Consider the following 112,616-nt stretch of genomic DNA (forward strand, 5'->3'; position numbering starts at 1 on the left):
CAAGGCAAATTTGCACTGATACGATCCGCCGATGCTCGTCCGCGAGCCTCATATAAAGACAATAAAAGCAGGGAGTTAGTGATGACTGCTCAGGTTTCATCCCACACGGCCCGGGAACTCGATGCGCCTCAGGACGAGGTGCTGGTCGAGGTGCGCAACCACATCGGCCACCTGACCCTCAATCGCCCCGCCGGTCTCAACGCCATCACCCTGTCCATGGTGCGTACCTTGCAACGGCAACTGGATGCCTGGGCCCAGGCTCCGGAAATCCATGCAGTGGTGCTGCGCGGCGCCGGTGAAAAAGCCTTTTGCGCCGGCGGCGATATCCGCTCGCTGTACGACAGCTACAAGAGCGGCGGCACCCTGCACGAAGAGTTCTTCGTCGAGGAGTACGCCCTGGACCTGGCGATCCATCACTACCGCAAGCCAGTGCTGGCGCTGATGGACGGTTTCGTCCTCGGCGGCGGCATGGGCCTGGTGCAAGGTGCGGATCTGCGGGTGGTGACCGAACGCAGCCGCCTGGCGATGCCGGAAGTGGCCATCGGTTATTTCCCGGACGTCGGCGGCAGTTATTTCCTCTCACGCATCCCCGGCGAGCTGGGCACCTATCTGGGGGTCAGCGGCGTGCAGATCCGCGCTGCCGACGCCCTGTATTGCGGCCTGGCTGACTGGCACCTGGAAAGCGACAAGCTGGCCCTGCTCGACCAGCGCCTGGACCGCCTGCAGTGGAGCCATTCGCCGCTCAAGGACCTGCAGGGGCTGCTGGCCAAGCTCGGCGTCCAGGCCCTGCCCGACGCGCCTCTGGCCAGCCTGCGCCCGGCCATCGACCATTTCTTCGCCCTGCCCGACGTGCCAGCCATCGTCGAGCAACTGCGCAGCGTGAGCGTGGCCGATAGCCACGAATGGGCACTGGCCACCGCCGACCTGCTCGAGACCCGCTCGCCACTGGCCATGGCCGTGACCCTGGAGATGCTGCGCCAGGGCTGGCACCTGGCCCTGGAACAATGCTTCGCGCTGGAGCTGCACCTGGACCGCCAGTGGTTCGAGCGTGGCGACCTGATGGAGGGCGTACGTGCCCTGATCATCGACAAAGACAAGACCCCGCACTGGAATCCGCCGACCCTGGCAGCCCTCGAGGCTGACCGGGTAGCGAGCTTCTTCAGCGGTTTCGACGGCAGCGGGAGCTGAACTCATGCACGACATCGAATTGACCGAAGAACAAGTGATGATCCGCGACATGGCCCGGGATTTCGCCCGCGGCGAGATCGCGCCCCATGCCCAGGCCTGGGAAAAGGCCGGCTGGATCGACGACGCCCTGGTCCGCAAGATGGGCGAACTGGGCCTGCTGGGCATGGTGGTCCCCGAACAATGGGGCGGCAGCTACCTGGACTACGTGGCCTATGCCCTGGCCGTGGAAGAGATCGCCGCTGGCGACGGCGCCACCGGCGCGCTGATGAGCATCCACAACTCGGTGGGTTGCGGGCCGATCCTCAACTACGGCAGCCAAGAGCAGAAGCAGGCCTGGCTGCCACGCCTGGCCAGTGGCGAGGCCATCGGCTGCTTCTGCCTGACCGAACCCCAGGCCGGCTCCGAGGCTCACAACCTCAAGACCCGCGCCGAACTGCGCGACGGCCAATGGGTGATCAACGGCGCCAAGCAGTTCGTCAGCAACGGCAAGCGTGCGCAACTGGCTATCGTCTTCGCCGTCACCGATCCGGAGTTGGGCAAGAAAGGTCTGTCGGCATTCCTGGTCCCCACCGACACCCCGGGCTTCATCGTCGACCGCACCGAGCACAAGATGGGCATCCGCGCCTCCGACACCTGCGCCGTGACCCTCAACCAGTGCAGCGTGCCGGCCGCCAACCTGCTGGGCGAACGCGGCAAGGGCCTGGCCATCGCCCTGTCCAACCTCGAAGGCGGGCGCATCGGCATCGCCGCCCAGGCCCTGGGGATCGCCCGGGCCGCCTTCGAAGCGTCCCTGGCTTATGCCCGCGACCGGGTGCAGTTCGGCAAGCCGATCATCGAACACCAGAGCATCGCCAACCTGCTGGCGGACATGCACACCCGGATCAACGCCGCCCGCTTGCTGATCCTGCATGCCGCCCGCCTGCGCAGCGCCGGCCAGCCCTGCCTGTCCGAAGCTTCCCAGGCCAAGCTGTTCGCCTCGGAGATGGCCGAGAAGGTCTGCTCTTCGGCCATGCAGATCCACGGTGGCTATGGCTACCTGGAGGACTACCCGGTGGAACGCTACTACCGCGACGCAAGGATCACCCAGATCTACGAAGGCTCCAGCGAGATCCAGCGCATGCTGATCGCCCGTGAGTTGAAGCACTACCTGGTCTGATTGATCAAGAACCTCGCGGGCATGGCGCTCCTGCAGGGACGCCATGTCCGCGATGGCATTCTTGAAGACACAAAAAAATCGCAGCTAAAGCTGCGATTTTTTTATCTCCGCGAACCGCCTCAGCGGTCCTTGAACTGCGGCTCGCGCTTGGCGATGAAGGCGGCCATGCCTTCCTTCTGGTCCTGGGTGGCGAAGGCAGCATGGAACACCCGGCGCTCGAAGCGCACGCCTTCGGACAGGCTGACCTCGAAAGCGCGGTTCACGCTTTCCTTGATCATCATGCTTACCGGCACCGACTTGCCGGCGATCAGCGCGGCGACCTTCAGTGCTTCTTCCACCAACTCGTCGGCCGGCACGATACGCGCGACGATGCCGCAACGCTCAGCTTCCACGGCGTCGATGAAACGTCCCGTCAGGCACAGTTCCATCGCCTTGGCCTTGCCCACGGCGCGGGTCAGGCGCTGGGTACCGCCCATGCCCGGCAGCACGCCTAGGTTGATTTCCGGCTGGCCGAACTTGGCGTTGTCGCCGGCCAGGATGAAGTCGCACATCAGTGCCAGTTCGCAACCGCCACCCAAGGCAAAGCCATTGACCGCGGCGATGATCGGCTTGCGCCGGTTGGCCACTCGATCGCTATCGCTGAACAGGTCGTCGAGATAGATCTGCGGATAGGTCAGCTCGGCCATTTCCTTGATGTCGGCGCCGGCGGCGAAGGCTTTCTTCGAGCCGGTGATGACGATGCAGCCGATTTGCGGGTCGGCTTCCAGGCGATCCAGGGCCTGGTTGATCTCGCCGACGATCTGCGCGTTGAGCGCGTTCAAGGCTTGCGGGCGGTTGAGGGTGATCAGGCCGACCCGGTCCTTGATATCCAACAGAATGGTTTCGTAGCTCATGAATCAGCTCCTGCTAAAAGTCAGAGATTGCGCGAAATGACCATGCGCTGAATGTCGCTGGTGCCTTCATAGATCTGGCAGATCCGTACGTCACGGTAGATCCGCTCCAGCGGGAAGTCGCTCAAATAGCCATAGCCGCCCAGGGTTTGCAAGGCCGCGGAACAGACCTTCTCGGCCATCTCCGAGGCGAACAGCTTGGCCATCGAGGCCTCCACCAGGGCCGGCTTGCCGCTGTCGCGCAGCGCGGCGGCGTAATGCACCATCTGCCGCGCCACGGCGATCTGGGTGGCCATGTCCGCCAGGCGGAAAGCCACGGCTTGGTGCTCGATGATCGGCTGGCCGAAGGTCTCGCGCTCGCGGGCGTAGTCGCGCGCCGCCTCGAACGCGGCGCGGGCCATGCCCACCGACTGCGAAGCGATACCGACCCGGCCGCCTTCGAGGTTGGCCAGGGCGATCTTGTAGCCCTCGCCCTCCGCCCCCAGGCGGTTGGCCACCGGTACCTTCACGTCTTCGAAGAGGATCTGGCAGGTGTCGGAAGCGTGCTGGCCGAGCTTGTCCTCGATCCGCGCGACCTTATAGCCCGGCGCGTCGGTGGGCACGATGAACGCGCTGATACCGCGCTTGCCCGCCGCCGGATCGGTGACCGCGAAGACGATCACCACCCCGGCGTTCTGCCCCGAGGTGATGAACTGCTTGCAGCCGTTGAGCACATAGTGGTCGCCGTCGCGGCGGGCCCGGGTCTTCAGGCTGCTGGCATCGGAGCCGGCCTGGGGTTCGGTCAGGGCGAAGGCCCCGAGCATGCTGCCGCTGGCCAGGGGCTTGAGGAAGCGCTCCTTCTGGTCATCATTGCCAAACTTGAGGATCGGCACGCAACCCACCGAGTTGTGCACGCTCATGATGGTGGAACAGGCGCCATCGCCGGCGGCGACTTCCTCCAGGGCCATGGCATAGGCCAGGTAACCGGTGTCGCAACCGCCCCACTGCTCTGGCACCAGCATGCCGAAGAAGCCCATCTCGGCCATCTCGGCGATGGCTTCCCTGGGAAAGCGATGCTCGCGGTCCCAGTCAGCGGAAAAAGGCTTGAGACGCTCCTGGGCGAATAGCCGGGCCGCATCGCTGATCTGTTGTTGTTCGTCATTGGGCAACATGGCAGGTCCTCGTTACAGGCATTCGATGGCCATGGCCGTGGCTTCGCCACCGCCGATGCAGATCGCGGCCACGCCACGCTTGAGGCCCTTCTGGCGCAGGGCCGAGAGCAGGGTCACCAGGATCCGTGCGCCAGAGGCGCCGATCGGATGGCCCAGGGCACAAGCACCGCCGTGCACGTTGACCTTGTCATGGGGGATTTCCAGCTTGCTCATGGTCACCAGGCTGACCACGGCGAAAGCCTCGTTGATCTCGAACAGATCCACTTGGTCCAGGGACCAGCCGGTCTTCTTCATCAGGCGCTCGATAGCACCGACCGGAGCCACCGGGAACAGGCCCGGGGTATCGGCGAAGGCCGCATGGCCATGGATCACCGCCAGTGGCTTGAGCCCGCGCTTCTGCGCTTCGGAACGGCGCATCAGCAGCAGCGCCGCGGCGCCGTCGGAAATCGAGCTGGAGTTGGCGGCCGTCACGCTGCCACCTTCACGGAACGCCGGCTTGAGGCTGGCGATCTTGTCCAGCTTGGCCTTGGGCGGCTGCTCGTCATCGCTGATCAGCCGGGACTCCTTGCCGATGGTCACTTGCAGGGGAACGATCTCATCCTTGAACAGGCCATCCTTGATCGCTCGCTGGGCACGGGTCAGCGACGCTATGGCGAACTCGTCCTGGACCTGGCGGGTAAAACCGTTGGCCTCGGCGCAGTCCTCGGCGAAGGTGCCCATCAGCCGGCCCTTGTCGTAGGCGTCTTCCAGGCCATCGAGGAACATGTGGTCCAGCACCTTGCCATGGCCCATGCGGTAGCCGGCCCGAGCGCGGTCCAGCAGGTACGGGGCGTTGGACATGCTCTCCATGCCGCCGGCGATCACCACCTCGGCACTGCCGGCCAGCAGCATGTCGTGGGCCAGGATGGTGGCCTCCATGCCCGAGCCGCACATCTTGTTCAGGGTTGTGCACCGGGTGCCTTTGTCCAGGCCGGCTCCCAGGGCCGCCTGGCGCGCCGGAGCCTGGCCGAGGCCGGCGGACAGCACGCAACCGAACAGCACTTCTTCAACGCTGTCGGCGGCGACCCCGGCCCGCTGCACGGCGGCGCGAATGGCCTCGGCACCCAGTTGTGGCGCGCTGAGGCCTTTCAATTCGCCCTGGAAGCCCCCCATGGGGGTACGTACGGCGCTGACGATGACAATCGGATCTTGGGCAATGGACATGATGAGTCCTCCTTACTTGGCGGCCATGCGCAAGGCGCCGTCGAGACGGATCACCTCGCCGTTGAGCATGCTGTTTTCAATGATATGCCGTACCAGCGCGGCGTACTCGGCAGGTTTGCCCAGGCGCGGTGGGAATGGCACGCCAGCGGCCAGGGAGGCCCGGACCTCGTCGCTCATGCCGGCCATCATCGGTGTTTCGAAAATGCCCGGGGCAATGGTCATCACCCGGATACCGAAGCGCGCCAGCTCGCGGGCCGCCGGCAGGGTCAGGCTGGCCACGGCGCCCTTGGAAGCGGCGTAGGCGGCTTGGCCGATCTGCCCGTCGAAGGCAGCGACGGAAGCGGTATTGATGATCACCCCGCGCTCGCCTTCGGCATCGGCCTGGCCTTCGGCGATGGCCGCGGCCGCCAGGCGCATCAGGTTGAAACTGCCGATCAGGTTGACGTTGATCACCTGGGCGAAGCTCGCCAGGGCATGGGGACCGTTCTTGCCGAGGATCTTCTCGCCCCGCACGATGCCGGCACAGCTGACCAGGCCATGGAGCCCGCCGAAGGCCTGGACCGTCGCCTGGACCGCCGCTTCGGCTGCTGCCTCCTGACTGATGTCGGCGACCACGCTCTGGCATCCCAATTGCTGCGCCTTGGCCGCCACGGCCTCGGCATTGAGGTCCACCAGCATCACCCTGGCGCCAGCGGCCACGAGCATTTCAGCGCTGGCCGCACCGAGGCCCGAGGCGCCACCACTGACGAGAAAAACCTTGTTCTGAATCTGCATCGTTCAAATCCTGTTTACGCGTTGACTGTTGCCGCCGCGGCCTCTTGAGCCTTGGCGATTTCCTGGTTGCGCAAGATAAAGCGCTGCAATTTGCCACTGGGGGTCTTGGGCAATTCGCTGACGAACTCGATTTCCCTCGGATAGGAATGGGCGGCCAGGCGCTTGCGCACATGCTGGCGCAGCTCCTCGGCCAATTCCGGGGTGGCGCGGTAACGTTCACCCAGCACCACAAAAGCCTTGATCACCTCGGTGCGCTCAGGATCGGGCTTGCCCACCACTGCCGCCTCGACCAACGCCGGATGCTCCACCAGGGCGCTTTCCACATCGAACGGGCCGACTCGGTAACCGGAGGTGGTAATGACATCGTCGCTGCGCCCGACGAAGCTGATGCTGCCGTTCGGGTTCAGCTCGACGGTATCGCCACTCAGGTAGTAATCGCCGACGAAGGCCTTGGTCGGTGCCCCGGAGTAGCCGGCGAACCAGCACATCGGCGACTGCCGGCGGTCAATGGCGAGGATTCCCGGCTGGCCGGCCCCCAGCTCGCGGTACTCTTCGTCGAGTACCACGATGCGATGGCCCGGCGAGGCGAAACCGGCGGCGCCGACATGCACTGGATGCTCCAGGGCGTGGTGGTTGCACAGCACCATGCCCAGTTCGGTCTGGCCGTAGTGGTCGTGGATCACCACCTCAAGGTGCTCGGCGAACCAGCGGATCACTTCCGGGTTCAGCGGCTCGCCGGCACTGCTGACAATGCGCAAGCGGCCCTTGATCGAACGGGCGAACTGATCACCACCGGCGATCAGCAGCCGATAGGCAGTGGGGGATCCGGTGAGGTTGGTGATGCCGTACTTGTTGATCACCCGGCAGGTACTTTCTAGGGTGAAGGGGCCGTCGTAGAAGGTGATCGGATGACCCAGGCCCAGCGGACCGGTGATGCCGAAATAGATGCCATAGGCCCAGCCCGGGTCGGCGACGTTCCAGAACGCATCTTCAGGTCGCAGGTCCACCGCATCGCGGGTATAGCTCTGGAACGCGACCATGGCCTTGAGCGGCACTTGCAGCGCCTTGGACGGTCCGGTGGTGCCCGAGGTGAACATCAGCAGGAAGGGGTCTTCGCCAGTGAGCAGCACCGGTTCGCAACGGGCCGGATATCGCTCCAGCTCGGCCCAGAAACTGAAGTCGCCACGCACGATGCCCTGCCCCTTGGCGCCAGCCACGGTGACCAGGGTCGGGCAGTTGGCGATCTCGGCGAGCTTGGGGCGGTTGACTGCGTCAGTCACCACCACCTTGGCTTCGGAGCTGCTGAGCCGATGTTCGATGGCCTTGGGCCCGAAGGCGGTGAACAGCGGTTGGTACACCGCGCCAATGCGCCAGGTGGCCAGGACCGTGATCAACAGCTCGACATTGCGCGGCAAAAGGCCTGCGACCTTGTCGCCCCTGCCTACGCCCTGGGCCAGGAGGAAGTTGGCCAGGCGCCCGGCCTTGTCTTGCAGATCGGTGAAGGTGTAGCTGGCGCTGCTGCCGTCCTTGCCCTCCCAGAACAATGCGATGCGACCGGGCAATGCATGCCGGTCACAACACTCGACGCAGGCATTGAGCGCCTGCAGCGACCCGGCGAGGGTGGCATCGACGGTGTGCTGGTAGTTGAAGTTTGCGGTGGCGGACAGGTAATCGCGCATTGCCAGAAGCCCTCGTTGTTCTTATAGCAGGCCGTTGAAAAACGTCGACGAGGCAGCCAGCGCCAGGCAAAGCAGGCGAAAAAGCGCAGTTTACGCGTGGTAAATGAGCATTTTGAGCCTGTTTTTAACGCAGCGATGGCAACGCAGGCAGTTTTTCAACGGCCTGATAGGGGGAACCTCATCAGAATCAACGAAATACTGGCGCCAGGGCCCTGGCCGGACAATGGTCAAAGCTGTCAAGTTGCGTGACCGGTTTGGCCAAGGGTCAGGCCGGCACGTTGAGGATCAGGCTGCGATAGTGCCCGGGATTGGAGCCGGACCACTTGCGAAACGCCTTGTAGAACGAACTGGTATCGGCAAATCCCAGGCGCTCGGCGATCTCGGCGAAGCTGATCTGCGGCTCGGCCAGCCAGACGATGGCCAGCTCCTTGCGTACCCCATCCTTGAGGGCCTGGTAGCTCTGCCCCTCCTCGGCCAGGCGCCGGCGCAGCGTCGAGGCGGAAATGCACAGGCTCTGGGCCAGGCTCTCGGCTTCCGGCCACTGCTCCCCCGGCAACTGCCGCAGCTGTTGCTTGATACGGCTGGCCAGGCTCTGCGGGTCGCGGTACTTGACCAGGATATTGGCCGGGGCATGACCGAGGAAGCGCTTGAGCTCCTCGTCGCTGCGCTTGATCGGCAGGTCCAGGCAATCGGCGGCGATGATCATCCGCGTGCGCGGCCGGTCGAAGCGCAGGTTGTCGGAGAACATCACCCGATAGTCGTCGCAAAAGTCCGGCTGCGGGCAGCGCAGCTCGATGGCCAGGATCGGGATTCGCCGTCCGGCCAGCCAGCAAGCCACCCCATGGACGATCATCCAGTAAGTGAAATAGGTGAAGGCCCGGCGCGAAGGCACCTCCTCCAGCAACACGATCTCCGCCAGGCTCTGCTGGCGCACCAGTTGCGCCGGCAGGTGTTCGAGCATCAGCGACAGGAATCCCAGCACCGAATCCAGGCCCTGGGCCAGGGTCGGCTGGGCCATGGCCGAACGACAGAGAAATGCCAGGCTGCCGGACTTGAGCTTGCGCGGGTCCATGCCGAAGAATTCATCGTCCAGCCTCCTGGCCAGCAAGCGCCAGAGCCGCGCATAGGCGCTGGCTGGCACCCGACCGGTGCCCTGTTGCAAGCCGGCCGGATCGATGCCGACCTTGTGCAGTACTTCATCGGTGGCGGCGCCCGGAGCGCAGCTTTGCAACAGCGCTTCGCGCACCAGTTGCAAGGAGATGGTGTCTTTTTCCGACATCGTGAACAGAGATTTCCAACGCAAGGGACCAGGACGGCCATCTTAGGCAGTGAAGCGCAAAAAGCCAGTGGACCTTGGGCTATAAGCTCGTGCTGGCTGCCGATAGCTGATCCACAGGCAATGAAGGATCGAAAACCCCACGACGCTCGCTCTATCATGCACCACCCGGCGCCTGGCGCCCGGGCGGCCCGCCAACCGCTGCGCAAGTCCATGGACAGCAACTGGCAACCCCTTGCAGAGCGAATGACTATGTATCTGGTGTGTGGTGAAGCGCTGTTCGACTTCTTCAGCGCGGACGAGGCCGGAGCCCCGGCCAACAAGGTGGCCTTCCAGGCGATCGCCGGTGGCTCGCCATTCAACGTGGCGGTGGGCCTGCGCCGCCTGGGCGTCGATGTGGCATTGCTGGCGGGGTTATCCCGGGACTACCTGGGCCAACGCCTACGACAGGTGCTGGACGACGAAGGCGTGGACACTGGCTACCTGCAGGAATTCGACGCCCCCAGCACCCTGGCCATGGTGGCCGTGGGCGCCGACGGCTCTCCCCACTACAGCTTTCGCGGCGAAGGATGTGCCGATCGCCAGCTCCTGGTCGAACATCTACCAGAGCTGGACGAACAGGTGCGCGGGTTGCACATCGGCTCCTACTCCCTGGTGGTACAACCGATTGCCGACACCTTGTTGGCACTGGCAAGGCGCGAGCGGGGCCGGCGCCTGATCAGCCTCGACCCCAATGTGCGGCTTGGCCCGCAACCGGACATCCAGCTATGGCGCCAGCGCATCGATGAACTGGCCGGACAGGCCGACCTGATCAAGGTCAGCGACGAAGACCTCGAGCAGCTGTACCCCGGGCAGGCACCCGAAGTGCTGATCCGCGGTTGGCTGCAAGGCAGCGCCAAGCTGGTGTTCCTGACCCGTGGCAGCCAGGGCGCGACGGTCTTCAGCCAGCGGCATGGCCACTGGTCGGTCGCGACGCCCAAAGTGCAGGTGGCCGACACCGTGGGCGCCGGCGATACCTTCCAGGCAGCGTTGATCACCTGGCTGACCGAGCAAGGACTGGACTCGCCCCTGGGTCTTGAGCAGCTGGAGCGCGAGCAGATCGACGCCCTGCTGCGCTTCGCCGTCAACGCCGCGGCCCTGACCTGCACCCGTACCGGGCCGGACCTGCCGTACCGCCACCAGTTGACCTGAACCGCTCCCTGTAGCTGCTGCCACGGGCTGCGTGGCAGATGCTGCTCCTGCCCGCAGTAGATCGAGGCAAGACCCTGCGGGCCTTCGCGCAGCCTCGCCACGGGTTCGACAGCGGCTACAAGCCGCGGGCTCCCGGAGCCTGCGGCAGAGGATCAGAAGATCGAGAAGTTGTAGCTGACGATCAGGCGGGTTTCATCCATGTCGCGGGCGATCTTCTGGTAGTTGCTACGATAGGTGGCGTTGCGCAGGCGCAGGCTGACGTCCTTGAACGTGCCGCTTTGCACCACGTACTTGAGCTCGCTGTCGCGTTCCCATTCACGACCTTCACGCAGGCTGCCCGGGACCTTGATGTTGTCGCCGCTGACATAGCGAGTCAGGAAGCTCAGGCCATTGATGCCCACCGCCTTGAAGTCGTAGTCGTAGCGCAATTGCCAGGAGCGTTCCTGGATCGCGGCGAAGTCGTTGACCTGGACGTAGTTCACCAGGTACGGGTTGCTGCCATCCAGGTACGGCATCGAGTTATCGCCATACATGCGCTGCCAACCCGCACTGAACACATGTCCGCCCAGGCCGTAGCTGAGCATGGTGCTCAGGGCCCGGTGATCGATGCTGCCGGCACGGGCGCTGCCGCTGTCGTCACTCTTGATCAGGCGCAAGTCACCCTTGAGCACCCCGGGCCCCAGGGGCTGGTTGGCCACCAGGCCGATGAAGTGCTGGCGATAGATATCCTCGAGTTCGGCGTAATGGTACTGGCCGCTGAGGCGGTCGCTGAACTTGTAGTCCAGGCCGTAGGTGTCGAAGTGATCCGCCGTGGTGTTGCAGGCATAGCGCTTGTTCTTGCAATGCACGCGAATGTCCTGGGAATCGGTGGAATCCCGGGCGGTGTAGCGATTCAGGCGGGCTGCGGTGAAGGTCAGGTCCTTGACCTCCTTGGAGGTCAATACCGCGCCATTGAACATGGTGGGCAGCAGGCGCCCGTCGTTGTACTTGAGCAGCGGCAGGTCCGGCAATTGCGCGCCGTATTTGAACACGGTCTGGGACATGCGCACCTTGGCGGTCAGGCCAAGCTTGGCGTACTGGTCGGCCGAGCCTCGTGGATCATGCCCACTGGAGGGCAGCAGGCCGCTATTGCTGCGATCCGGGCTGGAGTCGAGCTTGATACCCAACATGCCCAGGGCATCGAGGCCAAAGCCCACTGTACCTTCGGTGTAGCCCGATTGCAGGTTGAAAATGAAGCCCTGGGCCGACTCCTCGCGCTTGGATGCGCCCTGCGCGGTCTTGGTGTGGCCATCACGGAAGTCCCGATTGAAGTAGACCGTGCGCGACTCGAGCTTGGCGCTACTGTCCTCGAGAAAACCGGCGGCTTGCGCCTGCAGGGTAAAACCCGAGCACAGGAAGGCGGCTCCGAGGCCCAGGAGCGGGCACGGATTGAGTAGAGGGAAAGGGGGACGCATGAACAGGCTCCAGCAGAAAATCAGTGACGCGAGGTAAAGAAAGACCCAGGGGAAATCCACTCGGCGAATTAAGTAGCGCCGACTGAATTGATTGAATCAATGAAGACCGGCAATGATGGCAGATCGCCTGCCAACCCCCTACCCGACTTTAGTCTGACTCCCCAGTCTGTCTCCGACTATTTTCCAACCCCCGTGGCGCCGCTGCAGGACCATGCGCATTCAGAAAAACATGATCATTTTCGACATTTTCTGCCAGACGAAAGCCGAGTCAAAAAAAGCTGTCCACATGCTCAAAAAATACTCCTCGACAAGCTATCGGTAGCAGTTAATGGCAAAAAAGCATCATTTTTGTTCGGTAAAAAAATACCGTTCGTCGGTTTTTTTGGCCTTTTTGTAAGAAATAACAAGTATTTGACGTTTTTCATTATGATCATAATGAATGTATTTATCTTATTGTTTTAAAAGGATTTTTTACTATCTAAAATCTAGATAAACCGCTGCGTCATTTATGCAACGCCAGAAAACGTCAATTAAACGTCTTAACCATATGGTAGTGTCAAAAAAAGCGCGCGATGAAGGCTATGTGCCATACGCTTTTTTCAGAAGGTGAGGCATCCCCTCGCCACACACTCATCATGGACGAGGTCGTTCCCTTGGAAGTCAGCGTTTTTGGTACTGGCTACGTCGGTCTGGTACAAGCCGTCGCCCTGGCCGATGTCGGGCATAACGTGGTCTGTGTCGATATAGACAGCCACAAGATCGCCCAACTGCAACGTTCCATTCCTCCGATTCACGAGCCGGGTCTCGCGACCCTGATCGAAGAGAATCAGAAGGCTGGCCGACTGCATTTCACCACCCGTCCCGGCGATGCCGTGAGCCATGGGCAAGTGATCTTCATCGCGGTCGGCACCCCCTCCAACGAAGACGGCTCCGCCGACCTGGACCACGTCCTGGCGGTGGCACGGGAAATTGCCAGCCTGATGTCCAGCGACAAGACCCTGGTGGTCAAGTCCACGGTTCCGGTGGGCACCGCCGACCTGGTGGTCGAAACCGTCGCCGAGCAACTGGCGGACCTGGGCAAGTCCCACTTGCAGGTGCATGTGGTGTCCAACCCGGAGTTCCTCAAGGAAGGCTCGGCGGTAGCCGATTGCATGCGCCCGGACCGGATCATCATCGGTTGCGCCCACGAACTGCCGCGCCACCAACTGAGCGAGCTGTACGCCCCGTTCAACCACAACCACGATCGCCTGATGTTCATGGACAACCGCAGTGCCGAGCTGGTCAAGTACGCGGCCAACGCGATGCTCGCCACCCGCATCAGCTTCATGAACGAAATGGCCAACCTGGCCGAGCGTCTCGGGGTCGACATCAACGCCGTGCGCAAGGGCATCGGCGCCGATCCGCGCATTGGCTACCACTTCATCTACCCCGGCGCCGGTTTTGGCGGCTCGTGCTTTCCCAAGGACCTGCGCGCCTTGATCCACACGGCCCAGAGCCACGGCCTGGAACCGCACATGCTCAAGACCGTGCGCGACGTCAACGAAGAGCAGCGCCATGTGCTGTTCCGCAAGCTCAAGGCGCACCTGGGGGACAACCTGCAGGGCAAGGTCATCGCCTTGTGGGGCCTGGCGTTCAAACCCAATACCGATGACATGCGCGAAGCCACCAGCCGCTACCTGATGGAAGCGCTGTGGCAGGCCGGGGCCAAGGTCCATGCCTTCGACCCCGAGGCCATGACCGAATGCCGGCGCCTGTACGGCTATCGCGATGACCTGCAGCTGTGCGCGACCCGCGACGACACCCTGCAGGGTGCCGATGCGCTGGTGATCTGTACCGAGTGGAAAGCCTTTCGCGTGGTGGACTTCAAGCTGCTGCGCGAGACCCTCAAGGACCGCCTGATCGTCGATGGGCGCAACCTCTACAACCCGCAACAGGCAGCGGATGCCGGGCTGCATTACCTGAGCATCGGCCTGCCCTATCGCGTACCGGGGGCACTTTGCGCATGAATATCCTGATCACCGGGGCCGCCGGATTCATCGGCGCCCATACCGCACTGCGTTTGCTCAAGGATGGGCACCAGGTCACCGGGCTGGATAATTTCAACGACTACTACGACCCCCAGCTCAAGCACGATCGAGTGCGCTGGGTGGAACGCCAGGTGGGGCATTTTCCCCTGCAACGCCTGGACCTGGCCGACAGCTCGGGCCTGGATCGGCTATTCGCCGAAGTCCGCCCGCAGGTGGTGATCAACCTCGCCGCCCAGGCCGGGGTGCGTTACTCCCTGGAAAATCCCAAGGCCTACCTGGACAGCAACCTCGGCGGGTTCCTCAACCTGCTGGAAATGTGCCGGCGCTACCCGGTGCAGCACCTGATCTACGCCTCGTCCAGCTCGGTGTACGGCGCCAACCAGCAGACGCCCTACAAGGTCAGCGACAACGTCGATCATCCACTGTCGCTGTACGCGGCCAGCAAAAAAGCCAATGAGCTGATGGCCCACAGCTACGCCCACCTGTTCGGCGTACCGGCCACCGGCCTGCGCTTCTTCACCGTCTATGGCCCCTGGGGCCGGCCGGACATGTCGCCGATCCTGTTCGCCGACGCCATCAGCCAGGGGCGCCCGCTGAAGCTGTTCAACTACGGGATGCACCAGCGCGACTTCACCTATATCGACGACATCGTCGAGTCCCTGGTACGCCTGCTGGGCAAACCACCGGCACGCGACCCGCTATGGGACCGCGAGCAACCGGACCCTTCCACCAGCATGGCGCCCTGGCGCCTGTTCAATATCGGCGGCCAGCGCCCGGTACAGCTCAAGGAGTACGTGACGACCCTGGAGAAACTGCTCGGCCGCACAGCCCAGGTGGAATACCTGCCCCTGCAACCGGGCGACGTGCTCAACACCTACGCGGACGTCAGCGCCCTGGAGAATCTCACCGGCTTCGGCCCCCAGGTTCCCCTGGAGGATGGCCTGCGAAGCTTCGTCCAGTGGTACCTGGGCTACTACCGCAGCAGCAACTGAACAGCGATTCCCACGCTTTTTCCGAACCTTTGCAATGGAAGTATTCCCGGTGGATATGGAAAGACCTGTCTCGTCGCCCGCCAGCGCCGCCCCCTCGCCCATAGACCGGCGCAACGACCCGTTCCGGCGCAAGGTCCAGGCCGCCATCGACCTGCAACACCATGGCTGGCTCAGCGGCCGCCAAGGTGGACGCCCCTGGACCCTGTCGCGCACCAAGCGCCTGACCTCGGCATCGCTGGCCGCGCTGTTGCTGGTGCTGTTGTCGCCGCTGCTGCTGGTAGTGGCCTTGCTGATCAAGTTCACCAGCCCCGGCCCGGTGTTCTTCGTGCAGTTGCGCACCGGCTTTCGCGGTCGGCGGTTCGGCATGTACAAGTTCCGCACCATGGTGGTCAACGCCGAGGCCCTCAAGGACTCGGTGCGCCACTTGAACAAGCACGGCCCGGACTCGGTGGACTTCAAGATCGACCGCGATCCACGGATCACCGGGATCGGCGGTTTCCTGCGTCGTACCAGCCTCGACGAACTGCCGAACCTGATCAACGTGGTGCTCGGCCAGATGCGCATCGTCGGCCCGCGCCCCACCTCGTTCCACGCCCAGACCTACAAGGAGCACCACCTGGGACGCTTGAGCATCTACCCGGGGATCACCGGCCTGTGGCAGGTATCCGGGCGCAGCGACGTGGACTTCGACGGTCGGGTAACCCTCGACATGACCTACATCTTCCAGCAGAGCCCCTGGCTCGACCTGAAGATCCTGATGAAAACCCCTTTCAAGGTCCTCAATGGCCACGGAGCAAGTTGAAATGGCGGCAGCAAACCTTGCCAGTCTGAAGATCCAGCGTCCCAGTGAAAGCAACCTGGCAGTGACCGTGCTCGACCAGGAGCTGCAGGTGATCCTGCTCACCGCGGCCAACCGCAACAGCGGCGTGACCAGCAGTTGCCTGAGCATGGCCAGCGAACTGGCGCGTACCAGCCGCGGCCGGGTACTGCTGGTCGATACCAGCCTTTCGGATGACAGCCTGACCCGGCGCCTGGGCCTGGAACAGTGTCCGGGGTTTCTCGACCTGGCCCTGGCCGAAACCCCGCCCGCGCTGGGCGAATGCATCCAGTCCAGCGCGGAACTGGACTTCGACCTGCTGCCCCTGGGCCGGCGCCAGCAATACAGCGAGCGGCTGACCGCCGAGCAGTTGCGCGAGCTCCTGCACACCCTGGTCGGCCAGTACCGCTTCGTGATCGTCGATGGCGACCCGGTGTACAGCAGCGGCGACATCCTCACCTTGAGCACCCAGGTCGATGGCGTGGTGCTGGTGGTGCGCAGCGAGGAAACCCGCTGGGAAGTGGCCCAGGCCGCTGCGCAACGCTTGATCCAGGCCGAGGCGAAGCTGATCGGCAGCGTGTTCAACGCCCGCAAGTACTACATGCCCAAGTGGGTTTACGACCGCCTCTGACCGGCACAAGGACCGTGTAACCATGAACAAGCCAAGACTTTCCCTGCTGAGCCTGTCGCTGTTGCTGGCCCTGGGCGGCTGCGTCAACCGCGAGCCGCAACAAATGCCGGTGCAGATCCTCAGCGCCCCGGCCGACCAGGCGCAGCTCACCGAGGTCATGCCCATCGAACAGGTGCTGCGGCCCCAGGACGTGCTGGACGTGATATTCCATATCGGCACCACCAGCCAGCAGCGCTACCTGGTGCAACCGGGCGACCAGGTGGACATCAGCTTCCTCTCCGCCCCGGAACTGGGGGGCAACAAGCTGGTGCTGCCCGACGGCAGCATCGACATGCCCTATATCGGCAACATCCAGGTCGCCGGGTTGTCCGCCGAGCAGGCGCGCCAGGCCCTGCAAGCACAGTACGCCAAGGTGCTGAAGAAACCGCAGATCACCTTCTCGATCTCCCACGCCATGGCCCAGCTGGACAACCTGCGTACCAGCCTAACCAACCCGGCCACCGGCCTGAGCCGCGAGATCGTGGTCGGCTCCGATGGCCGTGCGAGCTTCCCGCTGCTGGGCAGCCTGTCGCTGCAGGGCAAGAGCCTGAGCGAGCTGCAGAGCCTGATCAACCAGCGCTACGCCAAGGAGGTGGGACAAGTCAGCGTCGACGTGCTGCTCAAGACCACCGCCGCCAACGAGGTGTTCGTCATGGGCGAAGTCGGCCAGCCGGGCGCCTACCCGGTACGCCGGCCGATCTCGGTGCTCGAGGCCCTGACCCTGGCCAAGGGCGCAGGCCCCACCGCACGCCTCGACTCGGTGGTGATCATGCGGCGCAAGGGCAACCAGGTGGAGGCCCGGGTCTACGACGCCGACGCCGCGCTGGACGGCAAGGCGCTGCAATTCGCCTACCTGCAGCCGGACGACATGCTCTACGTGCCCAAGACCCGCCTGGCCAAGGCCGGTGCACTGAGCAAGCAACTGGCCGACGTGATCATGTTCCAGGGTGTCGGCTTCAGCTTCGGCTACCGCGTCGACAACAAAGAATCGAATAACAACTGAGTTCGCCTCGATGACCAAGATCGAAAACTACCTGCACGAGTTCCTCCTCGTGTTCTTCGTCAATCGGCGCCTGATCAAGCGGGTATTCCTGGGCTTCGCCCTCCTGGCGCTGCTCTTGCCGCTGGTGCTCAAGCAGAGCTTCGAGATCACCGCGGAAGTCATAGTGCAGTCCAAAAAGCTGTCGCAGACCGATGCCAACACCGTGCTCACTCCGGACAACGACAAATTCATCCCGCCATCGCTGGCGGACATGGAGACCGAGAGCAACATCCTGCGTTCGCCGACCCTGATCCGCGACACCATCGGCCAGTTGCGCGACGAGGGCCTGTTCGGCGGCAACGAGGGGTTGCTCGCCAGATTGCTGTTCAACCCCCTGCGCGATGGCGTGATCAATCCACTGCGCAATCATGTGATCAACCCGGTGCGCGGCTTCTTCGGTCTCGCGGTGGACCCGGTGCGCGATACCAGCCTGGACGCCTTCACCAACCAGGCGGTCAAGGACCTGAAAATCGGCACCCTGCCCGGCTCCAACGTGATCTCCATCGTCTACAGCAGCCCGTCCGCGGCCGAAGGCACGCGCTTCGTCGAACGCCTCTTGGCCAACTACCTGAAGAACCGCCAGGACCTGCAATCCAACGAACTGCCCGAAGCCTTCTATGAACAGAAGAAGGCCCAGTACCAGTCACGCCTGGATGACCTGGAAGGCAAGCGCCAGGCACTGCTGGAAGCGGCCCACGCCTCCGACCCCAAGGAGGAAATCACCTTCCGCCTGAACGCCATCAACACCGAGGAGCAATCGCTCAACGGCTATCGCGACCAGGCCCTGGAGAACCAGCGTCGTCTCGACTACTTGCAAAAGAGCCTCGCCGCCGCGCGCAAGGCCGGCTTGACCGACTACACCTTCCCCTTCGCCTTCGCCAACACCGTGGACAACGTGGCGTACGAGGATCGCGAGATCAAGCAACTGGGCGAGCAACTGACCAACCTGGTGGGCCAGTACGGCGTCACCGCCGATACCTACCGCGCCGACAGCGTACCGATGCAGCAACAGCGCGAGCAGATCGTGCGGGCCCGGGCGCAGTTCCTCAAGGTGGTGGAGAATCGCGTTCGCGAACGCAGCAGCGAGTTGCAGATCACCCAATCGGTGATCGCCCAGAAGACCACCCGCATCAACGACTACAAGGCCCGTGTACGTGACTTGCAGGAGGTGCTGAGCAAGCTGCGCCAACTGGATACCGAGATCGACGCCCTGCACAAGGCGTTCTTCACCTATACCCAGCGCTATGAAGAAAGCCGCGGCGAACGCCTGATCAGCGGCGAGCTGTCCAACGCCCGGGTGCTCAGCCAGCCCTACGAACCTAGCGAAGCGGCCTTTCCCAAACCGATGCTGATCATTCCCCTGGGTCTGCTCACCGGCCTGCTGCTGGCCATCGCCCTGGGTTATGTCTACGAGTTCTTCGACCATCGCTTCAAGCATCCGGCCCAGGTCAACGACCACCTCGGCCTGCCAGTGCTGATGGTGCTCAATGCGATCGAACAACCCCAGGTCAACCCCTACCCGCGCTGGACCTGGCGTTGGGCCTGGCATTGGGCCAAGCAGTGAGCAACCTGAACATGGCCGCGCAACCCATCGTGCACCTGATCCACAGCGGCGGTTTCTACGGTGCCGAACGCATGTTGCTCGATCACTGCCTGGTCACCCCCGGGCAGCACCGGGTGGTGTTCCTCGACGCCCCGCCGGCGCTGTTGCAGCGCTTCACCGAAGCCGGCGTGAGCTGCCACAACTGTCGCGACCTCAAGGCTTTGCTGGTGCACCTGCGCCAGCAACCCGGGCTGCTCAACGCGCACAATTTCAAGGCCCAGGTGTTCGCCTGGATCTGTGCCCGGCGCCTGCGCTTGCCATTGGTCCTGACCCAGCATGGCTTCACGCCCAGGAGCCTGAAGCAGAAGCTCTATACCTGGACCAGCCTGCGCCTGTGCCGCAGCCGCCAGGTACGTCGCGTGGCCTGCGTCGCCCAGAGCATCGCGCGCCTGCATCTGGCGGCCGGGGTGGCGCCAGACAAGCTGCAAGTGATTGCCAACGGCCTGCCGCAGCCGCTCCCGCCCCGCACCACCAACTACGAGGGCCCGCCCTCGGGCGAACCCCAGGTGCGCCGGGACGAAATGGAGCCCCTGGTGGGTTTCGTCGGCCGCCTGAGTGAGGAAAAAGGCCCGGATCTATTCCTCGACGCCCTGGTCGCCCTGTGCCGGCAACGCCCGCAGCTCAAGGCGGTACTGCTGGGTGACGGCGAGCAGAACCAGGCCCTGCGCCAGCGCATCGACGCCGAAGGCCTGTCGCTGCGCATCCTGTTGCCGGGTTACCAGCAAGACATGCAGCCCTGGCTGCGACGCCTCAATGTCCTGGTGATCAGCTCGCGCACCGAAGGCACGCCGATGATCCTGCTCGAAGCCATGCAAGCCGGCACGCCAGTCGCGGCGTTCGCCGTGGGCGGTATTCCCGATGTCCTGCAGCACCGGCACAACGGCCTCTTGGCCCCCCCCTGAACAGTGCCGAGCTGGCCCGGTGCATCGGCGAGCTGCTGGACGATCCGGCCCTGGCGCAGACCCTGGCCGAGGCCGCACGCGCTACCCAGCGCGAGCATTACCACCTGCCGACCCTGGCCCGTAGCTGGGACGAGCTGTATCGCCTGGCCAGGGAGGCCGACCCAGCATGATCGCCGCCCCTGTTCTAGGCCTGTTCCTGGGCCTGGCCGCCCTGGCCCTGCTGGCCAGCCCCTGGCCATTCCTGGCCCCCCTGGTGGTGGTCGGCCTCGCGGGCCTGGCCGTGCTGTATCGGCGTCCGGGCTGGGGGCTGCTGGGCATTTGCGCCCTGGTGCCGTTCGAAGGCCTGTTCAAGGACAGCGCCTTTTCCGGGGCCAAGCTGCTGGGCGCCTCGCTGATCCTGATCATGCTGTTCAAGTTGCTGTTGCGGCACATTCCCGATACCCGCCTGGGCAGCAATCTGTGGCGAGCCCTGGGCCCCTTCCTGCTGTGCCTGCTGTTGAGCCTCATGTACAGCGAGAACCTGGCCGTATCCCTGGACAGCCTGCGAGAGCTGGCGGTGGGCCTGGTGCTGTTCTTCGTCACCTTGCTGATCGCCCGGGAGACCAACCTGCTGATGCTCTGCCGCTTGCTGGCGGTGAGCGTAGCCATCACTTGCGTGATCGCGCTGGTCTCGGCCAAGTACCAGGTGGGAGGCCGGGCCATCGGCCTGCTGCAGGACGCCAACTACTTCGCCCTGCTGATCGCCATGGCCGTGCCGCCGGCGATCCTCCTGGCCCTGCGCGCGCCCTGGTGGCCGCTACGGCTGTTCTGGATCGCCATCGGCCTGACCCTCATGGCCGGCATGACCAAGACCGACTCGCGCTCCGGATTGCTGGTAGTGCTGTTCACCATCGCCATCGGTGCCTGGCACTACCGCGACCGGCTCAAGGGCCTGCGACCCAAGCACCTGGGGTTCGCCATGTTCGCCGTGGCGATCGTCGTGCCCCTGGGCATCGCCGCCTTGCCAGCGGACTACGTGGCGCGGATCAAGTCCCTGAGCATGCTCAAGTCCGGTGCCCATTCCGAGGACACCTCCCTGGGCCGGCGCACCTCCTACCTGGTCGTGGGCGGGCAGATGATCCGCGACAACCCGCTGCTGGGTTCGGGCCTGGGCACCTTCCCCGTGCACTATGCGCAGACCGGCTTCGCCAGCGGCTTCTCGGAGAACCTCAACGAGCCCGACCTGTATCGCCGGGCGCACAACACCTACCTGGAACTGTTCAGCGAGCTGGGAATTCCCGCGGGCCTGAGCTTCGTCGCGCTGATGCTCATGGGCCTGCGCAACTTCGAGCGCGCGCGCCAGGCATTCCTCGCCCGGGGCGCCCGGGAACAGGCCGACATCGCCACCCACCTGGGTCTGAGCCTGTTGGCGCTGGCGGTGTTCCTGCTGTTTCTCAGTGCACCGAACCACAAGTACCTGTGGATCTTCCTCGCCCTGTCCAGCGTGCTGCGCCGACAAGCCGAGGACAGCCGATGAGCGGCTACCGCGGGCCTGAGCGCCGCAGGCCCCCGGGCAGCGGCGTTCGCCAAGCTCGCCGGCAATGCGAGCGTGACTTCAACCCAATCCGGCCAAGGGAGGCAAAGATGCACAGGATCAGCGTGATCGTGCCCATGTACAACGAGGCCCGGCACATAGGCCGGACCCTGGACAGCGTGCTGCGCGCGGCCCGGGTGGCGGGTGTCGACTGCGAACTGATCGTGGTCGACAACGGCTCCATCGACCAGGGCCCGCAACAGGCTCGCGAAATGGGCGCGCGGGTACTGCTGTGCCCGGGCCTGAGCATCGGCGCCCTGCGCAACCGCGGGGCCGCGGTCGCCAGCGGCGACAGCCTGGCATTCCTCGATGCCGACATCGAGGTGCCCGAGGATTGGCTGCAACTCTGGCAACTGGCCCAGGGACAACGGACCGCCGAAGTCTTCGCCCTGGATTGCGCCGCCCCCAGCAGCGCGCCGTGGTTCGCCCGAGCCTGGCAGCGACGCAGCCTAGCCGCCGGGACCCAGGCCCGCCTGCTGCACTGGATGCCCAGCCCCAACCTGTGCCTGGAGCGGGCGTGGTTCGAGCGCGTCGGCGGTTTCGACGAGCAACTGCGCACCGGTGAGGACAAGGACTTCGGCCTGCGCCTGCACGCCGCCGGCGCCCGGCAACTGAGCCTGCCCCGGCCCCAGGTGCTGCATTGGGGCTTCGAGGGCAGCTGGCGCGAATGGGCCGCCAAGGAACGCTGGCGCCAGGGCAGCCATGTGCAATTGCTCAAGGCTGGCGGAGCAAGCCCGCGCCTGCTGCGCTTCCCCCTGCTGTGCCTGGCTTGCGCGCTGCTCAGCCTGCTGGCGCTGGGCGCCCTGCTCCTGGGCCGGGCCGACAGCGCCCTGCTGTACCTGGCTGCGGGCGCGCTGGCGCCGCTGGTTCTGGCCCTGCGCCAGGGCCTGCGCCAGCGCGATCCGCTGTTCGTCCTGCAGCTCTGGTTGCTGCACTGGGTTCGCCTGCACCTGGGGGCCCTGGCCCTGGTGCAGGGTCTGTTCAACCGTTGCGTCATGAGGCCCGACCGTGGCTAAGACTCTTTTCTGGCTCTGCCTGCTGCTGCCCATCTACGCCTGGATCGGCTACCCGCTGCTGCTGGCCCTGCTCAGCCGCTTCGTGCGGCCAAGGCCTGAGCTGTCCGGCCAGCCACTGTCGGTCAGCGTGATCATCGCCGCCCACAACGAAGGCCCGCACATCGAGCACAAGCTGCGTACCCTGCTGCTCCAGGACTATCCGGCTCCTGACTTGCAGATCATCCTCGCCAGCGATGGCTCCAGCGACGATACCGTAGCCATTGCCCTGGCCGTGCGCGACCCGCGGATCGTGGTCCTGGACCTGCCCAGGGTGGGCAAGGCCGGGGCCCTGAACGCCGCCGTGGAGTTGGCCCGCAACGACATCCTGGTGTTCACCGACGCCGACAACCAATGGTCCACCGATACCCTGGGCAAGCTCCTGGCGCCCCTGGGCGATCCGCAGGTCGGTGCGTGCGGCGGGCACATGATCATCCCGCGGCCCGGGCATAACCTGAGCCTGGGCGACAGCCTGTACCGCCACTATGAAGCCTGGGTACGCCAGGCGGAGAACCGCACCGGCTGCATGGTATCCGCCGACGGCGCGTTGCTGGCCCTGCGCCGGGAGCTGTTCCAGAGCATTCCGGCCGAGGTCAACGATGACTTCTTCATCAGCACCTGCGCCCCGGTGGCGGGCAAGCGCATCGTCTATGTGGAAGAAGCCCAGGTCCTGGACCAGGGCGTGGACGAGGCCGGCAAGCAGTACCGCCGGCGCCTGCGAGTCACGGTGGGCGGCCTGCAGAGCCTGGCCCAGCGTCGGCAACTGATGAATCCCTGGCGCCATGGCGCCTATGCCATCGCCCTGATCAGTCACAAGCTGATCCGCCGCCTGGCTCCGGTCCTGTTGCTGCCGCTGCTGCTGGCCAACTTGCTGCTGTGGAATGCCGGGGCCTTCTACAGCCTGTGCCTCATCGCCCAGTTGCTGGGCTACGGCGCCGGCGTGATGGGTCTTCTGGACCGCAGCGGACGCTTGCCCAAGGTGTTTCGCCTGGCCGGTTTCGTCCTGGTGACCCTGGCCGGCATGAGCATGGGCCTCTGGCAATTTCTCCGCGGGCAGCGCTATGCCCTGTGGAACCCACAACAGAATCGCTGACATGACCTTCAAACTAGCCCTCAAGCGCCTGCTGGGCAGCGCCTACCTGCACAGCGCCGGGCGTTCGCGCCTGGGCGAGGCCGGGGTGGTGCTGATGCTGCACCGGGTACTGGTCGACTCCACCGCCGCGGCCAAACCCCATCGCGCGCCCCTGTGCGTCGGCCAGGCCCAGTTCGAACAGTTGCTGCGCTGGCTGCGCCGGCATTTCGACTGCGTGCCGTTGCAGCAACTGCTGGAATTGCCTGGTGGCGACCGGCCGCGTGTGGCGCTGACCTTCGACGATGGTTGGCGCGACAACGCCGAGGTGGCCTACCCGGTCCTGGAGCGTTACGAGGTGCCGGCCAGTATTTTCCTGTCCACCGACTTCATCGGCAGTCCGCAGGGCTTCTGGTGGGAGTCGATCGGCGAAACCCTGTGGCGACAGGCCGGCGCCGCAGCTGGCCAGCCATTGCTGGAGCTCCTGCGCGCCCTGCAACTGACGCCACCGCTGGAGCTGCTGCAGGCTGGCGACAGCGATGCCCGCAGCCGCCTGCTCGGCGGTTATCTGCAGCGCCTCAAGCGACTGCCTGCGACCACCCTGCAGCAACTGGCCGACACCTGCCCGGCAGGCGCCGCGCCGCACGCCATGGACTGGACCCAGGTCAAGCACCTGGAGCGCTCGGGGCTGGTGTCCTTCGGCCCCCATGGCGCCAGCCACGGCATCCTCACCCAGCTTGAAGACGCGGCCCTGCGCACCGACCTGCAACGCTCCCATGACACCCTGCGCAAACGCTGCCAGGCGCCCCTGCAAGTCTATTGCTACCCCAATGGCGACCACGACCCCCGGGTGCGGGCCGCCGTATCCGCGCTGGGCTATCGCTATGCCCTGGGCACCCGGTCCGGCCTGATCGAGGCCAGTGGCAACGCCTGGCTGGCCCTGCCGCGCATCGACGTCAGCCATGCCAGCGCCGCCCACCCCGGGCTCCTGGCCTGGCGCCTGTGGCAGGGAGCCCGGGCATGAAGCGCAGCGGCTATCTCTGGCACCTGGCCCTGAGCATGGGCACCCGCTTGGCGATGATCGGCCTGCGCCTGCTGCGCAATGTGCTGCTGGCGCGTCTCCTGGGCCCGGCGGACCGCGGCCTGTTCGCCCTGCTCAGCACCCTGCCGGACCTGATCGCCGCGCTCACCAGCGGCGGCCTCAATACTGCGGTGGGCTACGAGGCGGCACGCCAGCGGCCCATGGGCCTGTTGCTGACCCAGGTACTGGTCTATGGCTGCCTGCTGGCCAGCCTGCTGACCCTGGCGGGCCTGGCGCTGATCAATACCCTGGGCAGCCAGTGGGAACTGAGCCTGCAACTGGGCGACCTGGCCTGGCTGTTGTTGCTGGCGGTGCCGCTCACCGTGCTCAAGAGCGGACTGCTGACCCTGCACAACGCCGACGGCCGGGTCGAAGCCTTCAATGCCCTGCGGCTGCTGGAATCCCTGGTGCCGCTGCTGCTGTTCGTCGGCCTGTGGTGGATCTGGCGCGAGCAACCGCTGGCCGCGGCGCTGGGCGGCTGGTTGGGCGGTACGCTGCTGGTGGTCGTGGTGGGCTGGTGCTGGCTGCGGCGCTGGCACGATTTGCGCCTGCACTGGCAGACCGGGCAGCAGCGCGAACTGTTGCGCTACAGCGCCCAGAGTCACCCCGGGGTGCTGGCCCAGCAATTGATGCTGCGCTCGGACTACCTGTTCATCGGCGCCCTGCTCGATCCGGCAGCCCTGGGCTGGTATGCCATGGCCAGTGCCGCTGCCGAGCTGCTGTTGATCATTCCCGAGGCGGTGACCACTCCACTGATGAAACGCCTGCTGCAACAAGGCAGCGGCATCGAGCAACTGACCGCCCTGGCGCTGCGCCTGACCGCCACGGTCATGCTGCTGGCCTGCCTGGGCATGGCGTTGATCGGCCAATGGTTGATCGTGACCTTGTTCGGCGCCGCCTATGCCCCGGCCTACAGCGCCCTCTTGGCATTGCTGCCGGGCCTGTTCGGCCTGTGCTACGCCAGCATCTTGCGCCTGGACCTGCTGGGCAAGCAGCGCCCCGGCGCCCTGTCGCTGCTGATGGGCGGCGGCGCCCTGTTGAACCTGGCGCTCAACGCGCTGCTGATTCCACGGCTGGGCATCGTCGGTGCCGGCCTGGCCTCGTCCATCGCCTACCTGGCGGTGAGCCTGGTGATGCTCGGCCTGTACTGCCGCCTGAGCGGCGTGGCCTGGTATCGCACCCTGATTCTGCTGCCTGCGGACGTGACTTACGTACGCCAGCTACTGCGCCCCAAGGAAAAGGCCTGATGAAATCCCGTTCCCTGATTGTCCTGCTGCTACTCACGGCGCCCGCCCTGCAGGCGGCCCCCATGCAATGGGGCGATATCCGCGATGGCAGCCTGTACCTGCAGGCCAGCGTTACCGATACCCTGCACCTGCGCTGGAGCCCGGCCTGGCAAAGCGACGCCAACCAGGAACAGCTGTACCTGGTCGGTCCCGATGGCCAACTGCGCCAACAGGTGGATATCCCGGCCGACCAGGCCTACGGCCAGGACAGCATCCTGCTGCCCGCCGCCAGCGGTGACTACCGGCTGCAAGTGCCCGGCTACAGCTTCCGCAACTTCAGGATCGGCCATGACAGCGCCACCCAGGCCCAGTTCGAACCCACCAAGGTGCATTTCAGCGCCGACGTACCCGACGGCACCGAGCTGTACTTTCGCGTTGCCGCCGGTGAACGAGCCGTGCTCGCAGGCAAGTACCACGGTGGCGTGAGTGTGTTGCAAGCGGTGCGCCTGAGCGACGGGGCGAAGGTCCGGCTCAAGCTCGAGACCCACGATCAATACCCGCAATTCGACCAGGCCGAACTGCCGGTGGCCGAGCGCGACGAAGTCTGGCGCCTGTCCATGGGCGGCTCCGGCAAGGTCGGCTTCTGGCTCGACGGCACCGCCAACCTGTTCGCCCAGGACCTGCGCCAACTGCACCCCTTGCAATGGACCCCGGGGCACGTGGAACTGAACCTGCACCCACAACTGGCCGGCCCCAGCCCGCACCTGGGCGTGGCCCTGCCCTACGCGCAACCGCCGCAGTCGACCTTCGAGCTGCTGCGAGCCCTGGGCCCCCGAGCCGCCAACTTCTACAGCTTCGTCGACGTGATCAAGGCCGAGCCCGAGCGGGAAATCGCCTTTCGCAGGCTCTACCGCGAGACCTTTGGCGTGGACCGCGATATCACCCTGCTGGCGGGGACCGGGCGCAGGCCGGTACTGGAAGCCAGCCCGCAAACCCTGGCCGGCCTCGATGCCTGGCTGGACGACAGCACGCGGTTGGGCAAGCAGGGCCTGCATTACCTGGCGTTCGCCGATGAACCCAACCTCAACTATCCGAGCTACGCCGCCTTCGCTGCCTATTTCAGCCAGATGCTGGAACGCACCAAGGCCCATCCCGAGGCCCGGGCCGCCGGGGTACGCATCGCCATGCCGGTGAGCTCGCGCCTGCTGGACGGACCGTTCCGGGTCGGCGCCGGCCAGCGCCGGGGGATCGACTGGGCACGCAAGCTGCTGGCCGAGCATGGCCCGGACATCGACGCCCTGGCCTGGCACGAATGGATGGTGCGCGACCTGCTGGCCACCCGCCGCTACCGCGCCAGCGTACGCGCCGCCGCCGACCTGGTGGGCCTGGACGACCAGGGTCGGCCACGCAAGGCATTGCTGCTGAGCCAGACCAATATTTCCAGCGGCCCGGACCTCAGCCCCTACCAGCAAGACACGCATTACGCCGGCCTGTGGTGGGCCTCGGTGGTGTTCAACGCGTCCCAGGATGGTTTGCTGGACATGCTCAACTGGTTCCAGGCCGCCGACGAGCCGGAGTATCCCAAGGGCATGCTGGCCCAGCACGGCGCCCGGCACTTTCGCCTCAAGCCGGTGGCCCTGGCCCAGCAGTTCCTCCAGCAGCATTGGCTGCCCCAGGTGCAGGTCCTGGACAACCCGGCCTTCGAGGTCGATGCCCTGGCCCTGCGCGACGGCCCGCGCCATAGCCTGCTGGGCGTGGCCAAGACTGCGCGCCGGCAGACCATCGAGGTCTCCATGCCAACCCACCACTGTCCGCCGGAACCGCAACTGACCTTGCTCGGCGCCGATGGCCAGGCGCGCCCCGCCAGCGTGCAGTGCGATTCGGATCGGCTGGTGTTCCAGCTGCCCGGCGAGACCCTGTTTGCCTTGACCTGGAAAACCCTATGAGTCGCTTGACCGGCCTGTTGGCCAAGATCCGCCGCAAGGGCCTGCGCGGCAGCCTGCGAGTGCTGCGCGAACGGTTCTTCTATTACCACTGGGAGCTGTTGACCCTGGAGCGCTCCCTGGCCCTGCCGGTGCCCTGTCCCATCGACCCCGCACGCTGGCCCCAGGTGCCCATCACCCGGGAGCTGCTGCCGGCCTTCGACAAATACTTCAAGGCCCAGCTACCGGCCATTCGTGGCCTGCTGGACAAGGGCAGCCGGGGCAGCGCGCACCTGGATCACCAGGGCAACGTGATGATGATGGTGTGGATCAGCGAGCGCGATTACTACGACGACCAGCTGTACCGCTGCTGGATGCGCGTGCCACCGGGCTGCCTGTATCAGTTCGCCGGTGAATGCGCGCAGCCCTACCGGGGCTCGGGGGTGGTGATCCTGGCGCAGAAACTGCTCTGGGAGGAGTACCGCGAGCGCGGCTTCAAGAGCACCCGGGCCCTGGTCAACGTGCGCAACGAACCTGCGCTGAAGATGCACATGCGCCTGGGTTTCCAGGAAGTCGGCGAATCCCTGCATATCTACTGCCTGTTGCGGTGCCTGCACTTCCATCGCCGCCGCCCCTATCACCAGACCCGCTTGCACCAGCTGCGACGCGGGCGCCTGCTGGATCAGCAAGCCGGCACGAAGACCGACCAGGAGCGGCCATGAACATGCGCTGGCAATGGTGCAGCGACCTCTCGGCGGCGCAGTTCCCCGAGGCCGCCTATGAGCAATTGCGCGCCGCCACCGAGCAGGCCACGCCGTTCAATCGCCTGGGCTGGCTGCGCGGTGCGGCCCAGGCCCTGGCCCCGGGCCAGGCGTTGCAGGTCCTGCTGGGTTGGCAGGAGCAGCGCTTGGTGCTGTGCCTGCCATTGGTGGCCGGCCGCGAATCCCGTGGGGGGCTGCCGCTGCGCGTGGTGCGCCACCTTGGACATCCGCTGAGCGATCGCCTGGCCTTGCTGGTGGCCGACAGCGCCCGGCACGCCATGCCCGAGGCACTGCGGCAAATCCGTCGGCACCTGCCCCATGACCTGTTGCAACTGCATGAGCTGGTGGCGGCCGATGAGCTGTTGGCACCCTGGCGCCAGGCCAGCAGCTACGCCGAGCAAACGCTGACTTGCCGGGTACCGGAGCACCTGGTTGTACCCGCCGATGCCGAGGAAGCCAGTGGCACCTTGCGCTACGAATTGCGCCGGGCCAGGAAGCGCTGTGCGCAGATTGATGCACGGATCATCCGCGTGGCGCCCAGGGCCGAGGGGGTCGACGAAATCCTGCAGAGGCTGTGCGAGGTCGAGCAGGCCAGCTGGAAAGGCACCGACGGCCTGGGGATCTTCTCCGGTGGCCCACGCCGGCAATGGATGTTCAGCGCCTTGCGCCAGCTGGCCGCCGAGGATTGCGTGCGGATCGTGCTGCTGGAGCACCAGGGGCGTTGCATCAGCTATCGCCTGGGCCTGCTGGAACGCGGCCGCCTGTACGACTACAACATCGCCTTCCTGGCCGACTACGCCAACCTGGGCAGCGGCCGCTTGCTGCTGGACGAATGGATCCGCTGGGGGCTGGAGGATGGTTGGCAATGGGTGGACGCCTCCCGGGTCAGTCTCAGCCGCTCCAGCCACCAGTTGCACGAACGCCTGAGCGGCCTGGTGGAACAGCAGCGCTGGAGCTTCTACAGCTGGCGTGCCCTGGGCCTGCTGGCGGGCCTGGGCGAACGCCTCTGGCAACGACTCAAACCTCATCTCAAGGCCTGGCGCGAACGACGCCAGGCCGCCGCCACAGCGAAGGTGCGCCCATGAAGGAATCCCAGGCCAACGCGCCACGAGTGATAGTCAACGCCGACGACTTCGGCCTCGACCCGGACTACAACCAGCTGACCCTGCGAGCCTTCAAGAGCGGCGTGATCAGCTCCGCCACCTTGATGGCCAACATGCCGGCCTTCGAAGATGCCTGCCAACTGGCCCACCGACATGAGCTGCTGGGGCGCATCGGCCTGCACTTCAACCTGACCTACGGCCCGGCCCTGAGCGAGGCGATCCGTCGACAACCGCTGTTCTGCGACGCCCAGGGCCAGTTCGACCTGAACCTGCCGCGCTCGGCCCTGCGCCTGCCGCAGCCGGCGGCCGCCGCGGTGCTGCAAGAGCTTGAAGCACAGTGGGAGCGCTGCCTCGCCCAGGGGCTGCGGCCCAGCCATATCGACTCCCACCAACACGTGCACAACCTGTGGCCGGTGGCGGCGATCGTCGCCCGCTTCGCCGCCCGGCAAGGGGTTCCGGTACGCCTGGCGCGCAATGTCGGGAGCAATATCGGGCTGGTCAAATGGCTATTCAAGACCGCCCTGAACCGGCGCATCCGCTGGTTGTCCGGCGCCAGTGCAGACTCGGTGTGCACCCCCAGGGACCTGCTGGAAGGCTTGCGCCCCGGGGGGGTGATCGAGGTGGTGGCGCACCCGACGCAATTGGCCGATGGCGATTTCGGCGACGACTACCTGCCGGCGCAACAATCGTTGGAGCGACTGCTGGCCCAGGCCTTGCCCGGATACCGGCGGGTCGCCTACAGCGAACTCTAGGAGGAGCGGTGATGGCTTGCGCAGAAGAGATGGTTTTCCCGGGCTCCGCGGCGGGCTAACCTTGGCGCCCTTTTTCCTGGTGCAAGGAATCGCCATGTCCTGGTCGTTTCGTCGTCTGTGCAGCCTGACCGCCCTGATCTGCCTGTTGCTGGCCCTGGCCTGGGGGCTCGTCCCAGGACTGCTGCTGACCCTCTGGGGCCTGGACTACAACCCGGTCGCGGGATTCGTCGCACGGCGCAACGCCCTGCTGTTCCTGGCGCTGGCGGTGATCTTCCATCAGTTTCGCGACGTGGGCCACAGCCCTGCCCGCCAGGCCCTGGGCAATGGCATGGCGATCGGCTGTTTCGCCCTTGCCGGGCTGGGGACCCTGGAATGGCTCAATGGCAATGCCGGGGCGGGCATCTTCCTGGCGGTGGGTACGGAATTGCTGCTGGGCCTGGGGTTCGTCCAGGCCCGCAGGCTTCCTTGAACGAGCGCGGTAGCGAGCGGCCCGAAGGACTCAATAATGCGCCCGCCTCAGCGGTACACCATGCCCGGTACCTTGGGCCAGGTCATGGCGCAGCCCGGCGATCAGCTCGTTGATTTCGCGACAGCCGTTGAGCTGCGCGGCGTCGATACCGGTGACCAGCAGGTCGACGCGATCGGGCTCATGTTCGCCGAACACCTTTACCGTCATCGACAGCTCGGGGCTCAGGGTGCATTGGCAGCGCTTGGGCAGGAAGCTGCTTTCGATGATGTTGCGCAGCTCCAGGGCAGATAGAAACATGGCGACTCTCTCCGTTGTTCGAGGCGGCCAATCGGCAGGCAGGCTGCCTGCGGGCGACGTCCGTGTTCGAGGGTTCCAGGCCCGATCCTGATTGTCCTTGTAGACGGGGCCAAGCTACAGACTATGCGGCTTTGCCGAGTCTGTTAAATTCGATTTGGCTCTGAGCAACGGCTTTTTCGGCCCGACTCGATGCCCTTCCCCAACCGTCACCAGGAGCGGCGCCTTGATTACCTGCCACGTCAAATATGTGATCGATCCCTATCAACTGGCCGAGTTCGAAGCCTATGCCAAAGCCTGGATCAGCGTGGTGCAGCGCCTGGGCGGCAGCCACCATGGCTACTTCCTGCCCAGCGAGGGCGCCAGCAACATCGCCTATTGCCTGTTCAGTTTTCCGTCCCTGGCGCACTACGAGGCTTACCGCCAGGAGGCTCTTGGCGATCCGCAAAGCGTGGCGCTGGTGGCCTCGGTAATGGAGAAGAAATTCATCCTCAGCTACGAGCGCAGCTTCCTGCGCCCCCTGCTGCCCTGAACCCAGGCAGCGCCCGGCTCAGGCCGGCTGCGGCACGTTGCACAGGGCGGCCCGCTCGGCCACGTGGCGCAGGCTGTCGAAATTGATATTGGCCCCCGAGTCGATGGCCACCAGGGTCTGGCCGCGCACGCCGGTCATGGCCACGTACTGCTTGATCCCGGCCACCGCCAGGGCTCCTGAAGGCTCGGTGATCGAGCGTGTGTCGTCGTAGATATCCTTGATGGCGGCGCAGAGCTGGTCATTGCTGACGCTGATCACCTGGTCCACGTGCCGCCGACAGATTTCATAGCCATGTTCGCCGACCTGGGCCACCGCGACCCCGTCGGCGAAGGTGCCGACCGAGGCCAGGGTCACCCGCTCCCCGGCGGCCAGTGACTGCTGCAGGCAGTTGGAGTGCTCGGACTCGACGCCGACGATGCGGATTTCCGGCCGCAGGTATTTCACATAGGCAGCGATCCCGGCGATCAGCCCGCCGCCGCCCACCGGGACGAAGATCGCATCCAGCGGCCCCTGTTGCTGGCGCAGGATCTCCATGGCCACCGTGCCCTGCCCGGCGATCACATGGGGATCGTCGAACGGCGGCACGAAGGTGCGCCCGCTGCGCTCGGCCAGCTCCAGGGCATGGGCCAGGGCGAAGGGAAAGCTCGGGCCGTGCAGCAGTGCGTCACCGCCACGGCTGCGCACCCCCAGGACCTTGAGCTCTGGGGTAGTCTCGGGCATGACGATGGTGGCCTGGATCCCCAGCTCCCGCGCCGCCAGGGCCACACCCTGGGCATGATTGCCGGCAGAGGCGGTGATTACCCCGCGCTGCTTCTGCTCGCTGCTCAATTGCGCGAGGCGGTTGTAGGCGCCGCGAATCTTGAAGGAAAAGGTCGGTTGCAGGTCCTCGCGCTTGAGCAGGATCTGGTTGCCCAGGTGCAGGGACAGCGCCGGCGCCGCCTGCAATGGCGTGCAGATGGCCAGGTCATAGACCGGCGCGGCAAGAATCATCTTCACATAGCGCTCCAGCAGGGCCATGTCGGCACTCGGAGTGGGCGTTGGGCTGGGGCGGCTCATGATGGATCTCCTGGCGGTGTACGAAGCCCGGGAGACAGAGAGAAAAAACCCGCCTCCAGGGCGGGTTGGGTGCAGTCGTCAGCAAGCCCGCCAATGAGTAATGGCGGTAATAATGCTTGGCTGGGAACGAACGGCGGAAAAAGTCATGGACGGAAAACTAGCGAAATAATCGCCCTGTCGCAAGCACCCGGCAAAACAATCGCACCGGCCACTTGAAGCGAAATATACGAAACATATATGATTCGTATATTCTCCACAGAGAACCTACCGCGACATGGGTATCGTCAAAATCTCCGATGACCTGCACGAACAGATCCGCGTGGCCAGCGCCGCCATGGATCGCTCGATCAACGCCCAGGCCGAGTTCTGGATGAAGATCGGCCTGCTGGCCGAGCTCAATCCGCACCTGGCCTACAACGACCTGATCAACAAGCTCTTGTTGAACAAACCCGACCTGCTCAGGGGCCGCGCATGACCCAGGCCCTGATCAAGACCGCCGATCAACTGGCACTGATGCGTGAGTCCGGGCGCCTGCTGGCACAGGTGTTCACCTACCTCGACGGTTTCGTCGGCCCGGGCCTGTCGACCCTGGAGCTGGACGCTGCCGTGGAGCACTTCATCCGCCACGAGCTCAAGGCCCGCCCCGCCAGCAAGGGCCAGTACAACTATCCCTACTGCATCAACACCTCGATCAACGAGGTGGTGTGCCATGGCATGCCCCATTCCGAGGCCGTGCTCAAGGATGGCGACATCGTCAACATCGATATCACCCTGGAGAAGAACGGCTACATCGCCGACTCCAGCAAGATGTACCTGATCGGCAATGTCGGTCCACGGGCCCGGCACCTGGTGGATACCACCTTCCAGGCCATGTGGAACGCCATCCGCCTGGTACGACCCGGCGCCCGGCTCGGCGATATCGGCCATGCGATCCAGAGTCATGCCCAGGCCAACGGCTACAGCGTGGTCCGTGAGTATTGCGGCCACGGCATCGGCCGGCAGATGCATGAGGAACCGCAGGTCTTGCACTTCGGCCGGGCCGGCACCGGGCTGGAACTGCGCGAGGGCATGACCTTCACCATCGAGCCGATGCTCAACCAGGGCAGCGCCCGGGTTCGCGGTCTCAAGGATGGCTGGACGGTGGTCACCCGCGACCACGGCCTCTCCGCCCAATGGGAACACACCGTGGCGGTGACCCGAGACGGCTTCGAAGTGCTGACCCTGCAACCGCAATAGGCCTCAGCTAGCCCGTTCGCGGCGGCCCCCCAGCCGCCGCAACCCCAGGGCCATGCCAACCGCGGCCAGCAGCATCGCCAGCAACAGCAGCGAATAGGACAGCCACCAGGGTGTGCCAACGGTCATCATGCTGAACTCGGACATGCCGCCGATGCTGGCGATCAGGTTCAGCGGCAGGAACACCACATTGATCAGGGTCAGCTTGCGCAACAGCTGGTTGCTGCTGTTGTTCATCAGGTTGCCCCGGGCATCCATCAATCCGGCGAACACCGTGGAATAGATCTCCGCCTGTTTGTAGCACTGGTCGTTCTCGATGATCAGGTCGTCGATTCGGCCGATGGCCTGGCCGCAGAAGCGTTCCTTGGCGGCGTGGTTGCGCAAGCGAATCAGCACCGCGCCATTGCTGCGCAGGGCATTGAGGTAGTGGATCAGGCTTTCGCTGAGGTTGAACATCTGCAACAGATGGCGATTCTCCAGGGTCTGGTTGAATTTCTGTTGCAGCTCGCGGGCCACCGCCTTGATCACCTTCAAGTGCCCCAGGTAGTGATGGATGTTGTTGAGCAGCAGGTCCAGCAGCACATCCTGGGGCGTGTGCAGGTCGTGCCTGGCGCCCAGGCCGTGCAGCGGCGTGTCGTCTGCGGCGATCACCAGCAATCGCTCCGGGGCGAACAGCAAGCCACAGGAAGACACCTCGAAAGACAGGCTGCCAGCACCGGAATAGTTCTCCGGGCGTTTCCAGATCAGGAACAGATAGTCGGGGTGAAACTCGATGCGCGAGACTTCGTCCGGGTCCAGCGCCGAGGCCAAGGCATGGGCATCGAGCTTGAACGCGCTGTGCAGCAGATCGCGCTCGGCCAGGTCCGGATCGCTGAACAACATGACCTGGGCCTCGAGGCCTGGCACCGAGCACAGGCCACCATGGCTCAGTCGATAGCTCTGGATCATCGCAACCTCACCAGGCCTGGCCACGCCGCTTGAGTTCGAGGCGGCGGACGAACTCCTCCAGCACCAGGCAATACAGGTCGTCCTGCAGGTAGGCATCCTCGATGCCGGCGTCGAGATTGGGGTTGTCGTTGACTTCGATCACCACCACCTTGTCGCCGGCCTGCTTGAGGTCGACCCCGTAGAGGCCGTCGCCAATCAGGTTGGCGGTCTTGACCGCCAGCTCCACCACGGCCCGTGGCGCCTCGTGGATCGCCAGGGTCCGGCATTCGCCGTTGATGTCCTTGCCCTTGGCCTTGTGGTTGTAGATCTGCCAATGGCCCTTGGACATGAAGTACTGGCAGGCGAAGATCGGCTTGCGGTTGAGTACACCGATGCGCCAGTCGTACTCGGTGTAGAAGAACTCCTGGGCCAGCAACAAGACCGAATGCTCGAACAGCTCGGCGGTGGCTTCCAGCAGCGCCTGCTGGCTCTCGACCTTGATCACCCCCCGGGAGAAACACCCGTCGGGAATCTTCAGTACCAGCGGAAAGCCCAGGCGCTCGCCCACCCGCTCGAAGTCCTGCGGTCGCTCCTTGTACAGGATCTCGGTAGCCGGCATTCCCAGTTGATGGCCCTTGAGCAGGTCGCTGAGGTAGACCTTGTTGGTGCAGCGCAGGATCGAAGCCGGATCGTCCATCACCACCAGCCCCTCGCTCTCGGCCTTCTTGGCGAAGCGGTAGGTATGGTTGTCGACACTGGTGGTTTCACGGATCAACAAGGCGTCGTATTCGGCTAGGCGCGTGTAGTCCTTCTTCTCGATCAGTTCCACATCGATCCCCAGCCCCTTGCCGACGCGAATGAAATTCTCTAGCGCCCGGGCATTGGAAGGCGGCAAGGCTTCCTGGGGATCATGGAGGATCGCCAGGTCATAACGGGCCAGGCGCCGGGAGCGCGGAACACGCCAGACCTTGCGACTGAAACTGTCCAGGGAGTTGGCGAACTGATCTTCCTGGTCTTCTCGCAACTTATGCAGGGCGCCGCACTTCACACCCTCGATATGCCAGCTGTTAGTTCGTTTGAAGTCAACTAACAAGATTGGGCATGGAAACAACTCGAATATCTGACGGGCCAACTCCTGCAGGGGCTCTATATGGGTCCGGCCGAAATACAGAGTCAGGGTAAAGCCTTCGGTATCGCTGTAGAGATGATGGCTCAAGGCCTTTTCCAGGGTCTTGTCCAGATCGTCCAGCGCCAGGCCGTAGAGGGCTTTGCGGGTCAGTTCGCTGATGGTCCGAACCGAGGGGATGACCCGGTGGCCACGGGCCTCGGCCAGGAGCGAGCAGTAGTAGCCATGCCCCAGGTACTTGTAGCTGCGGCACAGGTTGATGACCTGGACCCGCTTGCCCGGGGCGCTTTCGCAGCTGTGCTCCAGGTACTCCTGGGCGGTGAGGATATCTTCACTGGGGAAATACGAGGCCCAGTCTTCCTTGCGCTCGACAATGATAATGACTTGACTGGAAACTTTATCGATTGCCGACAAATAACTTTTCGAAGTGATTGCCGCCGGCAAACTTTGCCCGGATACTTCTGGCCAATGATTTTGTACCGCTGACATAAAGTTCGATCTCGCTGAAGAAACCTGACCCTTTCTATTAAGCACGAACTTTTTTTGAAGTCTCGTTTCATTACGCAACTTTTACGGCGGTCATATGGATCTTGTCTTTCGCACTGCAACCCCCGACGACCTGGCGGCCCTGGTGGAGCTGGAACAGCAATGTTTCACCAGCGATCGCCTGACCCCGCGCAGCTTCCAATGGATGATCAGCCGCGCCCACGGGCAGTTGCTGGTGGCCCAGCACCAGGAGCGGTTGCTGGGTTACGCCCTGGTGCTGTTTCACCGCGGCACCTCCCTGGCGCGCCTGTACTCCATCGCCATCGCTGTCGATGCCCGAGGGCTGGGCCTGGGCAAGCGCCTGCTGCAACGCATTGAGGACTGCGCCCTGGCCCACGACTGCGCCTACCTGCGCCTGGAGGTGCGCAGCGACAATCCCACGGCCATCGCCCTCTACGAACGCCACGGCTATCGACGCTTCGCCAGGCTCCACGACTACTACGAGGACCATGCCGACGCCCTGCGCCTGGAAAAACGCATCCGCGAACATCGTGAGACCCGCAGTATCCGCGTGCCCTACTACCAGCAGACCACCGACTTCACCTGCGGCCCGGCCTGCCTGCTGATGGCCATGGCCGCGTTGCAACCGAGCCGACTGCTGGAGCGCCGGGAGGAACTGCAGATCTGGCGCGAGGCGACCACGGTCTTCATGACCGCCGGCCACGGTGGCTGCAGCCCCCAGGGTCTGGCCCTGGCGGCCTGGCGCCGGGGCTTTGGCGTACGCCTGCAGGTCAACAGCGCCGGACCGCTGTTCCTCAACGGCGTACGCGACGAGCATAAAAAAGACGTCATGCGCCTGGTCCACGACGAGTTCTGCAAGGCATTGGATGCCAGCGACGTGCAGCAGGTGCTCGGCGGGCCGCTGGAGCTGCCGCGCCTGCTGGACGATGGTGGCCAGCCATTGGTGCTGATCAGCAGCTATCGGCTGACCCGCTCCAAGGCGCCCCATTGGGTGATTGTCACCGACTGCGACCAGGACTTCGTCTACCTGCACGACCCCGATGTCGACCATAGCCAGCATCGCCAGGCCATGGATTGCCAGCATCTGCCGGTGAGCCACCGGGAGTTCGACAAGATGTGCAGCTTCGGCAGCAGCAAGCTGCGGGCCGCCGTGGTCCTCTATCCACGCCAGCCCGCACAAGGTGCCTGAGGCTTACTCCAGGCCGAGTCGGTACAGGGCGCCCTGGTCTTCGTCGGTGAGGACGTACAGATAACCGTCGGGCCCCTGACGCACGTCGCGGATGCGGGCCTTGAGTTCGCCCAGCAAACGTTCTTCATGCACGACGCGATCGCCATCGAACTGCAGGCGGATCAGTTGCTGGCTGCTCAGGGCACCAATGAAGGCACTATGTTGCCAGGGCTTGAAGCGATCAGCGGCGTAGAACGCCAAGCCACTGATGCCTGGCGACTTTTCCCAGACATGCTGCGGTGCCACCGTGCCCGGAGCAGTCTGCCCGCCAGATTCGGGGATCGGCTGGCCTGAATAGTCGATGCCATGGGTCGCCAGGGGCCAGCCATAGTTCTTGCCCCGCTCGATGATGTTCAGCTCGTCACCGCCTTTGGGGCCATGCTCGCCTTCCCACAGCGTCCCGCTCCAGGGGTTGAGCGCTGCCCCCTGGGGATTACGTTGGCCGTAGCTCCAGATTTCCGGACGCACACCGGCCTGGCCAACGAAGGGATTGTCCTCTGGGACCCGGCCATCGGCGTACAGGCGCACGACCTTGCCCTGGAGCTTGTCCAGGTCCTGGGCGGTGGGCCGCACGTTGTTCTCTCCCAAGGTGATGAACAGATAGCCGTCGCGGTCGAACACCAGCCGCGAGCCGAAATGGTTGCCGGTGGAGAGCTTCGGTTCCTGGCGGAAGATCACCTGGAAGTCCTTGAGCCCACTGCCATCCTCGGCCAGTCGGCCACGGCCCACTGCGGTGCCGGCAGTGTCGCCCTGGCCGCCACCTTCGGCGTAAGACAGGTAGACCAGGCGGTCCTGGGCAAAATCCGGCGACAACGCCACATCCAGCAAGCCGCCCTGGCCTTGGGCCCACACCTTCGGTACGCCACTCAAGGGCGCCGAGAGCTTGCCGTCGGGGCTCACCAGGCGCAGGTTGCCCGGCCGTTCGGTGACCAGCATGCCCTGGCCATCCGGCAGGAACGCCAGGGCCCAGGGATGGTCCAGGCCTTGCACCACCGGGGCCAGGCTCAAGGTGCCGAGCTCACTGGCGAATGTCTGCTTCTCGACGGCCAGGGCCGGTGTGGCGCTAGCCAGCAGGACGCTGGTGCACAGGGTGGTGAACAGGCTTCTACGCAACATACTGGTTTCCTTATATGGATCGAGAGGCTTCCCTGCTGGCCGCTGGTACAGCACTCCCTGGCACGGCCGTGGGCGTTTCAGCGCCGGTTGCCGTTGGCGTCGTAGCTGGGGGCTGGCAAGCGTGGATCGGGGTTGGGCCGTTGTACCCCACCACGAGGATAGCCGTTGCCGATCCCACCGTTCTCCAGGGTGGGGGCTGGGCTCGAGGGCACAGTCCCGGGGCCGCGCACTGGAGGGTTGGCGGGCTGGGTGCCTTGCATGCTGTTGGGATTGGCCCGACGAATCGGGTTGCTGTAGGGATCGTTATTGCCGCTGTTGGGCAGGTTTTGCGCCAGGTGCCAGGTGCCCACCACCTGGCCGGATGGCTCCGGGGCGGCCCAGGCGGTACCGGCGGCCCAGGCCAGGACAAGGAATGCGGCAAGGCCGCGAGCCGGACTGTTCATGACAGATCTCCTCGGGAGCGAAGGTATCGGATTCGATTCCACGCTACGCCCGGGGTTCGGCTTTGTTAATCAAATAATCTTGAGGGAGATGTAACGCCCGGTGTCCACGGGAGGATGCGGGCAGCGGGATTGGCGGGACTCTTCAGGGCCGGTGCAAGACTGGCCACTGAAGAATTCACAGGTGGCGGGGGTAATCAGATGTAGATGAACAGCAACAGCAGTGCGGCGAAGATCGCCCACTTTTCCAGGTAGTAGCGCGCGCGATTGCGTTTTTTCAGTTCTTTGCCCCGCAGGCGGATCTTGTACAGCCGGTTGAAGGCCCGGTTCAGGCCGCCAGTCTTGTCGCCTGCATCGTTGGGCGAGCCGGCCGCCGACATCACGGTGCGGCTGAACCAGCCATTGAACGCCGCGGCCCAGCGGTATTTCATCGGCCGCTCGACGTCGCAGAACAGGATGATGCGGTTTTGCTCGGTGGTGTTTTCCGCGTAGTGGATATAGGTTTCGTCGAACATCACCGCTTCGCCATCGCGCCAGTGGTAGCGCTCGCCATCGACCTCGATGTAGCAGCCTTCGCTATTGGGCGTGGACAGCCCCAGGTGGTAGCGGTAGGAACCGGCATAGGGATCGCGATGACGAACCAGCTTCGAGCCTGGGGGCAGCTCGGCGAACATCGCGGCCTTGATCGAGCCGATGCTCTGTACCAGCTCGGTGGTCCGCGGGCACAGCTTCATCGCCGAAGGATGGCTGTCGCCGTACCACTTGAGATAGAAACGCTTCCAGCCGGTCTTGAAGAACGAGTTGAAACCCACGTCGTTGTACTGGTCGGAGCGCTTGATCTCGCCGGCCTGCAGCAGGTTCTGCCCCTCGGCACGGATCTCTTCCCAGTGTTCCTTGAGCTTTTCCATTTCCGGGAAGTCCGCCGGGTCCAGGTACGGCCGGTTCGGATGCTTGGAGAACAGGTAGAGGAAGCAGTTGATCGGCGCCAGGAAGGTGGAGTGGTCACTGAGCTGGCGACCCAGTTTGTGGCGCACTCGCCCCCGCAGGTGTACGTATGCAATGGATAGAACGTATACAGCGGCAATGATGAGTTTCACGGAAATCGTCACACGTCAGAAGGGAACATGCTGCGCCTCCACAAACCCGCTGGGCCGGAGGCAAATGGCAGCGTCTGAATTGAAAAAGCGTGACTGGCGATACTCTCCGTCGCCAGTCCGGCTCTCGGCATCTGGCCGTCGGCAGGCATTTTAGCCACAGTTTGTAACCAAGGGTTAATCCAAATTTGTGAAAAGCTGCGGAGACTTTGTAGTTGCGCTGCGTTAATTGCGACAGGTATTGACGTAGCTCAACGGACAGCCACTTTGCGTCCTGACGGCTCGCGACGGCTGTGTGCGTGGCATGGGACAGCGTATGCTGCGCGCCATCAACCGCCCTCACCTGGCAAGGATCGCCCGAACCATGCTCCCGCCACGCTTCCCGACGCTGGTACTGCTGCCCGGAATGGACGGCACCGGCCGCCTGTTCGAACCACTGCTCAAGACCCTGGGCCCTGACGTGCCAGCGCAGTTGCTGGACTATCCCGCCAACCTGCCGCTGGATTATCCCGCCCTGCAAGAACGGGTCTGGGAGCAGTTGCCCAAGGATCGGCCATTCGTGCTCCTGGGAGAGTCCTTCTCCGGCCCGGTGGCGGTGGCCCTTGCCGCACGCAAGCCACCTGGCCTGCTGGGATTGGTGCTGTGCGCCAGTTTCGTACGCAACCCGCGCCCCGCCATGAGTCCCCTGATGGGGCTGCTCAAGCTCGTATCCCTGCATCATTTGCCGTCGTGGCCCATGGCTGCCCTGCTGCTGGGCAGGTTTTCCACCCCGGGACTGCGTACAGCCCTGGCTGGGGCCATAGCCCAGGTAGCGTCATCGGTGCTGCGGGCACGCCTGCTGGCCGTGCGTGATGTGGACTGCAGCGCGGCATTGGCCGCATCGCAGTTGCCACTCATGTACCTGCGCGCCCGCCAGGATCGACTGGTGCCGGCAACGGCGGCAGCCTTGGTCCTGCAGCTGCGCCCAGATACCCAGGTGATCGAGATCGACGGCCCCCACTGCCTGCTCCAAGCGGCGCCGGCAGAGGCCGCGCAGCATCTGCGGCATTTCATCCAGGCGCTGCCAGGCCTCCAGTACCAAGAGCCGGCACTGGTTCACCGCTGACCGCGAATGGTCCAGGGAATGGCGCAGGCGGCCAGCACCACCAGGATGCAGATGCCATGGAAGGACCGGACCAGGCCCACCGCGTGGGCGGCATAACCTACCAGGGCCGGGCCCAGCAGGACCCCGAGATAACCCAGCATGCTGGCGGCCGCGATCGCATGGGGCGCAGGCATCACTTGCTGGCGACCAGCCAGGGAAAACAGCACCGGCACCACATTTCCTGCCGCGAGCCCGGCGATGGCGATACAGGCGAATACCACCATCAGGTTACTGGCCCAAGCAGCCAGCCCCAGCCCGGCGGCGGTGATCAGGAAGCCCGCCAGCAGCATCGAACGCTCCCCTATGCGAGCGACGATCCGGTCGCCAACCAGGCGGATCAGGGTCATCGCGCAAGCGAACAAGGAGTAACCGGCGCCGGCGAGCCCGACATCCAGTCCTTTGTCCTGGGCCAGCAGTAAAGCACTCCAATCGAGCATGGCGCCCTCGGCCAGGAAGATCACCATGGCCAGGAGTCCCAGTACCAGCACTATCCCCTTGGGCAGGACCAGCAATGGAGCCTTCTGGCCAGTCTCGCTGACCAAGAAGCCCGGAACAGCCACTACCAGGCAACAGGCGATGACCAGGGCGGCCACGCTGGCTGCCAGGGCCGGACTGGCCCCGGCGGCGATCGCAGCCGTCACCGCCACGGCCCCCAACAGGCCACCAATGCTGTAGAGGCCGTGGAACAACGACATCAGCGGGACATTGGCGATCTTCTGCACCTGGGTCCCGTGGATGTTGGCCACCACGTCGATAGCCCCGATGGACGCACCGAACAGCAACAGGCACAGGCCCAGGGCCATGGGCGTAGCAACGATGGCCAGCAGCGGCAAGGCGACCACCAGGCCGATCCCGCCGGCCAGGATCAGCGCCCGGCACCCCAGGCGTCCCGCTAGCGCGCCGGCACCGGGCATGCCAATGATCGCCCCCAGCCCCAGACAAAGCAGCAGCGCACCGAGGGTCGCTGGATCTGCGCCAAGGCGCGCCTGGGCGAAAGGCACCAGAGGTGCCCATGAAGACAATGCGAACCCGGCCATGAAGAAAGACAGGTGAGTGGAGCGCTTGGGAGCGCCCAGGGCCGGAGCTTGCCCGCCCTCTTGCGTCAGTTGCGCGGCTGAATGTAATTGGATCTGCGACACGAGCGTTCCTCGGAATTGCGATATGCATCTTTGATATTGAGATGCATTCACATTACAAGGAGCACGACCTGTGATTTATCTGTACTATGCCAAGTTATGTCGATAACCCGCCACGATACCGACCTGCGCGACCCTGATCCGGACAAGGCCTACGCCCCCATAGTCGGGCGCCTGGAGCAATGGTTCCCGGAGGACCTGCCACCGCACCGGCACAAGCGCCACCAATTGATGTGCGCCGCCAATGGCGTCATCCATGTCACCACCAACCTGGGCGAATGGGTATTGCCCGCCACTCGGGCGATCTGGATCAGCTCCGGCACCGAACATGCGACCCTGGTCAAGCGCCCCACCCACACTCGAGTGTTGTACATCGACCCGGATGCCTACGACATGCCCAGGGAGGGCTATTGCCTGGTGATGGGCATCACGCCGCTGATGCGTGAGGTGATGACCGCCTGTGCTGGGTTCCCCTGGAACTATGCCGAACATACACCCGAAGCTCGCTTGGCCCGCGTGCTGATCGACCAGGTCACGAGCCTGGACCGCTCCTCGGTGGACCTGCCCTTCCCCACTGACCCACGGGCCGTGCGCCTGGCCAGGATATTGCGCAGCGAACCGGCGAACCGCGAGCCCCTGCAGAGCCTGGCCAGGCGAGTGGGAGCCAGCGCGCGGACCATCGAACGGCTGTTCAGCCACGAGGCAGGCATGTCCTTCGGCAGTTGGCGTCAGCGCCAGAGCCTGCTCACCGCCATGGAGCACCTGGCCTATGGCGAAAGCGTGACCAATGTCGCCCTGGAGGTGGGATACGAGTCATCCTCAAGCTTCGTCGCGGCCTTCAAGGGGCTGTTCGGTACCACTCCCGCGCGTTACTTCAAGAGCGTCTAGTGGACGCCCCAGGCCTGCCTGGGCAATGCAGAAGCCCAAGGCATGGATGCACTCGAATGGCCTCGGTGAGCAAATCTGTTGCGACATAGGTCATGACGATCTCACCCTCACGCCAGCCAACAAGTGTCGCCATGGTGCTTGTGTCGAAGTGCTCGCGCATTTTGCTGCCGGTGGCCAGCCGGATACGCCCCCACAGAGTGGCCGTTACGCCTATTCCCCTATGCCGCCTTGTTCTAGAGCCGGTGCAAATGCACAGCCTGCTCATACTCCACATGATGGAGCGGAGGATCGCTCGAGAAAGGCGGCCTTGAGCATCGCCAGGCACACCAGGATGATCGCTGCGCCCGCGATAAAGGCCAGGCAGCGCCACTGCCAGTCCAGATCCGGGGCGAAACCTGCAACCACCGCAGCGATACCCAGGCCCAGCAGGACCAGGAAGAGAAAAACGGCAATCAGCCAGGTGCCGAAGAACAGGACACGCCATGGCCATTTGCTGCGTTTGATTGGTGAAGGGCGTTCGACACGAGAGGGGTGTTCGTGCTGCATATCCATCGCAAAACCAGCTGTTCCATGCAAGAAACCCTGGCCGAGCCGCCAGGTTCAGGTCATTCCTCGACCCGATCCCCAATTGAGAGGGGTGGAGGATCAGGCCAGGAATGAGGGCCGCATGATGCCAAATGAGCCTGCCGCAGACAACCGCCAAGGCTCGCTCAGCCTCTGCGGTACTGGCTCAAACCCAGGCCGGTGTGGCGCTTGAAGTATTTGCCGAGATAGGACGCATCGGCAAAATTCAGCTCTTCGGCGATCCGCTGCACCGCCTTGCGTGGTTGGGCCAACTGCTTCTTGATCTCCAGCACCACCTGCCTGTCGATCAGTGTCTTGGGCGTATCGTTGAAATACTTGCGCGACAGTTGTGCCAGGTAATAGGGGGTCACATGCAGCAGGTCTGCATAGAACGCCACCTCTCGTTGCTGCCGGCAGTGCACCGCGATCAGCTCCCAGAATCGCCAGCAGAGCGCTTCCGGCCTGCTGAAGTCGTTCCTGGTCACGCTCTGCAGGTCGACGCTCGCGCATAACCACAAGAACAGGTTCTGGAAATGATTGACCAGCATCGGTCGCCGATAGTCCGCGCCCTGTTCCTGGATGATCGACGCCTGGTTCTCCCAGGCCTGCAAGAAGGCCTGAAACTGCCGGTTGGCACGCAGCAACGGCGAACGATTCAAGAAGGCGAACAGGCTGTTGGGCAGCGCCGCGGCCACCTCTGCCGCGATGGCACGGTTCAGTAGATAGCAACGACAGGCAAAGTCATCCGACCTGTGCCTGAACCAGGCGATCGAATCCTCGGCGAGAACCAGAAAGTCGTTTTCCATCACCTTGTACGGCTGGAAGTTCACCTCCAGTTCGGCGCTGCCCTGCTGGCACACCAGCACCACCACGTAGGCCAAGGCCAGGGGGTGCCCCTGGTCACCGTCGAACCGGCAACAGCCAATGAAGAAGTCCTCGGCACCACTCTCCGTCAGGTCCAACACTGCTGCCCAGCCCTCCAAGCATGCCCTTTGTTTTGAAAATTACTTTTTTTGCCCCGATCCATACATTGCCCCTGCCCTGGCGGCTTTCCACAATTGCGCTGGTTATTTTGCTCTACAAACATCAGGAAAACACGTCATGTTGAACACCCAACGCCTTGTCCTGCGGCCCTGGCGAGCCAGCGACGCGTCCAGCCTCTACCGGTACGCCAGCGACCCGCGAGTGGGCCCGATCGCCGGCTGGCCAGTGCATGAAAGCGAAGCGCAGAGTTTGGAAATCATCCAAACGCTGTTTTCGCGCTCGGAAGTCTACGCAGTAACGTGCAAGCAGGACGATGTGGCCATCGGCCTGGTGGGATTGCTCATTGGCCAGGACAGTCATTTCGAGATTGCCGGGAACGAGGCGGAAATCGCCTACTGGATCGGCGTGCCGTTCTGGGGCCTGGGACTGATTCCGGAAGCGGTCAGGGAACTGATGCGCCACGCCTTCGTCGATCTGGATCTTGGCGCCTTGTGGTGCGGCTACTTTGCCGGGAACGAACAATCGTTCCGGGCCCAGGCCAAGTGCGGCTTCAAGCATCACCACAGCGAAAGCGGCAAATTCAACCCATTCATGAACGACTACCGGGACGAACACATCAGCCACATCAGCAGGCAGGAATGGCTGATGCTTCAACGACACAGCTCGCCATCGCTCCCCGACTGAGGACGCTGCAGGAGTCCAGGCTCACTACTTGGCAGGCGCATCCCAGCAATCGGCCTTGCGCGAGCAGACATCGTACTGGCGATCCATCAGCGCCATGCGATCCAGGTGCGCCTTGGTGGCCGCGCGAAAGGACTCATCGCTCTTGATCATGTACTGCGAAGTCCTTTGCGCCATGCGCGCGCCCCACTGGCGCCGGCTCTTGTCATCCAGGGCTTGCGACCCGCTGGCGAGCTTTTGCAGCATACCGTCGTCAACACGGTTCAATTCGTCGCGGTAAGCCGCAACATACTGGTCCCGGGCCGCGTCATGTTGATGGTTGAGGTCGTACTGCATCGCTTCCAGGTTCTGTTTGTATAACGCCCAGTAGGCCTCAGGCAGCCGCGCCGAATCCGCTTTCCTCAGGGCGGCGATGCGTGCGTCGTTGTTGATGTCGGCTGCCAGTACCGGCTTGCCCGCGGATACGACGACCGCGTCATTGGTAATGATCCGCTCGATCAAGGCACTCCGGGCAGCGCTCTGGGGCAAGGGTTGGCCCAGAGGCTCGAGTGAAACAGGCTCGGTAGTCACAGAGGCCGGGGGAACAGCGCAACCTGAAACCAGCAGGCAGGCAGACATCAGGGTCAAGGCGAAGGCATTGCGAGCGAACATGAGCTCTCCATGAGCAGCGAAAACGGGCGCGCAGCATACCCAAGAGCCCTGTGGACCTGTAGTCACCGAGAAAAATAATAGCGTTTTGATGGCTATTAGCACCCACCCCAAACATACCGAAAAGAACTGGCATACTTCGCGGCTGAACCACAAAGCGGAATGAGCACATGGATGCACAAGAATTCGTGGCACTTTGGAAAGCCGAGAAACGCCTGGTCCAGGAGGAGCTCCGCCATGGGACAGGAGCCGCCGCCCAACAATTCAGGGCCCTGGAACTAAGCGAAGGACAATCGCAAAAGCTGTGGGAGGCCATGGATACGGCGCTGACCGATGTGTTCTACAGCCTGCTGCTGGGCCTCGATGGGGCCGCGGCCATTGGCGGCGAACAGCATGACTACCAACTGCGAGAAGAAGGCGGCAACCTCATTTCAGGAAACGGCGAGATCGAGGCGGAAGCCTTCGAGCAGTTCCATTCCTGACGAAAAGCCCGACTGTACACCGCCGATCGTCCACTCTCGGCAGTTGATGCATCGAGGCGCTGTGGCTCTTCGCGCGGATCAAGCCGGAGCAATGCGCTGCGCCTTGAATACCAGGCTTGGGGGCTGGCCCGGCACATCATCCAGTTCACCGCAGAGCTGCATGCCAATCTTCTCCAGCACTCGGATCGACGCTCCATGGTCGGGCCTCACCAACCCGTGAACTTCCGGCAGGCCCAGTTGTTTGAAAGCATGCTCCAGCGCATCGCGCCCCAACTGGGTGGCATAGCCCCTGCCCCAGGCTTCGACCGCGAAGCGATAACCCAGGTTGATACGCTGTTCGGCCAGGTAATGGTGCGTAGCAATCCCGCCAAATCCCAGGATGCGCTCAGGCGCGCAACTGCTGGCGATCGCCCAGGTACCGTACTGGTGCCGTGCCCAATGTTCGATCCAGCGGCCTAGCAGCGCCTGTGCTTGAGCGAAATCGGCCATTGGTCCCGCAGGATTGAACAGATTGGTGCGTGGGTCGCCATAGATACTGAAAAGCCGCTCCGCGTCATCGGGACGTGGTAGTCGGTAAACCAGTCGTGAAGCGTTGTTCGTCATATAAAAGTTCTTCCTGTGTTCGCAAGGCCAGCAGCCAAGCGGTTTGGCAAGGACTCTAGCATCCTGACCCTTCTGGCGATCCGAATACCCGGACGCGCTACGCTAACTCCCCGCCTCCGCCCATGGGAGGCCGTCCATCGAATTATAGGAAAACCGATTTGCCACATTATGGGAGACCCCGTAATACTGCCGCCATGGAACTCAAAGACCGCCTCAAGACCGCCCGCCGCCATGCCCAGCTCAACCAGACCGAACTGGCTGTACGGGCGGGTATCACCCAGACCTCGATCTCCGATCTGGAGCGAGGAAAATCCAAGGCCACCGCCTTCGTGGCGCAGATCGCCTCTGCCTGTGGCGTATCCGCCCTGTGGCTGGCCGAAGGTGATGGTCAGATGCTGGTTGCCAACCAGGATAGTCCTGCAACGCGGGCGCCGAAGATCGAACTGGACGCTATCGAGACCTGGGACGAGGACACTCCCCTTGGTGACAATGAGATGAACGTCCCGTTCCTGCATGAGGTGGAACTGGCTGCCGGTTCTGGGCGTTTCGTGATCGAGGCCAGCACCACCGCCCATCTGCGCTTCTTCAAGAAGGATCTGCGCCAGAACGGCGTGCAACTCGGCGATGCAAGATGCGTATCGGTGAGTGGGAACAGCATGATCCCGGTATTGCGGGATGGCGCCACGGTGGGCGTTAACAGCGGCAGATGTGCGCTGAAGGATGTGGTGGACGGCGAGATGTATGCCCTCGATCACAAAGGCCAGTTGCGAGTAAAACAACTCTACCGCCTGCCTGGCGGTTTGCGCCTGCGTAGCTTCAACCGGGAAGAACACCCTGATGAAGACTATGGCTTCACCGAGATCCAGGAACAGCAAATCTCGATCCTGGGCCATGTGTTCTGGTGGGCAATGTACTCGCGCTGATACCTGCTGTTTTGCAATCCCTCCAGGCGCTTGACCAATGCCATCCCCAAGCTTCTTGTGAGCCCGCCATAGGCGGGTTTCTTTGCACGACAAAATATAGGAATACCCATTTACAATAAATACAGGTTTACCTATATTTCATCCATGCCGACTCACCGTCGGCCCGGCAGCGAAGGCTGCATCGCTCTTTAACAAGACGTGCCACTTCGGATCGTCAGCGGCTAGCTGGGATCGGCCTGGCCATCTCCAGGGAGCGAGAGACAAGGCATTGAACGAAGTCCCGCAAAGCTCGCGGATTTCTGCCCAATGCCTTGCTCGACATCAGCGCAGCACCTGCAAGGAACTGCGAGTTTCATATCCAAGGACCATAAGGAACAGCATGAACAACTTCGGCAGCATCATCGCCCACGGCACCCTCTACCTCTATCCAGAGCGACCGCCGCAGGACCTTTTGTGGATCGACCAGAACGGCCACACCAATTATTGGTGTTCGGTCCAGGGCGGCACCTCGGGAACCTCCAAGACGCCGCGCACCGAGAGTCGCCAGACTCTGCCTGACTCCCCTGTCTCGTTCAACTGGCCACGCGGCAGTGCCAGGCACGCCATGAGCGGCCGAGTCCGCGTGGAAGCCGCTCCATCCAGTGGCAAGGTCATCGTCGGGCAGATCCATGCCCTCAACGCCCCCAATCCGTTCCTGATGGTCATCTGGTGGAACGGCGTCGTGCGGATCGAGACCCGTAGCACGCCGGGAGGCCTGGCCAGGACTGTGTTGAAGAAGCCCGTCGCGCTGGGCCAGGCGTTCGACTACAGCGTTGAGGTCGATGCCCAGGGCGAACTGAGCATCGCTCTTGATACCCTCAGCGCCAACATGCCAGTCGGCAAGTCCTGGGACAGGTACCCCTTCTACTTCAAGGCGGGCTCCTATGTGATCGACAACGAAGGGCCGGCAACCGAAGGCGGCTGGGTGGTTTACGAGTCCTTCGACGTATACAACGGCGCGCTGCAAGCCTGACGGCCACAACCTCAAAACGTCCCTGGTGCAGGATACCCGCAGGCTCGGATGTCAGTCTGCAGCCCGGGCCAGCAGGTTGCTCCTGTGCCTGGTTGTTATGCCGTACCCGACAAACACGAAGGCAACGGTTCATGACTGAACAGTCAGCATGGGTAAAAAGCCCGCTCAAGACGGCTTCAAACAGCGCTTGAACCCATCCCCCTTCACATACAAGGCTGCCCGGGCCACCAGCCTACCCATGGCCCACAAAGGAACAGAACTTGAATAACCAAGAGCACCGCATGCGCCTATTGGAGTTGGCAAGCGACCTCTACCAGGCAACGTTGGAAAATCGACCAGATAAGCTTCAAATAAAAATGAACATCCGCGACGCCATCGAAGAAGCTCTTGCAGGAGGCGTCGCACAAAGCATTGCGCACGATCTACGAGACAACATCGCACCCTTTTGCTTGCCATTCGATGAGGAGCGATACCTGGATCTGTGTGTGTTGGCTGAAGCCGTGGCCGAGGGAAGATCGGCATTATTGAAAGCCTACAAGATCCGAATTCTGCAGGCAGATCTGGGCTGACCGAATCGAACTGCGATGCCTGTACCAATAGTCAACCTTATCTGTTGCCAATACCATTCGTACCGACTCGCACTATCACTTCCCTAGGCGAGAAGTTCAGCCTGACCAAACAGGTCACTTGAACTTCCAGCCCTGGAAAGTCCGGAAACCAGTTTGCAGATATAAAAACCCAGCGCACTGCTGTTTTTTTCCAAGGTCGGTTTTCCGGTTAAACCAAGTACATCTCCAGCGAGGCACCGTTTCCAGCCAGTTGCGTACCTATGCCATAGGCTGCATTGACTACCCTGCATACTGACTTGCGGCGAGCCAGATTTTCAACTTCCGGATCGGTAATCAAGTCCTCAAAATAGGCGATCAGGCTATCGTCTGCTAGAAGGTTGGCTCCTTTGAGCCTCGCCGTCATATTCTTTATTTGAGCTTTAGCGGACTTACCTGAAAGCGAACACACCCTGTGGTCGACCGCAAGCAGGAACAGTTCTTCAATTTTTTGAAGGTCATGATTTCCCAAGTTCGTAAGCATAAAAGCCATCCGTGACTAGTGGTTCGGTCAAATTGATAATCCAGCTCGCTCATGTAGCAGCGGCTTCAAGGTCTTCTGCCACTTCAGAATAAGGGATACAGGGTTACAATCAAGCTGCAGCTCTTCACATCGCTCCATCGATCGATCCTTGCACTCGTCGCACTTTATTGCATCGATATCAGTGTAGCGTTCGCCGGTGGCTTGCAGTCGATGAACGAAAAGCATGGGCCGGCCGGCGTTGCCAGCAATGAGTCTTTTGTCGTGGCCAGGAGTAAGTTAGTCAAACAAGGTTGGCAGCCGACACTGGTGCATACCTCTGATGCTTGTGAATACAGCGGCGTGGAACGGGAGCTGGTTGCACACAAGTTTTTCGAGGTCGACACCTGCTCCCTAGATAGTTCGCGCTGCATCTTGTTCTACTCAAAGAAAGGCACGTGCCTGCGTGTCGACACTATCGGCGAACACCTAAATGACATGAGGGTTGCGCGATGGGTAGATGAGTGCCCTAACATGCCTGCGGGGCCAGATGCAGCAACCAACACGCGCCCATGACTGTTTGCAGAATGCTAGTGCACTTGCTACCTCGTTTCATGGGATCGATGCTGCTCATTCGCTAGCCTGATACCGACCGAGTCTGCGGTGCCATCTCGACAGCGGCACAGCGCCCTTTCGTCCGCACCTTTTGCACCAGTCGAGCTCTATTGACGAACACATCGATCTCACAGCTGCCTGAGTGCTGCACGTCTTCCCAGTACTCTGCATGTACAAGTTGCCCGTTCTGTGGCCCCGTATAAGTACCCGCGGCTTCACGCGTGACATAACTACTGTCGCGTACATATCTGAGCACTACCAAATCTTCCTCCGGCACCACCATGATCCGTCTTGGCACACCGAAGAAGTCGATCAACTCGCCCACCGGACGATCTTTCCAGGCACTGCTGGCCGCCAGTGATGCACAGCCACTGAGCAAGGTGGCCAACAGGCCCAAGATGAGCAATCGGTTCATAAGGTCTTCTCCCTGGAGGCCGCTTTACTTGGCAGACATCTGTGCGAATCCTTCATCTATCTGCTGCATGATGGCCGCCTTGGCGGTCTCGCGGTTCAATATCTGGAACAGTTGTGGCCCTGCCTTGCTCATTTGCGATGCAGGCATTACACCCAGGCGCTCCATCTTCTTGGCTTGGCGTTCAGCCGGCTTGCATAGGAAGTCACGGCTTTGCGCCAGCCAGGTGTCAGGCTTGCTCTGCCATTGGTCGGAATACTTTGCGTTGCGAAGCTCATTGAATACGCTGCGGAAATCCTGTGCCCCAGTGGTGCGCACACGGTTCTTTGCACAATCGATTTCCACATCCCAAGCGGTAAAAGTGGGCTTGCCAGGCTCTTCGTAAAGTTGATAGACGCCCAATGATTTCAGGCCACCCGGGCGACTGAAGATGTTATTGGGGTCACCGTCGGCGATGAACACCTGATGCTTGCCCAAGCCTCCTTGGTAGTGAACTACCCAAAAGTCCCCCATCTGTACATCGCTCGCCTGAGCAGCGAGGGCATTGCACAGTAATACGGCAGGTAAGAGTTGCCTTGTGAAAGCGATCATGGAGGCCTGTCCTTCGCCGTTATCTTTGAAGGCGGTAGCTTCACATCCTGAATATAAGGCAAAGGGCTATCTAGCACATCCGTCCTATCTATACGAAAACAGATACTGCAAATACCCCCGGAGCAAGCCCGTGCAACTATCGCTACTTGGCTTTTCGCTAACGTGTCGATCCACCGGCTCTCTGTAAATAAGCCCAACATGCGCTCGTTGATGTTGCCCGCACTTGTGGCGATCAAGTGCCTGGGTATCACTCTTTGGGCGCCGCATTTGAATGAGTTCCAGCGAATACGGCGAACGTACAGGAAATAACTCACTGCAAACGCAAACATGCTTTAACAGTGAGTTGACGGGGACTGGTTGAGAAAGACAAAAAAGAAAGGCACCCGAAGGTGCCCACTTGCGCCGTTTATGGCTGGAATCGAGTGCCACAGGCATGACACATCCAGGTACGACGCCATTCTTCCAATTTGTCGTACTGCGCGACGTTGAATTTCCAATGACGGACGAAGCCGATCACGCCGACCGTGATCAATATCACGCCCATGAAGAACCTCGTCCAATCCACTCCCCAGAAAGTGTTCATGAGTTTGAGACCGTCATACAAGATGATGGCGCCAACCCCTGTAAGGATCACTGGGCCAAGCAGGCGCTTACCCGGGGGTGGGCCGGCGCTGGCAGCCAAGTCGGTCTGATGCCGACCTGTAGTTTCGACGGTCACGCTGGGGCCGAATCCGGATTGGGATTGCGCTTGATGGGTCGCTTGTATGTGAGAGGTGCCAGCAGCATGGATGACGGACAGAAGCTGGACGTTTTGGCCTTGGCATTGCGGACAGCAGATGGCGTTGTTGCTCACCACGTAATCATTCCTTTGAAGGGCGGGAAAGAGCCATTCTAAGACAATATGGCCCCTCAATGCACCTGAACAGCCTAAGCCAGACACCAGAAGTAAAAAGCCCAGCACAAGGCCTCTTGGCATCCCAAGACCTGAACTGTAGAAGTCGACGGGTGCTCATGCCCATGATATTGCTGGGTGCAGACCAGAGGTTGGGGCCGGAACGCCTGTGCCTGACCTGTGTCAGGCCACTGCAATCGCAGGGCAAGCCCGCTAGTAACTTCACCGGCCTTTCTCCCGGCTGGCTACGGCACCAGGTTCACGCCGTTGCAACGGCCCTTGGTGGAGAAGTCACTGATATGCCGCGCCTTGTCCACCGTCATCAGGATCGTTCAACCACCCGGGTGAGACACATCGTCCCAGTAGTTGGTCTGGACCATTACATTGCCTTGCATCTGCGCGCTGCTGCCAACCACCTCCTGACGCACACAGTCTTTTCGCTAAGGATGCACGCGGGTATGAAAAAGATGCTCGAAAGTACAGTAATCAATAAAGATTGGGGCCCATCAGTACTAACAAGAGCGACGATTGCTACGCCGAGTATCAATAACCCGCCTAAAAAGAACAGTCACCGCCCAAGCTTTTTATTTGGATATTGATTGAACATTATAAGGCCACCTTCGCCGCTTTCAGTCTCAGTAGTTCCAGGGTGGATTCTTGTCGAAGCATACCCTCTTCAATCGCCCCTTTGATTTCCCTTGGCAGCGACTGCAAAACCCTCCCCCACAGTACCTCTTCTAGCTCTTTTCCACTCAAGCCCGACGCAGTAGCGGCCAAGGACAAGTCATGTCTGAAACAATAAACCACCTCAATGCCGCTTCCCAAGGATCAAGGCGCCAGCAAGAAAGATACAACCTGGAAACAACATCCAGTTGCCGCCATCGGCCAAGCCCATGCCAAACACCACACTTCCAATGAATAGCAAGGGCAGATTGATTGCGAGTTTCATAAAACACTCCTTGTTTTAAGAATCAATCCAATTTGGTCGAACGCAGAGAAATATAACTGTCGAGGAGAAGTCTGCCTGAAGAAAGAACGGCGATCATCCCGGCTCGGGAACAGCGCGCAGTGTATACCCCAATCACCGTGATCCCCCCTGGGGTCCGCCAGGAGTCTGGTGCTCCGCAGGAAGAGCCATTGCGATCGACTTGGCGGGAGATCGGCAACTCACCATCCCAACTGGCACCTCCCCGAGGACACGCTGAGCTTTCACCGGATCATCATGAACCGAACGCCACATGAGCGAACGAAGACCAGGCACCACCGGGCAGTATCACTCCACGACCGCGCGATGAAAGCCATCAACCAAGCCCGGCCAAGGTGACTCTTCGCGCTTGATCTCCAAGTCAGCCCAGCCGCAAAGCCCTTTAGTGTTCCAGCAGCACAAAGGAGGGCTGTGGATCAGGGAGCCAAGTGTTACAATCCGCGACTTCAAATCAGCGCTCAAGGCGCTGGTCATCCGTGAACGCCGGCAGTACGACACCCGCCACACCTACGCAACAATGTGCCTGATAGCTGGGATGAACCGAAGCGTTCATCGCAAACCAGCTCGGCCACAGCGTCGAGATGTTGCTCTCTACCTACGCGAAATGGATCAGCTCCTCCTCGGACTGAAGGGAGCTGGAGAAGCTGCCGCCGCAAGTCTAATTGGCCCAAGTTTGGCCCAAGACTGACGAAATGGCCTAAATACACCTCTGGAACCCCCGCAGGACAAGCACTTGATTTCTACAGCCAATATCACCATGCAGTTCGGCGCCAAGCCGCTGTTCGAGAACGTCTCGGTCAAGTTCAACAACGGCAATCGCTACGGCCTGATCGGCGCCAACGGTTGCGGCAAGTCAACCTTCATGAAAATCCTCGGCGGCGACCTGGAGCCCTCCAGTGGCCAGGTCATGCTCGAGCCGAATGTACGCCTGGGCAAGCTGCGCCAGGATCAGTTCGCCTATGAAGAATTCACCGTGATCGACACCGTGATCATGGGCCACGAGGAGTTGTGGCGGGTCAAGGCCGAGCGCGATCGCATCTACTCGCTGCCGGAAATGACCGAAGAAGACGGCATGGCCGTGGCCGAGCTGGAAACCGAATTCGCCGAGATGGACGGCTACACCGCCGAGTCCCGCGCCGGCGAACTGCTGCTGGGCCTGGGTATCCCCCTGGAACAGCATTTCGGCCCCATGACGGAAGTGGCTCCAGGTTGGAAGCTCCGGGTATTGCTGGCCCAGGCGCTGTTCTCGGATCCGGAAGTCCTGCTGCTGGACGAACCGACCAACCACCTGGACATCAACACCATCCGCTGGCTGGAAAACATCCTCACGGCGCGTAACAGCACCATGATCATCATTTCCCACGACCGGCACTTCCTCAACAGTGTCTGCACCCACATGGCCGACCTGGACTACGGCGAGCTGCGCCTGTTCCCGGGCAACTACGACGAGTACATGACCGCCTCGACCCAGGCTCGCGAGCGCCTGCTGTCCGACAACGCCAAGAAGAAAGCGCAGATCGCCGAGCTGCAGACCTTCGTCAGCCGCTTCTCGGCCAACGCCTCCAAGGCCAAGCAGGCCACCAGCCGCGCCAAGCAGATCGACAAGATCCAGCTGGAGGAAGTCAAGCCGTCGAGCCGGGTCAGCCCGTTCATCCGCTTCGACCAGAACAAGAAGCTGCACCGCCAGGCGGTGACCCTGGAGAAGGTATCCAAGGGCTTCGAAGACAAGCAGTTGTTCAAGGACTTCAGCTTCACCGTGGAAGCCGGCGAGCGCGTGGCCATCATCGGCCCCAACGGCATCGGCAAGACCACCCTGCTGCGTACTCTGGTCGGTGAGCTCGCCCCGGATTCGGGCAACGTGAAGTGGACCGACAGCGCCGAGACTGGCTACTACGCCCAGGACCACGCTCACGATTTCGAGGCCGACGAAACCCTGTTCGAATGGATGGGCCAGTGGACCAGCGGCGAACAGAACATCCGGGCTGCCCTGGGTCGCATGCTGTTCTCTTCCGACGAAATCCAGAAGTCGGTCAAGGTGCTTTCCGGTGGTGAACAGGGCCGCATGCTGTTCGGCAAGCTGGCCTGCCAGAAGCCCAACGTACTGCTGATGGACGAACCGACCAACCACCTGGACATGGAATCCATCGAAGCGCTGAACCTGGCGCTGGAAAACTACCCGGGCACGCTGATCTTCGTCAGCCACGACCGCGAGTTCGTATCGTCCCTGGCCACTCGCATCATCGAGCTGAGCCCGAACGGCGTGACCGACTTCAGTGGCACCTACGACGACTACCTGCGTAGCCAGGGCTTGCTGTTCTAAGACAGCGACAACCGGTGAGTAGCAAGACAAGGCCCCGTCCAGCGTGACGGGGCTTTTTGGTTCACCTCATTGCCCTCTTGAAAGGACCGGATGGGAATAAATAGTTAGCCTGCTTTCTTTTAATTTCGCGGCACGCGATGATGCGGCCCTCTAACCGCCGCCCGCGAACGAGCCTTCATGCCCGAGCCCCAGACATCCGCGCAAAGCTCCATGGCGATCACCCAGCAGATCGTTTCCATCGTTTTCTATACCTTCATCGCCTTTCTCTGCATCGGCCTGCCGATTGCCGTACTGCCAGGTTATGTCCACGAACAGTTGGGATTCAGTGCCGTGATCGCCGGCCTGACCATCGGCTCCCAGTACCTGGCTACCCTGCTCAGTCGCCCCATGGCCGGACGCATGTCCGATACCGTCGGCACCAAGCGCTCGATCGTCTACGGTTTGCTGGGCATCTTGCTGAGCGGCGTGTTGACCCTGGTTTCAGTGTGGCTGCAAGAACTGCCCTGGCTAAGCCTGGCGGTGCTATTGGGCGGCCGCCTGCTGCTGGGGGTGGCCCAGGGCCTGATCGGGGTCGGCACCATCAGCTGGTGCATGGGCCAGGTCGGCGCGGAACATACCGCGCGGTCGATCTCCTGGAACGGCATCGCCTCCTACGGCGCCATTGCCATTGGCGCGCCGCTGGGAGTGGTGATGGTCCAGCAATACGGTTTCGCCAGCCTGGGCGTGGCGCTTTCAGCCCTGGCCTTGCTGGCCTTGTTATTGATCCGCAGCAAACCATCGGTACCGGTGGTGCGGGGTGAGCGCCTGCCGTTCTGGGCGGTGTTCGGGCGAATCGCGCCCTTCGGCGTGAGCCTGAGCCTGGCCTCTATCGGCTATGGCACCCTGACCACCTTCATCACCCTGTTCTACCTGAGCCTGGGCTGGGATGGCGCGGCCTACTGCCTGACGGTGTTCGGCGTCTGTTTCATCTGCTCGCGCCTGTTGTTCATTTCCAGCATCAGCCGCTTTGGCGGCTTTCGTTCGGCAATCGCCTGCATGAGCGTCGAAACCTTAGGGCTCGGCCTGCTCTGGCTCGCCCCCTCCCCCGCCTGGGCACTGGTGGGAGCCGGCCTTACCGGTTTCGGCCTGTCGCTGGTGTATCCGGCCCTGGGGGTGGAGGCCATCAAGCAGGTGCCCAACAGCAGCCGGGGCGCCGGCTTGAGCGCCTACGCGGTGTTCTTCGACCTCGCGCTGGCGGTCGCCGGGCCCTTGATGGGCGCGGTGGCGCTGAACCTTGGCTATGCATGGATCTTTTTCTGCGCCGCCCTGCTGTCCGTCACCGGCCTGGGCCTGACCCTGCTGCTCAAGCACCGCGCTGCGGCCTGAATCACTGGTCGGCAGTCTGCATGCCAGCCCGGTCCGGCTTGCCCAAGGTCTGGGCGAAGAACCTGCCCGCCTCGGAAATCAAGTTGCGGTGGATGTCGACCCGATCCACCCCGTCGGCGTCGGTGCACAGCAACGGCATGGCCGCCTGCTGCTCGGCGGTACACGGCGCCATGAACACGAAGTGCCCGGCCCCGGCCAGCAACTTGAAGTCCGGCGCCACCGGCAGTTTGCGCGCCAGGGCCGCGGCGTTCTTGTCCAGGGCGACCAGTTGATCGCCGTCACCGCTGTACAGCAACACCGGTACATGCACCCCGGACAAGGTCTGGCGACCGAACTTGAGGCTCAACGGTGCCATCAACAGCAAGGCATGTACCCGGGGATCGGCTACCGGCTGCAAGTCATCGCGATCGACGATCAGTTCACCCTGGGTATTACAGGCATCCCGGTCATCCGGACGCTCCTGGCAATAACGCCGCAGGCGATCCAGGTCTGGAGTGGCGCCGGACAGGATCAGCGCCGTCTCGCCGCCGGCCGAATAGCCGATCACCCCTACCTGCTCGGCATTGACGAATGGGGCCAGCATCGGATCGGCCAGGGTCGCAGTGATGGCCTCGGAAATCTGGATCGGCCGGCCATAGAGATTGCTCAGGGTACCCAGCCGGCTGTGGTCCCTGGAGTTGTCTCCCGGATGAATCACCGCCACCACCACGAACCCCTTGCGCGCCAGGGATGTGGCCAGATCGTGCAGGGCCAGGGGCGTTCCGGTGTTGCCATGGGACAGCATCAGCATCGGGAAGCGGCCGATGGCGATCTTGGCATCGCGAGAGGCACCGATCCGATAACCCTCCAACTGGCTGGAGTGCTCGATACCAGTGGACGGGTAAAAAGCAATGGCACGCATTGGCTGCTGGTCCAGCGGATCGAGAAAGCTCAACTCATGAAAGCCGACGCTCCAATGCGGATGGGGCGCCGCCTGCACCGAAGCCATGCCGCTGAACAGGCAGATCAGTAACATTGCACAACGACCGCTCATCACACACCCACCTTAGTCGCAGGATCGAGAATGCCGGTTGCCCGTGCCATCCCTTGCCGCCAAGGCTCTGGAGGAGATTCGTCCTGGAATCGGAACCGCGCGCTAAAGAAGAAGCTCTCTTCAACCTGCATAACCCGAGCCAGAAAACCTGGAAAAGCCAATAAAAAAACTCCGTACCCTGATCATCTGAAACGATGACCAGAATACAGAGTCTAGTGGCCCTGCTGGCGCGTGAAAGCGTCTTTACACAAGCCTTACGCGGCAGCGAAGAGCGGCCCGCGAATATGCGCCTGGGCGTCGGCCATGGCCTTGCTGCGTACCTCTTCGCCATAACCCAGGCCATGGGCACGGACGAACTCGATATCGGTAATGCCCATGAAACCGAACATCACCTTCAGGTAGTCCTCGTGTCCGACACCGGTAGGCATGCCGACATGCAGGCCGCCGGAGGTAGACACCACGATCACCTTCTTGTCGCCGCACAAGCCTTGCGGGCCGGCCTCGGTGTAACGGAAGGTCTTGCCGGATATGGCGATGCGGTCGAACCAGGCCTTGAGCTGGCTGGGGATGGTGAAGTTGTACATGGGCGCTGCGACCACCAGCGTGTCGGCAGCCAGGAATTCTTCCAGTGTCTGAGCACTGAGCCGGGCCTCGTGCTGCTGGGCGGCATCGCGCAGTTCGGCGACGGTGCCGGCGGCCACCAGGGTGGCGGCGGAGAAGTGGCTGATGGCATCGGCGGCCAGGTCACGGTAGGTCACCACCGCTTGTGGCTCGGCGGCCTTCCAGGCCTCTACCACGCTGTGGCTGAGCTGACGGGAAGCCGAGTTGTCGCCAAGAATGCTGGAATCGATATGCAACAGTTTCATCTGGATTCTCCAAGTGAGGACCGCCGCTTGGCGATCGAATGTTGGCAATCCTACCCATGAAACCAATGGATGATTAGTCAGCATAAATGCGATAGTTAGTCCCACCAGCAGGACAATAAGGCCAATCCAGTGCAAGACCTCAACGATCTCTACTATTTCGCCAAGGTGGTGGAGGCCGGCGGTTTCACCGCGGCCGGCCGCCTCCTGGGCATTCCCAAGTCACGTCTGTCGCGGCGGATCGCCGAGCTGGAGGAGCGCCTGGGCGCGCGCTTGCTGCAGCGCACCACCCGGCAACTGAAGCTGACCACGGTGGGCGAACGCTACCTGCGGCATTGCCAGGCCATGTTGCTGGAGGCAGAGATGGCCGATGAAGCCGTGGCCAGCATGGCCAGCGAACCCCGGGGGCGGTTGCGGGTCTCGAGCCCAGTGGGCCTGGCCCATGAACTGCTGACGCCCCTGGTGAGCGGCTTCCTGCAAAAGTACCCCCAGGTGCAATTGGAGATGTTGCTGGTCAATCGACGCGTCGACCTGGTCAACGAAGGCATCGATGTGGCCCTGCGGGTACGGGAACAAGGTGACGAGGACCCCTTGCTGGTGACCCGTCGCCTGCGTCCGGCGCAAACGACGATGGTGGCCTCGCCCGCGTTCCTGCGCGAACACGCGGTGGAGCAGCCCGAGGACCTGCGCCGCCTGCCGATCCTCGGCGCCCTGGAAGCCGATCGCCTGGTGCACCTGCGCCTGCTGGACCAGCAAGGCAATACCTGCGAACTGGCCCTGGAGGCGCGGCTGGGCATCGACGACTTCATCGTACGCCGGGCCTGCGCCTTGGCCGGCCTGGGCTGCACCGTGCTGCCGATGCTGTATTGCGAGGAAGAACTGGCCAGCGGTCAACTGGTGCAGTTGCTACCGCAGTGGTCGCTGCCTGGTGGCTGGCTGCAAGCGGTCTATCCTCACCGACGCGGTGTGCTGCCGGCCGTCCGGGCCTGGATAGAGCACCTGCATGAAGCCTTCGAAGAATGCGGAGAACGATCGCTGTGAAAGCCAACACCCGAATGACCGAAGAGCAAGTGGCGAGTTTCTGCCTGGATCTGCCAGGTGCGCGGGAAGACTACAAGTGGGGCGGCGTGCGGGTGTTCTCCGTTGCCGGCAACAAGATGTTCGCCATGCAGAACCTGCGAGGCGACTCACTGGCCTTCAAGGTCGACCCGGAGCTGTTCCTGGGCCATGTGGATCGCCCGGGCATAGCGCCGGCGCCGTACCTGGCCCGAGCCCACTGGATCATCATGCAGACCCCCTACCCCCTGGCCGCAGCCGAACTGCAGCAGTTGCTGCAACGTTCCCACCAGCTAGTGGTGGCCAAGTTGCCCAAGCGGACCCAGGTCGGGCTCTTGCTCTAGAGCAGCCTCGACCAGCCGCCCTGCAAGAACAACCGGTCGATCCAGGACACCTGGTGCAAGGCGACGATCAGCCAGAACAGCGCCTGGTAGGACAGCTTGCGGGTCTTGTGTCGCAGCAATTGCTGGGCCAACAGCGCCCCCGGCCAGCCACCGGCCAACTCCAGGGCATGCAGGATGTTCTCCGGCGTGCGCTGGCCCTGCTCCCGGGCCTGGCGCTTGTCATGCCAATACGCCAGGAACGTCAGCAGGCTGACCGCACCATAGGCTGCCAGTGCAATGACCGAGCCGTCGCGCCACCATAGCGATAGCGCCCCATACAACGGCAAGGCGCACAGCAGGATGAACGCCAGCAGCTTGGCTCGGGGATGCTGGATCCGCCCAGAGCTGCCCTGGTGTCGCTCGGATCGGGAAGCCTTCACGCCTTGGCCGCCGCCCAGTCGATCCAGCCGAACTGCCAGGTCGCCAGGATCAACACGCCAAAGGCGATGCGGTACCAGGCGAAGGCGTCATAGCTGTGGTTGGCGATGAACTTCAACAGGCCCTTGACCGCGATCATGGCGAAGATGAAGGCGGTGACGAAACCGATGGCGAACACTGGCAAATCATCGGGCTGGAACAGATGCCGGTATTTGTAACCGGAGTACACCGCGGCCCCGACCATGGTCGGCATGGCCAAAAAGAACGAGAACTCGGTGGCGGTCTTGCGCGACAGCCCGAACAGCAAGCCGCCGATGATGGTCGAGCCGGACCGAGAGGTTCCCGGGATCATCGCCAGGCACTGGGTGAATCCCACCTTGAGGGCATCCTTCCAGGTGATCTCATCGACGTTGTTGGCATGCACCTGATGCTCGCGGCGCTCGGCCCACAGCATGATGATGCCGCCAACCACCAGGGCCGTGGCCACTGTGACGGGGTTGAACAGGTAGGCGTGGATCAGGTCGGCGAAAATCACCCCCAGCACCACCGCCGGCAGGAAGGCGATCAGCAGGTTGGCGGTGAAGCGCCGAGCCTTGGGCTGGGTCGGCAGGCCAATCACCACATCCAGGATCTTGCCCCGGAATTCCCAGACAACCGCCAGGATCGCCCCCAACTGGATGATGATATTGAAAGCCATCGCGCGCTCGCCGCCAAAGTCGAGCAAGTCGGCCACGATGATCTGGTGTCCGGTGCTGCTGATGGGCAGGAATTCGGTCAAGCCCTCCACAATCCCGAGTAGCAATGCCTGAAAGGCGGTCCAAAGGTCCATCGATCCCCCATGAAGCAATGCTCGTGGCATGCCTCTTTATAAATGTTCACTGCATCGAAATTGGCCGGGAATCCGGCATGTCAAAGATCAACACAAGCCCATGAAAATTATGTGAAAAAACCAGAATTGTTCAGGTTTTGCGCGAAGACGCCGAAATCCTAGCAGACAGGCGCAAAAAGCGTCGTGGTGTTATTGGACTTCCGTAGGGTAGGCGCTCCCGGACAAGCGTGCTTGGATGCTCTTAGTCGTTCATGACAAGAACAAGAACCTGGAGTGACCGGATGATGAAAAGCTTGCGAAAGATGTCAATCAGTCAGCGCCTGTGGCTGATCCTGATCGTGGCGCTACTGACCCTGGTGGCCCTGGGCGTGATGATGCTCCAGCAGATTCATGGCGACCTGTATCAGGCCAAGGCGCAGAAAACCCAGCATGTGGTGCAGACTGCCGCTGGCGTGCTCGATTACTACCAGGGACTGGAAGCCGCTGGCACCCTGACTCGCCAACAGGCGCAACAGCAGGCGCTACAGACGATTCGCGGGCTGCGCTACAACCAGAACGACTACTTCTGGATCAACGACCTGACGCCCGTGATGATCATGCACCCGGCCAATCCCAAGCTCGATGGACAGAACCTGGCCTCGATCAAGGATCCGGATGGCTTCGAGGTGTTCAACGAGATGGTGACCCTGGCCAAGGCCAAGGGCGCCGGCATGGTCGACTACCGCTGGCCCAAGCCCGGTGCCCAGGAACCGGTACAGAAGACCTCCTACATCCAGCTGTTCCAGCCCTGGGGCTGGATCATCGGCTCGGGGGTGTACATCGATGACCTGCAACAGGAGTTCCAGGCCCAGGTGCTGCGGGCGTCCTACGTGGGCCTGGTGATCGCCCTGCTGATGGGCGCCCTGGTGGTGCTGATCGTGCGCAGCATCGTCAGCCCATTGCGAGAGACCGTGCATGCCATGGCCAATATCGCCAGCGGCGAGAGCGACCTGACCCGCAGCCTCGACACCCATGGCCAGGACGAAGTGACCGAACTGGCCCGGCATTTCAATGGTTTCACCGCCAAGTTGCGTGGCGTGGTGACCCAGTTGCAGTCCAGCGCCGCCGCCCTGGAACAAGCTTCCAGCGAACTGGGCAGCAATGCCTCGCAAGCCCAGGAGCGCAGCCAGCAGCAATCGCAGCAGATGGAACAGGTGGCGGCCGCCATCAGCCAGGTGACCACCGGCGTCCAGGATGTGGCGCGCAGTGCCGAGCATGCCGCCGAGGGGGTCCGTGAAGCCGAGGTCCAGGCCCAGCAGGGCCAGGTGAACATCGACAGTAGCCTGCAACAGATCGACCAATTGTCAGGGACCATCGACCAGGCGGTGGAAGTGATCCGAACCCTGGCGGCCGAGAGTACCCAGATCGGCACGGTGCTGGAGGTGATTCGCTCCATCGCCGAACAGACCAACCTCCTGGCCTTGAACGCCGCCATCGAGGCCGCCCGCGCCGGCGAGCAAGGCCGCGGTTTCGCCGTGGTAGCCGACGAGGTGCGCCTGCTGGCCCAGCGCACCCAGCAGTCCACCGCGGAAATCCACGGCATGATCGAGCGCCTGCAGAGCCACTCCGAAGCCGCGGTTCGGGTCATTGGCGATAGCAGCCGAGCCTCCCAGGCGACCATCGAACAAGCCGGCCTGGCGGGCTCGAGCCTCAATGCCATCGGCCAGGTCCTGCACACGCTCAACGAGCTGAACGCCTCGATCGCCAGCGCTACGCTGCAACAGGCCCATGTGGTCGAAGACATCAACCATAACGTCGGCCAGGCCGCCGGCCTGTCCCAGGGAACGGCCTTGGCGGCCCAGCACTCCAGCGCCGCCAGCCGGCATCTCAGGGAGCTCTCCGAACAGCTCAACGGCCTCTTGCGACAGTTCCGCGTCTGACTCGCCAGGCAACCCGAATCCACCGCTGCGCATGCCGCCGGTGGATTCGGCCAACACCTGACGCCGCTGGCCAGTCTGGGTACAATCCGCCCCCTCTTCCACTTCCCAAGGAACCACCATGTCCGGGCTTGAACTGTTTGCCGCTGCGCTCGGCGTCATCGCCGTCTGGCTGACAGTCAGGCAGAACCCCTGGTGCTGGCCCATCGGTCTGGTGATGGTGCTGCTCTACAGCTGGATATTCTTCGAGGTCAAGCTCTATTCCGACATGCTGCTGCAGGTGGTCTACGCCGCATTGCAACTCTATGGCTGGTGGCAGTGGACCCGCGGCGGCGACCAGCACCAGGGACGCCCGGTCAGCCAGCTACAGTTCCCTGCCCTGCTCCAGGGCCTGGCCCTGGGCGCGGTCGGCAGCCTGGTGCTGGGGGCGGCCATGGCCCACTGGACCGACGCCGCACAGCCCTGGCTGGACGCGGCCCTGACTGCCTTCAGCCTGGTGGCGCAATGGTGGATGGCACAGAAACGCGTGCAGTGCTGGCCGTTGTGGATCGCCGTGGACGTGATCTTCGTCGGCCTGTTCATCTACAAGCAGCTGTATCTCACAGCCGCGCTGTATGCCCTGTTCACCTTGCTGGCCATCCAGGGCTGGCGGACCTGGCGCGCCGATCCGGCGCTACAGCCATGAAGGTACTGGTTCTGACCGGCCCGGAGTCCAGCGGCAAGAGTTGGCTGGCGGCCGAGCTGCAAGCCCATTTCGGCGGCCTGCTGGTGGGTGAATACGTGCGCCATTTCATGGAGCAGGAGCGCCGTGATACCTGCCTGGCGGACATTCCCCGGATCGCCCGTGGGCAGCTGGCCTGGGAGGACCAGGCGCGGGCACAACAACCCGAATTGCTGATCCTCGACACCCACCTGTTGAGCAACATCCTCTGGAGCCGAGCACTGTTCGACGATTGCCCGCCCTGGCTCGAAGAACAGCTGCTGGCCCGGCACTACGACCTGCATCTGCTCTTGTCGCCAGAACAGGTTCCATGGAGCGCCGACGGCCTGCGCTGCCAACCGGAACTAGAGGAGCGCCAGGCGTTCTTCCAGGCCACGCAGCACTGGCTGGAGCAACACCAGCAAACCTACAGGATCATCGGCGGCGATTGGTCGATGCGCCACCACCAGGCCTTCGAGCTGGTCCGGCAACAATTGCTGGTCTGAGCTGGCCAGTGTCCATTTCTGAAACACTCCTGCATTGAGCGGAGCACTGTTTTCCGGGGGCGCTGCCGCTTGCAGGTAAAACTGTTAAGCCCGCGATACACCCTCTTGGCAACCCGCATTCCAGAGCATTGGCCCGGTTATGGCCAATGGCCGTGCCCCTGTCCTGTCTCAGATTTGAAACAGCTGCGCGTGCCAGCAGCGGGCCGAATCTTCAAGTCATTGATTATGCGAAACAAATAAAAAGCGGCACGGCTCCTGCTCTCTCCCTCCCAACGCTGACTAGGGCCAGCACTGAGAAGAAGGAATGCCGCCGTGGGGACTCTGCATAAAAGTTTCACCCGCCTGTTGCTGATCGGTTGCGCCATCAGCGCGGTGCCCAACCTTCCCGCCATGGCGGCAGGCAATGGCGAAATCATCCTCGAGCGCCAGATGTACGCAACGCCGATCGGCCGCGCCCGCAATCTGGACAACAACCCCACCACCGTCAATGCCAACCCTTCTGGGGTCGTCACCGGCATGACCAATGGCGAAATCAGCGACAACGACTTTGCCGGTATCAGCAGCGGCGCACTGGTGCGCGGTGCGGTGATGCCCAATGGCAACGGGGTATCCGGCATGAACATCGTCACCAACCCCAACGGCCTGCCTGGCATGAGCGCGGGCCATGGCGGTGGCTCCGGGGCTTCGATCTCCAATTCGATCAACCGCTCCATGGGCGCTGCCATGGCGCCGCTGAACAACATAGGAGGCCGGTGAGATGAAGCTTTCACTGATCCTGCTGGCCCTGCTGGGCTGCACCTCGGCCATGGCCGACAGCGGCAGCCAGGTCCAGGATACCGCCATCATCGGCAACTCCGGTGCAGGCTACAAAGGCAACCTGAACATCAACCAGGCCGCTGGCGACCAGCAACAACAGGCCAACGTACGGGCCATCGCCATCGGTACCAATGCCAGTGCAAGCACCGGCGTGACCCAGAAAATCACGACGCCCGCCGACCGCTCGGTCAACGCCAGCAGCACCATCGGCGGCAACTCCTTCAGTAACGGCAACGGCGCACTGGGCGTGAACCAGTCGTCCGGCGCCAACAACCAGATGGCCAATGCCCTGCGGATCAGCATCAGCGCCAATCCGCAGGGCATGGACGACAGCGCGCTCTCGCAGCAGAACGTCGCGCTGTTACCAAACTCAGGAGCACCTGATACCCATCAAGGCAGCCGCCAGGTCGTTACCAGCGACCAGGCCTTCACCGGCAGCCGGGGAGTCGTCCAGGTGAACCAGAGTGCCGGGGTGGGGAACCAGATGGCTAACACCCTGAGCATCCGGGTCGCAGACTGACCCTTCGTAGTGCGATTGGAAAGTACCAACACTTAACCAACTAATAAGCACCGGAGAAACACCATGAAACCAACAATGGCTCTCAAACCACTGGTTTTCGCACTGGCCGCCGTCATGGCAATGGCTGCCCAGGCAGGTGGGAACAACAACGGTCACCATGGTCATGGCAATGGCCACCACAACCAAGGTCCGGATCTCAACACTCTGCTGCAAATCACCGCCGGGGCCGGTGCCGCAGTCATCGATGTGCAAGACAGCAACACCAACGTGGTGAAAAACCAGGGCACCAACAACAACGCCAAGATCGAAGGTTCGCTCAACGGCTCCAACGGCAACATGGGCGCCAACGTCGCCGCCGGCGATGGCAACCAACAAGACAACGCCGCCGCCCTGGCCACCGCCGATGAACGCTTCATCTTCGGTAGCGCAGTGGCCGTCTCCAGCGCCACCCAGCTGAACAACAACAACTATGTGAAGAACTCTTCCACCCAAAACAATGCCGTGCTCAACAACTCCGGCAACAACGGCTCGGGCAACCTGGGCATGAACGTCACCGCCGGCGACTTCAACCAACAGAAAAACAACCTGGCGATCGCCGTATCCGGCGGCCGTGTAGCCACCGCCGCCACCTCGGCCAACCAGTCCTCGACCAACCTGGTCGTGGAAAACAAAGGCGTCCAGACCTACAAGAAAGACACTCTCAGTGGTGGCTTCGTAGCGTCCGGCAGCTACAAAGGCACCGGCACCGGCAAGATCGAAGGCGACGACGATCATGGCCATGGCAACAAAGGCCACGGCAACGACGATCAGAAATTCACCTTCAAGGAACAAGGCTCCATCGAGCTGGCCGGCTACTGGACCCAACAAGTGCTGACCAAAGACGGCTGGAAAGCTCCTGTGGTCAACAACGCCAGCATGACCAACTCGATGAACGGCTTCTCCGGCAACGGCGGTGCCAACGTCTCGGCCGGCGTGGGCAACCAACAAAGCAACTCGCTGTCCATCGCCGCTGGCTGCAAAGCCTGCATGTAGTCGCGATCGTAACGAAAGCCCCGGAAACGGGGCTTTTCCACAGTCTCACCAGGCGAAACGATCATGCGTACTGCAATCCTCATTCTGGCGCTCAGCCTTTGTGGTCCGGTACATGCTGCACAGATGGCCTTTGCCGGGCTCCCCGATGGTGGCTTGCTCTTCAAGAAGGTACAGAGCGTACGCGAACGCAAGTTCGCCGACCTCGTCGAGCAGAAGACCGACTTCAGCTGCGGCGCCGCCTCCTTGGCGACCATCCTGCGCCAGGCCTACTGGCTGGATGTCGACGAAGAGCATGTGATCAAGGGCATGCTGACGACCTCGGACCAGCAACTGGTCCAGACCCAGGGTTTCTCGATGCTCGATATGAAGCGCTACGCCGAAAGCATCGGCATGCGCGCCCGCGGTTATCGGATCCCAGCCGACAAGCTCGACTCCGTGAGCATTCCGGTGATCGTGCTGATGGAGATCCGCGGCTACAAGCACTTCGTGGTGTTGCAGCGCACCCAGAAAGACTGGGTATACATCGGTGACCCGGTCCTGGGCCACAAGCGCTATACCCGCGACGATTTCGTCAAGGGCTGGAACGGCATCGTCTTCGCCATCATCGGCCCCGGCTATGACAAGACCAACGCTTTGCTCGACCCACCGACTCCACTGACCGCGAAAAACAAGCTCGATGCCTTCTACCCGGTCAAAGATGCGGAGCTGATGGATTTCGGTTTCATCCAGAGCGACTTCTTCTAGAAGCCCAGACAACTAGAAAGGGGCAGGATGCTCCGGGAGCAGCAGATGAAGACTTCATACTGGCTGGCCGCGGCCTGCCTGGCAGCAGCTCTTCCGGCCCATGCGGGTTTCAAGCCCATCGAAGTGCAGGACCAGGAACTCTCGCAACTGCGCGGCCGTTATGTAATGCCCGGGCGGATCATCAGTTTCGGCATCGTCATGAGCAGCACTTGGCGTAACGCCAGTGGCGACTTGATCGGCGCCAGCAGCACCTTGCAGATCCAGCAGTCCACCGTCCAGCCACAGTTCTACGTCACTACCATCAACCAGAGTGGCAATGGCAGCACGCCGGCCCAGGGCACCGGCAATGTGATCGGCGGTGCGGGCCTGGGTACCGGCCAGGGCGTGACCCAGGTGGTCCGCGCTGCGGGCGACGGCAACAGCGCCTACAACAACGTCAGCATCAACGTCAGCGAGGCCAACCAGGCGCCGGTCCAGGTCAACAACCCAGGCCAGGCCCTGCTGAGTGGTCAGACCATCACCAGTAGCAACGCTGCCGGCAGCGTCTCGGTCTCGGCGCTCAGCGGCGGCGTCCAGATGGCCATCCAGGCCAGCGCCAACCAGGGCAATACCCTGCAGCAAGTGGCCCAGGGCAACGTCTTGCAGAACACTCGGTTGTTGGGCAACAGCAACTTGGTGAACAACCTCACGCAACTCAATGTTGTCCTACAAAACAACGGCCCAAGCACCGGCGCGCTGGACTGCAACCTGACTACGCTAAACGGACTACGCAACTTGAAATTCTGATCTACGCTGCTTTCGACCACTGGGGTTTACAAGGGACGGTTTATTTCATGTATCGATCGGTTTCACTGCGCGCGGCAGTTTGTTTGAGTACTCTCTTGCCGATGGCGCTGCAAGCAGCGCCTGAATCGGATGTAGAGACCCTGAAACGGGAACTCCTGGAGTTGAAGCAGCGCTATGAAGTGCAGCAGAAAGCCCTGGCAGTACTGGAGCAACGGGTCCGGCAGGTCGAGGACCAGCCCGCTGCGCCACCACCCAGACGCTTGGTGAAATCCCCGGCCGATCTCAAGGGTAACCAGCAAGTAGCCGGTACCGGGGCCACAGCAGCCTCCGGCGGTGCCGGTGGTGGTGCCAGTTATGGACAGTCGCTCAAGGATGATTCGACTCCAGCCCAGAGTGTGACCAACCTCTACGACGAGGCCAGCGGCTTCTTCGGCGGCGGCAAGTTCAGCTTCGAGACCGGCTTGACCTACGCCCGCTACGACACCCGCCAGTTAACCCTGAACGGCTTCCTGGCCCTGGATTCGATCTTCCTGGGCAGCATCAACCTGGACCGGATCAAATCCGATACCTGGACCATGGACCTGACCGCCCGCTACAACCTGGATAATCGCTGGCAGTTCGATATCAACGCCCCGGTGATCTACCGTGAATCCACCTATTCGTCCGCCGGTGCCAACGGTGGCTCGGGACAAAGCATCTCGGAAGATACCGTCACCCGCAATCCGACCCTGGGTGATGTCAACGTCGGGGTCGCCTATAAATTTCTCGACGAGTCCGAAAGCCTGCCCGATGCCGTGGTCAGCCTGCGGGTCAAGGCCCCCACCGGCAAGGACCCTTTCGGCATCAAGTTTGTTAAGAAAGAGGACAACAGCAACCTGGCCGTACCGGAAAGCCTGCCGACCGGCAACGGCGTCTGGGCCATCACCCCGGGGATTTCCCTGGTCAAGACCTTCGACCCCGCAGTGCTGTTCGGCAGCCTGTCCTACACCTACAACATGGAAGACTCGTTCAGCGACATCAGCCCCAACCCTGCCGAGAAGTCCCCAGGGAAGGTCAAGTTGGGCGACAGCTTCCAGATCGGCGCCGGCGTAGCCTTCGCCCTGAACGAGAAGATGAGCATGGCCTTCTCGGTTTCCGACCAGATCCAGCGCAAGAGCAAGATCAAGTACAAGAACCAGGACTGGCAATCGGTGCAGTCCAGCGACGCCAACGCCGCATACTTCAACGTCGGCATGACCATCGCCGCCACCGAACACCTGACCATCGTGCCCAACCTGTCGCTGGGCATGACCCAGGACGCACCGGACTTCACTTTCAGCCTGAAATTCCCCTACTACTTCTAAGCCGCTCCAAGGACCAGGGCCCGCAGCGATTCCCCAATCGCTGCGGGCCCTGGTTTTTCCACCCTAGCGGATCTGGTGCTTGTGCAGCAAACGGTAGAAGGTCGGGCGCGAGATCCCCAGGACCCTGGCCGCGACACTGAGGTTGTCACTGTGGCGGTTCAGCACATCGCACAGGGCCTGGCGTTCGGCACGGTGCTTGTAGTCTTCGAGAGTGCCCATGGGCGCATCCTGGTCCGGCAAGCCATGCAGCCCCAGGTCGCTGGCCTGGATCTGCCGACCTTCGGCCAGTACCAGGCCACGCCGTACCCGGTTGGCCAACTCGCGGACATTGCCCGGCCAGTCATGCTTGCCCATGGCCACCAGGGCGTCCTCGCTGAAGCTGCGGGGCCGGCGACCGGTTTCCTGACTGTAGAAATGCGCAAAGTGGCTGGCCAGCATGCCCAAGTCACCGTGGCGCTCGCGCAAGGGTGCGGTGATCACCTGCAGTACATTGAGCCGGTAGTACAGGTCCTCGCGAAACCGCCCGCTGGTAATGGCCTGCTCGAGGTCCACGTGAGTAGCGGCCAAAACTCGCACATCCACCGGAATCGGCTGGCTGCCACCGACCCGTTCGATGTGTTTTTCCTGCAAAAAACGCAGCAGGTTGGCTTGTAGCTCCAAGGGCAGGTCACCGATTTCATCGAGGAACAACGTGCCGCCATTGGCCGCCTCGATACGCCCGACCTTGCGTTGGTGGGCTCCGGTGAAGGCGCCCTTTTCATGACCGAACAGCTCGGACTGGATCAGGTGCTCGGGAATGGCCCCACAGTTGATGGCGACGAACGGCTTGCCATGGCGCTGGGACTGGCGATGCAGGGTGCGGGCCACCAACTCCTTGCCGGTACCGCTCTCCCCGCGGATCAATACCGGGGATTCAGTGGGCGCCAGCTTGCCGAGCAGTTTGCGTAGATCGCGAATGGTGCGGCTGTCACCCAGCAGCTCGTGTTCGGGCTGATCCACATGGACCGAGCCCTGGCCGCGCAAGCGGGCCATGCCGAACGCCCGCCCCAGGGTCACCTGGACCCGGGATACATCGAACGGCAGGGTGTGGAAATCGAAGAACCATTCGCAGACGAAGTCCCCGACCTTTTGCAGGCGCAGGACCTCCTGGCTCAGCACCGCAATCCACTCGGTGCCACTGCGACTGATCAGGTCCTTGACCGCTTCCGGACGCTCCAGATGGAAAGGCTGCAGGCGCAGCAGACCGACATCGCAGGAGCGCTCACGGGCGGACTCCAGGTCACAGCTGTCGACATCCCAGCCGATGGTGCGCAATCCAGGCAACAAACGGTGGCAATCATCACAGGGGTCAACCACTAGCAAGCGACGCTGCACAGGAGCTTCGAGCATGACTGTTCCTTGCCGCCACAGTGAGGAAAAGTTATTAGAAACAGTGGTTTGGCAAACCTGGCAGTAACATTAGCAAGAACTTGACGCACGGATGTATCGATTGCTTATAGCGCTGATTGCCAAAGGAACTAAAGTGCCACTTTAGATGGCCACTTCAGCGACCGATTGTCGCAGTTATTTTTTGACCCCCCCCGCAACTAAGGGCTCTGCCCCGGGGCTTGCACATGAAAGATGTAAAAACTTGTTTTTCAGTGTGACCCGTCCCCTACCTCGGTGCATCAGTACAAATAACCAGCCGAACGGTAAGCCCAACCGACGGCACATCATTTGATTGGGCACATAGAGAGAAGACCCCATGAACGCCCCGCTCCGTATCAACGAAGCACTTTTGATCGCCGACCGCGCATTCAAGCCTTTCCAATGCGTGGCCTGGGCTCCACAGGACGGTAACGGCGAGTTGAGCCTGACTGTCATCGACCGTACCAGCACCCGTATCGGCCATGCGCAGATCCCCTGCAGCGCCTACTCCGATCCAGCCCAGCTGGAAACCCTGCTCAACCAGGCGCGTGCCGAACTGAGCCAGGAAGGATATGCACTGCAATCTTGGGCCATGCCCAAGTAAGCGATGCTGTTAACGGATCACCCGAACGGGTGATCCGTTGTTTTAAGCCCGCAACTAAGCAAGCTTTACGCTTGACCTTCTCTACAACTGTCCCTCTTGCGACATTAGTTGCCCTGGCTGTTCTAGCAAGCATCTCGTGCAAACCATTCCGGTGCTCCACGAACTGCTGTTTCCAGTCATTCCGATTATTTTTCCCTGGGTCTCGCTCATGGCCGTCCCATCAGTGGATCGCTGATGCTGTGCTCGCCGGTTTCCAGGCGCCCGGCAACCCTGCGCAACCAGCCGCCGTCACTGTGCAAGGTCAGGTCATACCAGCCACCGCTGGACTCGCAGGGGAACACCTGGCGTACCTCGCCCCCCGCCGGGATCGACAACGTCCAGGGGCCCTGCTGGGTGTAAGGGCAACGATCGATGCTGACCGTCGCCGCCTGCCCACCCGGATTGCTCAAGGTCAGTTGCAACTGGTGCTGGCTGGACGTCACCAATAGTTCCGGCTGACGCTGTTGCATCTGGCCGTGGAAACTGCGATGGAAACCATTTGGGCCCAGAACCCAGAGCTGGTAGCGCTCGACCACTGTCCAACTGTCCTGCAACGCCTTGCCGGCTTCCAGCGTATAACGGCGGGGAATATCCCCCAGGTGCAGGCCGTCGTAGACATGCAGGACGGCCCCCTGGGTCCCGGTGTTCTGCAGACTCAGGGACAAGGTCCGGGCCTTGTGGTCGACCTGGCTATCGACGTGCAAGCGATATGGCAAGGCCCGCGAGGGACGCGCCAGGCGCTTCTGCTGCGGCACCAACTGCTTGCTGGTCGAGGGTACCGGCACCGGCAACAGTTTTTCCTGGCGTTGGCGCAAGCTGTCGGCAGCCTGGCGAGTGGTGGTTTGCAGCGCAGGCAACGGCTCGTGGTTGGGATCGACGAAGTTGAACGCCGAGGTCAAGTCGCCGCATACCGCGCGGCGCCAGGCACTGACATTCGGCTCACGGACGCCGAAGCGTTTTTCCAGAAATTGCAGCACCGAGGTGTGGTCGAACACCTGGGAGTTGACCCAGCCACCCCGGCTCCAGGGCGAGAGCACCAGCATCGGTACCCGCGGCCCGGGTCCGTAGACCCCACCGTCCGGTCGCGGCTGCTGGGTCGAACCTGCCGGAGCCGGATGCTTGAACAGCTCGCTGTCGAACGCCAGGGTCGACTTGCCGGCGAAAGTGCCGTCCTTGCGCTGGGAAGGTGCCGAGGGCGAAGGCACATGATCGAAAAAGCCATCGTTTTCGTCATAGGTCACCAGCAGCACGGTCTTGCTCCAGACCTCGGGGTTGCTGGTCAAGGCCTGCAGGATCTCCTGGGTGAACCAGCCGCCCTGCACCGGGCTCGACGGCCCCGGGTGCTCGGAATAGGCCGCCGGGGCCACGATCCAGCTGATCTGGGGCAACTTGCCGGCCTGCACGTCGCTGCGAAAGCCGCCGATGATGGCCTCCAGGTTGCTGCCAGTGCTGGCCGGCAGGGTATTGCCATTGCCCTTGTACAGCGGTGCCACAGCATTGAGCGCGTCGGTATAGGGTACGAAGGCGTTGAAACCGCTGGGGGGCTGGGCCGGGTTGCCCACCTGCACGCTAGCGGCCCGGTACTGGCGAAAGCCTGCCAGCGGGTTGTCGCCGAAGTTGTCCGGCAGATGCTGGTAGACCTTCCAGCTGACGCCCTGCTCTTCCAGGCGTTCGGGATAGGTCTTCCAGGTGTAACCGACATTCACCGGCCCCGGCCCATCCCACTCATTGACCACGGCAGCCACTTGCCCGCCAGTCGGCCCGTTGGTGCCGGTCCAGAGGAACAGTCGGTTGGGGTTGGTGCCGGCATGCACCGCGCAGTGGTAGGCATCGCACAGGGTGAAGGTACTGGCCAGGGCGAACTGGAATGGCAGCTCCTGCTCGCTGTAGTAGCCCATGGAGGTGTTGGTCTTGTAGGTCGGCCAGGCATTCATGCGGCCGTCGCTCCAGGCCGAGTGGGCATCGCTCCAGGTATGGGGCGTGCCGCTGACCCGCTGGGCGTTGCCTCGGGAACTGTCCAAGTGATAGGGCATGACCACCCGGCCCTTGCCCTGCTGTTCCCAGACTTCACGCTGGCCGGACAACGGGATGGTGAAACGGTCGCTGAAACCGCGTACACCGGGGAAAGTACCGAAGTAATGGTCGAAGGAACGGTTTTCCTGCATCAGGATGACTACATGCTCGACATCCTTGATCGTCCCTGTGCGGTTGTTCGCCGGTATTGCCAGGGCCTGGCGAATGGAGAGCGGCAAGGATGAAAAGAACGAGCCGATGGCGGCGGCTTGCAAGAGCTTCCTGCGTGAAATATTGGGCATGGGTCAATGAGTCCTTGTGATTGCAACGCGATATATAACGCTGCTTGCAAGGTATTCATTTCTAATAACAATGCAGTGACACTGATATTGCAATGAGTGCAATTTCCAATCATTGGCCGACTTATTCTCCAGCACTAAAGTCGCCACTAGCTTATATATGAATGGCCTTGGAAGAATCTTTGATGAATAAAACTCCCGAGCTTGCAAAGTGCCAGTAGCGGCACTCCTTGATCAAGCTTGAAGCCCATGAAAACCGGGAGCAACCCATGCTTGCTCCCGGGGTCTTTCATATATTCAAGCTGCGTAGGCTACTGCAGCTCGTCAGCTACCTCGTTGCGCTGGACCCGTAATGGATTGAAGGCCAGGCGAATGAACTGCGGATCCCGCGCGAGCTTGTAGTCCTCGCCGACGAAGTACTCCTTGGCCGCAGGATCGTTCTTGGCCAGGTACAGGATCCAGGCGGTGGTGATACCGGCAAACTCGTTTTCCTTGAGACTTCGCACCGGACTAAAGTGCGTGGCGTTATGGGCAGTGGCGCTCCACCCCGGCACCGCCTTGATCAAACCGCCCTGCCACAGCCGCGGCCAGGCCCAGGCCGGTACCACCACATCCGCGGCGCCGGTGAGCACCAGCGTTGGCGTACGGACCGTAGAGCCCAGGCCGATAGGCCCGGGTTCGATCGGCAGCGAACCTATGTACTGGAGTTGCGGGTCAATGGACTTCAAGGTGTCGGGCATGAGGCTCGAGGAAAGAATCGACGCCCCACCACCTGCCGAATGCCCGGCCACTATGGTCCGCGCCAGGTCGACCTTGCCAAATAGCGGCGAGGTCGGGTCCTGGTTGAGCTTGCTCAACTCCACCGCCCCCAGGACATGCATGCTCGGCGCGGTATTGATGAAGTCCGAAGACACCACCACGATGAAGCCGTAGCTGGCCCACAGCCTCAACAGTTCGGTGTATTGCCCCTGGTTGGAAAGAATGCCACCGACGAAGTTGACTACCGGCAACTTGTCCAGGCTCTTTATATTGGCCGGGTAATAGACGCTGGTGGAAATAGGATTGGAGAACCCGTAGGGAAATGACTGGTTGCATTGAAGGCTGTTGTCCAGCAACAGGATCTTCGCCAGCACTCCCAGTAAACCACGGCAGTCACTCAGGACCGCATTGGTCGCCACATTGTAGGGGCCGGGTGACTTGGCGAATTGTTCATTGGCCAACCCCAGCGCCGGAACCAGTTGCGAAGCGCCTGCCAGGCTGACAGAAGCCAGCAATGCACCGCCCACGCAGAGCTTCATTGCAAGTTTGCGTATTGCCTTCATGGTAATTCCCTTTATTTGCCTGCTTTCCCTGCAAGGCCGAATACCGGTACCTGGCCGTGCCCCCTTGAATATCGAGCAGATGAACTTCGAGGTGATGACATGGAACCGCAACACCTGTGAAACACTGCCGCATTAGTTATGCAGCAGCCTGGCGCGACCCTAGAACAGGAGAAAATGGCAGGTCAATGGTTATTTGCCGCCAACCTCACCTAGGGGCGGTGCAAGCACTCAGGCCCCAAAGATTGTGGCAAAAGATTTCATCGTTTCTTGATTCTCCTTCTCGCTTGCGGCAAGTTGCGCGCTTCTCACTACAAGGAGCAGCCAATGTCCGGTTCAATGGCCCAGGCGTTCGCCCACAATTTTCTCGGCCACTCACCCCGCTGGTACAAGGCAAGCATCGTCGCGTTCCTGCTGCTCAACCCATTGCTGTGCTTCTGGGTCAGCCCGGCCGCCGCCGGCTGGTGCCTGGTGATCGAGTTCATCTTCACCCTGGCCATGGCCCTCAAGTGTTACCCCCTGATGCCCGGCGGTCTGCTGCTGGTGCAGGCGATGTTGCTGGGCATGGCCACGCCCCAGGCGTTGTACGACGAACTGGTGCACAACTTTCCGGTGATCCTGCTGTTGATGTTCATGGTCGCCGGTATTTATTTCATGAAGGAGTTGCTGCTGTTCCTGTTCTCTAGGCTGCTGCTGGGGGTGCGCTCCAAAGCGCTGCTGGGGTTGCTGTTCTGCTTCTTGTCGGCCTTTCTCTCGGCCTTTCTCGATGCCCTGACCGTCACCGCTGTGATCATCAGCGCCGCGGTGGGCTTCTATTCGGTGTACCACCGGGTGGCATCGGGCAACGACCCGCGCCAGGACAGCGGCTATGGTGACGACCGGCAACTGCCGGCGCTGCACCATGATGACCTGGAGCAATTTCGCGCCTTCCTGCGCAGCTTGCTGATGCACGGCGCGGTGGGCACCGCCCTGGGCGGCGTCTGCACCCTGGTGGGCGAGCCGCAAAACCTGCTGATCGGCCATGAGATGGGTTGGCATTTCGCTGATTTCTTCCGCCAGGTCGCACCGGTATCCCTGCCGGTACTGGTGGCGGGGCTGGTGACTTGCGTGCTGCTGGAGAAGCTGCGCTGGTTCGGCTACGGCACCCTGCTGCCGGACAATGTCCGCCAGATCCTGGCCAACTACGCCGCCGAGGACGATGCCCAGCGCACGGTCCGCCAACGCGCGGCCCTGCTGGTGCAAGGCTTGGCGGCCCTGATACTGATCGTCGGCCTGGCGCTGCATGTGGCCGAGGTTGGGCTGATTGGCCTGTTGGTGATCGTGCTGATCACCGCCTTCACCGGTATCACCGACGAACACCGCCTGGGCAACGCTTTCAAGGACGCCATGCCCTTTACCGCCCTGCTGGTGGTGTTCTTCGCCGTGGTGGCGGTGATCCACCAGCAACAGCTGTTCACGCCGCTGATCCAGTGGGTGCTGGCGCTGCCGGCGGATCGCCAACCGGGCATGCTGTTCATCGCCAATGGCCTGCTGTCGGCCATCAGCGACAACGTATTCGTGGCCACCATCTACATCACCGAGGTCAAGCAAGCCTTCCTCAACGGGCAGATGAGTCGCGAACACTTCGAGACCCTGGCCATCGCCATCAACACCGGCACCAACCTGCCCAGCGTCGCCACGCCCAACGGCCAGGCGGCGTTCCTGTTCCTGCTGACCTCGGCCATCGCGCCGCTGGTGCGCCTGTCCTATGGCCGCATGGTATGGATGGCCCTGCCCTACACCCTGGTGATGGGCGTGCTGGGCTGGTACGCAGTCAGCTACTGGCTATAAAGAGGGATTGATGACGCTGCCAGGGCCCCTGGCAGCGGTTGCAGGCTCAGCGCAGCAGGATATAGCGCTCGATCGCCTGGGCGGCGCCATCTTCCAGGTTAGTGCCGGCGACCACATCGGCCAGGCGCTTGACCTGCTCTTCGGCCTGGCCCATGGCGATCGACAACCCGGCGCGCTGGAACATCGCCGAATCGTTGCCGCCATCACCCAGGGCCGCAGTGCGCGCAAGGGGCACGCCGAGGTATTCGGCGAGCGTCGCCAAGGCCTGGCCCTTGTCCGCCTGCACGGCGGTGACATCCAGGAACCGCGGTTGCGACCGCGAGACCTGGGCCTGCCCCGCGGTCTGCTGTTGCAGGTGCGCCTCCAGCTCCATCAGCAAGCGAGCGTCGCTACTGGCTGCCACGACCTTGTCGACGCAATGCAGGTACTCCTCGAAGCTGTCCACCACCTGCGGCGCATAACCCAGGGCCTGCTGCTCCAACGGCAGCAAGGGTCCATCAGGATCGCGCACCAGCCACTGATTGTCGGCGAAGACCCAGGTCTCGACCTGGGGATAGGGAGCGAACAGCAGCAGCGCCGCAACGACCGCCGCTACCGGGACATGGTGGCGAGCCAGGTAGCGTCCATCGGGATGGACAATGCTGCCGCCGTTGAATCCGGCGCTGGGCAGCTCCACCCCGAGTTCTTCGAGTTGCTGTCGCATGGCCCGTGGCGGACGCCCGCTGGCCAGGCTGAAACCGATACCGGCGTCATGCAGGGCACGCACGGCGGCAATGGTTCGCGGGCTGAGACTGTGGTCCGGACGCAACAGCGTGCCATCCATGTCGCTCAGCACAAAGTCGATGGGGTAGGCGTTCGAGCCGCTCATCCCAGGGGACGCCAGACCCGGCCATCGCGGACCAGCAATTGATCACCCGCATCCGGCCCATCGGTGCCGGCCGGATATTGTTGCAGGGTCGCATCTTGCTTCCAGGCGTCGAGGAATGGTTGTACCGCACGCCAGCCATTCTCGATGTTGTCCGCACGCTGGAAGAGCGTCTGGTCGCCGATCAGGCAGTCGTAGATCAGCGTTTCGTAGCCGGTGGACGGCTGCATCTCGAAGAAGTCCTTGTAGGCGAACCCCGACTCGATGCGCGCCATGTCCAGGGTCGGCCCGGGTTTCTTCGCCAGCAGGTCGAACCACACACCTTCGTCGGGCTGGATCTGGATCCGCAGGTAGGTCGGCATCAGGCGCTCCACCTCGGTGTCGCGAAACTGCGCATAAGGCGCCGGCTTGAAGCAGATGACGATCTCGGTGTCGCGCACGCTCATGCGCTTGCCGGTACGCAGGTAAAACGGCACCCCGACCCAGCGCCAGTTGTCGATCATCACCTTGAGCGCGACATAGGTCTCGGTGGTGCTGTCGGGTGCCACGTTGGTTTCCTCGCGGTATCCCGCCAGGCTCTTGCCGTCCAGCTTGCCGGCGCTGTACTGGCCGCGCACCGAGTTGGCCCGGGCCTCGTCCAGCGTCCAGGGACGGATGGCACCCACCACCTTGGCCTTCTCGCCGCGCACCGCATCGGCACCGAAGGCCGCCGGCGGCTCCATGGCCACCATCGCCAGCAGCTGGAACAGGTGGTTGGGCACCATGTCCCGCAGGGCGCCGGTGTTTTCGTAAAAGCTGCCACGGGTTTCCACCCCGACGGTTTCCGCCGCGGTGATCTGCACGTGGTCGATGTAATGATTGTTCCAGAACGCCTCGAACAGGCTGTTGGAGAAACGGCTGACCAGGATGTTCTGTACGGTTTCCTTGCCCAGGTAATGGTCGATGCGGTAGATCTGCTTCTCGCCCATGACCTTGAGCAGGCAGGCGTTGAGGGCCTCCGCGGTCTGCAGATCGGAACCGAAGGGTTTCTCGATCACCACCCGGCGAAACGCTCCAGGCTGCTCTTGCAGCAGCCCTGCGGCTCCCAGGCGTTGCACCACCTCACTGAAGAAGCGCGGTGCGGTGGCCAGGTAGAACACTGCGTTGCCGGTGCCGCTGGCGGCGATTCGCGCCGCCAGCTCGACATAGGTGGCATCGTCCAGGAAATCCCCCTGGACATAGCTGATGCCACGGGTCAGGCGCGCCCAGACGTCGGCATCGACACTGCTCCCCTGCCCTTGTTTCTTGAGTACTTCGTCGCGAAGGAAATCTTCCAGCAAGGTGGCGAACTCACTGTCGCTCACCGCGTTGTGATCGACGCCGACGATCCGCAGCCCCTCGTCCAGCAAACCATCGCGACTGAGGTTGTACAGCGCCGGCATCAGCAGGCGCTTGACCAGGTCGCCACGGGCGCCGAACAGGAACAGCGTGGTCGCCGGGGCCGGCAATGCCTTGGACTTCCTTCGCTCGGTCATTTCTTCCCGGTCTCCACATGGCCGCCAAAGCCGAAGCGCATGGCCGAGAGGATCTTGTCGCCATAAGTACCCTGGCCACGCGAGCGATAACGGGAGAACAGCGAGTTGGACAGCACCGGAACCGGCACCGCCTGCTCCATGGCCGCCTCGATGGTCCAACGGCCTTCACCGCTGTCAGCCACCGAACCGGAGAAACCGTCCAGCTTGGGATCGCTGGCCAGGGCGTCGGCGGTCAGGTCCAGCAACCAGGACGAGACCACACTGCCGCGCCGCCAGACTTCGGCGATATCGGCGACATTCAGGTCAAAGCGCTGGTCTTCCGGCAGGCTTTCCGAGTTCTTGGTCTTGAGGATGTCGAAGCCTTCGGCGAAGGCCTGCATCATGCCGTACTCGATACCATTGTGGATCATCTTGACGAAGTGCCCGGCACCGGCCGGACCAGCGTGGATATAGCCACGCTCGGCGCGGTCGTCGCTGGCGACACGGTCCTTGGTGCGGGGGATCGACCCCATGCCCGGAGCCAGGGCGGCGAACAGCGGGTCAAGGCGCAGCACTTCATCGGCGTCGCCACCGATCATCATGCAATAGCCTCGCTCCAGGCCCCAGACGCCGCCGGACGTGCCGACATCGATGTACTTCAGGCCCTTCTGTGCCAGGTCCCGGGCGCGGCGGATGTCATCCTTGTAGTAGGTGTTGCCGCCATCGATGATCACATCGCCCGGCTCCAGCAACTGGCTCAGGGTGTCGATGGTCTCTTCGGTGGGCGCGCCGGCGGGCAGCATGACCCATACCGCACGCGGCTGTTGCAGGCCAGCCACCAGGGCCGGCAGGTCGGCGACGCCCTTGGCGCCTTCGGCGGCGAGGGTGCTGATGAAGTCGGTGTTGCGGTCAAAGACTACGGTCTCGTGCCCATTGAGCATCAGGCGCCGTGCAATATTGCCGCCCATGCGGCCCAGTCCGATAATCCCCAGTTGCATGTGCTGATGCTCCTACTGCCAAAATCCAGATCGAAAATATATAGCCCAACGGGCCAGGTGAAACTTCAAGGTGCGCAACTATACAAGGCAAGGCGCCTCAAGACAGCGCAATCTTTGCCTTGGCGGACGAGTTTCCGTCTCCGGCTGCCCCTCCTGGCGTCGCAGGACCACGATCTGCAGCGCCCTATCGTCCCCTGAACGGGGCCCATGGGAGATTAGTCAGCAGCACCTGCAGCGAAGTTTCGCAAAACATGGGTGGATTACGACGCCCAGCGCCGCGAAGGCACAATGACCATCAAAAATAAAAAAGTTCCATTGAGCCGAAAAATAAATAAAATTGCCCGCCAGGCGAGACAGCGCGATGCGGACCCACTGCAACCATGCCGCCTGTGATAGCGCTTTGTGCAAGCAATGGGAATCGCGAAGCATAGTCAAGACCCGCCATTTGCGAGGTGAAGCAATGGGCACAGTAGTAGCGGCACGACCTGCACAAACCCTGTACGTCACCATTCGCCGTGACGAACTGCAGCAGCTCAAAGATGAACGCGACCAGCTGCAAAAAGAGCTCGCGCAAATGCGCCTGCTGCTACAGAACCAGGACCTGCAACCGGTAGACTTCGCGCTTCGTTCCCGGACGAACTGAATCATCCCGCTCTCGAGCGCAGCCCAACGTTGCGCTCGTTGCCAGCAGCCCCTTCCCCCAGCTCTTGTTGACGGGCATCCCGCCCCGGAACCCAGGCACGAAATGCCAACGTTCTGCTGACGAACTTTTCACACTTGCCTATCGATACTCCCGGCCATTGTGGCCGCTTTGTTACATAGAGCGGCCTTCATTGGCGCCGGCCCGGCGCCCGATGATCACGGTTTCCTGGGGAGCGCCGAATGGCATTGTTCAAACGCGGCAACACGTCTGCGAAGGGTTTCGACTGGATGGGCCTGCTCTGGCTATTCCTGTTCTTCTGGTATTTCTCGGGTATTACCCAGCTGCTGATCCAGTTGACCGATACCTCGGGGTTCGCAGGTTTTCGCCAAGCCTTCCTGATGAGCGCCATCTGGCTGGCACCGATGCTGCTGTTCCCGGCACGCACCCGGCTGCTGGCCGCCGTGATCGGAGTCGTGCTCTGGGCCTGTTCCATGGCCAGCCTGGGCTACTTCTTCATCTACCAGCAGGAGTTTTCCCAGAGCGTCATATTCATCATGTTCGAGTCCAACCCCTCGGAAGCCGGTGAATACCTGACCCAGTACTTTGCCTGGTGGATGCTGCCGGCGTTCCTGGCCCACACGGCATTCGCCTTTTTCCTCTGGACCCGCCTGCGCCCGGTATACCTGCCCAAGCTGCAAGCCCTGGCGGCTGCGGTAGCGATCCTGGTGGCCATCGTCGGTTATCCGTTGGTCAAGCAGATTTCGCGCACCGACACCCTCGCCCAGGGCCTGGAAAAATTCGAGACCCGCATCGAGCCGGCAGTGCCATGGCAGATGGTGGTCGCCTACCGCCGCTATCGTGAGCAACTGAACGGCATGCAAGGCATGCTCGACAGCGTCAGCAAGATCCCGCCCCTGACCAATCTCAAGGACAGCATGGCCAACCAGCCGGCGACCCTGGTGCTGGTGATCGGCGAATCCACCAACCGCCAACGCATGAGCCTCTATGGCTATCCGCGCCAGACCACCCCGGAGCTGGACAAGCTCAGGGACCAGCTGGCGGTGTTCAACAACGTCATCACCCCGCGTCCCTATACCATCGAGGCCCTGCAGCAGGTGCTGACCTTCGCCGACGAAGAAAACCCCGACCTGTACCTCAAGACCCCGTCCCTGGTCAGCGTGATGAAACAGGCCGGCTACAAGACCTACTGGATCACCAACCAGCAGACCATGACCAAGCGCAACACCATGCTCACCACCTTTTCCGAGCAGGCGGACGAGCAGGTGTACCTGAACAACAATCGCAACCAGAACGCTCGCCAGTATGATGGCGACGTGCTCGAGCCTTTCTCCAAGGCCCTGGCCGACAGCGCGCCGCGCAAGTTCATCGTGGTGCACTTGCTGGGCACCCACATGAGCTATCAGTACCGCTACCCACCGAGCTTCGACAAGTTCACCGACCGCCAGGGGGTACCAGCCGGCGTGCACGACGACCAGGTGGCCACTTACAACAGCTACGACAACGCCGTCCTGTACAACGATTTCGTGGTTTCCAGCCTGATCAAGAACTACGCCAAGGCAGACCCCAACGGTTTCTTGCTGTACCTGTCGGACCACGGTGAAGACGTCTTCGACTCCGCCGGCCACGACACCCTTGGGCGCAACGAAGGCAAGCCCACCGCGCCGATGTACACCATTCCGTTCATCGCCTGGGCCTCGCCCAAGTGGCGAGAGAACCACGACTGGAACTTCGCCTCCGACCTCAGCCGGCCCTTCATGAGCTCGCAGCTGGTGCATACCTGGTCCGACCTGGCAGGCCTGAGCTTCGATCAGCTGGACCATAGTCGCAGCCTGGTCAGCGACAGCTTCAAGCCACGGCCATTGCTGATCGGCGACCCCAACCAACGCCAGAGCAGGCCGCTGATCGACTTCAGCCTGATGCAGCCCAAAGCGCCTGCCGACACCACCGTCGTGCAAAAATGATCGCCTCCCCGGGAGCCCCACGGCTCCCGGGGCGCCATTGCTTCTTGCCTGCCCGTCCATCCTGGAGCGCACATCCCCTCTTCCCCCTGGTCGCCCACAATGACCACCGCAACATCATGTCGAAAATGTAATTTTCGCCTCAGGCTGGCGTTAACCCTCACTTAATAGAATTCGGTTTAACTTCCCCCCGTCACTTGCCATACAGGGACGAAGCAAGTAGCCGAACACTCTTAAGCAGGAAAACCAGCATGAAACTTTCAACTCTTGTACTCAGCGGCCTGATTCTCGCCGGCTCCAGCGCAGCCTTCGCCGAAGGCGGCTCGGAGCGCGTACAACAGTTCTACGAGAACTTCCGCGTCAATCAGCAACAGATTCACGGAAACCAGAACGCCAATACCGCCAAGAGCGACAAACAGCAATCTGCACCGTCATATTCCGCCTCGGATGCCAAACAAGAAAAACAAGTAAGCCAGCAGCCGGGCGCCTGATCCAACCTTTGTGCAACCACTCTGGATAAATGTTCCTCAACCAGAGCTGGACATTTCGGCGCCCTCTGGGCGCCTTTTTTATTGGTTCATCAGTGATTGCGATTCATGTTTTCAAGTTAATTACCGAGCCATTACAAAGCTGTCATATGGCACATCACCCAAATGTACTCGCTTAACATCCCCGCCCTGAGCCCAAAGACTTCCGTATCGAAGAAAAGAATTGAAACAACAAACGAGCCAACAGCACCTCGATCGCCCCTTGCCCTGCAAGCCCTACCCATGCTTCCTGCGCGGAATGTTCTACCGGCCGTCGACAACCAGCTAATTCCTTGAATTAGCTGGCCTGATCGATTGACCCTGTAGCTACTTTAGGCTTCACCATCGCTCCATTGAACAACATCCGGTTATTTAAAGAGGACAACAGGCCATGCGTATTCTGGTGATCGAGGACGAGTCGAAAACCGCCGACTACTTGCATCAGGGGCTTACCGAGAGTGGATATATCGTTGACCGCGCCGACAATGGCGTGGATGGCCTGCACCTGATTGAACAACAGCCCTACGAGTTGGTAATCCTGGATGTAAACCTGCCAGGCAAAGATGGTTGGCAAGTATTGCAACATATGCACCGGCAATATCCAGCGCGAGTCATGATGCTGAGCGCCCGTGGCCGCCTGGAAGACAAAGTCAGGGGCCTGGATCTTGGCGCCGATGATTACCTGGTCAAGCCATTTCAATTTCCCGAACTACTGGCCCGGGTCCGCACCTTGATGCGGCGCAGTGAACCGGTGGCCCAGCCAGAAGTCTTGCAAGTTGCCGACCTGCAACTTGACCCGCGACGCCATCGAGCATATCGCGGCGAACGCCGTATCGACCTGACCACCAAGGAGTTCACCCTGCTGCATGTATTGATGCGGCACTCCGGTGAAGTTCTGACCCGCACGCAAATCATTTCCCTGGTCTGGGATATGAACTTCGATTGCGATACCAACGTGGTGGAAGTTTCCATCAGCCGCTTGCGGGCCAAGATCGACGATGCCAGCGAACTCAAGCTGATCCATACCCTGCGCGGTGTCGGCTACGTGCTGGAAGTGCGCCAATGACCACTGCTCCTGCATCGCCCGGCAACGGCAGCCTGTCCATGCGCCTGGGCCTGACCGTCAGCCTGATGGGCGCGGCCCTGGTCCTGCTGCTGGCCACCCTGGCCTACCTGTCCCTGAGCCACGAGCTGGACACCCTGGCCCGCAAGAGCCTGCAGAGCAAGCTGGAGCAGATCCAGCACAGCCTGATCAGCGACCTCAAGAGCAGCGACCTGGCGGCCCGCCCCCATTCCCTGCTGGACCTGGTAATGGGCCACGACAACCTGCGCCTGTCGGTGCTGGCCAGCGATCCGCTGGCGCCACCGCTGCTGGATGTCGGCGGCGGCCAGCAACCTTTACCCCGTGCCCTCAAGGAAGCCAGGGGCAACACCTACCTGGACTGGAACGACAACAGCGGCAGCCAGTTGCTCAGTGCCTCGCAGCCGATGTCCCTGCGTAATGGCGAGCAGGTGCGAGTCGTGCTGAGCCTGGACCGCAGTAACGACCAGGCGCTGCTCAGTGCCTACTTGCGCTCCACGGTGATTGCCCTGCCACTGCTGCTGGGCCTGATCGGCATTGGCGCCTGGTGGCTGGTGCAGAGAGGGCTGCTGCCCCTGCAGCAGTTCAGCCGGGTGGCGGCCAAGGTCAGCACCCAGGACCTGACCCACCGCCTGAACCTGGAGCGGCTGCCCCGGGAACTGGCGGAGCTGGGCCAGGGGATCAATGTCATGCTGCAGCGCCTGGATGGTGGCGTGCAGCGCCTGTCGCAATTTTCCGATGACCTGGCCCATGAGCTGCGTTCACCCATCAGCAACCTGATGGGCAAGGCCCAGGTGACCCTGTCCCGGGAGCGTCCGCCGGAAGAATACAAGGCTGTGCTGGAGGCCAGCATCGAAGAACTGGAGCGCGTCACGCGGATGGTCGCCGACATGCTGCTCCTGGCCCAGGTCAGCCAACCGGCTTCCCAGGCTCGCTTCGCGCGGATTTCCCTGCGGGTGGAAGCATGCAAAGTCATGGAGCTGTTCGCCCTGAGCGCCGAGGACAAGCAACTGGAACTGCAACAGAGCGGCGATGCCTGGGTCCTGGGGGATCGGCTGATGATCCAGCGGGCCATTTCCAACCTGCTGTCCAATGCCATTCGCCACAGCCCGGCCAAGGGCCGTATCCAGCTGCGGGTCGAACAACAGTTGCATGCGGTGAGCCTCACGGTGAGCAACCCCGGTCCGGGCATCGAGGCCTGTCACCTGCCACATCTGTTCGAGCGCTTCTACCGGATCGACAGCAGCCGTACCCGCGCCGAAGGCGGCACTGGCCTGGGATTGGCGATCGTGCGTTCGATCATGAACCTGCATGACGGCCACGCCGAAGTCAGCAGCGTCATCGATGGCCAGACCGAGTTCCGCCTGGTGTTTCCCAAGCTCGATCCCGCGCAACACGACCTCTAGGCGCTACAGCCCCCAGCCGCCGATCAGCGCTCCCAGCACCACCAGGGCCCAGGGCGGTACCCGGCCGCTGCGCAACAGCAGAAACACCAAGGCTACCGCCAACAACTCCAGGGGTCCGCGGACCGTGGACGTCCACAAGGGCTGGTACAGGGCCGCCGCCAGCAAACCCACCACCGCGGCGTTGACCCCGGCCAGGGCGGCCTGGATCGCCTGGCGATGACGCAGGGCTTGCCAGAACGGCACGACCCCGATCACCAGCAGCAAACCCGGGAGGAAGATCGCCAGCAGGCATACCAGCGCCCCGCTCCAGCCATCGATGGCCGCGCCGAGAAAGGCGGCCACGCTGAACAACGGCCCCGGCACCGCCTGGGCACTGGCATAACCGGCCAGGAACAGTGAGTTGTCGATCCAGCCCGGCTCCACCACCTGGGCTTGCAGCAGCGGCAGCACCACATGGCCACCGCCGAACACCAGGGCGCCGACCCGGTAGAAAGCATCGAACAACTGCAGCAGGCGATTCGGCCAGAGCAATGCCATGCCCGGCAGGAGCAACAGCAACACTAATGCCAGGCCCAGGCACAAGCCCCCCATTCGCCGACTGACCGGAGCCATCGACGCCTCGACTAGCGGAACGCCAGCGGTGTTGATCAACAGGCTACCTGCCAGCGCGGCTATCGACATGGCCAGCAGCTGTGCCTCCAGCCCCGGCCAGCGCAGCACCCAGAGCGCCGCCAACAACCCGATGGCAAACCGCAACGGCCCTCGCCACAGACTCCAAGCCATGCTCCAGAGGGCTTGGGCCACCACGGCCACTGCCACCAGTTGCAAACCCTTCAAGGCACCGGGAGGAACCCCGGCCCCAAGCCCCATGGCCAACAGGGCCAGGACCAACGCCGAGGGCAAGGTGAAGCCGGCCCAGGCCCCAAGGGCGCCGGGAACTCCAGCCCGAGACAAGCCCAGGGCGATTCCCACCTGGCTGCTGGCGGGGCCCGGCAAGAACTGGCACAGCGCGACCAGCTCGGCGTAGGCCGCCTCCCCCAGCCAGCGTCGACGCTGGACGAACTCCTCGCGAAAGTAGCCCAAGTGCGCCACCGGCCCGCCGAAGGACGTCAGCCCCAGGCGCAGGAACACCAGGAAGATGCTCCAGGGCGTATCCGTGCCAGGCTGGCGGGTCGCGGGGAAGGCGCGTGGCATTACAAGGCCTTGCTCCAGAACAGCATGCGGCCATGGACGGGATCGAGCATCGCATCGGCAAAACCGCAGGACCGGTACGCCGCCTGGGCCCTGGCATTGCCTTCCAGCACCTCCAGGGTGATCTTGCAGCAGCCGCGCTGGCGAGCGATGTCCTCGACCTTCTGCAACAGGCGCTTGCTCAGGCCCTGGCCACGAAAACCGTCGAGCACCACCACATCGTGGACATTCACCAGGGGCCGGCAGGCAAAGGTGGAGAAACCTTCGAAACAGTTCACCAGGCCCACTGGCTGCCCGCCAGCGAAGGCCAGCACGCTGAACGCCTGGGGTCGCTTGGCCAGCTCCTCCGGCAACCGCTGGAGCTGGTCCGCCGAGAGGCTCTGGCCACCGCCCATGACGTCTGCTGCGTAATGACTGAGCAACACGCCTATGGCTTCGGCATGCACCGGGTTGCTGTAACTGGCTTGCAACACCACGACATCGGCAACGTCCATGTTCATCCTCGATCAATGTGTCGGAACGAGCGCTCAAGGCTCGGGCAGCTCCGATTGTAGGCTGGCGGATTTGACCAAACGAAGATTTTTCACCCACTTATGGCAGAAAGATCCTAGCCAATGACCGGGATGAACCACACTCGGAAGCACTTCCCTTCAGGGCTGGCCGAAACGCTGCAATTGCATCTCCTGCAGGCGGCTCAAGGTCCGGCGGAAGGCGAACTCCAGGTAACCCTCGGTGTACAGCTGCTCCATCGGCACCCGCGCCTCCAGGTACAGCGGCACCTTGCGGTCGTAGCACTCGTCCACCAGGGCGATGAAACGCCGGACCGCATCGTCGTGGACCGACAGTTGCGGCAACTCGCGATCTCCCGCCACCACCCGCTCGGCACCATCCTCGGTGCCCCGGGCAATGCGCCCCGGGCGTTGCCGGGCACTCAGGCAAGGCACCTCGCCAAGCAGGATGGCGCGGTAGCGGTCGCACAAGGCCATGAAATCCATGGCCGAGAACGGCTGCTCGCACAAGTCGGCGAAGCGGCACCAGATCACCGCCTCGGCGGCCTGGACCACCGTCACCGGTCGATAGCCCAGCAGCACCGGCTCCGCGGATGCCGGCTGCCCGGCACACAAGCGCTCGAACAAGGGTTCCAGGACGCTGGCCTGGCCTTCGGCAGTCACCCAGTAACGCTGGGTACCGGTACCCGGATGCAGGCGATGGTCCTGGGCACCGTCGACCGCCACCACCTGCATGTGTCGGTTGATGGCATCGATGGCCGGCAGGAAACGCTCGCGATTGAACCCATCGGCATAAAGTTGCTCGGGCGGCTGGTTGGAAGTGCAGACCATCACCACGCCCTGTTCGAACATCACCTGGAACAGGCGGCCGAGGATGATCGCGTCACCGATGTCGTTGACGAACAATTCGTCGAAGCACAACACCCGTACCTCGTCCGCGAGCTCTCGGGCCAGGGCCTGCAACGGATCGGCGATACCGGTCAGCTGGAAGGAGCGCTGGTGTACCCAGCCCATGAAGTGGTGGAAGTGCTGGCGTCGCGCGGGCACCTTCAAGCTCTGGTAGAACTGGTCCATCAGCCAGGTCTTGCCGCGCCCCACCGCCCCCCAGAGGTAGACGCCGGCGACCGTCCCGCGGCCCTGGTGCAAGGCCCCATGGCAGCGCTGCAAGGCCTGCACCGCTCGGGCCTGGGCCTCATCGGCGACGAACCCTTGCTGCACCAGGGCATGTTGGTAGGCACTCAAGGGTGAGTCGAACGACATGGGGCCACGGCCTCCCGGCAAAAGGCCGCAGTATGCCACCGCCCATCGTCTCGCGTATCCGCTGCCGGACGCCCAAGGGAAATACGCCAGCTGTCTCAGCGGGAAATGTCCAGCCGGGCGATCCGCCCTTGGTCATCCAGGCGAAAGACATGACGCAGCGACCGCGGACCACCGGCAAAATCGCCACACAGAAGGCTGTCCAGCAGTATTTTTCCGGTACGTTGCTGGACCCCGATTACCCGCAGGCGGCCAGGGTTGTCCGCCATCCAGCGGGCGATCTCGCCCGGCCCGACCCGGTGCTCGCGCTCATCGAAGACCTGGGCCTGGGGAGCGAAGATCGAGGTTATCTGCGAGCGATCGCCGCTGTGGGTGGCGGCCAAGAAGGCCTCGATCGCCGGGGCCAGCGGCCCGCCTCCAGGATGGTGCCGGTGCTCGGATCGATTGATGACTGACATGGCGCAAGCTCCTTGCATGTGGATGAGGCCGGCATGTTAAGAGCCCCTTGCGTCATTTCTTGTCAGGAGTGAAACGCTGGCCTTCATCGCTCTGCATACGCTTGCGCCAAGTCCGTAGCCAGTCGCTGCGCCGGCCCGGATAGGCCTCGCTCTGCTCCTGGGCAGCGGCGACCCGGTCCGTACGAAAGGTCCGGTAGTCCCCACGCAGTTCGCACCAGGCGACGATCACTCGCGCCTCGTTGAGGAACCCCAACGCCAGGGGCCAGATCAGGCGCTGGCTGGGCGTGCGGTTGACGTCGGCATAGTCGATCAGCAACTTGGCCTGGTGGCGGATCGCCTGGCGGTACACGTTCAGCGACACCGGATTGTCAGGGAAGCCATAACCGGCCGGCCCCGGTAGCAGCGTCGGGTTGCGCAAGGCGTCCTGGGCCGCCGGCGCCAGCACCGCGGCAATCTTGGCCATGGCATCGGCGGCGGCCTTGCTCAGTTCCTCGTCGCCGCGCTGGTCGACGTAGCGCAGGCCGAGCACCACGGCCTCGGTCTCGTCGGCATTGAGCATCAACGGTGGCAGGAACAGCCCGCTGCGCAATACATAACCGACCCCGGCCTCACCGTAGATGGGCGCGCCCAGGGCAGTGAGCTCGGCGATGTCGCGATACAGGGTGCGCTCGGACACCTCCAACTGCGCCGCCAGGGTCGCGGCCGTGACCGGACGGCTTTTGCCCCGCAGCATCTGCAACAGAGTGAGTAATCGACTGGCTCGCGACACCTTGGCTGGACTCCCGGAAAAAATCCGCCGCAGGATAGCAGAGCCTCCTGACAGAAACTGTCAGCAGAAACGGACCCTGCGGGTGCTGCGCAGCCGGTCGCAGCCTCGCACGTTCGGCAACGGCTACAACAGCTGCGTGTGGCCGCCGACGGCTGCGCATGCCCGCGCAACGGGCACCGATGAGGCAAGCGGATCGAGTTGCTGCGACCGCTGCGCCACCTCGGCAACGGCTACCGACTCAGCGGTGAATCAATAGGCCATGGTCCAGCTCAGGGTGTAGGTGCGGCCGCGACCCTGGTAGTCATAGAGGTACTCGGGCCCATACGTCGGCGAATAGAACAGCTTCGCGCGCTGGCCCCAGACCGTGCTGTACTGCTTGTTCAGCAGGTTCTGGATACCCCCGCTGAAGGTGCCGAAGCCGGTGTCCTGGCTGCCCAGCAGGTCGAAGGTGGTGTAGCCGTCGATGGTGTGGTCGGCATCGTCCTTGAGGGTGAAGGCATGGTTGCCCTGCAGGCGCACGCTTTGGCTATCGCCCTTCCAGCCGATGAAGGCCGTGGACTTGGACAGCGAGGCGTAGCGCGCATCACGCTTGATCCAGCCGCCGTTCTTGCCCTCCTCCTCGGAACGCACCAGGTGCAGGGTGCCACCCGCCTCCCAGCCACTCTCGAAATGCCGGGTCAGGGCGCTTTCGAAGCCGTAGTCGCGGCTCTTCTGGTCCTTGACGTCGATGGTCAGGGTCGCGTTGTCGGTGGTGATGACCTTGTCCGACCAGATGTAGTACAGCGCCGCCTGGGCATCCCAATCGCTATCGGAGAAGCGCCAGCCGGTTTCTACCTGGCGACTCTTGATCCCGGCCAGGGGGTTGTCGTCGACGCTCAGCCCCGGCTTGCCGTAGAACTTGGCCGGGTCCGGCAGATCGAAGCCCTCGCCGTAGTTGACCCAGACCTGGTGGCCGTTCTTGAAGTCATAGATGGTGCCCAGGTTGAACAGGTTGACCTGGTAATCGTTGTTGCCCCCCGGCACGTTCTTGAACCGCCCGACATCCACGTCCATCTGCTGGCGCCGATAACCACCGGACACCGTCAGGTTGTCCGTGGCGTGCCAATCCAGCTGGGTATAGGCGGACAGGCCATCGACCCGATAGCTGGGATAGCGCGCGGCCTTGCTCTGGGTCACCAGGTCCAGGCCACCACTCTCTGACGACACCCGCTGGTCGAACGTGCTCTGCTCGGCGTTGAAGCGCTCGCGATCCAGGTCCACGCCATAGGTCAGCTTGACGGTGTCGAACTCCTTGGCGAACAGCGCCTTGAGGCTGCTGACCTCGAAGTTCTGCTGCGAGGCGGCGAAGTACACGCCCTTGGAACCAGTCGGCTTGCCGGTGTTGTAGTAGGGAAACGGATAGAAGTTGTCGTTTTCCTTGCGGTACGAGGCCTGCAGGTAGAAATCCTGGCCCAGCACGTCGGCGTGGTGATAGTTGGCATTGAGCAACAGGCGCCGGGTGCGCGGTTCCAGGTCGGTGGAGTAGCCGCCACGCAACTTGGCGTCCTCCAGGTTCGAGGGCGCCTGGTTCTTGAGGTTGGGAAAGTAGATCCCGGTGCTGCCGTGGTTGCCCGAGTCGTAATACTGGGCCAACAGGTCCAGGCTCTGCTCCTCGTTGAAGTTCATGGCCAGGCTGCCCATCAGGTCGATGGTGCGGTTGTACTGCAGGTCGGTCTGGGTATTGTCGATGAAGATCTGCTTGCCGGCGCCATCGTAGAACGCCTGGTTCTGCTCGCCGGCCACGGCCAGGCGACCGCTGATGGCTTCGTTGCCGCCGCTCACCGACTGGGCGATACGGGTGGTCAAGTCGTCACTGTTGTTGAAGCCGCTGCTCGCACCGATCTGGGTCTCGAAACGCGCCGGACCCGGCTCGCCCTTCTTGGTGACTATATTGATGATGCCGCCGGTGGCGCCGCCGCCATAGATCGCGCTGGCCCCGGACAGCACTTCCACACGTTCGACGTTGAACGGCGAGATGCTGTCGAACTGGCGCGACAAGCCCCGGGAGCTGTTCTGGCTGACCCCGTCGATCATCACCAGCACGTTGCGCCCACGCATGTTCTGGCCATAGTTGGTACGGCCTTCCGGCGCCAGGTCCAGGCCCGGCACCAGCTTGCCGATGGCTTCCTTGAGGCTGACTCCGGTTTCCAACTGCTCGCGCAACTGGCTCTGTTCCACCACCCAGACGGTGCCGGGGATCTCGCTGATCGCGGTGCTGGTACGCGACGCCACGGTGACCTGGGTCGGCTTGAGATTGAGGCTGCTCGCCGCAGGCTCGGCACGACGCAGGATGACCGTGCGCCCATCGCTGAACGACCAGCCCATGCCACTGCCGGCCAGCAGGGCTTGCAGGGCCTGGGCGATGGTGACTTCACCGGCGAGGGCCGGCGCCTGCAGGCCCGCCACATCACTGGTGGTGTAAAGCAAGCGCAAGTCGGCCTGGTCGGCGAAACGGGTCAGGGCCTGGTCCAGGGGCTGGGCCGGCAACTGCAAAGACACACGGCGCTCCTGGGCTGCACCGGCCTGGCTGGCGGGCAGTGGCTGTTGCGCCTGGGCCAGCAGCGGGCCCAGGGCCCCGGCGAGTACGGCCTGGGCCAGTAATGTGCGGCGCACCAGGTGTTGACCGCGCCCGAGTATCGACAGCTTGAACATAGCTTTCACGTGTTCCTTCCCAACCCGTTGAAATGACGTCAATGAGAATGATTGCCTTCTCAGTCTCACTACGACGATTGGCCGGAAAGGAACTTGCAGCACCCACTGCAAAAAATTTCAGTGCAGCAGTGCCAGCCATGGCAAGTAGGTGATCTGCAAGGGATAGCGTTGCTGCAAGGTACGCAGCGAACCCTGGGGATCGTTGAGGTCGAACACGCCGCTGATGGCCAGGTCCGCCAATTGCCGGTCGGAAACCAGGATGCGCCCATGCTGGTAGCGCTCCAGTTCGCCGATCACCTCGCCCAGCGGCCGGCCGTTGAAAATCAGCTTGCCGCGCTGCCAGGCGGTCAGGCTGGCGGCGTCCACCTTCTGTTGGGCCAGGAGCGGCTGGCCGGCCTGGTACTGCAGACGCTGGTCGGCCTGCAGCAGCACCAGGGCATGATCGCCGGTGAATTGCACCTGGCCCTCGCGCACCACCACCGTCAGCTGGTCACCATCACGACGCACGCTGAACGTTCCACCCGCACCCTGCAGACGCTGGCCACGAACCTGGACCACGAACGGTCGCTGCCCATCGGCCACTGGTTCGAACAGCGCCTCGCCCTGCTCCAGGACCACCCGCCGCTCATCCGCCGAATAAGCCACCGACAAGGCGCTGGCGCTGTTGAGGATCACCCGCGAGCCATCGGCCAGGGTCAAGTGTTGTTGCTGGCCCACGCCGGTGTGGTAGTCCGAGGTCCAGGCCGGCCATTGCTGCCAGCCAATCACGCTACCCAGGGCCAGCAACAGTGAAGCGGCCAGCGCCGGCCACCAGCGATGGACCCTGGCTGCCGGGCGAGCAGCCTGCGAGTGCTGCTGCGCAGCCTGGGTCTGGCCCAGGTCACCCCACAGCCGTTGCGCCTCATCCGCCGCCCGGGTGTGGGCCGGGCTGCGCTGGCGCCACTGCTGGAACGCCATGCGCTGGGCCGCGGTGGCCTGGCCGGAGTGCAGCAGCACCAGCCAGTCGATGGCGGTGTCGTCGAGGTTTTCGGGAGCATCGGTCATGGCGGCGTCGGCAAGCAGGTGGGGATCATTCATGGTGCTGTTGCAGCCAGTCGCGGCAATGGCGCAGGGCCTGGCCCATGTATTTTGCCACCATGCTTTCGGAAACGCCCAGCCGCACAGCGATCTGGGCCTGGGTCAGGCCCTCCAGGCGATTGAGCAGCAGGGCCTGGCGCGCATTGTCGGACAGCTGTTGCAGGGCCTGGTCGAGCACCTCCAGGCGCTCCTTGGCCAGCAGTACCGCCTCGGGGGCCGGAGCTGGGTCCACCGCCTCGCCATGCTCGGGGGCTTCAACCAGGTTGGCGGCCAGGCGTTGTTCGCGACGCAGGGTATCGATGGCCAGGTTGCCGGCCACGCGGAAAATGAAGCCGCGGTCGTTCTGGACCTCCAGCGCCTGCTGCTCGACCTTGAGCAACTTCAGGTAGGTGTCCTGGGCCACGTCCGCCGCCCGCTGGCGGTCGTTCATGCGCCGGGTGAGGAACTTCAGCAGGTCGTCGTAGTGCTCTTGAAAGCTGCGCAGCAGGCTGGGTATCGGCAGCATCGAGGGGCGGTCCGCAGATCGGGGACGCGGATTATTCCATAAAGGCAAATGAGAAACAGTATCTTTCGTATCCCTTGGAAGTTGGTTTTTTATGCCCGCCTGCCCTTCTGGCAGCCGCCCCTTTCTGGCATCCTGCGCCTCCATTTTTTCCGACCGGGTCCCTGGATGCCTGCTGATGGCAGCTCTTGGGCCCAAGTCCCGTCCACTTTCCGGCGCGTGCCCCCGTTGCATCCACGTGCCACTGGCAGGCCTTCCTTCATGAGCGCATCCGAACACTCCCCTCCCCGCTACAAGTCCGACCTGATCTATGGCCTCAACGATCGGCCACACTTCAGCGCGGCGATCTTCGCCGCCCTGCAGCACGTGCTGGCCAGCTTCGTCGGCATCATCAGCCCGACCCTGATCTTCGGCGGCGTGCTGGGCCTTGAAAGCGAATTGCCGTACCTGATCAGCATGGCGCTGTTCGTCTCGGGCCTGGGCACCTTCGTCCAGGCCCGACGCCTGGGCCCCATCGGTTCGGGCCTGCTGTGCGTGCAAGGCACCAGTTTCTCGTTCATCAGCGTGCTGCTCAGCGCCGGTTTCATGGTCAAGGGCCGGGGTGGCGACACCAACGAGATCCTCTCGACCATCTTCGGCATCTGCTTCGTCGCCGCCTTCATCGAGATGTTCCTCAGCCAGTTCATCGGCAAGCTGCGCAAACTGATCACCCCAGTGGTCACCGGCACCATCATCACCCTGATGGGCCTGTCGCTGATCAAGGTGGCGGTCACCGACATGGCCGGCGGCTATGGCGCCAGCGACCTGGGCGCCGCCAGCAACCTGGGCCTGGCAGCGCTGGTGCTGCTGACCATCGTGGTGTTGAACCGCTTCAACAATCCGATGTTGCGCCTGGGCTCCATCGTCATCGGCCTGACCCTGGGCTTCCTGGTGGCCTGGATGCTGGGCCGGGTGGACATGGCTGCCATGCCCGAAGTGCCCCTGGTGAGTATTCCGGTGCCGTTCAAGTACGGTTTCTCCTTCGACCTGATCGCCTTCATCCCCCTGGCAGTGATCTTCCTGATCTCGCCACTGGAAGCCGCCGGCGACCTCACGGCCAACTCGATGATTTCCCAGCAGCCGGTCAAGGGCCCGCTGTACATCAAGCGCATCAAGTCCGGCCTGCTGGCCGATGGTTTCAACTCGGCGGTGGCGGCGGTGTTCAACAGCCTGCCGATGGTGACCTTCGCCCAGAACAACGGCGTGATCCAACTCACCGGCGTAGCCAGTCGCTACGTGGCCTACTTCATCGCCGGGCTGCTGGTGCTGCTGGGACTGTTCCCGGTCATCGGGGCGGTGCTGCAATTGATGCCCAAGCCAGTGCTGGGCGGCGCGACCCTGATCATGTTCGGCACCGTGGCGGTGGCCGGGATCAAGATCCTCGCCGAGGCCGGCCTGCACCGGCGCAACGTGCTGATCGTGGCGATTTCCCTAGGCATGGGCCTGGGCGTGGCGGCGGTGCCCGAGGTGCTGCGCGAACTGCCCAAGGCCTTGCACAACATCTTCGAATCGCCGATCACTGTCGGCGCCTTCTGCGCGATCTTCCTCAATATCTTCCTGCCCGAAGAGTTCCTGGAGCTGGAAGAAGACGAATTCGACCCTGAAGCTGCGACCCTCAAGGTCATGCAGGACCCGGATCGGGACGCCAAGGCGAACTCCTGAGGCGCAACGGCGTCTATCCTGCGTGCGTCAAGCAAGGCCCCCTGGGGCCTTGTGGCAAGCTCGAAAATAACCAGAGCGTCGAGCGCAAGCCCCCGTAGCGACGCCGTGGTCATTCACTCCCATCGCCAGTAGGTAGCCCATGCGCAAACTCATCGCCCTGTCCCTGGTCCTGCTCAGCCTGGGCGCCTGCGCCCTGTTGCCCCAGCGCGATCCGCTGGCGATCAACGTGGTCGGCATCGAGCCGCTGCCGAGCCAAGAACTGGAGATGCGCTTCGCCATCAAGCTGCGCTTGCAGAACCCCAACGAGACCCCCATCGACTACAACGGCGTGGCCCTGGACCTGGAGGTCAACGGCCGGCCACTGGCCTCCGGGGTCAGCGACCAGCAAGGGCATATCGGCCGCTACGCCGAGGATATCCTGGTGATCCCGGTGAGCGTCTCGGCCTTCTCGGTATTGCGCCAGACCCTGGGCCTGAGCCAGACCCAGAGCCTGGATAACCTGCCCTACGTGCTGCGCGGCAAACTGGCCGGAGGGCTGTTCGGTACCCAGCGCTTCATCGAACGCGGACAGATCAGCCTGGCGAGTCCCGCAGGCAGCTGGTAGGCCCAGTTAGAACACCGACCAGCCAATACGCTGGCTGAGCAATTCCAGGGCGGCCATGCCCACCAGCGAGTTGCCGGCAGCATTGAGTTCCGGCGACCACACGCACACCGTGAACTGCCCCGGCACCACCGCGACGATTCCGCCACCCACTCCGCTCTTGCCCGGCAAGCCGACCCGATAGGCAAAGTTGCCGGCCTCGTCGTACAAGCCACTGGTGGCCATTATCGAGTTGACCTGCTGGGTCTGCCGGCGACTCAGGATCTGCTCGCCGCTGTGCTTGCAAAAACCATCGTTGGCCAGGAAGCAGAAGGCCCGGGCCAGGTCGACGCAACTCATGCGCAAGGCGCAATGGCTGAAGTAACTGCGCAGCACCGCCTCCACATCGTTGTGGAAGTTGCCGAAGGATTGCATCAGGTAGGCCATGGCCGCGTTGCGCGCGCGGTGCTGGTACTCCGACTCCGCCACCCGGCCGTCCACCAACACCTGGGGATTGCCGGACAAGCGCCGGACAAAATCACGCATGGACAAGGCCGGCGCAGCAAAGCGCGACTGGTTGATATCGCAGATCACCAGAGCCCCGGCATTGATGAACGGATTGCGTGGCCGCCCCCGCTCGAACTCCAGTTGCACCAGGGAGTTGAACGGCTGCCCGGAAGGCTCGTGCCCCAACCGCTCCCAGATCGCCTCGCCGGAATGGCCGATGGCCTGCACCAGGCTGAAGACCTTGGAAATGCTCTGCACCGAAAATGCCGTGTCGGCGTCACCGGCGCTGAACACCTGGCCATCGTTGCCATAGACGGCGATCCCCAGTTGGTTGGCCGGCACGTCCGCCAGGGCCGGAATGTAGCTGGCGACCCGGCCTTGGCCGATTAGGGGGCGGACTTCATCGAGAATCTGGTTCAACAGCGCTTGCATGGTCTGGCTCGTCGTCACGGGCCCCGATACGGCTGCGGGGCCAAGGTCTGCTAGACGCACTTTGTGGCCCGCGCAGCACAGTCCGTTGCACGAATGAATGAAAATGCGATTGATAGTCGATCATTTTCAACAACCAAAATACTGAAGCCCCTGATACAGATCAGCATAAAATCAGCGCCACAGGCTAGAATCGCACGCTGTTGCGAGAACAATCCTGTCATATTCAACTTTAGTCGCAGCACATCGTTCCTTGCATCGTCGTTACTCGCCGTACCGTCGCGGCGATGCTTTCGTCCTGACGGCATTTGCTCACCGGAGTCCTGCCCCCTTGAGAACCTGGCATACGATCATCGGCGTCCTGCTGATCACCACTATCACCCTGCTCATGGAAATCCCCAGCCAGACCTGGCTGACGTCCGCCACCCTGAGCCTGGTGCTGGGCAGCGCCGCCCTGGCCTACATGGCCCTGTCCTGCCTGCTGTCGAGCCGCTGGCGCTGGACCGAGCGCTTGTTTGGCGGCCTGGACCGCGTGTACGAGACCCACAAATGGCTGGGCATCTGGGCCCTGGCGTTCGCCAGCTACCACCTGGTGTTCAAGGCCAACCTGGATGAATGGAACAGCGTGCCGATCCTCGAGCTGTCCAAGTACTGGACGCGCCTGGTGCGCCAGTTGAGCTACGTGGCCCTGGGGCTGATCGTCCTCCTGGCCTTGAACCGCAACATTCCCTACAGCCAATGGCGCTGGTGGCACAAGCTGTCCGGGCCGCTGTTCCTGGTGGTGATCCTGCACTGGCTGAGCTTCAAGTCGCCCATCGCCCTGGACAACCCATCAGGCATCTGGCTCGGCCTGCTGTGCGTACTCGGCGTCCTGGGGGCGCTGTACAAGCTGCTGCTCTACCCGTTCCTGGCCAAGGCCGGCGAATACCAGGTAACCGCCGTGCGCATCGAGCGCAACTCGTTGCATCTGGAGCTGATCCCCCAGGGCCGTGGCTTTCCTTTCAAGGCCGGACAGTTCGCCTTCCTGGCAATGCAGGAAAAGGGCTTGCGCGAACCCCACCCCTTCACCATCGCTAGTGCCCAGGCCCACGATGGGCGTATCGAGTTCGTGATCCGCGCCCTGGGCGACTACACCCAGCGGCTGCACAAGCAGGTCAAGGTCGGCATGCTGGCCGATATCTACGCCCCTTATGGCCGCTTCAAGCGCCCGCTACTGGCCGCCCGGGAAATCTGGATCGGCGGCGGCGTCGGCATCTCGCCGTTCATTGCCTGGCTGCAAGACCAGGCAGCCGGCAAACTCGACCGGGCGACCCTGGTGTATTGCTACAACCCCTCCCGGGCCTTCCCCAGCGTCGATGCCTTGCAGGGCATGGCCCAGGCCCGCGGTGTCGGTTTCGTCGCCAACAGCGGCGGCGTCGAACCCCTGGCTCAGACCCTCAAGCGCGCGGCGGCGGAAACCGACCCGGGGCAGATCCAGGTCAGTTTCTGCGGGCCCAAGGGTTTGTTGGGGCGGGTCCGCGAGCTGATGCACGAATGCCGGATTCCCGAGGCCAACCTGCACTACGAGTTCTTCGAGTTCCGCTGACCCGGCGTGCGGCGCGGCTCATGCAGCGCCACTCGCACCACCAGGGCCGACAGCAAGGTGATCACCACCAGCACCTGCAGTAACTGGCTGAAAGTCCCGGTATACAAGGCCAGCAAGCGTTCGCGGGCAACCTCCGGCAAGGCGGCCGCGCTGGCCGCCAGGTCGCCTCCGGCCAGTTGCCGGGCCGCCAGCAACGCGGTATCGCCCCGGACCTGCACCTGGCCCAGGGCGTGCTGCAACAGGCCGGCCAGCAAAGCCACCACCAGGGCCAGGGCAATGCCCTCACCCGCCACTCGCGTGGTGCTGAAGATGCCGCTGGCCATGCCCGCCCGCTCCTTGGGTACCACGCTCACCGACAACCCATCCATCAGGCCCCAGGGCAGCCCGGTGCCCAGACCTATCACCAGCAACGGCCAGGCCCGTTCCAGGGGGGGCTGCCCGACGCTGCCGCAACTGAGCCAGAACAGCCCGCCAGCAGCCACCACCAGGCCCAGGCTCGCCAGCTTGCCGGCGCTGAACCAACGGTTCAGCCAGCCCGCGGCGAAGGGCACCACCAGCATCGGCGCGGACAAGGCGATCATCAGCAGCCCAGCCTCAATCTCGCTGTAGCCTTCCACGCCGATAAAGCGGATCGGCAGCAGGATCAGCAGCACCACGTAGCAGTAGCAGGTTGCGATGGGCAGTACCTGGACCCCGACGAAACGCGGGTAGCGAAACAGCGACAAGTCGAGCATCGGCCGCGCCGCCCGACGCTCCACGGCCACGAACACCCACAGCACCAGCCCCGACCCCGCCAGCAACGCCAGGACCAGCGGGCTGTCCCACCCGCTTTGCGGGGCTTGCAGGATGCCCCAGGTCAGCAGCACCAGGGCCAGGGTGAAGCTCAAGGTGCCGGGCCAATCCACGCCCCTGGCCTCGGGATCCCGAGACTCGACCATGCGCGGCACGCCAAAACCCAGGGACAGGGCCCCGATCAGGGCGCCGGAAACGAAGATCCCGCGCCAGCCGGCATGCTCGATCAACACCCCGGCCAGGATCGGCCCGAAGGCCAGGCCGACTCCGAAGGTGGTGCCCAGCAAACTGAAGGCACGGGTCCGGCCCGGGCCATCGAACGCCTGGGCCAGGGCCGCCGAACCGCCGGCCAGGGCTGCTGCGCCGGCCAACCCCTGCACGCCGCGCAGCAGGTTGAGCCACAACAACGACGGGGCGAACACCAGGGCCAGGGAAGTCAAGGCGAACAACGCCACGCCAAGGCTGAACAGGCGTTTGCGACCGAATTCGTCGGCCAGGGTACCGGCAGCCATCAGCACGCTGCCAAAGCTGAGCATGAAGGCGTTGGTGGTCCAGCTCAGTTCCAGCGGGCTGCCGCCCAGCTCACGGCCGATGGCCGGGGTCGCCACCGCCACCCCGACAAAGGTCAAAGGCAGCATCAAGGCCGCCAGGCACACCGCGGCAAGCACACCTTGGGCTGCGCGTTCGCCACTGCGGGCCGGCGAGCCCTGGGTCAATTCAAGTTCAGGATTCACGGGCACCTCTACCTCCTGGCAACCAGGGTCATCAAAAAACTCATGGTAGGCATGCCGCAATAGGCGAAAAACAGGGCAGTATTCCGGTATTTACGGACAAAAAGGCTCTAATCGAGGTCGCCATGGATAACCTGAACGGCTTGCAAGTGTTTGTCTGCGTGGTCCAGAGCGGCAGCCTGGTAGCCGCCGGCGAACGCCTGGGGATATCCGCCTCGGCGGTGGGCAAGGCCCTGGCCCGCCTGGAACAACGGCTCGGCGTGCGCCTGCTGAACCGCAGCACCCGGCGGATCAGCCTGACCGACGAAGGCACGCTGTTCTATGAACGCGGCCAACGCATCGTCGACGAGGTACAGGAAGCCGAAGCCGAGCTCGCGCGGATCAGCGACAAACCCCGGGGGCGGCTGCGGGTCAGCCTGCCGGCCATCGGCTATCGCATGCTGCTGCCGATCCTCCCGGAGTTCTCCGCGCGCTACCCGGACATCGAACTGGACCTGGATTTCAACGACCGGATGGTCGACGTGATCGCCGAAGGCCTCGACGCGGTGATCCGCAGTGGCGAGCTGGCGGATTCGCAATTGCGCTCGCGCAGCCTCGGACCGTTCGGTTTCGTGCTGGTCGGCGCTCCGGAGTACTTCGCCCAACGCGGCGTGCCGCAGGCTCCGCAAGACTTGGAACAGCACGCCTGCCTGCGCTACAGGTTCCCCGCCGGCACCCAGATGCAGGTCTGGCGCCTGCGCTTGCCCGAAGGCGCGCCGCCATTGGTGCTGGGCAAGGCCTTGACCAGCAATAACCTCGAAGCGTTGATCCATGCCGCGACCCAGGGCCTGGGCATCGCCTACGTGCCGGAATTCGTGGTCGCCGGAGCCCTGGCCGACGGCAGCCTGGTATCGGTGCTGGACGACTACCAGGGCGAGCGCGGCAAGTTCTCGATCCTCTGGCCTGGCAGTCGACAGCTGCTGCCAAAATTGCGAGTCTTCGTCGACTTCCTCAGCGAACACCTGGTGCTCGGCAAAACCCACAAGGAGCCATGACCATGACCGGCCACGTACCGCCGCTCACCACCCCGCGCTTGCTGCTGCGGCCCCTGGAGCTGGCAGACGCCGGCGCCATCCAGAACCTCTTCCCGCAGTGGGAAGTCGTGCGCTACCTCAATGCCAACGTGCCCTGGCCCTACCCGGCCGATGGCGCCTTGAGCTTTGTCCGTGACATGGCCTTGCCGGCCACGGCCCGGGGCGAGGAATGGCACTGGACCATTCGCCTGCGCGAGGAACCTGGGCAAATGATCGGCAGCATCAGCCTGATGCGCGAGCCCGATAACAACCGTGGCTTCTGGCTGGCTCCGCAATGGCAGGGCCACGGCTACATGAGCGAGGCCTGCCAAGCGGTGGACCACTACTGGTTCGAAGTCCTGGAACAACCGCTGATGCGGGTGCCCAAGGCCGCCCCCAACCAGGGGTCGCGACGGATTTCCGAGCGTGGCGGGATGCGCCTGGTACGTTCCGAGGCCGGTGAGTTCGTCAGCGGCCGTTTTGCTCTGGACATCTGGGAGATCACCCGCGAAGAGTGGCGCCGCCTCGGTCCGCAAGCCTCCGTCAGGTAAAGCGCACGCCAGGGCGCGGACGCTGGTCCACTGTCAACTCGAACACGTCCGGGCGCGCATAATGACCCACCACATCGTAGTCATAGCGAGCCTTCACCAGGTCGTCGGTATCGATCTGTGCGCAAATCAACCCGGCACGCCCCACCAGCGGGCCGGCCAGCACATCGCCCATGGGACCGACGATGACGCTGCCGCCGGCGATCAACGGCCGTTGCGCCGGCCAGTTGGCGATCTGCAGGCCCAGCTCCTCGGGCGAGGCCTGCACCTGGCAGGCGCTGACCACGAAACACCGACCTTCGTGGGCCACGTGACGCATGCTCACCTGCCACATCTCGCGCTCATCCACCGTCGGTGCGCACCAGACCTCGATGCCCTGGGCATACATGGCGGTACGTAGCAGCGGCATCATGTTTTCCCAGCAGATCACCGCGCCGACCCGCCCGACCTGGGTGTCCAGCACCGGCAAGGTGGAACCGTCGCCCTTGCCCCAGATCAGCCGTTCGGTGCCGGTAGGCATCAGCTTGCGATGCTTGCCCACCAAGCCTTGCTGGGGGTCGAAGTACAACGCGGTGCAGTACAGACTGCTGCCGCTGCGCTCGATCACTCCCAGCACCAGGTTGGCACCGGTGCGGGCCGAGAGACCGGCCAGGGCCTCGGTCTCCACCCCTGGTACATCGATGGCATTGGCGAAGTAGCGGGCAAAGGCCTCTCGTCCCTCGGGCAGGCGGTAGCCCAATTGGGTGCCGAAGCCCTCGCCCTTGGGATAGCCCCCGAGCAGGGCTTCGGGCATCACCACCAGTTGGGCACCGGCGTCGATGATGGCGTCCTCGTAGGACAGGATCTGTTCCAGGGTTGCGGCCTTGCCACCTGGCAAGGCGCCGATTTGCAGGGCAGCGACTATGGATCTGGGCATGGGATGACTCCTTCGACGATCAAGTGTTGCGCATTCTCCTGCCGCCGCCGATCATCGATAAACCCCAATTCAATGCTTAATGATATGAACTATATGAATATCGCCGATATCGATCTCAACTTGCTCAAGGCCTTCGAAGCGCTGCATGACGAATCCAGCGCCAGCCGCGCCGCCCTGCGCCTGGGGGTTACCCAGTCGGCCATGAGCGCCGCCCTGCGGCGGCTGCGCGAGTTGTATGGCGACCAGCTGTTCGTACGAACCGGGCGCGGCCTGGCCCCGACTCTCAAGGCCAACCAGTTGAAGCCGGTGGTCAGCGAGGCCTTGAACAAATGCCGGCAGAGCCTGGCCATGGTCGCGCCAGACAGCGCCGACTATCAGGGCCGGGCGGTCACCGTGGGGTTGTCCGATGACTTCGAGATCGCCTATGGCCGGCAGTTGATCGAGGCCGTGGCCCGGCGCGCGCCCAAGCTGCGGCTGATCTTTCGCCAGACCCACAGCCAGGTGGTCGCCGAGGCGCTATTGCAGCGCAGCGTCGACCTGGCCATCAGCGCCGGCGGGTTCGCCCAGCGCATGCTTAGCCGCCAGGTACTGGGGGAAGGTGACTATCTATGCCTGGCAGATCCGGCGAGCCTGGCTCCCGGGCAGCAACGGATCGATATCCAGGAGTTCGTCGAACGCGAACACCTGCTGGTGTCGTCGCAAGGGTTCATCGGCATCACCGACGAGGGGCTGGCGAACCTGGGCTTGAGCCGCCAAGTATGCGCCTCGACCACGCATTTTGCCGCGTTGCCATTCCTGCTCAAGGACAGCCAGGCGGTGGCCACCATCCCGGCCCATGCCGCCCGACGCATCGCCGAGTTCACCGGCCTGCAGTTGCTGCCCTGCCCCCTGGCGCTACCGCGCTATCCCATCGAGCTGGGCTGGCGCACCGCGCCGCAGATCGACCCGTTGCTGGTTAAAGTCCGCGAGGCGATCGTCGAGAGTTTTGCCGTTACTTGCTTGCCGCCATCAGGCGATTGACTTCACTGCGCACCATGTTGGAGTACTCCGGCGGCGACATGCCGTCGAGCTCGGCACGGACCCACTCCGCCCACTTGCCCTTGCGCTTGCTGCGCTCGCCGAACAGGCGCGCGGCCTCGCTCTTGGCCTTGCCCAGGTTGCTCTGCCACAGCTCGAACAGGCGGGACTTCTCGTCCTCGATGGCGGCGCGCTCGGCCAGGGTCTTGTTAGCCAGGTTGAAGCTCATGGGAAATTCCTGCTGCGTAAAATAGGCGACATCTTACACTGTAGGGGCTGGCGGTTTTACCCGCGAAGGTCGCCGATGGGTAAAACAGCTGCAACTTTTGCCCCGGCGCCAGACTCCATTGCTTGCCAGCCCCGTCTCCCCGCCACCTGCTCAAGGTCGCGAGCGGCAGAGAACTACAGGCGCTCTGCAAGGGCGCCCATGGCACACTGCACCACTAGGCCACATCGACAAGGAACCACTTCATGGCTCGTAAAACCGCCGCGCAAGCGGACAACGATCAAATCAAGGACCAGGCATTCAGCGAGCTGCAGGCGCTGATCGAGGAATCGGAAAAACTGCTCAAGGGCAGCGCCGCCCTGGTAGGCGAAGAAGGCGAGAGCCTGCGCCGCCAGGTGAGCCAGAAGCTCAAGCAGGCATTGGATTCGGTGAGCAATGTGCGCGAGCGCAGCAAGCCGGTGGTCGACGCCACCGAGCAATACATCGGCGGCCATCCATGGCAGACCGTAGCCATCTCCGCCGGCGTCGGCCTGGTGGTCGGCCTGTTGCTGGGCCGGCGTTCCTGAGCGCAGCCTCCCTCTAGGCCAGGCCCCGGCTGCCTGGCCTTCACCTCCCCCGCTTCACTGCTTGCGCGCCAGCTCCCGTAGCTGCTCCAACTGCTGGCAGGCAATGGCGATACCCTTTTCCCCGGACCGCTCGCGTTGCCAGTGACGACGATCCCCCGGCAGGCGCTTGAGACCCACCGCGTGCATCTGCCGCACCAGTTCCTGGCTGCGCTCGGCAAAACCCTGGCCGGCGCCCTTGCCCGGATCGATGACGATCAACAACTGGCCGGTCCGGGGAGTCTTGGCTCCCGGGTGGCGGGACCAATCGAACTCGAACGAGAAGTTGCCACCGGTCAACCCGGCACAGAGCAGTTCCACCATCATCGACAGCGCCGAACCCTTATGGCCGCCAAAAGGCAACAGGGCCCCGCCCTCGAGGATCGCCCTGGGATCCTGGGTCGGCTGCCCCAGGCTGTCGACACCGATTCCCGGCGGCAGGCGCTCGCCCTTGGCAGCGGCGATCTGCACATCGCCGTGGGCGATGGTACTGGTGGCCAGGTCGAAGACGATGGGATGCCCCTGGGCCTGGGGCGCGGCAAAAGCGATCGGGTTGGTGCCGAACAGTGGCCGATCGGCGCCATGGGGCACCACGCAGGTCATGCTGTTGACCACGCTCAGGGCCACCAGCCCTTCTTCGGCAAAGGGTTCGACATCCGGCCAGAGCGCGGCGAAGTGATGGGAGTTGCGAATCGCCAACAACGCGATTCCGGCGTGACGGGCCTTGTGCACCAGTAACTCACGGCCGGCGGCCAGGGCCGGTTGGGCGAAACCGTTGGCAGCATCGACCCGGACGAATGCCGGGGCCACGTCTTCCACCACCGGCACGGCCTTGCCATCGACCCAGCCGCTGTCCAGGGTCGAGAGGTAGCCGGGAATACGGAACACGCCATGGCTCTGGGCCCCATCGCGCTCGGCCTGGGCGCAGTTCTCGGCCAGGCTGCGGGCCACTTCGGCACTGCATCCATGACGCAGGAGAATGGTCTCCAGCAACTCCACCAGGGCTGGCAGGGACAGGTATTCGCGAGGAGGTTCGGCAACCAGGGACGATGCAGACATCTGAAGCTCCAGTGTAGTTATTGGAGGGGGCTACAGCGCATGACCTGGCGATTAAACAACGGCAGCGCCCGGGCCTGTCAACCGCGGATCGGGATGCCTTGGGCAGCCGCGCACGGATCGCTACGGGCTATATGGGACGGCGCGACGCCGCAGGCTGCGCGGGGCCCGGCAGCCGCAGCAAGAAATCCGCCACTGGCTCGGTGTGCAGCCTCACGGGCCCACCAGCAGCGTCAAGGAAGGATGGGAGGCAAGGTTGCCTCCCGAGCCGGACATCAGTCTTTCTGGTCGCGCAGGATGTTGCCGGAGGTGCCGTCGATGCGGAACTCGTAGACGCTGCCATCGGACTTGCGACCTTCGCCTTCCCAGTAGCCGTCGTTGTCCGCCTCGATCTTGTAGATAGCCACGTAGCCAGCCTTGGTCTTCGCCGTTTCAATGGCTTTCTCGATGGTGATCCAGCCCGCCTGCGGGTGATCGGCCAGTGCGGCAGAGGCACCGAACAGGGTGGCGCAGGCAAACAGTGCGGCAAAAGTGTGCTTCAGCATGTTCCATCTCCATTTGTAGAAACTTTCGATACACAACGTGTTTTTAGGGTGCGATGGATGAAAATAAGTTCACTTTGATGCTCAATCGCCATGACGACTGTTCTACAAGGCTCGCCCTGGAGGGTAGAATGCGCGAAATCAGGAAGAGTCAATGAGCGAACAGATCCTCTCGGAAGCCGAATACGACGCCATCACCCAAGCTGCCGCCCAATGGTGCATGCGCCTGCATGAGCCGGACTGCAGCGATGTCGAGCGCCTGGCTTTCCAGCAATGGCATGACGCCGACCCCTTGCATGCCTTCGAATACGAAGCCATGCGCGAAATCTGGGAGGTGGCCGACCAATTGCCACCCACCACCCTCGCGCCAGCCCCCTTCCAACGTGCCCCACGGCGAACCTGGCAGCGCTATGGCGCGGCGGCGGCCATTGCCCTGTGCGCCCTGCCCCTGGCCGCCTACAGCGGCTGGGAGCTGGGCTGGCTGCCATCGTCCTACGAGCGCTTCGAAGCCGGCGACAGCCTGCGCAGCGTGACCCTGGCCGATGGCAGCCAGGTCGAGCTGAACCTGGGCAGCAGCCTGGTCTACAGCAACTACAAGGACCAGCGCCGGGTGACCCTGAAAAAGGGCGAGGCCTTCTTCAAGGTCAGCCATGACAGCAGCCACCCCTTCGTGGTCAAGGCCGCCAACGGCCAGGTCAAGGTCACGGGCACTCAGTTCAACGTGTGGATGTACGAAGACCAGGTGCGGGTCACCCTGCTCCAGGGATCGGTCCTGGTCAGCAGCAACACCGCCCTGCCCGGCGAAGGCTTCCGCCTGGAGCCAGGCATGCAGGCACGCTACAAGGGTGGCGACTACGAGCCGCAGATCAGCCAGACCTACAGCAACGACAGCTCCCTGGCCTGGCGCAACGGCAAGCTGGTGCTGGACAACCTGTCTCTCACCGAAGCCCTGCCGCTGATCAACCGCTACCTGGAGATGCCCGTGCAGGTGGCCGACAGCCACACCGGCCAGATCCGCGTCGGCGGCATCTACGACACGCGCCAGATCAAGAGCCTACTGACCTCGCTGCCCAAGGTCCTGCCGGTGTACCTGACCCGCAACCGTGACGGCAATCCAGTGATCAACTCGCTGCCGCAGTCCCCGCCAAAAAGCTGAAGGCCGCTCCGTTGCCGGGGCGGCCTTCAACGTTTTACCACGCTTGAACTCAGCGGTGGGCCAATGCCACCGGCTCCTTGCGCGCCTCCTCGATCACCTGCACCTGGTACTGGCCATCGGCGCGGATCTGCGCCTCGGTAAAGGGCAGTTCATTCCACTGATTGCGGGCGAAGGCCTCGGTCTGGTCGCGAAAATGCGCCGAGGCCGGATCGCTGGACAGGGAAAACGCCAGCAATCCCCTGGCCCGTGGTCCCTGCTCATCGAAACTGACGATGTTCAAGTAGCTGGTGCCACTGACCACCTCGCGCTTGCCAGCTTCACCGGGCACGCTTTGCATGGCGTTGTAGATCCCCAGGCTCTCCGGCCCGCCGGGCACCGGGGTCGGCTGGCCACCCTGGCTGACCTGCTGGATATCGCCCCAGCGGATATCCTCGGCCAGCCCGGCCTCCCGCACCTGCTGCGCCGAAGCCAGCATCGCCTGGCGTAGCGCCTCGGCCACCGCCGGGCGACCAATGGCTAGCCCGCGCGGAGTGTGCTGCGGGTCCTTGGAGTCGAACGCCACGCGCCAGGCATCAGGCTCCTGCAACATGGCCTGCATGATGCCCTGGAAATGCACGAACCCCAGGCCAGCCTGCAGACCCGCGCTGCGATCCCAGGTCTTCAAGCTGCGGCACAGCGCATCCAGGCGCTGGGCATCCGCACCCAGCTCCCCTGCGCAGAACTGCAACAGATCCGGCATCACTTGGCCCGCCAGGTACACCTGATCGTCGCTGACCAGATGCTGCAAGTCGCTGGGATGGGCCTGGTGCAGTCGACTCAAGCGATCCAGGGCAAAGCGCGCGCGCATTTTCAGAGGCACATCCTGCTGGCTGATGACCGGCGAAAAGCCTTCCAGTGGCTTGGCCGGGTTGACCATCCAGGCCGAGTCGTTGGAGTGCTGCAGATAGTCGTTGCGCGCCAGTTGCGGCAATTGGCCGGCGGCGAAGATACCCGGCTGGGCCGCTGCCGGGTCGATGTCCCAGGCGCAGGCCTGGCGCGAGCCGTCGAGGACGATGACCTGGGTGCCCGCCCTTGGATCGCTGCATTGCGCCAGCTTGGCCTGGGTGACGTTGGGCACCACCGACTGGTTCATGTACAACGCCCGGCCCTGGTCATCCACCGCCAGGGTATTGACCCAGGGAATGCCCTGCCAGTGATGCACGCTATCCTGCAGGCCGGAGACGCTGGTGGCCTGGTTCATCGCCGCCCACTGGGCCAGCACCCGGGTATTGCCCAGGTTGGCATCGCGCAGGCTGTAGGCATGCTGGCGATCCCAGTCCAGCTCGCCCGGCCACTGCACCACCGGGCCGAATACCGAGCTGTACAAGGTGCGCGAGTGCTCATGCAACTGACCGTCCGCGCCCTTGCCCTGCACCGTCACCACCTGGCGCTCCAGGGGCAGCGAACGACCATCGAGCAGGTAGCGGGTCGGGTCCTTCGGGTCCAGCTGCAAGCGATACAGGGTGAAGTGCTTGGAGGTATCGACCGTGTGGGTCCAGGCCAGGTGCTGGTTGAAGCCGATATTGATCAGCGGCAAGCCAGGCAAGGCTGCTCCCATCACGTCCAGTTGGCCGGGAATGGTCAAGTGCATCTGGTAGAAGCGCATGCCGCCAATCCAGGGGAAGTGCGGGTTGGCCAGCAACATGCCGCGACCGTTGAACGAACGTTCGCTGCCGATGGCCACTGCATTGCTGCCCCGATCCAGGGCAAAGCGTTGCTGGCGCGCGGCCGCCAGCTGCCAGGCCTGCGCCGACAACCCGGCCTGCGCCACGCTCCCCGGCGGCGTAGCGCCAGCCAGGGCCTCGGCGAACTGGCCGGCGCCACCTTCGACCAGCAAGCGCCGGGTCAGCTTCACCAGGTCCGCGGTGGTCAGCGGGCGCACCCACTGGCCATTGCATTGTTCGGGCAGCCCCTGGGCCTGGCGCTCCGCCAGCTGGCGGTTGTAGCCCTCGACATACCCCTGCATGCGCTCGCGCATCGCCACCGGTTGCGCCTGCCAGAATGCCTCCACCGCCTGGGGGGTGTTCAACCAACTGAAAAACACGTCGCTGCCCAGGTTGTCCCGCTGCTCCAGGGTCTGGCCCTCGGGACCGAAGTAGCGTGAGCGCTGGCCGTTGACCGTCAGTACTTCATTGGCCAGCAGGCACAGGTTGTCCTGGGCGTAGGCATAACCGATGCCATAACCCAGGCCTCGCTCATCGGTTGCACGGATATGCGGTACGCCGAAGCTGGTGCGGCGAATTTCGGCACGGGTCTGCTCCGGCTGGGCCAGCGCCTGGGCACCGCAGCTGAAACTCAGAAACAGGGCTGCAAGGCAAACGTTCGATAACTGCCTGGAAATGATCACGCCGACTCCTGATACGAAAACACAGAACCAGGACTGGAGAGCTGCATGAAATTGGCAAGATCACCAGCCTGGGTATCCGGCCGCGCACGAGGGAACCGGCGCCTGCCTGCCCATACAGACGAAATCGATGAAAAAAAATTAACCGGCGCAGAGCCCGCCAGCTGGGGCCATCACATGTCAGCGACTTGATACCGACAAATTTTCTACATCCAGAGACTCATGATTTGTCGTGCTCGTTCGTCTAGTTACTAGAGCACCCATCATTCTTTTCCTGATCAGGCTCTGATTAAGGAGTTTCTGCATGTACAACCAGCAACTGCCAACGGACGGCAATATCGTGAACAGAACGCCCTCCCTCGACGCCGGCGCCAGCGTCTTCGGCAAGCAAGTCGAGCGCAACAGCAACGACCGGATCAAGCAGATGCTCAAGAGCTTCGGCCTGCGTACCAGCCTGATTCGCCTGAAGGTCATCGACGCCTTGCTGGTCGCGGCCCAGAGCGACCGCTCCCTGGGGGTACGGGGCATCCACAGCCAACTGCTGGAGCTGGATATCCCGTTATCGTTCCTCAGCGTGCGCGAAGTGTTGAAGCGCTTGTGCAGCGAAGGGGTCATCACCCTCAATGCAGACAAGAGCTACAGCCTGCATCAACAGGCTGCAGCGGTACTGGACGGCCTGGCCTGAGGCCGTCCACGGGCTCAGGGCTTGACCTTGCGCCGCATCACGCCGTTGAGCACCACAACGATGACCGCCACGGCGATGGCGATGTACTGGAAGGTCTTTTCATCGATGACGCCGCTGTTCTGCAGGTAGGAAAGGCCAAGCATGATTCCCAGGACCGCCAGGGAAATCAGAATCGAATATTTCAAACGTTGTGATTGAGTCATTGCGGGAATCCTGAAGCTGAAATTGTATCCGCCGTGTATCGAGGCCGATGCCAAGCACATACCCGGATTCGGGGATGCGCGCGGCGAATCGGGGTCATATGTTACAGGCGCAAAGGAGTTTTTTCTTCCTAGTTGCCCTGTCGTGTTCCCCGAGTCC

General features: G+C 62.9%; 109 protein-coding genes and 3 pseudogenes. 62 read left to right on the forward strand and 50 right to left on the reverse strand.

Annotated features, from left to right (window positions below):
- The first annotated feature begins 81 nt into the window (after positions 1-81).
- Together C4K40_RS16045 and C4K40_RS16050 are read left to right on the forward strand one after the other, a co-directional pair.
- Entirely contained in the window at positions 82-1,188 is a 1,107-nt protein-coding gene (locus C4K40_RS16045; RefSeq protein WP_053130159.1) for an enoyl-CoA hydratase/isomerase family protein, read from the forward strand.
- Between the two features lie 4 nt (positions 1,189-1,192).
- Positions 1,193-2,344 (forward strand): acyl-CoA dehydrogenase family protein, encoded by a 1,152-nt coding sequence (locus C4K40_RS16050; protein ID WP_022644526.1) that lies wholly within the window; start codon positions 1,193-1,195, stop codon positions 2,342-2,344.
- A 119-nt stretch (positions 2,345-2,463) separates the two neighbouring features.
- Here C4K40_RS16050 and C4K40_RS16055 read toward each other — a convergent pair whose 3' ends face one another.
- From C4K40_RS16055 to C4K40_RS16080, 6 genes are all read right to left on the reverse strand, one after another.
- Positions 2,464-3,237, reverse strand: a complete 774-nt coding sequence (locus C4K40_RS16055) for an enoyl-CoA hydratase (protein WP_022644527.1) — start codon at positions 3,235-3,237, stop codon at positions 2,464-2,466.
- Between the two features lie 20 nt (positions 3,238-3,257).
- Entirely contained in the window at positions 3,258-4,385 is a 1,128-nt protein-coding gene (locus C4K40_RS16060) for an acyl-CoA dehydrogenase (RefSeq protein WP_022644528.1), read from the reverse strand.
- Between the two features lie 12 nt (positions 4,386-4,397).
- Positions 4,398-5,588, reverse strand: coding sequence for an acetyl-CoA C-acyltransferase (locus C4K40_RS16065; protein ID WP_053130161.1), 1,191 nt, complete (start codon positions 5,586-5,588; stop codon positions 4,398-4,400).
- Positions 5,589-5,600: 12 nt separating this feature from the next.
- A complete protein-coding gene (locus tag C4K40_RS16070; RefSeq protein WP_053130164.1) occupies positions 5,601-6,362 on the reverse strand; it encodes an SDR family NAD(P)-dependent oxidoreductase in 762 nt (253 codons plus the stop codon).
- A 14-nt stretch (positions 6,363-6,376) separates the two neighbouring features.
- Positions 6,377-8,041 carry an AMP-binding protein gene (locus C4K40_RS16075; protein WP_053130167.1) on the reverse strand — a complete coding sequence of 555 codons (1,665 nt, stop codon included), beginning with the start codon at positions 8,039-8,041 and terminating at the stop codon, positions 6,377-6,379.
- Between the two features lie 265 nt (positions 8,042-8,306).
- Positions 8,307-9,320, reverse strand: coding sequence for an AraC family transcriptional regulator (locus tag C4K40_RS16080; RefSeq protein WP_053130170.1), 1,014 nt, complete (start codon positions 9,318-9,320; stop codon positions 8,307-8,309).
- Between the two features lie 249 nt (positions 9,321-9,569).
- Here C4K40_RS16080 and C4K40_RS16085 point away from each other — a divergent pair, with 249 nt between their 5' ends.
- Positions 9,570-10,508 carry a carbohydrate kinase gene (locus tag C4K40_RS16085; RefSeq protein WP_053131367.1) on the forward strand — a complete coding sequence of 313 codons (939 nt, stop codon included), beginning with the start codon at positions 9,570-9,572 and terminating at the stop codon, positions 10,506-10,508.
- 152 nt (positions 10,509-10,660) lie between these two features.
- On the opposite strand, the gene C4K40_RS16090 is transcribed toward C4K40_RS16085, so the two are convergent.
- On the reverse strand, positions 10,661-11,962 hold the full coding sequence (locus tag C4K40_RS16090) for an OprD family porin (RefSeq protein WP_022644532.1): 1,302 nt from the start codon (positions 11,960-11,962) through the stop codon (positions 10,661-10,663).
- Positions 11,963-12,061: 99 nt separating this feature from the next.
- On the opposite strand from C4K40_RS16090, the gene C4K40_RS16095 reads away from it, so the two are divergent.
- The 18 genes and pseudogenes from C4K40_RS16095 to C4K40_RS16180 all read left to right on the forward strand — a co-directional run bounded on the left by C4K40_RS16095 (position 12,062) and on the right by C4K40_RS16180 (position 31,023).
- Positions 12,062-12,424, forward strand: coding sequence for a hypothetical protein (locus tag C4K40_RS16095; RefSeq protein ID WP_124421323.1), 363 nt, complete (start codon positions 12,062-12,064; stop codon positions 12,422-12,424).
- 191 nt (positions 12,425-12,615) lie between these two features.
- Positions 12,616-13,968 (forward strand): UDP-glucose/GDP-mannose dehydrogenase family protein, encoded by a 1,353-nt coding sequence (locus tag C4K40_RS16100; RefSeq protein WP_031321722.1) that lies wholly within the window; start codon positions 12,616-12,618, stop codon positions 13,966-13,968.
- Positions 13,965-14,981, forward strand: a complete 1,017-nt coding sequence (locus C4K40_RS16105) for an NAD-dependent epimerase (RefSeq protein WP_022644535.1) — start codon at positions 13,965-13,967, stop codon at positions 14,979-14,981. The genes C4K40_RS16100 and C4K40_RS16105 overlap by 4 nt, the downstream gene beginning before the upstream one ends.
- Positions 14,982-15,036: 55 nt before the next feature.
- Positions 15,037-15,783, forward strand: coding sequence for a sugar transferase (locus C4K40_RS16110; RefSeq protein WP_031321723.1), 747 nt, complete (start codon positions 15,037-15,039; stop codon positions 15,781-15,783).
- A 1-nt stretch (position 15,784) separates the two neighbouring features.
- The gene (locus C4K40_RS16115) at positions 15,785-16,429 is read left to right on the forward strand and encodes a CpsD/CapB family tyrosine-protein kinase (RefSeq protein WP_022644537.1); all 645 of its coding nucleotides are present in this window, start codon (positions 15,785-15,787) and stop codon (positions 16,427-16,429) included.
- Between the two features lie 22 nt (positions 16,430-16,451).
- Positions 16,452-17,471: a polysaccharide biosynthesis/export family protein gene (locus C4K40_RS16120; RefSeq protein ID WP_022644538.1), complete on the forward strand. Its 1,020-nt coding sequence runs from the start codon at positions 16,452-16,454 to the stop codon at positions 17,469-17,471.
- A gap of 10 nt (positions 17,472-17,481) precedes the next feature.
- Positions 17,482-19,074: a lipopolysaccharide biosynthesis protein gene (locus C4K40_RS16125; protein WP_022644539.1), complete on the forward strand. Its 1,593-nt coding sequence runs from the start codon at positions 17,482-17,484 to the stop codon at positions 19,072-19,074.
- An 11-nt stretch (positions 19,075-19,085) separates the two neighbouring features.
- Positions 19,086-20,185, forward strand: a pseudogene (locus tag C4K40_RS16130) (glycosyltransferase family 4 protein).
- Positions 20,182-21,531, forward strand: a complete 1,350-nt coding sequence (locus C4K40_RS16135) for an O-antigen ligase (protein WP_022644542.1) — start codon at positions 20,182-20,184, stop codon at positions 21,529-21,531. The pseudogene C4K40_RS16130 and the gene C4K40_RS16135 overlap by 4 nt, the downstream one beginning before the upstream one ends.
- A 107-nt stretch (positions 21,532-21,638) precedes the next feature.
- Positions 21,639-22,604: a glycosyltransferase family 2 protein gene (locus tag C4K40_RS16140; RefSeq protein WP_053130173.1), complete on the forward strand. Its 966-nt coding sequence runs from the start codon at positions 21,639-21,641 to the stop codon at positions 22,602-22,604.
- Positions 22,597-23,733: a glycosyltransferase family 2 protein gene (locus C4K40_RS16145; protein ID WP_053130176.1), complete on the forward strand. Its 1,137-nt coding sequence runs from the start codon at positions 22,597-22,599 to the stop codon at positions 23,731-23,733. The genes C4K40_RS16140 and C4K40_RS16145 overlap by 8 nt, the downstream gene beginning before the upstream one ends.
- Before the next feature lies 1 nt (position 23,734).
- Entirely contained in the window at positions 23,735-24,733 is a 999-nt protein-coding gene (locus C4K40_RS16150; protein ID WP_053130179.1) for a polysaccharide deacetylase family protein, read from the forward strand.
- Entirely contained in the window at positions 24,730-26,037 is a 1,308-nt protein-coding gene (locus C4K40_RS16155; RefSeq protein WP_053130182.1) for an oligosaccharide flippase family protein, read from the forward strand. The genes C4K40_RS16150 and C4K40_RS16155 overlap by 4 nt, the downstream gene beginning before the upstream one ends.
- A complete protein-coding gene (locus C4K40_RS16160; RefSeq protein WP_053130185.1) occupies positions 26,037-27,962 on the forward strand; it encodes a hypothetical protein in 1,926 nt (641 codons plus the stop codon). Before C4K40_RS16155 ends, C4K40_RS16160 begins: the two co-directional genes overlap by 1 nt.
- On the forward strand, positions 27,959-28,660 hold the full coding sequence (locus tag C4K40_RS16165) for a GNAT family N-acetyltransferase (RefSeq protein WP_022638851.1): 702 nt from the start codon (positions 27,959-27,961) through the stop codon (positions 28,658-28,660). The genes C4K40_RS16160 and C4K40_RS16165 overlap by 4 nt, the downstream gene beginning before the upstream one ends.
- A complete protein-coding gene (locus C4K40_RS16170; RefSeq protein WP_022638852.1) occupies positions 28,657-29,784 on the forward strand; it encodes a GNAT family N-acetyltransferase in 1,128 nt (375 codons plus the stop codon). Before C4K40_RS16165 ends, C4K40_RS16170 begins: the two co-directional genes overlap by 4 nt.
- The gene (locus tag C4K40_RS16175; protein ID WP_053130188.1) at positions 29,781-30,554 is read left to right on the forward strand and encodes a carbohydrate deacetylase; all 774 of its coding nucleotides are present in this window, start codon (positions 29,781-29,783) and stop codon (positions 30,552-30,554) included. The genes C4K40_RS16170 and C4K40_RS16175 overlap by 4 nt, the downstream gene beginning before the upstream one ends.
- A gap of 94 nt (positions 30,555-30,648) precedes the next feature.
- The gene (locus tag C4K40_RS16180; protein WP_053130191.1) at positions 30,649-31,023 is read left to right on the forward strand and encodes a hypothetical protein; all 375 of its coding nucleotides are present in this window, start codon (positions 30,649-30,651) and stop codon (positions 31,021-31,023) included.
- A gap of 30 nt (positions 31,024-31,053) precedes the next feature.
- Here C4K40_RS16180 and C4K40_RS16185 read toward each other — a convergent pair whose 3' ends face one another.
- Positions 31,054-31,320: a DUF1652 domain-containing protein gene (locus C4K40_RS16185; protein ID WP_053130194.1), complete on the reverse strand. Its 267-nt coding sequence runs from the start codon at positions 31,318-31,320 to the stop codon at positions 31,054-31,056.
- Positions 31,321-31,543: 223 nt separating this feature from the next.
- Between C4K40_RS16185 and C4K40_RS16190 the strand changes: the two genes are divergently transcribed.
- Entirely contained in the window at positions 31,544-31,849 is a 306-nt protein-coding gene (locus C4K40_RS16190) for an NIPSNAP family protein (protein ID WP_053130196.1), read from the forward strand.
- 42 nt (positions 31,850-31,891) lie between these two features.
- On the opposite strand, the pseudogene ilvA reads toward C4K40_RS16190, so the two are convergent.
- Positions 31,892-32,905, reverse strand: a pseudogene (gene ilvA, locus C4K40_RS16195) (threonine ammonia-lyase, biosynthetic); the annotation flags it as partial.
- A gap of 274 nt (positions 32,906-33,179) precedes the next feature.
- Between ilvA and C4K40_RS16200 the strand changes: the two are divergent.
- Positions 33,180-33,380 carry a ParD-like family protein gene (locus C4K40_RS16200; protein WP_022638858.1) on the forward strand — a complete coding sequence of 67 codons (201 nt, stop codon included), beginning with the start codon at positions 33,180-33,182 and terminating at the stop codon, positions 33,378-33,380.
- Positions 33,377-34,141: a type I methionyl aminopeptidase gene (gene map / locus C4K40_RS16205; protein WP_053130198.1), complete on the forward strand. Its 765-nt coding sequence runs from the start codon at positions 33,377-33,379 to the stop codon at positions 34,139-34,141. The genes C4K40_RS16200 and map overlap by 4 nt, the downstream gene beginning before the upstream one ends.
- Before the next feature lie 3 nt (positions 34,142-34,144).
- On the opposite strand, the gene C4K40_RS16210 is transcribed toward map, so the two are convergent.
- On the reverse strand, positions 34,145-35,086 hold the full coding sequence (locus tag C4K40_RS16210) for a magnesium transporter CorA family protein (RefSeq protein WP_053130200.1): 942 nt from the start codon (positions 35,084-35,086) through the stop codon (positions 34,145-34,147).
- A gap of 7 nt (positions 35,087-35,093) precedes the next feature.
- The gene (locus C4K40_RS16215) at positions 35,094-36,680 is read right to left on the reverse strand and encodes a RimK family protein (RefSeq protein WP_053130202.1); all 1,587 of its coding nucleotides are present in this window, start codon (positions 36,678-36,680) and stop codon (positions 35,094-35,096) included.
- A 94-nt stretch (positions 36,681-36,774) separates the two neighbouring features.
- On the opposite strand from C4K40_RS16215, the gene rimI reads away from it, so the two are divergent.
- Positions 36,775-37,887 (forward strand): ribosomal protein S18-alanine N-acetyltransferase, encoded by a 1,113-nt coding sequence (gene rimI, locus C4K40_RS16220; protein WP_053130204.1) that lies wholly within the window; start codon positions 36,775-36,777, stop codon positions 37,885-37,887.
- A gap of 3 nt (positions 37,888-37,890) precedes the next feature.
- Here rimI and C4K40_RS16225 read toward each other — a convergent pair whose 3' ends face one another.
- The 3 genes from C4K40_RS16225 to lpxO all read right to left on the reverse strand — a co-directional run bounded on the left by C4K40_RS16225 (position 37,891) and on the right by lpxO (position 40,579).
- Positions 37,891-39,042 (reverse strand): PQQ-dependent sugar dehydrogenase, encoded by a 1,152-nt coding sequence (locus C4K40_RS16225; protein WP_053130207.1) that lies wholly within the window; start codon positions 39,040-39,042, stop codon positions 37,891-37,893.
- A 77-nt stretch (positions 39,043-39,119) separates the two neighbouring features.
- A complete protein-coding gene (locus C4K40_RS16230; protein WP_053130209.1) occupies positions 39,120-39,485 on the reverse strand; it encodes a hypothetical protein in 366 nt (121 codons plus the stop codon).
- 194 nt (positions 39,486-39,679) lie between these two features.
- Positions 39,680-40,579, reverse strand: a complete 900-nt coding sequence (gene lpxO / locus C4K40_RS16235) for a lipid A hydroxylase LpxO (RefSeq protein WP_031319899.1) — start codon at positions 40,577-40,579, stop codon at positions 39,680-39,682.
- A 361-nt stretch (positions 40,580-40,940) separates the two neighbouring features.
- Here lpxO and C4K40_RS16240 point away from each other — a divergent pair, with 361 nt between their 5' ends.
- Positions 40,941-41,681, forward strand: a complete 741-nt coding sequence (locus C4K40_RS16240) for an alpha/beta fold hydrolase (RefSeq protein ID WP_053130212.1) — start codon at positions 40,941-40,943, stop codon at positions 41,679-41,681.
- Here C4K40_RS16240 and C4K40_RS16245 read toward each other — a convergent pair.
- Positions 41,672-42,859: an MFS transporter gene (locus C4K40_RS16245; RefSeq protein WP_053130215.1), complete on the reverse strand. Its 1,188-nt coding sequence runs from the start codon at positions 42,857-42,859 to the stop codon at positions 41,672-41,674. The two genes, C4K40_RS16240 and C4K40_RS16245, sit on opposite strands and share 10 nt — an antisense overlap.
- Before the next feature lie 96 nt (positions 42,860-42,955).
- Here C4K40_RS16245 and C4K40_RS16250 point away from each other — a divergent pair, with 96 nt between their 5' ends.
- Positions 42,956-43,744 (forward strand): helix-turn-helix domain-containing protein, encoded by a 789-nt coding sequence (locus C4K40_RS16250; RefSeq protein ID WP_053130218.1) that lies wholly within the window; start codon positions 42,956-42,958, stop codon positions 43,742-43,744.
- Positions 43,745-44,005: 261 nt separating this feature from the next.
- Here the strand turns inward: C4K40_RS16250 and C4K40_RS16255 are convergent, their stop codons facing one another.
- Both C4K40_RS16255 and C4K40_RS16260 read right to left on the reverse strand, forming a co-directional pair.
- On the reverse strand, positions 44,006-44,296 hold the full coding sequence (locus tag C4K40_RS16255; RefSeq protein WP_022638870.1) for a hypothetical protein: 291 nt from the start codon (positions 44,294-44,296) through the stop codon (positions 44,006-44,008).
- A gap of 158 nt (positions 44,297-44,454) precedes the next feature.
- Positions 44,455-45,273, reverse strand: a complete 819-nt coding sequence (locus C4K40_RS16260) for a helix-turn-helix domain-containing protein (protein ID WP_124421324.1) — start codon at positions 45,271-45,273, stop codon at positions 44,455-44,457.
- A 136-nt stretch (positions 45,274-45,409) separates the two neighbouring features.
- Here C4K40_RS16260 and C4K40_RS16265 point away from each other — a divergent pair, with 136 nt between their 5' ends.
- A complete protein-coding gene (locus tag C4K40_RS16265) occupies positions 45,410-45,976 on the forward strand; it encodes a GNAT family N-acetyltransferase (protein WP_022638872.1) in 567 nt (188 codons plus the stop codon).
- Between the two features lie 24 nt (positions 45,977-46,000).
- Here C4K40_RS16265 and C4K40_RS16270 read toward each other — a convergent pair whose 3' ends face one another.
- Positions 46,001-46,474: a hypothetical protein gene (locus C4K40_RS16270; protein ID WP_235777268.1), complete on the reverse strand. Its 474-nt coding sequence runs from the start codon at positions 46,472-46,474 to the stop codon at positions 46,001-46,003.
- 317 nt (positions 46,475-46,791) lie between these two features.
- Between C4K40_RS16270 and C4K40_RS16275 the strand changes: the two genes are divergently transcribed.
- Positions 46,792-47,103, forward strand: coding sequence for a hypothetical protein (locus C4K40_RS16275; RefSeq protein WP_022638874.1), 312 nt, complete (start codon positions 46,792-46,794; stop codon positions 47,101-47,103).
- Positions 47,104-47,181: 78 nt separating this feature from the next.
- On the opposite strand, the gene C4K40_RS16280 is transcribed toward C4K40_RS16275, so the two are convergent.
- Positions 47,182-47,706, reverse strand: coding sequence for a GNAT family N-acetyltransferase (locus C4K40_RS16280; protein ID WP_031319901.1), 525 nt, complete (start codon positions 47,704-47,706; stop codon positions 47,182-47,184).
- 194 nt (positions 47,707-47,900) lie between these two features.
- Between C4K40_RS16280 and C4K40_RS16285 the strand changes: the two genes are divergently transcribed.
- The 3 genes from C4K40_RS16285 (at position 47,901) to C4K40_RS16295 (ending at position 50,210) form a co-directional block, all read left to right on the forward strand.
- Entirely contained in the window at positions 47,901-48,629 is a 729-nt protein-coding gene (locus tag C4K40_RS16285) for a helix-turn-helix transcriptional regulator (protein WP_022638876.1), read from the forward strand.
- 379 nt (positions 48,630-49,008) lie between these two features.
- Complete coding sequence (locus C4K40_RS16290) at positions 49,009-49,641, forward strand: polysaccharide lyase family 7 protein (RefSeq protein WP_053130223.1); 633 nt, start codon at positions 49,009-49,011, stop codon at positions 49,639-49,641.
- A gap of 260 nt (positions 49,642-49,901) precedes the next feature.
- Positions 49,902-50,210, forward strand: coding sequence for a hypothetical protein (locus tag C4K40_RS16295; protein WP_124421325.1), 309 nt, complete (start codon positions 49,902-49,904; stop codon positions 50,208-50,210).
- Between the two features lie 208 nt (positions 50,211-50,418).
- On the opposite strand, the gene C4K40_RS16300 is transcribed toward C4K40_RS16295, so the two are convergent.
- From C4K40_RS16300 to C4K40_RS16320, 4 genes are all read right to left on the reverse strand, one after another.
- Complete coding sequence (locus C4K40_RS16300; RefSeq protein WP_124421326.1) at positions 50,419-50,730, reverse strand: hypothetical protein; 312 nt, start codon at positions 50,728-50,730, stop codon at positions 50,419-50,421.
- A gap of 613 nt (positions 50,731-51,343) precedes the next feature.
- Positions 51,344-51,736, reverse strand: coding sequence for a hypothetical protein (locus C4K40_RS16310; protein ID WP_053130233.1), 393 nt, complete (start codon positions 51,734-51,736; stop codon positions 51,344-51,346).
- Between the two features lie 24 nt (positions 51,737-51,760).
- On the reverse strand, positions 51,761-52,324 hold the full coding sequence (locus C4K40_RS16315) for a hypothetical protein (RefSeq protein WP_053130236.1): 564 nt from the start codon (positions 52,322-52,324) through the stop codon (positions 51,761-51,763).
- 406 nt (positions 52,325-52,730) lie between these two features.
- A complete protein-coding gene (locus tag C4K40_RS16320; protein WP_124421327.1) occupies positions 52,731-53,177 on the reverse strand; it encodes a hypothetical protein in 447 nt (148 codons plus the stop codon).
- 164 nt (positions 53,178-53,341) lie between these two features.
- Between C4K40_RS16320 and C4K40_RS31560 the strand changes: the two genes are divergently transcribed.
- Positions 53,342-53,815: a hypothetical protein gene (locus C4K40_RS31560; protein ID WP_157064357.1), complete on the forward strand. Its 474-nt coding sequence runs from the start codon at positions 53,342-53,344 to the stop codon at positions 53,813-53,815.
- Between the two features lie 209 nt (positions 53,816-54,024).
- Here the strand turns inward: C4K40_RS31560 and C4K40_RS31565 are convergent, their stop codons facing one another.
- The gene (locus C4K40_RS31565) at positions 54,025-54,165 is read right to left on the reverse strand and encodes a hypothetical protein (protein ID WP_157064358.1); all 141 of its coding nucleotides are present in this window, start codon (positions 54,163-54,165) and stop codon (positions 54,025-54,027) included.
- A 769-nt stretch (positions 54,166-54,934) separates the two neighbouring features.
- On the opposite strand from C4K40_RS31565, the gene C4K40_RS16330 reads away from it, so the two are divergent.
- Together C4K40_RS16330 and C4K40_RS16335 are read left to right on the forward strand one after the other, a co-directional pair.
- Entirely contained in the window at positions 54,935-56,521 is a 1,587-nt protein-coding gene (locus C4K40_RS16330) for an ABC-F family ATPase (RefSeq protein ID WP_053130242.1), read from the forward strand.
- A gap of 177 nt (positions 56,522-56,698) precedes the next feature.
- Positions 56,699-57,886: an MFS transporter gene (locus C4K40_RS16335; protein WP_053130245.1), complete on the forward strand. Its 1,188-nt coding sequence runs from the start codon at positions 56,699-56,701 to the stop codon at positions 57,884-57,886.
- Position 57,887: 1 nt separating this feature from the next.
- On the opposite strand, the gene C4K40_RS16340 is transcribed toward C4K40_RS16335, so the two are convergent.
- Entirely contained in the window at positions 57,888-58,919 is a 1,032-nt protein-coding gene (locus C4K40_RS16340; RefSeq protein WP_053130248.1) for a dienelactone hydrolase, read from the reverse strand.
- A 254-nt stretch (positions 58,920-59,173) separates the two neighbouring features.
- Positions 59,174-59,785, reverse strand: coding sequence for an FMN-dependent NADH-azoreductase (locus tag C4K40_RS16345; protein WP_053130251.1), 612 nt, complete (start codon positions 59,783-59,785; stop codon positions 59,174-59,176).
- A 129-nt stretch (positions 59,786-59,914) separates the two neighbouring features.
- On the opposite strand from C4K40_RS16345, the gene C4K40_RS16350 reads away from it, so the two are divergent.
- Together C4K40_RS16350 and C4K40_RS16355 are read left to right on the forward strand one after the other, a co-directional pair.
- Entirely contained in the window at positions 59,915-60,823 is a 909-nt protein-coding gene (locus C4K40_RS16350) for a LysR substrate-binding domain-containing protein (RefSeq protein WP_053130254.1), read from the forward strand.
- Between the two features lie 14 nt (positions 60,824-60,837).
- A complete protein-coding gene (locus tag C4K40_RS16355; protein WP_053131373.1) occupies positions 60,838-61,182 on the forward strand; it encodes an MmcQ/YjbR family DNA-binding protein in 345 nt (114 codons plus the stop codon).
- On the opposite strand, the gene C4K40_RS16360 is transcribed toward C4K40_RS16355, so the two are convergent.
- Together C4K40_RS16360 and C4K40_RS16365 are read right to left on the reverse strand one after the other, a co-directional pair.
- Entirely contained in the window at positions 61,179-61,601 is a 423-nt protein-coding gene (locus tag C4K40_RS16360; RefSeq protein ID WP_053130257.1) for a DUF1294 domain-containing protein, read from the reverse strand. The genes C4K40_RS16355 and C4K40_RS16360 overlap by 4 nt on opposite strands.
- Positions 61,598-62,428 carry an undecaprenyl-diphosphate phosphatase gene (locus tag C4K40_RS16365; protein ID WP_053130259.1) on the reverse strand — a complete coding sequence of 277 codons (831 nt, stop codon included), beginning with the start codon at positions 62,426-62,428 and terminating at the stop codon, positions 61,598-61,600. The genes C4K40_RS16360 and C4K40_RS16365 overlap by 4 nt, the downstream gene beginning before the upstream one ends.
- Before the next feature lie 284 nt (positions 62,429-62,712).
- On the opposite strand from C4K40_RS16365, the gene C4K40_RS16370 reads away from it, so the two are divergent.
- From C4K40_RS16370 to C4K40_RS16415, 9 genes are all read left to right on the forward strand, one after another.
- Complete coding sequence (locus C4K40_RS16370; protein WP_053131376.1) at positions 62,713-64,347, forward strand: methyl-accepting chemotaxis protein; 1,635 nt, start codon at positions 62,713-62,715, stop codon at positions 64,345-64,347.
- Positions 64,348-64,465: 118 nt separating this feature from the next.
- Positions 64,466-65,029: a nicotinamide riboside transporter PnuC gene (pnuC, locus tag C4K40_RS16375; protein WP_053130262.1), complete on the forward strand. Its 564-nt coding sequence runs from the start codon at positions 64,466-64,468 to the stop codon at positions 65,027-65,029.
- A complete protein-coding gene (locus C4K40_RS16380) occupies positions 65,026-65,550 on the forward strand; it encodes an AAA family ATPase (protein WP_022638882.1) in 525 nt (174 codons plus the stop codon). Before pnuC ends, C4K40_RS16380 begins: the two co-directional genes overlap by 4 nt.
- 312 nt (positions 65,551-65,862) lie before the next feature.
- A complete protein-coding gene (locus tag C4K40_RS16390; RefSeq protein WP_022638883.1) occupies positions 65,863-66,306 on the forward strand; it encodes a hypothetical protein in 444 nt (147 codons plus the stop codon).
- Position 66,307: 1 nt separating this feature from the next.
- Positions 66,308-66,886, forward strand: a complete 579-nt coding sequence (locus C4K40_RS16395) for a hypothetical protein (protein WP_022638884.1) — start codon at positions 66,308-66,310, stop codon at positions 66,884-66,886.
- A gap of 63 nt (positions 66,887-66,949) precedes the next feature.
- Positions 66,950-67,918, forward strand: a complete 969-nt coding sequence (locus C4K40_RS16400) for a hypothetical protein (protein ID WP_031319908.1) — start codon at positions 66,950-66,952, stop codon at positions 67,916-67,918.
- 63 nt (positions 67,919-67,981) lie between these two features.
- Positions 67,982-68,662 (forward strand): C39 family peptidase, encoded by a 681-nt coding sequence (locus tag C4K40_RS16405; protein ID WP_031319909.1) that lies wholly within the window; start codon positions 67,982-67,984, stop codon positions 68,660-68,662.
- Positions 68,663-68,707: 45 nt separating this feature from the next.
- Complete coding sequence (locus C4K40_RS16410; RefSeq protein ID WP_031319910.1) at positions 68,708-69,448, forward strand: hypothetical protein; 741 nt, start codon at positions 68,708-68,710, stop codon at positions 69,446-69,448.
- Between the two features lie 47 nt (positions 69,449-69,495).
- Positions 69,496-70,791: a hypothetical protein gene (locus C4K40_RS16415; protein ID WP_031319911.1), complete on the forward strand. Its 1,296-nt coding sequence runs from the start codon at positions 69,496-69,498 to the stop codon at positions 70,789-70,791.
- Between the two features lie 63 nt (positions 70,792-70,854).
- Here C4K40_RS16415 and C4K40_RS16420 read toward each other — a convergent pair whose 3' ends face one another.
- On the reverse strand, positions 70,855-72,180 hold the full coding sequence (locus C4K40_RS16420) for a sigma-54 dependent transcriptional regulator (RefSeq protein WP_022638889.1): 1,326 nt from the start codon (positions 72,178-72,180) through the stop codon (positions 70,855-70,857).
- A gap of 355 nt (positions 72,181-72,535) precedes the next feature.
- Here C4K40_RS16420 and C4K40_RS16425 point away from each other — a divergent pair, with 355 nt between their 5' ends.
- A complete protein-coding gene (locus tag C4K40_RS16425; protein WP_022638890.1) occupies positions 72,536-72,802 on the forward strand; it encodes a hypothetical protein in 267 nt (88 codons plus the stop codon).
- Positions 72,803-73,008: 206 nt separating this feature from the next.
- Here C4K40_RS16425 and C4K40_RS16430 read toward each other — a convergent pair whose 3' ends face one another.
- On the reverse strand, positions 73,009-75,156 hold the full coding sequence (locus tag C4K40_RS16430; RefSeq protein WP_053130264.1) for a phosphocholine-specific phospholipase C: 2,148 nt from the start codon (positions 75,154-75,156) through the stop codon (positions 73,009-73,011).
- Between the two features lie 308 nt (positions 75,157-75,464).
- A complete protein-coding gene (locus C4K40_RS16435; RefSeq protein ID WP_031319912.1) occupies positions 75,465-76,475 on the reverse strand; it encodes a hypothetical protein in 1,011 nt (336 codons plus the stop codon).
- 324 nt (positions 76,476-76,799) lie between these two features.
- On the opposite strand from C4K40_RS16435, the gene nhaB reads away from it, so the two are divergent.
- The gene (gene nhaB, locus C4K40_RS16440) at positions 76,800-78,302 is read left to right on the forward strand and encodes a sodium/proton antiporter NhaB (RefSeq protein ID WP_053130267.1); all 1,503 of its coding nucleotides are present in this window, start codon (positions 76,800-76,802) and stop codon (positions 78,300-78,302) included.
- Positions 78,303-78,348: 46 nt separating this feature from the next.
- Here nhaB and C4K40_RS16445 read toward each other — a convergent pair whose 3' ends face one another.
- Genes C4K40_RS16445 through gnd form a run of 3 tightly spaced genes read right to left on the reverse strand, consistent with a single transcriptional unit; the run spans position 78,349 to position 81,658 of the window.
- Entirely contained in the window at positions 78,349-79,170 is an 822-nt protein-coding gene (locus tag C4K40_RS16445) for a Cof-type HAD-IIB family hydrolase (protein ID WP_053130270.1), read from the reverse strand.
- Positions 79,167-80,681, reverse strand: a complete 1,515-nt coding sequence (gene zwf, locus C4K40_RS16450) for a glucose-6-phosphate dehydrogenase (RefSeq protein ID WP_053130273.1) — start codon at positions 80,679-80,681, stop codon at positions 79,167-79,169. The genes C4K40_RS16445 and zwf overlap by 4 nt, the downstream gene beginning before the upstream one ends.
- On the reverse strand, positions 80,678-81,658 hold the full coding sequence (gene gnd, locus C4K40_RS16455; protein ID WP_053130276.1) for a phosphogluconate dehydrogenase (NAD(+)-dependent, decarboxylating): 981 nt from the start codon (positions 81,656-81,658) through the stop codon (positions 80,678-80,680). The genes zwf and gnd overlap by 4 nt, the downstream gene beginning before the upstream one ends.
- Before the next feature lie 460 nt (positions 81,659-82,118).
- Between gnd and C4K40_RS16460 the strand changes: the two genes are divergently transcribed.
- From C4K40_RS16460 to C4K40_RS16480, 5 genes are all read left to right on the forward strand, one after another.
- Entirely contained in the window at positions 82,119-82,301 is a 183-nt protein-coding gene (locus C4K40_RS16460) for a DUF6026 family protein (protein ID WP_053130279.1), read from the forward strand.
- Positions 82,302-82,540: 239 nt separating this feature from the next.
- Positions 82,541-84,283: a phosphoethanolamine transferase CptA gene (locus tag C4K40_RS16465; protein ID WP_053130282.1), complete on the forward strand. Its 1,743-nt coding sequence runs from the start codon at positions 82,541-82,543 to the stop codon at positions 84,281-84,283.
- A gap of 248 nt (positions 84,284-84,531) precedes the next feature.
- Positions 84,532-84,771, forward strand: coding sequence for a hypothetical protein (locus C4K40_RS16470; protein WP_022638901.1), 240 nt, complete (start codon positions 84,532-84,534; stop codon positions 84,769-84,771).
- A 427-nt stretch (positions 84,772-85,198) separates the two neighbouring features.
- Complete coding sequence (locus C4K40_RS16475; protein WP_022644306.1) at positions 85,199-85,873, forward strand: heavy metal response regulator transcription factor; 675 nt, start codon at positions 85,199-85,201, stop codon at positions 85,871-85,873.
- Entirely contained in the window at positions 85,870-87,294 is a 1,425-nt protein-coding gene (locus C4K40_RS16480) for a heavy metal sensor histidine kinase (RefSeq protein WP_053130285.1), read from the forward strand. The genes C4K40_RS16475 and C4K40_RS16480 overlap by 4 nt, the downstream gene beginning before the upstream one ends.
- A gap of 3 nt (positions 87,295-87,297) precedes the next feature.
- On the opposite strand, the gene chrA is transcribed toward C4K40_RS16480, so the two are convergent.
- The 8 genes and pseudogenes from chrA to C4K40_RS16520 form a co-directional block, all read right to left on the reverse strand.
- On the reverse strand, positions 87,298-88,488 hold the full coding sequence (gene chrA, locus C4K40_RS16485) for a chromate efflux transporter (RefSeq protein ID WP_053130288.1): 1,191 nt from the start codon (positions 88,486-88,488) through the stop codon (positions 87,298-87,300).
- On the reverse strand, positions 88,488-88,979 hold the full coding sequence (locus tag C4K40_RS16490; RefSeq protein ID WP_031321661.1) for a GNAT family N-acetyltransferase: 492 nt from the start codon (positions 88,977-88,979) through the stop codon (positions 88,488-88,490). The genes chrA and C4K40_RS16490 overlap by 1 nt, the downstream gene beginning before the upstream one ends.
- Positions 88,980-89,135: 156 nt before the next feature.
- Complete coding sequence (zapE, locus tag C4K40_RS16495; RefSeq protein ID WP_053130291.1) at positions 89,136-90,254, reverse strand: cell division protein ZapE; 1,119 nt, start codon at positions 90,252-90,254, stop codon at positions 89,136-89,138.
- 95 nt (positions 90,255-90,349) lie between these two features.
- Entirely contained in the window at positions 90,350-90,709 is a 360-nt protein-coding gene (locus C4K40_RS16500) for a hypothetical protein (protein WP_022644300.1), read from the reverse strand.
- Between the two features lie 52 nt (positions 90,710-90,761).
- Positions 90,762-91,478, reverse strand: a complete 717-nt coding sequence (locus tag C4K40_RS16505; RefSeq protein WP_031321659.1) for a YafY family protein — start codon at positions 91,476-91,478, stop codon at positions 90,762-90,764.
- Between the two features lie 249 nt (positions 91,479-91,727).
- Positions 91,728-94,169, reverse strand: coding sequence for a TonB-dependent receptor (locus C4K40_RS16510; protein WP_022644298.1), 2,442 nt, complete (start codon positions 94,167-94,169; stop codon positions 91,728-91,730).
- 117 nt (positions 94,170-94,286) lie between these two features.
- Positions 94,287-95,246, reverse strand: a complete 960-nt coding sequence (locus tag C4K40_RS16515) for a FecR family protein (RefSeq protein WP_053130295.1) — start codon at positions 95,244-95,246, stop codon at positions 94,287-94,289.
- Positions 95,247-95,751 (reverse strand): annotated as a pseudogene (locus C4K40_RS16520) (RNA polymerase sigma factor); the annotation flags it as partial.
- Between the two features lie 258 nt (positions 95,752-96,009).
- Between C4K40_RS16520 and C4K40_RS16525 the strand changes: the two are divergent.
- Entirely contained in the window at positions 96,010-97,449 is a 1,440-nt protein-coding gene (locus C4K40_RS16525; protein ID WP_022644295.1) for a nucleobase:cation symporter-2 family protein, read from the forward strand.
- A 139-nt stretch (positions 97,450-97,588) separates the two neighbouring features.
- Positions 97,589-98,053 carry an LEA type 2 family protein gene (locus C4K40_RS16530; RefSeq protein WP_053130300.1) on the forward strand — a complete coding sequence of 155 codons (465 nt, stop codon included), beginning with the start codon at positions 97,589-97,591 and terminating at the stop codon, positions 98,051-98,053.
- Between the two features lie 6 nt (positions 98,054-98,059).
- Here the strand turns inward: C4K40_RS16530 and glsB are convergent, their stop codons facing one another.
- Positions 98,060-98,968, reverse strand: coding sequence for a glutaminase B (gene glsB, locus C4K40_RS16535; protein ID WP_053130303.1), 909 nt, complete (start codon positions 98,966-98,968; stop codon positions 98,060-98,062).
- A gap of 328 nt (positions 98,969-99,296) precedes the next feature.
- On the opposite strand from glsB, the gene C4K40_RS16540 reads away from it, so the two are divergent.
- A complete protein-coding gene (locus C4K40_RS16540; protein WP_053130306.1) occupies positions 99,297-100,550 on the forward strand; it encodes a ferric reductase-like transmembrane domain-containing protein in 1,254 nt (417 codons plus the stop codon).
- Here the strand turns inward: C4K40_RS16540 and C4K40_RS16545 are convergent.
- Entirely contained in the window at positions 100,526-102,076 is a 1,551-nt protein-coding gene (locus C4K40_RS16545) for an MFS transporter (protein ID WP_053131379.1), read from the reverse strand. The two genes, C4K40_RS16540 and C4K40_RS16545, sit on opposite strands and share 25 nt — an antisense overlap.
- A 122-nt stretch (positions 102,077-102,198) precedes the next feature.
- On the opposite strand from C4K40_RS16545, the gene C4K40_RS16550 reads away from it, so the two are divergent.
- Both C4K40_RS16550 and C4K40_RS16555 read left to right on the forward strand, forming a co-directional pair.
- Complete coding sequence (locus C4K40_RS16550; RefSeq protein ID WP_053130309.1) at positions 102,199-103,107, forward strand: LysR family transcriptional regulator; 909 nt, start codon at positions 102,199-102,201, stop codon at positions 103,105-103,107.
- A gap of 2 nt (positions 103,108-103,109) precedes the next feature.
- The gene (locus C4K40_RS16555) at positions 103,110-103,676 is read left to right on the forward strand and encodes a GNAT family N-acetyltransferase (protein WP_053130312.1); all 567 of its coding nucleotides are present in this window, start codon (positions 103,110-103,112) and stop codon (positions 103,674-103,676) included.
- On the opposite strand, the gene C4K40_RS16560 is transcribed toward C4K40_RS16555, so the two are convergent.
- Positions 103,669-104,589, reverse strand: a complete 921-nt coding sequence (locus tag C4K40_RS16560) for a carbon-nitrogen hydrolase family protein (protein WP_053130315.1) — start codon at positions 104,587-104,589, stop codon at positions 103,669-103,671. The genes C4K40_RS16555 and C4K40_RS16560 overlap by 8 nt on opposite strands.
- Positions 104,590-104,673: 84 nt before the next feature.
- Between C4K40_RS16560 and C4K40_RS16565 the strand changes: the two genes are divergently transcribed.
- Entirely contained in the window at positions 104,674-105,609 is a 936-nt protein-coding gene (locus C4K40_RS16565; protein ID WP_053130318.1) for a LysR family transcriptional regulator, read from the forward strand.
- Here C4K40_RS16565 and C4K40_RS16570 read toward each other — a convergent pair.
- Positions 105,581-105,835: a hypothetical protein gene (locus tag C4K40_RS16570; RefSeq protein WP_022644285.1), complete on the reverse strand. Its 255-nt coding sequence runs from the start codon at positions 105,833-105,835 to the stop codon at positions 105,581-105,583. The two genes, C4K40_RS16565 and C4K40_RS16570, sit on opposite strands and share 29 nt — an antisense overlap.
- A 242-nt stretch (positions 105,836-106,077) precedes the next feature.
- Between C4K40_RS16570 and C4K40_RS16575 the strand changes: the two genes are divergently transcribed.
- Positions 106,078-106,398, forward strand: a complete 321-nt coding sequence (locus tag C4K40_RS16575) for a YqjD family protein (RefSeq protein ID WP_022644284.1) — start codon at positions 106,078-106,080, stop codon at positions 106,396-106,398.
- Positions 106,399-106,452: 54 nt separating this feature from the next.
- On the opposite strand, the gene C4K40_RS16580 is transcribed toward C4K40_RS16575, so the two are convergent.
- Positions 106,453-107,493, reverse strand: a complete 1,041-nt coding sequence (locus C4K40_RS16580; RefSeq protein WP_053130321.1) for an Ldh family oxidoreductase — start codon at positions 107,491-107,493, stop codon at positions 106,453-106,455.
- Between the two features lie 272 nt (positions 107,494-107,765).
- Positions 107,766-108,035, reverse strand: coding sequence for a PepSY domain-containing protein (locus C4K40_RS16585; RefSeq protein WP_022644282.1), 270 nt, complete (start codon positions 108,033-108,035; stop codon positions 107,766-107,768).
- A 151-nt stretch (positions 108,036-108,186) separates the two neighbouring features.
- On the opposite strand from C4K40_RS16585, the gene C4K40_RS16590 reads away from it, so the two are divergent.
- Positions 108,187-109,188, forward strand: a complete 1,002-nt coding sequence (locus tag C4K40_RS16590) for a FecR family protein (protein WP_022644281.1) — start codon at positions 108,187-108,189, stop codon at positions 109,186-109,188.
- Between the two features lie 49 nt (positions 109,189-109,237).
- Here the strand turns inward: C4K40_RS16590 and C4K40_RS16595 are convergent, their stop codons facing one another.
- Positions 109,238-111,574 carry an acylase gene (locus C4K40_RS16595; RefSeq protein WP_053130324.1) on the reverse strand — a complete coding sequence of 779 codons (2,337 nt, stop codon included), beginning with the start codon at positions 111,572-111,574 and terminating at the stop codon, positions 109,238-109,240.
- A 301-nt stretch (positions 111,575-111,875) separates the two neighbouring features.
- Here C4K40_RS16595 and C4K40_RS16600 point away from each other — a divergent pair, with 301 nt between their 5' ends.
- Positions 111,876-112,256, forward strand: a complete 381-nt coding sequence (locus tag C4K40_RS16600; protein ID WP_022644279.1) for a fe2+ zn2+ uptake regulation protein — start codon at positions 111,876-111,878, stop codon at positions 112,254-112,256.
- Between the two features lie 14 nt (positions 112,257-112,270).
- On the opposite strand, the gene C4K40_RS16605 is transcribed toward C4K40_RS16600, so the two are convergent.
- Complete coding sequence (locus tag C4K40_RS16605) at positions 112,271-112,459, reverse strand: hypothetical protein (RefSeq protein WP_022644278.1); 189 nt, start codon at positions 112,457-112,459, stop codon at positions 112,271-112,273.
- Positions 112,460-112,616 lie beyond the last annotated feature (157 nt).

It is taken from the genome of Pseudomonas sp. CMR5c, from assembly GCF_003850545.1.
Lineage (GTDB): Bacteria > Pseudomonadota > Gammaproteobacteria > Pseudomonadales > Pseudomonadaceae > Aquipseudomonas > Aquipseudomonas piscis.

Excerpts from the sequence above, each read along its gene's own strand:
- C4K40_RS16045 (WP_053130159.1), top strand. The coding sequence starts at position 82 with ATGACTGCTCAGGTTTCATCCCACACGGCCCGGGAACTCGATGCGCCT.
- C4K40_RS16050 (WP_022644526.1), top strand. The coding sequence starts at position 1,193 with ATGCACGACATCGAATTGACCGAAGAACAAGTGATGATCCGCGACATG.
- C4K40_RS16055 (WP_022644527.1), bottom strand. The coding sequence starts at position 3,237 with ATGAGCTACGAAACCATTCTGTTGGATATCAAGGACCGGGTCGGCCTG.
- C4K40_RS16060 (WP_022644528.1), bottom strand. The coding sequence starts at position 4,385 with ATGTTGCCCAATGACGAACAACAACAGATCAGCGATGCGGCCCGGCTA.
- C4K40_RS16065 (WP_053130161.1), bottom strand. The coding sequence starts at position 5,588 with ATGTCCATTGCCCAAGATCCGATTGTCATCGTCAGCGCCGTACGTACC.
- C4K40_RS16070 (WP_053130164.1), bottom strand. The coding sequence starts at position 6,362 with ATGCAGATTCAGAACAAGGTTTTTCTCGTCAGTGGTGGCGCCTCGGGC.
- C4K40_RS16075 (WP_053130167.1), bottom strand. The coding sequence starts at position 8,041 with ATGCGCGATTACCTGTCCGCCACCGCAAACTTCAACTACCAGCACACC.
- C4K40_RS16080 (WP_053130170.1), bottom strand. The coding sequence starts at position 9,320 with ATGTCGGAAAAAGACACCATCTCCTTGCAACTGGTGCGCGAAGCGCTG.
- C4K40_RS16085 (WP_053131367.1), top strand. The coding sequence starts at position 9,570 with ATGTATCTGGTGTGTGGTGAAGCGCTGTTCGACTTCTTCAGCGCGGAC.
- C4K40_RS16090 (WP_022644532.1), bottom strand. The coding sequence starts at position 11,962 with ATGCGTCCCCCTTTCCCTCTACTCAATCCGTGCCCGCTCCTGGGCCTC.
- C4K40_RS16095 (WP_124421323.1), top strand. The coding sequence starts at position 12,062 with ATGAAGACCGGCAATGATGGCAGATCGCCTGCCAACCCCCTACCCGAC.
- C4K40_RS16105 (WP_022644535.1), top strand. The coding sequence starts at position 13,965 with ATGAATATCCTGATCACCGGGGCCGCCGGATTCATCGGCGCCCATACC.
- C4K40_RS16110 (WP_031321723.1), top strand. The coding sequence starts at position 15,037 with ATGGAAAGACCTGTCTCGTCGCCCGCCAGCGCCGCCCCCTCGCCCATA.
- C4K40_RS16115 (WP_022644537.1), top strand. The coding sequence starts at position 15,785 with ATGGCGGCAGCAAACCTTGCCAGTCTGAAGATCCAGCGTCCCAGTGAA.
- C4K40_RS16120 (WP_022644538.1), top strand. The coding sequence starts at position 16,452 with ATGAACAAGCCAAGACTTTCCCTGCTGAGCCTGTCGCTGTTGCTGGCC.
- C4K40_RS16125 (WP_022644539.1), top strand. The coding sequence starts at position 17,482 with ATGACCAAGATCGAAAACTACCTGCACGAGTTCCTCCTCGTGTTCTTC.
- C4K40_RS16135 (WP_022644542.1), top strand. The coding sequence starts at position 20,182 with ATGATCGCCGCCCCTGTTCTAGGCCTGTTCCTGGGCCTGGCCGCCCTG.
- C4K40_RS16140 (WP_053130173.1), top strand. The coding sequence starts at position 21,639 with ATGCACAGGATCAGCGTGATCGTGCCCATGTACAACGAGGCCCGGCAC.
- C4K40_RS16150 (WP_053130179.1), top strand. The coding sequence starts at position 23,735 with ATGACCTTCAAACTAGCCCTCAAGCGCCTGCTGGGCAGCGCCTACCTG.
- C4K40_RS16155 (WP_053130182.1), top strand. The coding sequence starts at position 24,730 with ATGAAGCGCAGCGGCTATCTCTGGCACCTGGCCCTGAGCATGGGCACC.
- C4K40_RS16160 (WP_053130185.1), top strand. The coding sequence starts at position 26,037 with ATGAAATCCCGTTCCCTGATTGTCCTGCTGCTACTCACGGCGCCCGCC.
- C4K40_RS16165 (WP_022638851.1), top strand. The coding sequence starts at position 27,959 with ATGAGTCGCTTGACCGGCCTGTTGGCCAAGATCCGCCGCAAGGGCCTG.
- C4K40_RS16170 (WP_022638852.1), top strand. The coding sequence starts at position 28,657 with ATGAACATGCGCTGGCAATGGTGCAGCGACCTCTCGGCGGCGCAGTTC.
- C4K40_RS16175 (WP_053130188.1), top strand. The coding sequence starts at position 29,781 with ATGAAGGAATCCCAGGCCAACGCGCCACGAGTGATAGTCAACGCCGAC.
- C4K40_RS16180 (WP_053130191.1), top strand. The coding sequence starts at position 30,649 with ATGTCCTGGTCGTTTCGTCGTCTGTGCAGCCTGACCGCCCTGATCTGC.
- C4K40_RS16185 (WP_053130194.1), bottom strand. The coding sequence starts at position 31,320 with ATGTTTCTATCTGCCCTGGAGCTGCGCAACATCATCGAAAGCAGCTTC.
- C4K40_RS16200 (WP_022638858.1), top strand. The coding sequence starts at position 33,180 with ATGGGTATCGTCAAAATCTCCGATGACCTGCACGAACAGATCCGCGTG.
- map (WP_053130198.1), top strand. The coding sequence starts at position 33,377 with ATGACCCAGGCCCTGATCAAGACCGCCGATCAACTGGCACTGATGCGT.
- C4K40_RS16210 (WP_053130200.1), bottom strand. The coding sequence starts at position 35,086 with ATGATCCAGAGCTATCGACTGAGCCATGGTGGCCTGTGCTCGGTGCCA.
- C4K40_RS16215 (WP_053130202.1), bottom strand. The coding sequence starts at position 36,680 with ATGTCAGCGGTACAAAATCATTGGCCAGAAGTATCCGGGCAAAGTTTG.
- rimI (WP_053130204.1), top strand. The coding sequence starts at position 36,775 with ATGGATCTTGTCTTTCGCACTGCAACCCCCGACGACCTGGCGGCCCTG.
- C4K40_RS16225 (WP_053130207.1), bottom strand. The coding sequence starts at position 39,042 with ATGTTGCGTAGAAGCCTGTTCACCACCCTGTGCACCAGCGTCCTGCTG.
- C4K40_RS16230 (WP_053130209.1), bottom strand. The coding sequence starts at position 39,485 with ATGAACAGTCCGGCTCGCGGCCTTGCCGCATTCCTTGTCCTGGCCTGG.
- C4K40_RS16240 (WP_053130212.1), top strand. The coding sequence starts at position 40,941 with ATGCTCCCGCCACGCTTCCCGACGCTGGTACTGCTGCCCGGAATGGAC.
- C4K40_RS16250 (WP_053130218.1), top strand. The coding sequence starts at position 42,956 with ATGTCGATAACCCGCCACGATACCGACCTGCGCGACCCTGATCCGGAC.
- C4K40_RS16255 (WP_022638870.1), bottom strand. The coding sequence starts at position 44,296 with ATGGATATGCAGCACGAACACCCCTCTCGTGTCGAACGCCCTTCACCA.
- C4K40_RS16265 (WP_022638872.1), top strand. The coding sequence starts at position 45,410 with ATGTTGAACACCCAACGCCTTGTCCTGCGGCCCTGGCGAGCCAGCGAC.
- C4K40_RS16275 (WP_022638874.1), top strand. The coding sequence starts at position 46,792 with ATGGATGCACAAGAATTCGTGGCACTTTGGAAAGCCGAGAAACGCCTG.
- C4K40_RS16280 (WP_031319901.1), bottom strand. The coding sequence starts at position 47,706 with ATGACGAACAACGCTTCACGACTGGTTTACCGACTACCACGTCCCGAT.
- C4K40_RS16285 (WP_022638876.1), top strand. The coding sequence starts at position 47,901 with ATGGAACTCAAAGACCGCCTCAAGACCGCCCGCCGCCATGCCCAGCTC.
- C4K40_RS16290 (WP_053130223.1), top strand. The coding sequence starts at position 49,009 with ATGAACAACTTCGGCAGCATCATCGCCCACGGCACCCTCTACCTCTAT.
- C4K40_RS16300 (WP_124421326.1), bottom strand. The coding sequence starts at position 50,730 with ATGCTTACGAACTTGGGAAATCATGACCTTCAAAAAATTGAAGAACTG.
- C4K40_RS16310 (WP_053130233.1), bottom strand. The coding sequence starts at position 51,736 with ATGAACCGATTGCTCATCTTGGGCCTGTTGGCCACCTTGCTCAGTGGC.
- C4K40_RS16315 (WP_053130236.1), bottom strand. The coding sequence starts at position 52,324 with ATGATCGCTTTCACAAGGCAACTCTTACCTGCCGTATTACTGTGCAAT.
- C4K40_RS31560 (WP_157064357.1), top strand. The coding sequence starts at position 53,342 with ATGATATTGCTGGGTGCAGACCAGAGGTTGGGGCCGGAACGCCTGTGC.
- C4K40_RS31565 (WP_157064358.1), bottom strand. The coding sequence starts at position 54,165 with ATGAAACTCGCAATCAATCTGCCCTTGCTATTCATTGGAAGTGTGGTG.
- C4K40_RS16335 (WP_053130245.1), top strand. The coding sequence starts at position 56,699 with ATGCCCGAGCCCCAGACATCCGCGCAAAGCTCCATGGCGATCACCCAG.
- C4K40_RS16340 (WP_053130248.1), bottom strand. The coding sequence starts at position 58,919 with ATGAGCGGTCGTTGTGCAATGTTACTGATCTGCCTGTTCAGCGGCATG.
- C4K40_RS16345 (WP_053130251.1), bottom strand. The coding sequence starts at position 59,785 with ATGAAACTGTTGCATATCGATTCCAGCATTCTTGGCGACAACTCGGCT.
- C4K40_RS16355 (WP_053131373.1), top strand. The coding sequence starts at position 60,838 with ATGACCGAAGAGCAAGTGGCGAGTTTCTGCCTGGATCTGCCAGGTGCG.
- C4K40_RS16365 (WP_053130259.1), bottom strand. The coding sequence starts at position 62,428 with ATGGACCTTTGGACCGCCTTTCAGGCATTGCTACTCGGGATTGTGGAG.
- C4K40_RS16370 (WP_053131376.1), top strand. The coding sequence starts at position 62,713 with ATGAAAAGCTTGCGAAAGATGTCAATCAGTCAGCGCCTGTGGCTGATC.
- pnuC (WP_053130262.1), top strand. The coding sequence starts at position 64,466 with ATGTCCGGGCTTGAACTGTTTGCCGCTGCGCTCGGCGTCATCGCCGTC.
- C4K40_RS16380 (WP_022638882.1), top strand. The coding sequence starts at position 65,026 with ATGAAGGTACTGGTTCTGACCGGCCCGGAGTCCAGCGGCAAGAGTTGG.
- C4K40_RS16395 (WP_022638884.1), top strand. The coding sequence starts at position 66,308 with ATGAAGCTTTCACTGATCCTGCTGGCCCTGCTGGGCTGCACCTCGGCC.
- C4K40_RS16400 (WP_031319908.1), top strand. The coding sequence starts at position 66,950 with ATGAAACCAACAATGGCTCTCAAACCACTGGTTTTCGCACTGGCCGCC.
- C4K40_RS16405 (WP_031319909.1), top strand. The coding sequence starts at position 67,982 with ATGCGTACTGCAATCCTCATTCTGGCGCTCAGCCTTTGTGGTCCGGTA.
- C4K40_RS16410 (WP_031319910.1), top strand. The coding sequence starts at position 68,708 with ATGAAGACTTCATACTGGCTGGCCGCGGCCTGCCTGGCAGCAGCTCTT.
- C4K40_RS16415 (WP_031319911.1), top strand. The coding sequence starts at position 69,496 with ATGTATCGATCGGTTTCACTGCGCGCGGCAGTTTGTTTGAGTACTCTC.
- C4K40_RS16420 (WP_022638889.1), bottom strand. The coding sequence starts at position 72,180 with ATGCTCGAAGCTCCTGTGCAGCGTCGCTTGCTAGTGGTTGACCCCTGT.
- C4K40_RS16425 (WP_022638890.1), top strand. The coding sequence starts at position 72,536 with ATGAACGCCCCGCTCCGTATCAACGAAGCACTTTTGATCGCCGACCGC.
- C4K40_RS16430 (WP_053130264.1), bottom strand. The coding sequence starts at position 75,156 with ATGCCCAATATTTCACGCAGGAAGCTCTTGCAAGCCGCCGCCATCGGC.
- C4K40_RS16435 (WP_031319912.1), bottom strand. The coding sequence starts at position 76,475 with ATGAAGGCAATACGCAAACTTGCAATGAAGCTCTGCGTGGGCGGTGCA.
- nhaB (WP_053130267.1), top strand. The coding sequence starts at position 76,800 with ATGTCCGGTTCAATGGCCCAGGCGTTCGCCCACAATTTTCTCGGCCAC.
- C4K40_RS16445 (WP_053130270.1), bottom strand. The coding sequence starts at position 79,170 with ATGAGCGGCTCGAACGCCTACCCCATCGACTTTGTGCTGAGCGACATG.
- zwf (WP_053130273.1), bottom strand. The coding sequence starts at position 80,681 with ATGACCGAGCGAAGGAAGTCCAAGGCATTGCCGGCCCCGGCGACCACG.
- gnd (WP_053130276.1), bottom strand. The coding sequence starts at position 81,658 with ATGCAACTGGGGATTATCGGACTGGGCCGCATGGGCGGCAATATTGCA.
- C4K40_RS16460 (WP_053130279.1), top strand. The coding sequence starts at position 82,119 with ATGGGCACAGTAGTAGCGGCACGACCTGCACAAACCCTGTACGTCACC.
- C4K40_RS16465 (WP_053130282.1), top strand. The coding sequence starts at position 82,541 with ATGGCATTGTTCAAACGCGGCAACACGTCTGCGAAGGGTTTCGACTGG.
- C4K40_RS16470 (WP_022638901.1), top strand. The coding sequence starts at position 84,532 with ATGAAACTTTCAACTCTTGTACTCAGCGGCCTGATTCTCGCCGGCTCC.
- C4K40_RS16475 (WP_022644306.1), top strand. The coding sequence starts at position 85,199 with ATGCGTATTCTGGTGATCGAGGACGAGTCGAAAACCGCCGACTACTTG.
- C4K40_RS16480 (WP_053130285.1), top strand. The coding sequence starts at position 85,870 with ATGACCACTGCTCCTGCATCGCCCGGCAACGGCAGCCTGTCCATGCGC.
- chrA (WP_053130288.1), bottom strand. The coding sequence starts at position 88,488 with ATGCCACGCGCCTTCCCCGCGACCCGCCAGCCTGGCACGGATACGCCC.
- C4K40_RS16490 (WP_031321661.1), bottom strand. The coding sequence starts at position 88,979 with ATGGACGTTGCCGATGTCGTGGTGTTGCAAGCCAGTTACAGCAACCCG.
- zapE (WP_053130291.1), bottom strand. The coding sequence starts at position 90,254 with ATGTCGTTCGACTCACCCTTGAGTGCCTACCAACATGCCCTGGTGCAG.
- C4K40_RS16500 (WP_022644300.1), bottom strand. The coding sequence starts at position 90,709 with ATGTCAGTCATCAATCGATCCGAGCACCGGCACCATCCTGGAGGCGGG.
- C4K40_RS16510 (WP_022644298.1), bottom strand. The coding sequence starts at position 94,169 with ATGTTCAAGCTGTCGATACTCGGGCGCGGTCAACACCTGGTGCGCCGC.
- C4K40_RS16515 (WP_053130295.1), bottom strand. The coding sequence starts at position 95,246 with ATGAATGATCCCCACCTGCTTGCCGACGCCGCCATGACCGATGCTCCC.
- C4K40_RS16525 (WP_022644295.1), top strand. The coding sequence starts at position 96,010 with ATGAGCGCATCCGAACACTCCCCTCCCCGCTACAAGTCCGACCTGATC.
- C4K40_RS16530 (WP_053130300.1), top strand. The coding sequence starts at position 97,589 with ATGCGCAAACTCATCGCCCTGTCCCTGGTCCTGCTCAGCCTGGGCGCC.
- glsB (WP_053130303.1), bottom strand. The coding sequence starts at position 98,968 with ATGCAAGCGCTGTTGAACCAGATTCTCGATGAAGTCCGCCCCCTAATC.
- C4K40_RS16550 (WP_053130309.1), top strand. The coding sequence starts at position 102,199 with ATGGATAACCTGAACGGCTTGCAAGTGTTTGTCTGCGTGGTCCAGAGC.
- C4K40_RS16555 (WP_053130312.1), top strand. The coding sequence starts at position 103,110 with ATGACCGGCCACGTACCGCCGCTCACCACCCCGCGCTTGCTGCTGCGG.
- C4K40_RS16560 (WP_053130315.1), bottom strand. The coding sequence starts at position 104,589 with ATGCCCAGATCCATAGTCGCTGCCCTGCAAATCGGCGCCTTGCCAGGT.
- C4K40_RS16565 (WP_053130318.1), top strand. The coding sequence starts at position 104,674 with ATGAACTATATGAATATCGCCGATATCGATCTCAACTTGCTCAAGGCC.
- C4K40_RS16570 (WP_022644285.1), bottom strand. The coding sequence starts at position 105,835 with ATGAGCTTCAACCTGGCTAACAAGACCCTGGCCGAGCGCGCCGCCATC.
- C4K40_RS16575 (WP_022644284.1), top strand. The coding sequence starts at position 106,078 with ATGGCTCGTAAAACCGCCGCGCAAGCGGACAACGATCAAATCAAGGAC.
- C4K40_RS16580 (WP_053130321.1), bottom strand. The coding sequence starts at position 107,493 with ATGTCTGCATCGTCCCTGGTTGCCGAACCTCCTCGCGAATACCTGTCC.
- C4K40_RS16585 (WP_022644282.1), bottom strand. The coding sequence starts at position 108,035 with ATGCTGAAGCACACTTTTGCCGCACTGTTTGCCTGCGCCACCCTGTTC.
- C4K40_RS16590 (WP_022644281.1), top strand. The coding sequence starts at position 108,187 with ATGAGCGAACAGATCCTCTCGGAAGCCGAATACGACGCCATCACCCAA.
- C4K40_RS16600 (WP_022644279.1), top strand. The coding sequence starts at position 111,876 with ATGTACAACCAGCAACTGCCAACGGACGGCAATATCGTGAACAGAACG.
- C4K40_RS16605 (WP_022644278.1), bottom strand. The coding sequence starts at position 112,459 with ATGACTCAATCACAACGTTTGAAATATTCGATTCTGATTTCCCTGGCG.